Raw genomic sequence first — 115343 nt, forward strand, 5'->3', positions numbered from 1 at the left:
TGACTTATGAAGGCGCCTATGAAACCATCCCGCTTGATGCGCTTCTCATGCGGTGGCTCTCCGATCTTCCCTCTGAGTGGCTGGCAGTAGCAACCTATCATCCGCTTTGGCGGCTACCTCCGGAAATGGAAGCCGCGATTGCCCGTGAATTTCCGAATTTTCGACCTATCCCGGAAGATTTAAGTGTGGGCGTATCAGAGCCTCTTCTGCCTTTTGTAGAAGCGGTTCTCACAATCTCATCTTCTGTCGGGATGATGGGCCTGCTTGATGGCAAGTGCGTCCTGACTTATGGACGTTCGATGCTGGATGGTCTGTCGGCCCGCTCTCCGGACGAACTTTCCACCACTCCGTCCTTGACGTCCATGCAGAGGGCCGCAGTGATGGCTTTTCTTTCCAATGGATACTGTCACGACGTCCACGACTGTCTCGACCGTCATGGTTACATGGGAGATTTGTGGAGCCGGATCATAAACAGCAAAGATCCTGGTAGCGATTATTTCGATTTCAGTCGATGGTCTCCAAAGATATTCGGAAAACTGCTTGGTGCTGTCGCTACTTAGTGTCCGGTTCTGTAGGTGTGTAACTGCGTTACGCTTTTCTATTTGTCATTCAGGGCGGCGGATAAGCACCTTTCTTCGAGTCATGATATCCATGGTTTGGAAGAATGGTTGAAGAGGGCTGTCTAATTGTCGATGCGATTTATCTCGCTATCGCAGAGGTATGATTTTTATGAGTGTTTGTACACCGCGCTCATGACAATGAATGCATGGTCATAACAAGCTTTCTCATCCGTTCTTCACCAGCGCAGGATGCGTCCTTTCAAACAGGTGCGTTAACAGGTTCACTGAACGCTCCCTTAGCGGCTTAACCACGAAGAATCATACCATTCTTTGCTGTCAGCGATGAGGCTATGGCCTTCTGACTGATGTTAGGCCGTGAAAAGCGGGCTTTCTATTGAGTGCAACTGGCAACAGCCCCGTAATATGAAGCCAAGACATAGCCTGATGCGTCATATCATTGGCGTGTTGCGCTAAACATGTTCTGGTTTGATGTTCCGGAAAGTTGTTTTCACTCAGGAGGAGCTTGTGAAACAGCACAAAGTGATGATCGGAGAGAAGGTTCTCTATCAAGCCGCGCAGTTATCACATGCAGAGAATTTTGCTGCAGCAAGACGGGCAGAGGGAATCGACTGTCATGTGGCGCCAGATACGACGAAGAAAGTCAGGAAAGTCAGGATCAATCCACTGACAGGTAAGCCTCGGCGGAATGGAAAAAATCATCCTGCTCAAGACACGTAGGAAAAATTGAGGGATTGAAAATATCACTTCAGGCGGGGAAGCGGCATTCTGCATGTTTGTCCGTAGCGAAACGACACACAGAACAAGCAGCCAAGAGAACGGTGCAGTCACCTGATTTTATGGAGAAGTAACAAATGGTTCCCGAAGTAGGAAGGAAACCCACGTCTCAGGCGGTATCCAGAAGCGTCAAGAATCGTTATAAAATACAGTAAGTTGTCATATTTCTTATCTCTGTACTTCTCACGGCGACTCTGCTAAACGCATGTTTTAAGAGGGGCATTATGAGGGGCGAAGAAGGTTATGAGTCGGCTCGCACCGAATCGTTTAACGGCCAGACAAGTAGCAACTCACAAAGATGGCGATTTGTGCGATGGTGGCAATCTCTGGCTGGTCGTTCGTGGAGCATCACGGATATGGACCTTCCGCTATAAAAGCCCTGTCACCGACAAACGCAGGGAGATGAGCCTCGGGTCTGGCTATGACATATCTCTGGCCGAGGCCCGTATGCTCGCGTCCGACGCCCGACGCCAGCTTAACCAGAAGGTTGATCCTTTGGAGCAACGTCGGAGCGAAGATGCTGTCAGAAGGCGGGAAGCAGGAATTCCGTTCCGTGATGTGGCAGAGCGATACATCTCCGACCAAGCGGCCGGCTGGCGCGATCCACTGCGCCCGAAGAACTGGCGCCGATCGTTGGAACTGCATGCCTATGATCTGATTGGCGACAAGCCTGTCGCCCAGATCGAGACCGACGATATCCTTTCCATTCTGCGCCCGATCTGGGTGGAGAAGACGGAAACGGCAGACAAGCTGCGTGGCCGGATGGAGCGCATCCTCGACTACGCCCGGACCCATGGCTGGCGGGTAGGCGAGAACCCGGCGCGCTGGAAAGGCCACATTTCCGCGATTCTCCCCAAACCCTCAAATGTTTCCAAGGTGGAGCACCACAAGGCCATCGATCGCAAAGATATTGGGCGTGTGATGGCCGCTCTGGCCGAATCTCAGGGGATGGCCGCCAAGGCCGTACGCTTCACCTGTCTAACCGCCGCCCGGTCTGGAGAAGTCCGCAACGCAACATGGTCAGAGATCGACCTAAAGACTCGCGTGTGGACGATCCCGGCGCATCGGATGAAGATGGGGAGGGAGCACCGTGTTCCGCTGTCTGACGGCGCTGTGGCCGTCCTGCAGGAAGTCATGCTTCTGCGGGATGAGCGCGCCGGTGATCTGGTGTTTCCCGGTCAGAAACGGGGCAAGCCGCTGTCAGATGTGGCTCTGTCCAAGGCGCTTCACATTGCAGCAGGCACGAAAGACGTCACCGTGCATGGCCTGCGGTCCACGTTCCGCGACTGGGCGGCTGAAGACACCGATTATCCCAGCGAAGTGGCTGAGATGGCGCTGGCGCACGCCATCAGCAACAAGGTCGAGGCCGCTTATCGACGAGGGGATCTGTTCGATAAGCGGCGGGAGATGATGGTTAATTGGTATGTAGCTACTAATGAATCTGCTGCCTAAAGATCACTTCAAGCCTGATTGGATTGGCATGCGGTAGTATCGGATGAGCCAAATTACACAACAGATCTGCGAAAGCGGCTTATCTTAGCCGCTCTCTACTAGACCAGATGATTTAGGGATCTATCTTTTCCACGAGCTTATCAACTGCTGTGAGACCCGCATTGATCTGAGATCGATTTACCTTTACGTCCGGATCATTGTGAACGGAGTAATAATCCTGCCGCATCTTAGATAGTGGTGTCCCATGATGGGCGGCTACGACTCCAGCTGTATTGAAATCTCGCAACTCTCCTACATAGTCGGCAAGAAAACTCTCTCTATCGGACGGTCGTGGTGTTCTTGCGGAAAATCGTCCCGGATGCGCTTGGAATTCTGTCCAAATTTGTTCTGCTGTGGCGTCAGAGAAGGCAGAAAAAGCAGCTGCGGCACCTTTGTATTGAGTGAAGCGATTTCCTATCGCTAGATGAAATTTAGGGATAGGCAACGAGCGGCTGCTTGCCTTTGCAGCGAATGTATAATTACCAAAAAAAGGATGCGGGGGAGTGGTGCCATACAACAGTGCGAACAAAGCCTTTACTGCAACGCGAGATGAATCATCCGCATTTACTGGGACCAACAGCCGTGTCGCACCGCATATTGCCAGTTCAGTATAGATTGCGAAAGATGGGTTTGTATCAATAAAAATTGTCCAATTGTCTTTCGATAGGCTCCTTAGAAGCCTAGAAAATATTTCATGTACCCACATCCAAGGATCCGCTAACCCAGGGAAGGGGGTTCTATTCGCCTCGTCGCCAATTGCTGATGCCATTATTTCTAGGTTTCCATCCCCAGACATCAAATATAAATTTTCCGGCATTTTGTCGTTTATCGAATCTACTTTCACATAGAAGTCGGACGCATCGGGAGTATGTCTCTTCAGAATAGCCTCACTGATGTAACCCACCACACTGTGGGGAGTAGTCTGTGAGCACAATCTTAGTAGTTGATTTTCTCCAGTTTGGCCCCCACCGAGAAGCATCATCGATGAATTCGCTTGAGGACAAAGATCAATCACCAAGACATTGCGGTCTGGGTGTTTTTCCGCGAAACGCGATGCCACATGGAAGGTGACTGTGCTTTTCCCAGTCCCCCCCTTATTGTTCCAAATTGCATAAGCTTCCACGAGCCTTCTCCTTTTCTTGTAAGCGTTTTGTAAGTTTTATTGATATTACATCGATTTACTCAACGTAACCCCAGAATGTGCACCGTGCTCCGAGACAAACCTCGCACTAGCGGCATATGCATCCGGTTATATGCCCCGGATATGATCTTCGCCTGCACCTCCCAAGCCAGCCACATGGATGCAGGTAATTCCGCCCCCCTCCCGTTCCTGCAAAGAAGCCTACCAGCACCAACGGTGCAATGGTGTATGAAGAGCTGTCTTTTGTGGGGTAGCGATCACGCCAGATGCTTCGAAGAGTGTTAGCTTCCATCTCAGCCGGGAATAAAGACGTTCGCAAAGTGGTAAGCGAGGTATTCTTGCTGACGTTCCGTGAAGGGGGCGCCCCTTACTGGCATTTCGTCGACGCAGCCAAGAAACATCAGTTGTGTGCAATCAACGACCGGAGAGACTTTGACACGGCCGTTGTTCGTAAAGGTGATGTAGCCGTGATCAAAAAGATGATCGATGTTAGGACTGAGAAGAAAGCCGTTGTGCCCGTCTAGGCGTTCATTTCCTGTTTCGCAGGCCCGCCATGGCTTGATATGGCTCGCTTTAAGATGACGTTTGTCTGTGACCTGGCTCACTCGACAGCCTGTCTCGATCTCTTCAACGTTCAATCGAAAACGCCCTTGCCCACGTCGCGACTGTACCTGTGCCAAACGCTCTGTGTCATTGAGATTAACATCGTTGTTAATACTTTGAGCAATTGCATCGTCTAGCGTGCGTAAGGCGCCGTCATCGTCATCCATCCCTTGGGAGAGGGCTAGCACGTCTCGCGACCAGGCAGGCATCTGATAAGACAAAAGGCGCTGTCCGAGCTCCTCGGAGATACCAGCAAGATATGCACCTTGGTTACCGTTGCCGCTTTCCGGAGATATGGGTGAATATTTTTCCGGTAGCAGAGGCGCTAAGTCTCTAATGTGACTTTTGGGGGAGAATGCATGCGGAAGAGCATGCCATTTGACCGGGATCATCCATCCGTCGTGATGCCATTGGGCGCCTGCCACACCAAATTCGCCAGGTTTGGGTGCTGTGACCGCTGGGTGTGTAGCGATGCCGATTTGTTGAATGAGACCTTTGGCGTAGGAAAACACAATATCGCCGGGAAGTACCTGTCGCATGTTATCGTAAAAATGGTTGCGGTGGCCGTCTGCTCGCCGCTTGGGCGACCAAATATAGCCGCCTCCTATTTCCTGATCGTATGTCTGCTTATGATTGACCCACCAGTATCTCATAGAGCAGCCTTTTTGTTTTTCCTCAGCCTCAGCCGATGATGGTGGTGACAATGTGACATAAAGGGCAACCCAATCCCCGCTATGCAGAGATTCTTGACCTAGAGACTGAAAGCTAATGCGACGCAGATTTTCACAAATGCACGTTTATATAGTAATGCACCTCCGAGGAATGGTTTTTAATCTTTCCCTCTAAAGACGAGTGTGCTGTCGGAAAAGAATGAAGCGCAAGATGAAATGCTGCGGCAAAAAATGGTGCGAATACTAAAAATAGTAAGCTAGCGGTAATCCAACTGTCTATCTGATTTAATGTATTTTTATTTATAAAAATCTGGTTTTTATAAGTTTCTATAACATTGGCTAAAAAATTTTCTTTCGGTAGTTCCTTAAGTTTTTCTAAATCTAGAGATTCTTTATCTTCTCTCATCCATTTGCGCGGGCTAATTGAATATAGTGCGCATAAGACTGAAAGCATTTCCGCAGTTACCAACACCCAACCAGCGGTTTCATATCCCGTATAGTGAGCAACAGCCACCGACGTGGCCATTATCGGAATAATCCATCCTATGATTGAGCAAGCACGATTTTGACTGCTTATCCACTCCTGATGCTGAGAATCCAATTGGATTTCAGCTAGTCGAATGATCTCTTGCATCTTCCAATGACTAAAATCGTTCGAATATTCGTCAGGCTGCCTTTTCATCGGATTCGCAGTAATTTTTGTTGAAAAATTCTATGCCACAACGGCAAGGAAGTGACTAAATTTCTCATGTTCCTTTTCCCTTTTTAGGCTGCGGCGCAGGAGCGGTTGGTGCTTTTAGACTGGCGCCGTCCCGGGCACTAAATCTCGCCTCCAGAATGCCAGATTCCTCGATTTTTTTCTGTTTTTCTAATTCACGCTGTCTCGTTGCTTGAGCGGTGGCCCCCAACAGGCGGACGCCAGGCGCATCACCATTTGTGAACTCCACCCCAGCGGCTTCTAGGGCAGCGCGGATAGCTGCGAGGTTATTGGGATGGGGAGTGCGGGCTCCCCGTTCAAAATCCTTGATCGTAGGTCGTGATACTCCGGCTGCTTCCGCCAGCCTGTCCTGATTCCATTCGAGCATTGCCCTTGCTCCTCGGCACTGAGCAGGACTCAAATCAGGTTCTGCCACAGGTTTTCCTTTTTGGTTGACTTCTGCGAAAATATAATTCATTTTGGCAAAGGTTGCTCTGAAAAGCAACTGTTTTCGGCTGAAGTAGGGAGGTGAGAGTCCCGCCTTCAGCCTAACCACAACCGAAGCGGAGTTTCGGACATGGCTGAAAACGGCCTTAGCACACCCGTGTCAAAGCGGGCAGAGGAAACATGCGCCAACATTCTGGCGGCTGTCCTCGTTTCATTCCTCATCGCGCTGTCTGTTGTAGGGCTTGCGTCCTGCGATCCCGTCACGACGGGCCACGCCTATGCCGTGGAGGCTGTGCGATGAACCCGCAGGAAATCGCCAAAGATAACATCACGCCTCTGGCCAAAGAAAAACGCGACGAGATCCACACGGCATCCATCGCCATCGCACACCTTGCTTCGCTGGCTCGCTGGGCTGGTCGTGGCCTGATCCACGCGCCGGAGTGTGACCTCAGCAATTCGACCCGATGTGAAGCTGGGGAGGCCCTTCTCTTTCTCGGTGAGGAAATCGAGCGCCGTTGCGCCGTGATCGATGAGGCTCTGTGATGAAAAAGGCAGAACCCCAAACCACCGCAGACCTGACGCCGGACGAGCGCGAGATCGTCATGCAGATGCGGTGTCCGACCTGTCTCCTAGATGACTTTCAGCAAATGGCGGATCTGTTTGTTCAGATCACCAGAGCTGATCCCGGAGACAATCCGCCTGAGATTACGGAACGGCACGCCATGAACTGGCTGGCGAACAGGATGGCCGAGCGCGCCACGTGGATGAGTGAAGCAATGGGCAAGGAGAAAGCAGCATGACCCCTGCAGAACGCACCGCTCGCAGGCTGCTCGCGCTCGATAAGGCGCGCGACCGCCAAGCGAACAAAGCCAACGCCGACATATCGCAACCGGTCCGCGCTCTTATCTGGAACCAGATCGACCGGATCACCCGTGTCATGCGGAGAGAACGCAGAAAGCTGGCGGCAACCTCGGCGCGCGGGGCGAAAGACATGCAGCACAAGGCGCGGATCGCGTTGGACTGGCTGGACCCGTCCGACGATGACGACGCCCTGATGGTCAGCCTGTGCCGGGATGTGTTGGCGATGAAAGGAGATCAAAATGAAACCTAATCCAATAGTAATTATGTCTTGCGACGCACTGAGACAGCACGAGACAAAATTGATGCCAACGCGGGTAATTTTTGGAAAAAGCTTTTGCATGCCGGTGCTTCTATCTGTATTTAGACACATCAGAGCATTTAGTATGAAATGCTTATCGGTATTCCAGCCTGCCCTTGGGCTGATGCTTGCAAGGCGAGTGGCGCTAACGCTTGGAATACTGGATTGGCTGCCTGACAGATCCTTATGGATCTGGTCTGATGACCAAGGCGATGCCCGCGCAGATGCGTGGAGGCCGAGAAGAGAAATAAAACTCTTTTGGGGGCATCGGAAATGAATCAAAACACACCAGTTAGTTTTGCCTTGCGTCTCAACGATGCGTGTAAATTTGCGGCAGTGAGTCGGGCGACAATGTATCGACTAATCAAGAGTCAGAAAATCGAAGCTGTAAAAGTAGGTTCATCAACTTTGATTCTTCGTGAATCATTGGTGAACTGGCTGCAAAATCTTCCAAGACTCAATGCTTCTTAAAACCAGAAACGCCGCCTGCGGGGACAGGACGACGATCTGAAAAACCAGCATCAAGAGGCAACCAATACCCTCCTGATAGCGAATTTCAGGTCAGTCTGTCCATAGAAAACTCGTAGCGCGTGCCATGGAGTACGCAAAATGAACCCTGAAAAACGGGAACGGTCGAACTTTGCCGAAAGGCCGGGTAATTCGAACCTCTCCGTGAAACTTCCTGTGCCATCAGTGAAGTCTGGCAAGGATGCACCCGAGGGGGTTGTCGATGATGGTGTGATCGACTGGAGCCTTGTGCTTCGTTTCTGGGTGCAGCCTATGGTCGATGAGCACGAGCAGCGCGTCTATGCGCCCTGTGCGGTCTTTCTCGACAATACATGGGTGCGCGTCGGCTCGGTGGGGAGCTTGAGATGTGTCCGGATTGTTTGCCAGAGAATGGCGGCAATCCACGATAAGGGTGTCAGTGATGAAACGCTGCCCGCCATACCGGGGGCGCTCAATCCGAATGACATGATTGTGGATGTATTCCCGTCCGATCTCGCAGATTGCCTGCCGGGTGATCCGTGGTGGTGGGATGAGCGGCATAAGACCTTCAAGCTCAATCTGGCGGCGCTTGGCTCTGATCTCGCTCTTGGTCTGCTTGAAAGAGACCTGACCGAAGCGGGCAAGATCGAACTGCTCGACGTGGCATTGGAATATATCGAAACGCTTTTTCGGAGCTGCGACACGATCCAGCCGCATCTGGCCAGAAGCTATCTCGAAAAGACCCGACAGGCTGCACTGATCTGGATCCGTGAGACGTCGTTTCCGACGGATGGGCTGGAGACACCCGAGGACGATGGCCGGATGCTGGTCGATGAGATCAGGCGTGATGGCGTCACTGCCGACGAAGCCTTGATCCTTCTGCAGAAGCAGATCGAGGCGCTCTATCAAGACCCGTGCTGGCCGTATGGACGTTTGGTCAAAGGCCAAGAGGACAGGGCTCTCAGGGCTTACAACGCTGGCGCTGACCGCATCATCTATTTCACGCAGAAGGAGCTCGGTTGAGTGAGTTTATCTTCTGTAACGCCGTTTAAAGCCTGTGCAGCTGCTATCGCGCGCGCGGTGCTTGGTGAGCCGAACCGGCAGTATTCCACACGGTCACAAATGCGCTTTGGATCTCGCGGGAGCTTATCCGTAGAGATCGCTGGCGAGAAGGCAGGCACCTGGTTTGATCATGAGGCCAATATCGGTGGCGGGATGCTGGATCTGGTTCAGCGTGAACGCCATCTCGATAAAGCAGAGGCTCTTCAGTTCTGTCAGAACGTAGGTGTGAGTCTTAATAAGTCAGAGGCCCGTGCATCCATCTCGCGTCGTATCGTCGCTACTTACGACTACAGAGATGAGAAGGGCGCACTTCTCTATCAGGTGCTCCGTTACGAGCCGAAGGATTTTCGTCAACGTCGCGCAGATGGTGCATGGAGTCTGGGAGATGTGCGGCGGGTTCTATACCGCTTGCCCGAGATTATTACGAAAAAGGATGAGCTTGTCTTCGTTGTCGAGGGCGAGAAAGATGTGGATGCTCTGTTTAACATCGGCCTGCTCGCGACCTGCAACGCCGGAGGAGCAGCCAAGTCTGGGCAAAAGAGTAAGTGGCGTAATGATTATACACACTCCTTGAAAGGCCGTGATGTTGTCGTTCTGCCTGACAATGACGAGGCAGGAGAAGCGCATGCTACTTCCATCGCCAAAGCTCTTTCGGAAGTATCTTCATCTGTAAAAATCGTGCGATTGCCGGGGCTGCCTGCAAAAGGGGACGTGTCAGACTGGTTGCGGGCCGGAGGCACCAAAGATGGGTTGCTTGATCTGGTCAGTAATACCCAGAAAGTTGCAATGGTAGCCGCTCACGAAGGTGAAGTTATCGAGGTGGGATCGGAAGGGTTGCTCACCGAAGATGCTGTTGCGACCGAATTCGCCAATCGTTATGCCGGACGTCTAAAGTTCTGTCATTCCGTTGGTAAATGGTATGGTTGGGGCGGCACTCACTGGAAACAGGACAAGAAACATCGCGCCTATACCTTTGCACGTCGCATAGCTGGAGAGATCAGCGCAACAGCGGACCTCAAGGCCCGTGTCGCAGCAGGTAAGGCATCATTTTCCGGTGGGGTCGAGAAATTTGCACAGCGTGACGAGGTTTTTGCCGTCACGTCTGAAGAGTGGGATCGCGACCCATTCCTGTTGGCAACACCCGGGGGAACGATCGAACTGCGGACTGGGAAGATGCGCCCTGCCACTCCCGCCGACATGATCACCAAACGCACTGCCATCGCACCCGCATGTGATGATTGCCCATTGTGGAAGAGGTTTCTGAGTGAAGCGACCAATGGCGATGCGGATCTGATCGAATTCCTTCAGCGTTGGTGCGGATATTGCCTGGCCGGCGATACCCGGGAGCATGCGCTCATTTTCTGTTACGGCCCCGGCGGGAACGGCAAATCCGTGTTTCTGAATACCGTGGCGAAAATCATGGGTGATTACGCTGCCAATGCCGCGATGGATACATTCACCGCAGGTCATGGTGACAAGCATCCAACTGATCTGGCGATGTTGCGTGGAGCGCGATTAGTGACAGCTTCAGAGACGGAAGAAGGGCGTGCCTGGGCAGAAGCGAGGATCAAGCAGATGACGGGCGGCGATCCGATCACGGCCCGCTTCATGCGGCAGGACTTTTTTACTTTTCTGCCCGAGTTCAAGCTGACCATTGTAGGCAATCACAAGCCTGTCCTGAAGAATGTGGATGAAGCCGCACGGCGCAGGTTCAATATCGTACCGTTCATTCACAAGCCAAAGAACCCTGATCGGGAGCTTGAGCAGAAGCTGATCACTGAGTGGCCTGCTATCCTCCAGTGGATGATCGACGGATGCCTGAAATGGCAGGAAAATGGATTGCCCCGCCCGAAGGTCGTGCGTGAGGCAACAGACGAATATTTTGAGGCTCAGGACAGTTTCGGTCAGTGGCTCGCTGAACGGTGTGTTCTGGATCCTTGCCGCTCAAGCAAGCCTTCTGATCTTTTAAAGGATTTTCAGGAATGGTGCCACCAGAACGGTGAGCCTGAAGCCGACAATAAGCGGCTTCGTGGGATGCTGGAGCGTACAGAGGGTTTGAAATACGTTCGTAAACGGATCGGCAACGGAAATCCGGTGCAGCTTGTGCAGGGTATTACGTTGCTTCCCAAACGGCATGGGGATCAGGGGTGATGAAGGCCCTCTGTGTCAGGGTGTGATGGGGTCAATCTGTTAATCGGCCACGCGCGTGCGCGCGCATACATGCATGTAAGGGATAACCTTTCTACCCCCACACACCCTGACACATATGCTGAGGCGACTGTTCGTGCCATTTTGATGGAGCTTGATTGGTACGGTCTGAAGATCGAATTGCGGGCAGGGAATCTGGTGTTGATTGGCCAGTTGCCTGATGCTTATGAAGAGCTTCTGGTTCTTCTTCGTGCCTATCGTGAGGCAATTATCGAGGTGTTGAAAAGGTGGGAAAGGCATGAAAGCCAAACCCTTAACCCCTCAGAAATCGACTGAACACGCGGATACGCGCGCGCGCCGAAAACCCCCCGAGATGGTCAGCCGTCCGAAATTCGGACGCTTGGCCGGGAATCCGCTGTCACGAGGCGCTTCTCACATCTGAGCAACGGGCCTGATAGCGATACCGGAAAGTCGGTAGCGAGGTGGCTTCCCCATCGTGGGGCAAACCAATGGCCAGCCGAATACTTGCCGGACATTCCAGCCAGATCAGGGGAAAACAGAGGTTCGGTTTCTATGTGATGCTCCGAACTAAGGTCTAAAATCAGCAGAAAACAGGGAAAGTGTAAGGCGGAAAACAGTCTAACCCCTCTTTGTGTCCCTCTTTCTGTCACGCCAAACCACCAATCGAACCTTTGAAGCCCTTTTGCGATCAAATCGCACCTGAAATACAGTTTCGTGTATTATTGCAATAATTTGTGATATTTATCCGAATCGTCTCGACGTATCTCTACGTATCAGCACGTGTCTGTGTAGTAATTTGGTCATTGTTGAAGAATATATCTTTTCGTATTCTTTCATTGTATTCTGTTTTTCATGAATGCGCCCCCAGACACTTCTGCCATGCTGAATACGGAGACTGCAGCGCGCCGGATTGGCGTCAGTGCGATGACCCTTCGTCGAATGCTGAAGGAGGGCAAGGCTCCGCCGTCAATCGTACCGGGAAGGCGTAAGCGCCTCTGGCCTGAAGCGGCGCTGATCGAGTGGGTGCGTTCCCGAACAACAGAGGAGCGTAGCCAGTGAGCACGCTTGAACAACTGGCCACACAGGCCGGACTGAAAGACACAGCCCTCCTGAAATGCGCCCGCACGGACCTGCCGCCGGTGGGACAGATTGCGGATCTGAAACAGCGTTATCCCGCCGCATTTCTGGCCCCTTTCGATGCTCGGACCGCCACCAAGGCCGAATACGAAGCCCGCCTGAGAGAGATGGGATATCGGCGTCGGAGTCCGATGTAATGCAGGCTGCAACTGAGGAAAAGCCAATCAGCATTCTGGTCAGGGAGATGCTCGAGGCCCATTCCGCTGCCCGTAGTCGTAGCGGCGTGCCGTGGCAGAAGCTGGACGGGATGGTCATGCAGGCCCGTCAAGCGGCCAGACGATCCAACGACACCGGAGCCAATCTGAACAGTCCTGAAGATCGTCGTCAGAAGGAGCGCATCCGCCGCGAGGTGGAGCGTGTGACGCGGGAGTGCATCCGCTGGCGGGACATGCCGCATCAGGACATTGGCCGGGAAGCCGCGGCGGCTCTTGCACCCGCTTCGCAGCCTGCCGCCACACCGCAACAGACAGCCCAGCGTCTGCTCAACGACTTCTCCCAGCGCGGTATCCGCCTTGAGGTGGCGTCCAAAAGCCGCCTGAGTGTGCGCCCGGCCCATCTGCTGACCGACAACGACAAGGCCAACCTGAAGGCCCATCAGGAGGCTTTGGCAGCGGCATGGCTGGAGCAGAATCAGGTGTGGATCGTCGAGTGAAATCACCCGTCGAAAACGCCTCCGGAGCGTCGGACGAAATTACCGGCGAAATTGCCGTTTCAGCGACCGGCGCGACGAAAAGATCAGCCGCCAAAAGAGGGCGGCCGTGCAGCATCTGCACCCACCCTCTGGCAAGGGAGATCGACCGGGCGCTTATCAATCCGGATACTTCCTGTGCCTCGGTTGCGGAGGCGTTCCCCGGCGTCACGGCCCGCGCCCTTCAGAGACACTACACCGACCATCTGCTGCCCCGTCTCGAAAAGGCGACCGGACTGGCCTCTGAGGAGATCGAGCCGACCCTTGGCATTGTCGCCCAGCTTGAAGAACTGCGTGGTCGAGCCATGGCGCTCCTCGACCGGGCAGAGAAGGCGGGCAAGCTGAAGGATGCCATTGCCGCCATCCGTGAAGCCCGTGGCGTGCTGGACAGTCAGGCCCGCGTGACCGGCGAAGGCTCCCGTGCTGGTGTACAGATCAACATCGTCAATGCGCCCGGCTGGACGGTCGTGCAGGGGAGTATCCTCACGGCACTGATGCCTTTCCCCGATGCCCGTGCCGCCGTGGTGCAGGCGCTCGGACAGGTGATCGATGACTGATCTGGTGCAGGACATGGCCCGCGATATCCGGCACGGTCTCGACCCTGTGCTGTTCGCCCGTGAACGTCTGGGGTTTGATCCTGACCCATGGCAGGGCAGCGTTCTGAACTCGACCAGCAACCGGATCCTGCTCAACTGCACCCGGCAGTCGGGCAAAACCAGCACAACTGCCGTGCTGGGTCTTCATACGGGCATGTACCAGCCTAATTCCCTGATCCTGCTTTTCTCCAAGGCCCAGCGTCAGAGTTCAGAGCTGCTTGCCAAGATTTACGGCCACATCAACACGATGGAAGGACCGCCCCGGCTGGTGAAGGAAGCGGCGACTGAACTGAAGCTCGCCAATGGCTCCCGCATCGTCAGTCTGCCGGGTGACGGCGACAGCATCCGTGGTTATTCCGCCCCGAACCTGATCGTGGAAGATGAGGCCGCGTTCGTTCATGACAGCCTGTACGAAGCCTTCCTGCCGATGCTGGCGACCAGTAACGGGCGGCTGGTGCTGATGAGCACGCCCAACGGCAAGCGCGGCCATTTCTATCATACCTGGGCCGGTGGAGATCCGAAGTGGCAGCGGGAAAGCGTCACCGCCCTTCAGGTGCCACGAATCAGCGCTGACTACCTCGAAGACATGAAATCCGAATACGGGCCGCACAAGTTTGCTCAGGAGTTCATGTGCCGGTTTGTCGAGGCTGACGACCAGTTCTTTTCCGATGAGGCCATTGAGCGGGCGTTCTCCCGCGATGTGCCTCTGCTCGAACTCAATTTCTGAGGTCTCAATGACAGATATTTCCGACCAGATCGCGTCTGTTTCCGATGATCCCCCATTTCTGACCACGGCGGGCAATCTCATCAAACGCACAACATGGGCGCTGGTCAGGGATAGGGTGACAGTGAAGATGGTCAGGGCCAACGCCAGTAGCAGACCTCCTTTTCTGAGCATCACTGGCCTTGACGCGGTTCTTGTGGAGCCGGGCGAAAAGGTGCCTGAGACCGGATATGCAGTCGTCAATGTGACCGGGCATGAAGCGTTCACCCGTCCGGGTGTGCCGTGCGACCAGTGGGGCAACATGCACCCCAGCCATGGCACACATTTCTGATGGGTGTGATCTCGCCAGCTCACACAGTCGTCGAAGATCGACGCATCATCACCGAGGGTCATCTGGATGGGTATTCCATCGGACTCGATCTCGGAAAGTCACAGGATTTTACAGCAATTTGCGTGGCGGAAGTCTTTCTCTGTGAGCGTCAGCGCTGGCAGAAGCTGCAATTCGAACCGATGGCCCAGATCGTGCAGCGTCGGGTGACGTGGCGCTATCGCATCCGCAATGTGCATCGCTATCCACGCGGCACGTCCTATCCTGATATCGCCAGATCCGTACGCAGTGTCATGGGCCAGCTTCCGGCGGCTCCTGTTCCTCCCGCGCTTTTCGTGGATCGTACGGGTGTTGGCGCTCCGGTGGTCGATACCATGCGCGAAATGGGGCTGGCGCTTGTCGGTGTGTCGATCACTGGTGGCGCGAAGGTGAACAAACCCAACTGCTGGGAGGCGAATGTGCCGAAGTCGGTGCTGGCGTCCGCGCTGGACATTGCCTTTGCCGAGGACCGGCTCGAACTCACATCTCAGGCCACCGCGTCCGAAGCTCTGAAATCAGAGTTGCAGGGGTTCAGGGTGAAGAAGACCACGCACGGGAATGAGACGATGGAAGCGTGGCGTGAAGGTATTCACGATGATCTGGTGCTGGCCACGGCGCTGGCGGTCTGGGGCGGCGAGCAGCGCATTCGTCCCCGTCCGCCCGTTCAGTGGGATTTGGGCCGATGACCATTGCCACGATCGACCCCGGCAACAGCGGCGCAATCGCCATTCTGTCCGATGCGGGCGACCTGATTGAAATCTTCGACATGCCGACCGTGGCCGTCACAGTGGCGAAGAAGCAGCGCAACATCGTGTCTGCTCCGCTACTGGCGACAATGCTGAGGGCGCATGACCCGGCTGAGATATGGCTCGAGAAGGTATCGACCAGACCGGGCGAGGGTGCCGTCGGAGCGTTCGCGTTCGGTCGTGGTGTGGGTGTCATCGAGGGCGTGGCCGCTGCCCTTGGCAAGCCGCTTTCGACCGTGACGCCAGCCGTCTGGAAAAAGGCCACCGGATGTCCTGCCGACAAGGGCGGAGCGAGAGCCAGGGCAATGCAGCTTTTCCCGACAGCAGCCGACCAGTTCAAGCGCGTGAAAGACGATGGGCGAGCGGAGGCGGCGCTGATCGGAGCTTACGCATGTCGGGCTCGGAAATAGTCTCACAACGCCTCATAACAGCGCTGTGAATGTCAGTCCGCAAGAGGGACAACATGCAGGGCGACCATTCAAGATAATGGCGTAACTGTTTGATTTTATATGGAAAAATAAGAACAAGTGGTTCCCGAAGTAGGACTCGAACCTACGACCCAGCGATTAACAGTCGCTTGCTCTACCAACTGAGCTATTCGGGACCAGTTGTTGGCGATCGTATAGCCAACCCTGAAACCGTCGTAAACCCCTCTTGTGAGGATTTTTTTCATGCGGCTTTGACATTGTCACAGCCTCCGGGCAGCTAGGTTCCGGCAGTGAACGAGCCGCAGGGAAGAAGGCCTGGTAGATGGATAGAAAACCCGGGAAGAAGAGCGGTATGAGCAGCCGGCGGAATATACTGGTGGCGGCCGGTGCGGTTGTCGGAACCGGCGTGCTGGGTGGACTGGGATGGCGCTTTACTCATCCCAGGAAGGTTCTTCAGGAACCTGACGGACAGTCCAGAAGCCTTGTTCTGGCCTGGCCATCGCCGGAAGATGATCCCGTGTTTATCGTGGCGCAGGAACGTGGCTTTTTCAGCCATTACAATCTTGAAATTACAGCGCGCCCCTGCATCACGGGTCATCAGGCGATTGATGCTCTCTCCCGTGGAGAAGTAGTCGGCGCGGCCGCCGCAGCTCTCTCATGGCTTCCCCGGTTGCATGCTGGTGTGCCGGCAAAACTGGTCGTGGGTCTCAGTGCGGGCACATTCAGACTGCTGGTCCGAAAAAATATTGGAATCACAAAAATCGACAGTGTGGTCGGCAAAAAGATTGCTGTTTTAAATGAGGACGCAGCGGATCAGCGCTTCTTCTCTGTCCTGCTGAGGCGAAAGGGCATCAATCCTTCCGAGGTGCTCTGGCAACCGGTTTCGGAGGACAGAATCGATCAGGCTCTCGATGGCCGGGAAGTAGACGGTGTTGTGCTGCACGATCCTGATGGCTGGCAGCTTTTGTCAGAGAATCAGTCTTTTCTGGTCGAACTCGCCGGATCGACAACAGGGAACTACGCCCAGCGGGTAAATAAGGTTTTTGGGCTTTCCAACCATTTTCTTTCAGAAGACCCCAAGGGTGCGCTGGCTGTTGTTCTGGCCTTGCGGGATGCCTGTCGCTGGATTGAAAAACATCGTGATGAAACAGCTGTGCTTCTCTCAGCGCACATGCCTGACATGAACGATGATGACGCCAAACATATGCTGGCGCATGAACCCGCTCCGGTTCATCTGCTGGGACACTGGCTGCGAGACCAGATGGCGCAATATGCCGATGAACTGAAACTGATTGATCTGTTGCCGAATGAACTCGATTCAGGCGCTTTTTCCCGCTCCATTTGTCAGAACGTCCTGCACGTCTGAAAAGGAACCCGCCCTCAGGTCCGATTGCCCCAGAGAGTATGCAGTCGGGCTCTCAGAGCCTCATCGTGCGCGTAGATAAGCAGGCCTTTGCGGGCGCGCGTGAAAATGACGAACAGGGCGTTGGCCATGACATGGCGTTTAGCTGTGTCTGTGTCACCAAAACTCCCGCGTCCGATGAAGGCCGCGCTGTCTTCGTAAAACGTGGGATCAAGAATGATTCGATCCGTCGTTTTGTCGTAGGAAACAGACGGACCAAGGATAACGCCTGCATAATTCAGATCGAACCCCTGCACGGTGTAAACTGAGCCGACTTCATCAATCGAGTCCGGCCGCTCCGCCCATGGCAGCGGGTGAGATGGCTGGTTTCTGTCCCACCGGAGATGGAAAGAGCCTGTCTGCACGAAGTGATCATTCCCATTCAGCGTATAGGGAAAGTCATAAGTGGCGAGAATGCGCGACAGGCCGCAGCGATGATCGTATTCACGGATGTCTTGATACATCCTTTCTGCATCATCGTAGATGCGGAAATCGAAAGCCTGCTTTTCAGGCAGGGGCAACAGTTTTCCGTCACAGAAAGCCCTGATCCAACGCATGACATCCGGGTGGGCCTGCACACGGAACTGGTCTGTCAGATGGATCGTCTCGGTGGGGATGCCCTGCAAAAGCGTCCGAAGATGAGCATCATCCCAGTATCCCTTGAATTTCAGGGTCTGACGAGGATCGAACACCATGACAACCACGCGCGCCAGCTTGAGAATTTCTTCAAGCTGGTTCGATTGGCGAAAGTGGTTGTAGGGATCGCTGCGGGTCAGCAGAAGATGGGCTTCATCAATGAAAACAATGTCGGCCTGTCCCGCGGTCTTGTGCAGGGTGTTGATGAAGCTGGTCGGGCGTTCATAATCCTTCTTGCGAAGAGTAGGGATATCAGCTGCTATATTTCGATACAGCTTGATCATTTCAGGATGATTGACGAGAAGGGTGTTGCTGGTTCCATGCAGCGGAAGTGTGCTGTTACGGCTTCTCGCCTCTTCCTGAATCCGTGAAAAGGCTGTGTTCAGGACAAGGCTTTTTCCTGTTCCTGCGTCACCTTCCAGAATCAGAACAGCCTGTCTGTCATGAATATGCTTCCGGCAGAATCCGATAATGTCATCGACAAGATGCTTCTGCGTTTCTGTCAGACTGAACGTCGGAGAAAGACGCGCGACCGACGCCGTGCTGTCATCGGATACGGTTGTTTTGGAAGCTGGTGTCATCAGTCCGTCTTTTCAGGCTTTGGGAAAAACGCATCTGTCCAGCCGCGCAGTCGGTAAGCCGCCATGCCAATCCATTCATGTGCAGCCCAGTCCAGGATCGCGAAACAGTTTCCCAATGAGAGGGAGTAATTATGGATATGGTCGCGGGACACATACCCGACCGGCCAGGGGAGCACCCGCCATCCGGCTTTGCGAAAGACGCCGACGGAACGGGGCATGTGGCTGGCGGAGGTGACCAGAATCCATGTCTCATCAGGTTTCGGATGCACCAGTGCGAAACTGTCAGTGGCGTTTTCCCGTGTTGTGCGTGAACGATTTTCATAGATCACGCGATCATCAGACAGACCGAGACTTTCAAAGATGAGACGCACCCATTTCGCTTCGTTGGTGATGCCCTGCTCAATGTCCCCGGAACCACCTGTGAAGACGAGTTTGGCGTCTGGATAACGCCGGGCGAGCGCCACGAACGTGGTCAGGCGGTCACCGGCCGCGCCTGTAACGGGGGTCTGACGATCCTGACTGGTCAGGCAGTCTATCGAGCCACCCAGAACAATGATCCCGTCGACATGCTCAGGCGGTGTTCTGACCTGCGGAAAGCGGTCTTCAATCGGCCTGATCGTCCACTGGTCCACCGGAAAGAACAGGCAGATGGCGAAAGCTGCTGCGGCAAACGTGACCAGAGCGCGACCAAACAGAAAACGACGGAGGAGAAGCCCGATGAGGAGGATTTCGACAAGCAGGGCTGTCGGCATCATGATCATGGTCAGAATTTTGCCGATGATGAACATCGCGGGCTCCGGATCTGTGCAGACGATCAGTATTCCGTGAAGCCATAGTCCTCAACGCAGAAGCGGGCAACGAACAGTCACTCAACAGAAGAAGAAAGACATGCAGAACGAAGTACGTTATCATTTCGGAATGATAAAGATTTCTTCTACTGACGCCCTGCTGGTTGTCGATGTTCAGAATGATTTTCTTCCGGGTGGCGCGCTTGCCGTTGAGAACGGCGACGCCGTGATTCCGGTGATCAATCAGCTGATGACGCTCCCATTCGGTGCGATCGTTACGACGCAGGACTGGCATCCCTCTGGGCATTGTTCCTTTGAGGAACGGAGCGGAGAATGGCCTCGCCATTGTGTTGCCGATACACCCGGCGCGGCACTGGCGGAGGAGCTCGATCGCAGGGCGGTCAGTCTGGAGCTCCGCAAGGGGCAGTCGCTGTCTGTGGACAGCTATTCCGCATTTCTGGAAAATGACGGGATAACGCGCACGGGCCTGCAGGACTGGCTGATGAACAGGAAGATCAGACGTGTCTTTGTAACGGGTCTGGCGCTGGATTACTGCGTGACATACACGGCCATCGACGCGCAGGCTGCCGGATTTGAAAGTGTGATTGTTCTTGATGCCTGCCGCAGCATCGCGCCGTTGGATGAGGCTGTAAGCAACATTGAAAAGGCCAGGATTTTATTGATCGAATCATCTGATCTGTCTTGACCGGCGCAACGACCTCAATAAATCTGATAAAACGGTTTCGAAACGAGGTGAGGGGACTTTGTGACGTCACAGGGTGTCCAGAAGAGGAATGGCTCAGAGTGTCGCGCTCCTTCCCGGTTCTTCATAAAAACGCGCTGCTTTTGCCCGGACGCCGCAGATTCCTGAAAGGGGCTGGCGCTCTTGCGGCCGGGACACTGCTTGATCCTTTTGCCGCAAATGCCGCAGCGCCAGTTGCGGCCCTGCCACCCGTCAGGGAGGAGGATGCTCTGGTGGCATTCGGGCATACAGGCCCGATCACGGATGGCGGGTGGAGTACTGCTCACGACAGGGGCGTGCAGGCTGTCCGGAAGGCGTTTCCAAAACTGCGCACGGTCTATGTGGAGAGCGTGCCCTATTCCGCTGACGCCACCCGTATTTTTCGTCAGTTTGTGGCGGAAGGTGCGAATATGGTGTTCGGTACCTCGAATTATGGCGATTTCATCAAGGATGTGGCCGACCGCGCGCCTAATGTGGCGTTTCTGGAATGTGACGGCACGTCCGTTACTGGTAATCTCGGCTGGTATTACATCACGCACTGGTATCCGAGCTACATCATCGGCATCGCAGCCGGTCTCCTGACAAAAACAAATAAGCTTGGCTATGTCGGGACGTTTCCGATCCCGTCGGTTTTCGCCAGCGCAAACGCCACGCTTCTTGGCGCACAGTCGGTCAATCCGGCCTGTACGATGCAGGCGGTGTCCACCAACTCATGGTTCGATCCACAGGCCGCCACACAGGCCGCCAGTGCTCTCGCAGACAGTGGGTGTGACTTTCTGTGCGGGATCACGGATGAGCCGGCCTATCTGCGTGTCGCGGAAAGCCGTGGGCTGAAAGCGGCCATGTGGAATCTCGATATGCGTCGTTTCGGTCCCAATGCCTATGTCAGTGGCGTGGTGCTGGATTTCTCCTCTTTCTATGTTGAGCAGATCCGGGCTCGGCTGAACGGCACATGGAAAGCCGCCGGGAATTTTCTCACTCTGGCGCATGGCGTTGACCGTGATGCATGGGGGCAGACGGTTCCCGAAAACATCAGAACACAGGCGGATGCGATGCGTGATCGGATACTCGCCGGATACTCGCCTTTTCAGGGGCCGATCCGCGATAATAACGGCACCATCCGCATTCCGGCGGGCACGACCATGGACGACATGGCGATCTACCAGTGGGACTGGGGCGTGCAGGGGATGACGGGCCTTGGCTGATCCTGTGCAAAATCGGAGCGGCACACCACCGGTTCTGCAACTGCTCGGTGTGTCCAAATACTTTCCGGGCGTGATCGCCAACGAGGATGTCAATCTGGACGTGCGTCCGGGAGAAATCCTTGGGCTTCTGGGTGAAAACGGCGCAGGGAAGTCCACCCTGATGAATGTCGTGACGGGCATCTATCAGGCCGATGCGGGCGAGATCATTCTTGACGGTTATGGCGCGGAATTTGCGACACCGCAGGACGCCATCAGGGCTGGGATCGGCATGGTGCATCAGCACTTCAAGCTGGTCCCGGCCTTCACTGTGGCGGAAAACATCCATCTAGGCTGGAGCGAGACACCCAAACGCACCTCCCGCGCCGTGTTGGAAGCGCGGACACGCGAACTGTCGGAACGCTTCGGCTTTCCGGTTGACCCTGCCGCTCGGGTGGAAACCCTGTCCGCCGGAGAGCAGCAGCGTGTGGAAATCCTGCGCGTTCTGTCCCGTGAGGCACGGCTGCTCATTCTCGATGAACCGACCGCCGTTCTGACGCCACAAGAAACGCGGGAACTGTTCACGGCGCTGCGGGCCTTCCGGGCAAAAGGTAACGCGGTGATCATCATCAGTCACAAACTCGATGAGGTGATGGAGATCACGGACCGGGTGACGGTCCTGCGGGCCGGACGGAATGTGGGAACGTGGGAGACGGCTGACTGCTCACCGGGCATGTTGGCGGCGACCATGGTGGGACATGACATCCAGCGGCAGGATCTGCATACGCGGTCACCAGAGGCCGCTCCGATCAGTGCGACGCCGGTTGTCAGTCTGCGCGATGTGACGGTCCGCAATGAGCAGAATGTCGCCACGCTTTCCGATGTGACGGTTGATATTTTCGGTGGCGAGATTTTCGGGGTGGCGGGTGTTGCCGGAAATGGCCAGCGCGAGCTGACGGAGATTCTGACAGGGCTGATTACACCGTCGACGGGAGTGGTTCTGCTGGACGGACAAGCCGCGCCGTCCGGGGCAGCGGCTTTCGCAAAAGCTGGTGTGGGACATATTCCGCAGGATCGTCTGAACAGTGCATTGGCGCCATCTCTCGGAATCACGGACAATATGGCGGTGCGGGAATATGACCGGCCACCGGTTGGAAGCGGTGTTCTCTATCGAGCCGCGGCCGCTCGCACGCTTGCCGAGACGATCGCCGAAGTGGCGGATGTGCGTATTCCGGATTTCGCCATGCCAGTGCGCAATCTTTCCGGAGGCAATCAGCAGCGCCTTGTTGCGCGCCGGGAAATACGGATCGCCCGTCGACTGCTGGTGGCGGCCTATCCCAGCCGTGGTCTCGATATTGGCGCGATTGCTTCCATGCATCGTTATTTCGCTGATTTGCGGGATGAAGGTGTGGCGGTGGTGATTGTCTCGGAAGATCTCGGGGAACTGCTCAGCCTGTCCGACAGGGTCGGCGTTCTCTGTGGAGGGCGTTTGATGGCGGTTGTGGACTCCGCGACCGCCGACATCGAACAGATCGGTCTGCTGATGGGGGGGCGAACCAGTCCCGATTTGGCTCCTGTGGAGGCGTTATCATGAGCCGGTTTCAGCGTTTCCCGACCGCCTCGGCCCAGAGGATACTTCTCTGCCGATGTGCAGCGCTGCTGATCGCGGTCGTCACGGTCAGCCTGTTGCTGGCGATGTCCGGGCGGAATGTCGGCGAACTGGCGCGTCTGGTGTTGATGTCCACCATTGGCTCACGGTTCGGACTGGAAGACCTCGCACTTTTCATGTCGCCGCTGCTGCTGACCGGCAGTGCGGTGACGGTGACACGGCGCATGGGGTTGTGGAATATCGGCGGAGAAGGGCAGTTCTATCTCGGTGCGGCAGGCGCGGCGGGAGTGGGGCTGTTTATTCACGGCCCGGCGATTCTGATTCTGCCACTGATGGCGCTTGTGGCGATGCTGTGCGGGATGCTCTGGATTCTCCTGCCTGCACTGGCCCGCGCCTTCGCCAATGTGAATGAAATCATCACCACACTGCTTCTTAATTTTGTGGCGAGTCTGCTGGTCTACTGGCTGGCGACCGGTCCGTGGCGTGACCGTGTGACCGGGGCACTGGCCTCAACGGAACGTCTGCCTGTGAGCATCCCGGATCTATGGGGCGTCGTGCATTGGGGGTTCCCCGTGGCGCTTCTGATCGTGGGTGGTCTCGCCCTGATCATGTCCTCCACGCGGTGGGGCTATGAAGTGCGGATCAGCGGGGCCAGCGCGGGCATGGCCCGTTATGCCGGTATGCCGGTCAAAGTGAGGATCATTTCGGCCATGCTTCTGTCCGGCGCACTGGCAGCGCTGGCGGGTATGTTTGAAGTGGCCGGGACGGTCCATCGCCTGCAGGGCGGTATGGCGGACAATTTCGGTTACCTCGGAATCGTGGTGGCCGTGCTGGCGCGTGGGTCATGCCTCGCTGTGATCCCCGCCGCCTTTCTTATGGCGTTGATTCTCGATGTGGGAATCGTGCTCCAGACCCAGCAGATCGCGGCGACAGTGGTGCTGGCCATCACGGGGCTGGTGCTGCTGCTCGTGGCCATTGCCGACGAATGTGCGCACTACCGGGTCGTCGCACCGGCGACTACCGGACGGACGGCAAGGAGCGCCTCATGATCGAGATGCTGACCGCTCTTCTGACGACCGCCGTTTTGTCTGGCGGCGTTCTGGCCATCGCATCCGTGGGCGAAGTCATGGCCGAGCGTGTGGGGGTGACCAACCTCGGTGTGGAAGGGCTGATTTCGGTCGGCGCCGCCACGGCTGTCCTGACGGCGGTTTCAACCGGCAATCCCTGGCTTGCCCTGCTGGCGGCGACGGCTGCCGGAGCGTTGGGGGGGATGGCGTTCGCCTGTGCGGCGGTCCTTGTGCAGGCGAGTCAGGTTCTGTGCGGGCTGGCGGTGACTTTCCTTGGGGTCGGTCTGTCCGCCGTAATCGGTCACTCGGTGGCGGGGATGCCTGCTCCCGTGACATTTGCGCCCGTGTCGATTCCCGTCCTGTCGGCGTTGCCGATCATTGGTCCCGCCTTTTTCGCGCAGAATCTGCTGATCGTTCCTGCCTACATTCTGGTGCCAGCGGCCTGTCACTATGTGCTGTTTCACACACGTCACGGCCTGAACATGCGCGCCGTGGGTGAAAACCCTGCCGCAGCCGACGCAGCGGGGATTCCGGTTCGCGCGATCCGATTCTGGTATGTCACGCTCGGCGCGGCTCTGGCTGGCGCGGCAGGGGCCTATCTCAGTCTGGCGGTCATTCCGAGCTGGTCGGAAGGTATGGTGGCCGGACGCGGCTGGATTGCGCTCGCTCTGGTCATTTTTGCCGGTTTCAGACCGTTCAATGCGGCGGCAGGAGGCCTGCTGTTTGGTCTCATCAGCGCTATCGGGTTTCTGGGGCAGGCAAGGGGATGGCCCATTGCCGCACCGGTCCTGAACATGCTGCCCTATCTGGGAACGCTGGCCTTTATCATGCTGCCCGCCGTGTTCAGACGGAAGCGTCGTCGCGGCGGAGAGGCCCCCGCAGCTCTGGGGCTGCCTTATTTCCGAAGCGTAAGATGAAGCTTTTCCAAAAAGCTTCAGAGAACGTCACCTTTTTGGAAAAAGGCGACACCCAAAAACTTTTATCTGTTGCGGTCCGTTAAGTGGGGGCGATCCTTTTCCAAAGAAGCGCCCCTGCTGAATGGTCATGCCGGTATGAGAGGGTGAGGTGTTCCCCTCAGCGGTTTCCCGTGCTTGCTTGCCACCCAGCAACAGGTTCAGGGGTGAAACCATGGTTCAGGGCGACTCTTCCTCCACGCTACGGGTAGGGCTTGTAGGATGCGGACATTTCGGACGGTTTCACGCCCTGAAATCAGCCGCAGCGCCTAGAGAGACGCTGGTGGGGCTGTTCGATCCGGATCAAACGAAGGCCGAAGCGCTGGCAAAGGAAGCAGGCACGAAGGCGTTCGGCGATCTCGATGAACTGCTGTCTCAGGTCGAGGCCGTGATCATCGCAGTGCCGGCTGAGTTGCATTTCACGCTGGCCGTGCAGGCGCTCCGGGCGGGGAAGCATGTGCTGGTCGAGAAGCCGATGGCGGCGACTCTGGAGGAAGCCGACGAACTGGTCACACTGGCTCGTAATGCCGGAAAGGTGCTTCAGGTCGGACATCTGCTCCGCTACTCGGCGGAATACGAGGCCATCACGGCGCGAATCAAGCGTCCACTTTATATAGAGGCGACCCGCATCGCGCCGTTCAAGCCGCGTGGCACGGATGTGTCGGTGATCCTCGATCTTATGATTCACGATCTCGACCTGATTCTGGCCATTGTCGACAGCCCCATCGCGCAGGTTGATGCGATCGGTGCGGCGGTCAGTTCCGAGCACGAAGACATCGCCAACGCCCGGGTGCGATTCGAGAATGGCTGCGTGGCGACCATCACGGCCAGCAGGATTTCCCTCAAGACCGAGCGCAAGATGCGGCTGTTTTCTGCGGAGGGCTATCTCTCTGCCGACTTCGGAAAGCGTGAACTGGTGTTGATCGGGCGCGAGAAGGGGATGCTGTTGCCGGGGACCGGAGGCTTCCGACGGGAAGCTGCGTCGTGGAAAGAACACGATTCTCTGGAAGCCGAGCATCGGGCCTTCGCAGCCTCCTGTCTGGATGGCGCTCCTGTGAAGGTGGATGCGCAGGCCGGGCGTCGCGCACTGGAAGCGGCTCTAGCGGTAGGAGACGGCATCGCGGAATCGCGGCAGAGAATGGAACTCTCGGGCCTGATCGGTGATCTTTCTTCCTGAGAATGGAGGAAAGAAAAGGGACCACGAAACAGGCCTTTCGGACGCCATAAGGTTTCTGTAAGGAAAGGCTTGCATCGCGCTGATTTTGAGAACAAAAAAAGAACGAGGCGACCTTGAAATGGACGCCCCTATTTTGTTTGGCGGAAAGCCGCCGGGTTTAATTCGTCAACACTTTTTTTGTGCTTTTGCCCTATATCTTGTGCTAGCAGTTGGTCTGCATACAGCATATTGTGTCCCCACAACGCGGGACGAAATGTCCGTGTCCTTGATTTTACCAAAATTGCCTGAGTGCACGGAGCAACCTGAGTGAGCCTGACTACAGACATGTCTGACACCCTCTCCGGTTTCCCCGCCAGCCATTCCGAGGATGAAGGTTCTCTCTTCGAGCCCGATATGCTGGACGATATCGTGCAGCTTCCCGGCCATCATCCCGTCCGCGTGGATCGTTCCCGTGATGCGCTGCTGACCGACTTCGGCCGCGCCACACTGGATAACCGCTATCTCCTGCCGGATGAGAGCTATCAGGATCTCTTTGCGCGCGTCGCGTCCTATTACGGTGCGGATGCCGCTCATGCACAGCGACTCTATGACTATATTTCCCGTCACTGGTTCATGCCGGCAACGCCTGTTCTGTCGAATGGCGGCACCAGTCGCGGACTGCCGATTTCCTGCTTCCTGAATGAAGCCTCTGACAGCCTTGATGGCATTGTCGGCCTCTGGAACGAGAATGTGTGGCTGGCGTCCCGTGGTGGCGGCATTGGTTCCTACTGGGGCAATCTGCGCTCCATCGGCGAGAATGTCGGGCGTAACGGCAAGACGTCGGGCGTCATCCCGTTCATCCGGGTGATGGACAGTCTGACGCTGGCGATCTCACAGGGTTCGCTGCGTCGTGGGTCGGCTGCGGTGTATCTGCCGGTCTGGCATCCGGAGATCGAGGAATTCATCGAGATTCGTCGTCCTACGGGTGGTGATCCGAACCGTAAGGCTCTCAATCTTCATCATGGCGTTCTGGTTACGGATGCGTTCATGCGCGCCGTCGAGGCTGATGAGCAGTGGGCGCTTCTGTCTCCCAAGGATCATACGGTCATCCGTAAGGTGTCGGCGCGGTCGCTGTGGATTCGTATCCTGACCGCACGCATGGAGCAGGGGGAGCCTTACATCGTCTATTCCGACCATGTGAATAATGCTCGTCCGGAGCACCAGAAGCTGGCTGGTCTGGAGGTCAAGACCTCCAACCTGTGTTCCGAAATCACGCTGCCGACGGGCATTGATCATCATGGCAAGGATCGCACTGCGGTATGCTGCCTGTCCTCGCTCAACCTCGAGACGTGGGATGACTGGCACGATAATCCGCAGTTCATCGAAGACGTGATGCTGTTCCTGGACAACGTGCTGCAGGACTTCATCGACCGTGCGCCAAAGGAAATGCACCGCGCCGCCTATGCGGCGATGCGTGAGCGTTCCGTTGGTCTTGGTGTGATGGGCTTCCATTCCTTCCTGCAGGCGCGGAAGGTGCCGTTTGAAAGCGTCATTGCGAAAGTCTGGAATCGCAAGATTTTCAAGCAGATTCGTGAGCAGGCGGATGCGGCGTCCAAGGCGCTGGCCAAGACTCGCGGGCCTTGCCCTGATGCCGCCGAATACGGGTTTGAGGAGCGGTTTTCCAACAAGCTGGCTATCGCGCCGACGGCGTCGATCTCCATTATCGCAGGTAATGCCAGCCCCGGTATCGAACCGATCACGGCGAATGTTTTCCTTCAGAAGACACTATCCGGATCGTTCTCTGTCCGTAACCGGCATCTGAAAAAGCTGCTGATTGAGAAAGGACAGGATACAGACGATGTCTGGTCATCCATCACCCTGAATCAGGGCAGCGTGCAGCACCTCGATTTCCTCACTCAGGATGAGAAAGACGTCTACAAGACCGCTTTCGAACTCGATCAGCGCTGGGTTGTCGAACATGCGGCTGACCGTGCGCCGTTCATCTGTCAGGCGCAGTCCGTAAACCTGTTCCTGCCCGCGAATGTCCATAAGCGCGATCTGCACCAGATTCATTTCCAGGCTTGGAAAAAGGGCGTCAAATCGCTCTATTACTGTCGCTCCCTGTCCATCCAGCGTGCCGATACGGTGAGTAACGTCTCCCAGAAGCACGAGATGGATCTGAAGCCTCAGGCGGAGAGTGGGGCTACTACCGGGCCGAGTAATTACGAGGAATGTCTTTCCTGCCAGTAAGGTTAAGACAGAACGTGGTACGCCGCCGTCTGAACGGGTGTGAGCGAAAACCGCTTACACCCGTTTTTGATGTTCTTTCATTGATGAGAAAATCGTCAGTAAGATAAAGGCTTTTTCTTTTATATTTCTGGAAATTCAGCCGCTGTAGCGTTATCAGTTCTAGCTGAAATGCCGTTGCGCTTCTTTCCGATCATCCTTCCAGACAGCAGGTGCCGTGATGACGACGCAGGAACATGAGAAATTCGATCTTCTGACCGCCAATCCGGTCTACAAGCCGTTCCGTTATCCGTGGGCTTACGATGCCTGGCTCACACAGCAGCGCGTTCACTGGCTGCCGGAAGAAGTGCCGCTGGCTGATGACGTGAAGGACTGGCATCGCGTTCTCAATGACGGCGAGCGTCATCTGGTCACGCAGATTTTCCGCTTCTTCACGCAGTCCGATGTGGAAGTGAATAACTGTTACATGAAGAAATACAGTCAGGTTTTCAAACCGACTGAAGTTCTCATGATGCTGTCGGCGTTCTCCAATATCGAGACGATCCACATCGCCGCCTACAGCCATCTCCTTGATACGATTGGAATGCCCGAAAGCGAGTATTCCATGTTCCTGAAATACAAGGAGATGAAGGACAAATACGATTACATGCAGACCTTCTCGGTCGACAACAAGCATGAAATCGCAAAAACCCTTGCTGCTTTCGGAGCTTTTACCGAAGGGCTTCAGCTTTTCGCTTCCTTTGCCATCCTGTTGAATTTCCCGCGCTTCAACAAGCTCAAGGGTATGGGACAGATTGTCAGCTGGTCGGTCAGGGACGAGACGCTGCACTGTCTGTCTGTGGCACGTCTGTTCCGGACATTCGTTCATGAAAATCCGGAGATCTGGACGGATCGGCTCAAGAGCGAAATCACCGAAATCTGCGAGACCATTGTCGAGCACGAAGACGCCTTCATTGATCTGGCGTTTGAAGCTGGCCCTGTGGAAGGTCTGGATGCCGATCAGGTCAAGGCGTACATTCGCTTTATCGCGGATCGCCGTCTGGGACAGATTGGTCTTGACCCGATTTATGGTGGTCTTGAGCGGAACCCGCTGCCGTGGGTGGACGACATGCTAAATGCGGTCGAACATACGAACTTCTTCGAGAACCGGGCGACGGAATATAGCCGGGCTTCGACGGCTGGAACCTGGGAAGAGGCGTTCGAAACAGACGTTTTCGGCTGATGGCTGTTTTGTGACAGCTTTCAGACCATGAGTCATAAAAGTTTCTGGTTGCTGCCTTTTTCAAAAAGCTTCGCCAAAAACATTTTATGATTTGCAGGGCATTCATACCCGCAAACTTTGAAACAGTGCGGACAGCATTGCGCATATGGATTACGGACGCAGATGTGATGATCTGGCGGAGACCGGATCAATGGTGGGTGATAGAGGAAAGATCAGTCGCAACGGACGCACGCTTGCGCGCCGTCTGTTGGCTGACGCCCATTTCGCCTGTGATTATGGAGAATTTGATGTGGCCCGTGGCCTTTTAGGTCTGGCGGAACGCGTTATGAACCGGCGTAATGAGCAGCAGGGTGCATCGGGACGTCGGTTGCTGGAGCAACTGGTTCTGGGGTTTGAGCGGGTCTGGGAATTGGAGCATCGTGCATTGGAAATGCCGTCTCCGCTGGATCAGGTGCGCTTCGAAAGTCTTCGGGAGATGTTGCTGCAACCCGGATCAGATCAGACCTGTTCTGATATTTCCTGAATGGAAATGGACCGGTTTTTGATCTGAAGTCATAGTGAAAGTTTTTGGGGGGCACCCTTTTTAAAAAGCTTCACCAAAAACTCTCTCAGTTTTCAGCAAGAGTCTCTTCTTCCATCCCGGCGTCTTCGGCTCCAAGCTGAATGGGCGTCGGAGGGACGATTGAACGGCGGTTGAAAAAGCAGTACACTGTCGGGATCAGCGAACAGAGCGACAGCAACAGCGGCCCTACGATAAAGGCAGCACCAGCCCCGTATAATCCGAAATTCTGGGTCATATAGACCAGTGCTGCGATGTAAGCGCCTGTGCCGACGATATGGGAATAAAACAACGCCTTCGGGCGGCCCGCCATATAGAGCAAAGATTCCATCGGGAAGGCGCTGAGGGTGATGACCAGAGCAGGGGCCATCATGATGAGAAGACTGGCTGACTCCCGATATTTCTTGCCGAAAAGCGAGACGACAGGATGGCCAAGCAGCATGATCGCCAGAGCGACAGCCAGCCCGATACATCCGGCCAGAAATCCGGTCTTCAGCGCCAGCTTCCAGGGGCGTGTCGTGTGCGGATCAAGCCGCATGATTTCCGGATAAAACCCTTTTTCCATCAGTGTGGCGGGCTTGGTCGCGGAATTGATCACCGATGTGGCGATCTTGTAGATTCCGACAGCCGCCGGTCCCAACATGCCACCGACAATCACATTACTGATCGGCTCCTTGCCGACGGCCAACGTGGTGTTCAGGTTGGTGGTCCAGATGAAGCTCCAAACTTTCGGTAGTTTGCGCGGAGCGGCAAAAAGGCTCGGGCGCAGGGCATCAAGCATTCTGTGACGGTCAAGCACAACAACAGCCATGCCCCACAGGACAAGATCACCGGCAATGTCCGCGATATACCACGACAGCAGATAGGCGGGCATGCCCAACCCGGAAATCCAAGCCAGAACAGCACCCAGCGAACGTATCAGCGGTGTGACGATCTGCTGAATGCTGAGCAGGTCAAAGCGATCCAGCAGGCGCAACGCTCCGGCGGGAGTGGCGCAGGACATGGTGGGGATCAGCGTGCAATAGGCGATGGCGAGCGGAATATGCTCCTGCTTCACGCCAAATTTCGTGCCGAAAAAGAACAGGGCCAACATGGCGCCGATCATGCCGATCACACCTGTGACGGCGTCAATCGCACAGGCAAACCGGATGGCGAGACGCGCGGGCAGGGTGTCGCCACGGGTCAGGGCCGGTGCGCCATAACGGATGATCATCTGCCAGCTCTGGGATTTCGTCAGGGCAGACGCACCCAGCGCGTAGGCGTGAATCAACATCACCGTGCCAAACAACTCGGCGCTCAGGCCGCGTCCTGTGCAGACCAGCCCCAGAAGTCCGATAATGCCGCCAAGCAGTTTGGTGGAAGCAAGTTGTCCTGCTTTTTTGACGACGGACCGTAATATCCCGTCATTAAACCAGTTTTTCACAGCCAATGATCCGAACGATATCCTGCTTCATTCTGAACCGGGCGCGCTGTAAACCCGGCATTGCCGTGCTTCATGACGGGTGAAGATCGCAGACGGTAACCAGCCAGGCTACGCAAGAAACGCTCTGCGCCGCCTACCGTGTCGTTCAGGAGGTTCCAAGAATAACGGGACAACATAGCCGCATCACTTCTTTCTTAACCTGCTCATAGGGCGAGCGAGCGTCAATCGTCACGATCGGTGCGCCTCCAAAGGTCAGTTTCTGTGTGGTGGCCGCTTTTGCGATGAGCGTCGCCAGATCATGATCCGGTTTCCGGTTGAGGGCCGTTTGCGGGTCGACATCCAGCCTGATCACAAGGTTCGGTTTAATGGTGGTCATCTTCTGGTAGAGCCGCAGTTCACTCCGGGCGAGCGCCGCGACAAGACGGTTGCCGGGACGACCGGCGGACAGGCCGGGACCATCATGGAATGCTGGAATCTCGGTCTGGGGATAACGGTCTGTGATAACAGCGATACCGTGCTTCCGGGTATTCTGCATTTTCAGAAAACGACGATAACGGAGCAGTGAGAATCCGTACACGACGAGAGCGGTCACCAGACCGGGAATCTTCTCGCCTTTGGAGCGGGTCTTCCTGGCCTTGCCGGTCAGCAGTTTCTCCAGAGCCGGTCCGATCAGCGGAATGGTGCCGATCCTGCGGCCCAGATCACCAGAGCCCAGACCGAGATAGAAGGTCCGGGTAGGGCGGATCTGATTAAGCTGGGCTGAGATTTCACTGGAAATGGCAGTTTTGCCTGCGCCGTCACAGCCAATCAGGGCCACGAGCGGAGCGAGCGACGCTTTCTGGGCGCGGACTGGCCGTGGGGCAGTATAAGGCTGCGAACCGTTGTTGGTCTGGCTCATAATGCTGTCTGTCCATCCGAGGCATGCGCCCGATGCCGGATAAGAGCTTCCGTGATGGCGTTTTTGGCCTTTTCCAGCACGACATTCAGCGGTTCTGTCGCATCCAGATCCAGAATGGGCGCACCGTTGAAGCTCAATTTTGGAACATCCGCAATCTTGCGTTCAAGCGAGGTGAGGCGGTGGTCGGGCTTCCGGGATACGGCTGTCTCAAGATCGACATTCAGACGGATCACCAGATCCGGAACGGTGCTTGCCATCCAGTCATAGAGGCCCCGTTCCTGTATCGTCAGGAACTGCACGACAGCACTGTTGCGTGGAGAAAAGGTCAGGCTCGGTCCGTCCATCGGTCCCGGTACGGCGACTTGCGGATAGCGGTCCGTCAGAATGCAGACACCCTGCCGGTGCAGTCTGAGCATACGGCGGAAGCGGATGACGCGGCGCATGGAGAGCGCGAACATGACCAGAGCCGGGAAGAACCTGATCCTGCGATTCTGGCGGGCGCTACTGGTGACCTTGATGATTCTGCGGTCTGCTCTCTTGCCCACGAACGGCAGCCGGGCGATCGCCCGGCCCAGTTCTCCGCTCTGTTTTCCAAGATGGCAGAGAGCGGTCGGCTGCGTCTCACGCATCCATGCCAGCAACGCCGTGCCAACAGTCGATTTCCCGCTGCCGTCCGAACCGACGACAGCGATGATGGGGCCTGAGATAGCCATAAGAGAGCAGTACGTCCTTTGATGCGGCTCAGGATGAACGGCACTGCCTGTCATCAATTATAGACAGGGCCGTAACAGAAAAAGATCAGCCGTCATCTGTCGCTGTATGGGGGCTGTTCTGACGGACGTGACGGCCAGCGTAACACCGGCTCCGTTCTGCCGTCAGTTGGAGGTGTGTCGCCTGTCCGGGTCGGAGGTGGTGACTGCCGTGAGAAGACGGGTTCCTCGGGACGACCCGCATTGTGCCAGGGCATCCGTCCTGCTGATCGGTCGACTGGCGGGACAGCGGGAGCTTCCCGTTCCACACGGGTCGCACGGAGTTCCGGCGGATGTGGTGGACCGGGTTCGTAGGCGTCGGAAGCGCGGAGGGGGGAGAGTGAGCCAGAGGACGGGGCTGTCCGCTCCCGCCGCATGGAAAAAGGTTTTTCCACGGGTGCGGGAGTGTCGTCGGCAAGATTGTCCGGAGGCGTGACAGGGGCTGCTTCCTGAGTGGGACGCACAACATCCGGAGGCAGGAGTGGCGAGGGAGCGATGCCGGTGGTGCGGCCGCGTGGAGCGGACGTTGGCTGGAATTCCGGAGCAGGTGGAGTTGCCACCACAGGCGGAATCCACTCTTCCTGTGGTGCCGAAGCCTCCGGCTTCCTGCGCGCTGCCGTCTGCTCCGGAACGAGCGCGCCGACACGCATGGTCAGGACCCGGAGATCGGCTCTCGCATCCTCAAGCTGCAATGCGATTTCAGACAGCCGTCCTTTCACACCGTAAACGGCGAAAGGCATCAGCAGAAACGCTACGATGACAATGATTCCAAGACCGAGCAGCAGAACCTGCGCCCAGAGTGGCATCCAGTCGGGAATAGCAAGAGACATTGTCAGACAAACGCTCCGGAAGACATTTCTGGCGTCCCTTTACGTCAGAACGCCGGACTTTGCATCATCGCGTAATTTGGTCGGAAACGCCAAGATTAAGATGCGTGTCACCATGCAACCAGAAGCACGTCGCGAAGGCGACGTGGTGCTGTCCGGGAAGAACGTTTGAGTGGGCTAAGCCCTGAATGCTTCAGGAGTGGATCAGCTGCCTCTGTAGGTTGAATAGGCAAACGGCGCGACCAGAAGAGGCACGTGATAATGGCTGCCCGTCTTGCCTTCGCGAGGGGCGGCAATCCCGAAGATGATCGGCACTGTATCGAGAAATGGCGGCTCACTCAGCGCAACACCTTCCCGGCGGAAATACGGGGCGACCGCAAATTCCAGCCGGTATGAGCCGGGCTCCAGCTCACCGAGCGATTTCAGTTCTGGGCAGCGCCCGTCCTCGTTGGTGACGCCTGCGAACAGGATGGTCTCACCCCGCCAGAGCGTGACCGACATGCCGGCGGCAGGCCGACCACTGACCTGATCCAGAACGTGGGTTGAAAGACTGCTCATGCTTTCGTCTCCAGTGTCTTCAGAACATCGCGGCAGCGTATGGCGGCGATCTTGTCGATTTCCGCCAGTGCGGCCCGGCGCTCTTCGTCGGCAGTGTTGCGCGTCCGACGCTCCATCTCATTGAGAATATGGTCCTTCTCGCTGAGCCGGACGCAGATGATGAAGGGCATGTCGAATTTTGCCCGATAGGCTTCATTGCTCGCCGTGAAGCGGGCATGCTCGGCGGGTGTCAGGCGATCAAGCCCTGCGGAAGACTGCTCGTTCTGCGAGGCCGCGGTCAGTGTGTCATCCACCCCGACCTTACGCGCCAGTTCGGGGTGCTCACGGATCAGCAGCATCTGGGTGTCAGACGGCGCTTTGGCAACCACGTCACGAAAGGCGGCAAGCAGCGCCTCCTCATCCTGAAAAGGCCGCGCCTTCCATGCTTGCTGCGCGATCCAGGGCGAATGTTCGTAGAGCGCACCGAACAACTTGGTGAAGTCGTCCTGATTCAACGCATTGATATGGGCGAAGACAGTGTTCATTCCGGAAAGACCTTGAGCCAGTGGCGGGCGATGTCGATGCGCCGCGCGACCCAGACCCGGTCATGCTGCCTCACATGGTCAAGGAACCGCGCCACGGCCCGTGCCCGTCCCGGTCGTCCGGCAATGCGGCAATGAAGCCCGACGGACATCATCCGGGGGTGAGTGGCTCCTTCCTCCCACAGCTGATCGAATGTATCGCGCAGATAGCGGAAGAACTCCTCGCCCTCTGAAAAACCGTTATACGCCACGATCTTCATGTCGTTCACGTCGAGCGTGTAAGGCACGATCAACTGCGGCTTTCCCGTTACGGATTCCCATGTGTGGTCATAATAGGGGAGATCGTCGGCGTAGGAATCGGCATCGTAGACAAAACCGCCTTCTTCGGCGATCAGCCGCGCCGTGTTCGGGCTGGTGCGGCCCTGATACCAGCCCAGCGGACGCTTGCCGGTCAGCGCCTGCTGGAGCGCAATCGCACGCTGGATATGGTGACGCTCGGTCTCTTCAGGCACGTCCTGATAATCAATCCACCGCAGACCGTGCGAGGCGATTTCCCAGTCCGCCTTCATCATGGCGAACACGGCTTCCGGATTGCGCGCCATCGCCTCGGCGACGCCAAAGACCGTGACCGGCAGCTCGCGTTCCGTGAACAGACGATGCAGACGCCAGAATCCGGCGCGGGAGCCGTATTCGTAGAGGCTCTCCATCGCCATCGCCCGGGCATCGGGAATGGAGCGTGCGCCGACCATTTCGGAGAGAAACGCCTCCGACCCGGCGTCACCATGCAGGACGGAGTTTTCAGCCCCCTCCTCGTAATTGATGACGAACTGCACGGCCACACGGGCCTTGCCGGGCCATTCCGGGTCCGGCGGGTTCGCGCCGTAACCCACCATGTCGCGGGGATAAGTGCTCATGCGTCGTGCGCTTTCAGGGCATCCGGAAGCACCTTGTTCCATGCGATCAGCGCGGCATCCACGCCAGCACCACGCGGGGTGGCGTAGCCTTCCGCGGCCAGAACGCTTTCCAGTGCGCCGAGCGTCAGGAGCACCTTGTGCTTCATGGCGTTGTAGCCCATTGCGCCAATCCGCCAGATCTTGCCAGCCAGCGGCCCGAACGCCGTGCCGATCTCGATCTCGAAATCCTCGCGCATCCGGCGACGTACCGCCTCACCATTCACCCCATCCGGAATCCACACGCCGGTCACGTTCGTCATGCGGTATTCATCGTGCCCGAACACTTTCAGCCCCAGAGCCCGAAGTCCCGCTGTCATGGCGGCTCCGGCAGCACGGTGACGATCGAAGCGGTTTTTCAGACCCTCTTCCAGCATCACCCGCCCGCACTCACGTGCGCCATAGAGCATGGTCGTTGCTTCGGTATGGTGGTTCAGACGCTTCTCCGACCAGTAATCCATGACCATGGCCAGATCGAAGTAGTTGGAGCTGATCCGCGCCCCATAACCATCATCGGCATCCGCGCCGCGAATGCCTTTTTCCACGTGACGACGGCTGAAGATATGCTCGGCAGCGCGGTCGGAAATCGTGATGGGTGAGGAGCCCGGCGGCCCTCCCATGCACTTCTGAAGCCCTGCCGTGACGATATCCAGACCGCAGCCGTCCACATCCACCGGCATGCCGCCGAGGGTGGCGGTCGCATCGACATAGGACAGCACGTCATATTTGCGGCAGAGTTCGCCCAGACCTTCAAGCGGCTGTGCCGTTGTCGTGGAGGTGTCGCCGTGAATACAGGCGAAGACGCGCGGCTTGTGTGCCTTGAAGGCGGCCTCGATGGCGTCCAGAGAAGCGACTTCGCCCCATTCCAGATCAATCGTGCGAATGTCCGCCCCGATCCGCTCCGCGATTTCAGATAGCAGGAGGCCGAACCGCCCGGCACGCACGATCAGCACCGTCATGCCGGGTTCCAGCAGCGACACCAGCGCCGCCTCGATACCCGCGCGCGCCGTGCCGTCGATCAGGAACGTCCAGCGGTTCCGCGTCATGAACACTTCCCGATAGAGTTCCATCGTCTCGTTCATGTAGGTCGTCATCTCGGGATCGAATTGCCCAAGCATGTCCGCGCTCATCGCCCGCAGCACACGCGGATGCACATTGACCGGTCCCGGTCCCATCAACAGACGCTGCGGCGGATCGATCTGGCCGAAAACTGGCACGGTCATGCGGAATGTCTCCCTTGGGTCTTGCTGCAATCGTCGGCGAAGAGGCGGACAAAGCGGGTCAGCGCGATAACGGCCTCGCCTACGTCGGCGGGCAGCACGGCTTCCGCCGGGTTGTGACTGATGCCTTTCTCGCAGCGGATGAACAGCATCGCCATCGGCGCCAGTCGCGACATGATCATCGCGTCATGCCCCGCGCCGCTCACCAATACGCGTGCAGGCTCGCCGGTCACGTCCTGAACGGCTGTTTCCATCAGCGTCATGAGATGCGGATCACAGGGGGAGGGATCGAGATTTTCACGGGGGATGATCTCGATCTCGACGCCACGGCGTTCGGCAATCTCTTTCAGGGCGGCAAGAAACACGTCCACGGTCCTGTCGCGTGTCGTGTTGGTTCCGGCGCGGACGTCGATGGTGAAAGTGACGTCACCCGGCACGACATTCGCCACGCCCGGCCATGTGCGCAACAGACCGACAGTGGCCACAAGCCCGTCGCGATCCCCGCCCGCCACACCGATGCGCTCGATGGCCAGAACCATTTCCGCCGCCGCCGTCAGCGCATCCTGCCGAAGTGACATCGCCATGGTGCCGGCATGACCCGCCATGCCATGCACCCTGATCTCGAAACGCCTTTGCGCCGCAATGCCGCTCACCACGCCGAGCGCCCGTCCTTCGGCTTCCAGCACCGGCCCCTGCTCGATATGTGCCTCGACATAGGCCAGAACGCTGTCTTTTGGACGCCTGGCGGCCGCCATACCGCGCGGCGTCAGTCCCACGCGCGCCAGAGCCTGTTCGACCGTGAGGCCGGTGCCATCACGGAGCCCGGCAAAAGCAGCGACAGGGTCATCCTCTTCCAGAACACCGGCGATGGAGCGGGTGGTCAGCATGGTGATGGGAAAGCGTGAGCCTTCCTCATCGCCGAAACCGACAATCTCGATGGCGAAGGGAAAGCGTTCGCCTCTTTCATGAAATCCGGCGACCACTTCCAGCGCCGCGATGACGCCGAGCATCCCGTCATAGCGCCCGCCATCCCGCACCGAGTCCAGATGCGAGCCGAACAACAGAGCGGGCGCGTCCAGCGTTGTGCCTTCATAACGACCGATCAGGTTGGTGGCGGCGTCCTGCCTTACCGTCATGCCCGCCTGACGCATCCAGTTCGAAATGGCTTCCACCGTGGCAATGAACCCCGGACCAAGCCACGGGCGATAGAGCAGATCAATTTCATCGCTGAAAGGGGAAACGCCGAGCACATCACATCGGGCGACGGCGCGTTCGCCAGCCGCCGCGCCAGAGTCCGTGCCGGTGTCCGTCATGGTCCTCACCATGCCGCGACCCCTCCGTCGCTGCGTGGATCGGTCGCCCCTTCAATCACACCATCCGGATGGCGGACCAGCGCTCCGGCATGTCCCATCATGGACGTGAAAGGCGCGACCCGCTCGATGGCGTGTCCCGCTGCGCCCAGTTGTGCGATCAGAGCCGGGTCGAACCGGTCCTCATATTTCAGGGTCACGCTTTCCTGTCCCCATGTGCGTCCAAGCAGCCAGCGCGGCGCGGTGACAGCGGCCTGAAGACCCATGCCGTAACGGGCATAGCGCGAGAACACGGCGGCCTGCGTCTGTGGCTGTCCTTCGCCGCCCATCGTGCCGTAGACCATCACGCGTCCATCATCGAAGCGGGCTGCGGCCGGGTTCAGGGTGTGGAACGGCTTGCGACCGGGCCGGAGCGCGTTCCAACCATCCTCTTCAAGACGGAAACTGGCCCCACGATTCTGCCAGACGATGCCGGTCTGCGGCAGCACGACGCCGGAGCCGAACTCGAAATAGGTGCTCTGGATCATGCTCACGCCGACACCGTTCGCATCGACCGCGCCCATCCACACGGTATCGCCCGCCTGCGATGGGTGCGGCCACGGTGCGGCACGCTGCGGATCAATGGCCGCGGCCATGGCATCCAGTGCTGCCGGATCATCCAGAAGATGCTGCGCTTCGACCGTCATATAGGCCGGGTCGCCCACATGCGTGTCGCGGTAACGGAACGCCTGCTTGGTCGCTTCGATCAGTCCGTGAATATGCGCGAAACTCTCACCTTCAACGGCTTTCAGCCTGTCGAAAAGTGCGAGAATGAGCAGGGATGCAACGCCCTGTGTCGGCGGGGCCATGTTGTAGAGCGTCGCGCCCTTGATAGGCACGGAGAGCGGAGCACGGACCTGCGCCCGGTGCGTTGCGAGATCCTCGGCACTGACCGGACTGCCCGCGCTGGCAAGATCGGCAGCGATACGGCGCGCGACGGAGCCGGTATAGAAATCCTGAAGTCCGGACGCAGCCAGTTCGCGGAGGGTCGCGCCGAGGGCCGGATTGCGCAGAATATCGCCTTCTTTCAGCGGACGGCCTTCGGGTTCAAAGATAGCGGCGTAGCCCGATACAGGTGCGAGTTCGGCAGATTTCTCACGGGCCAGCGCGGCTCCGCCCGCCGTGACGGGAACACCGGCTTCGGCATGGTGAATGGCTTCGGCAAGAATCTGTTGCAGCGGCAGCACCGACCCGTTGGCTTTTTCCGCCAGTTCCAGCGCCTTCGCCCAGCCCGACAGGGTGCCTGCAACCGTATTGGCGGCCAGCGCCCCACGCCACGGCACGGTCTTGTGACCCGCCTTGCGATACAGATCCAGATCGGCGGCCGCGGCGGCGGCTCCGCAGGCGTCAATGGTTTCGGTACGTCCATCGGGCCATGTGATGAGCCAGAAGGCGTCGCCGCCGATGGAAGTCATATGAGGATAGACGACGGCGAGGGCCGCGGCGGTCGCCACGACGGCCTCAAGAGCCGAGCCGCCATCACGAAGAATGGCAAGGCCTGCCTGTGACGCCAGATGGTGCGGTGCGGTAACCATGCCGCGCAATGAACGGGCCGTGTGCAGCATCCTGCAGCCACCTTTCCTGCTATCTGTGGATCAGTTTTTCGTAGGACCAGATGTAACTTGAAAAACCTCTTTTTGCCAGTTGTCGTCCGGGATTCCGAACATGCAGAAAGCGGCAAGTCTGCCTTTTCATTGCAGTCACACCGGAACAGGCAGTTTTTTTCGACGCCGAAACGTTTTTGCCGTTATTCCGGTATCGGCTGATACGACAATCGCCCTAACCAGAGGCTCAGTCCTTGTCGTGCCCCCAGTAGGTCACGTCCATACCGTTTCTTTCGCACTCCCGGGAGATACGAAGCCCGGAGGTGGCTTCAAAAACGCGACAGATGACATAGGCGGGCACAGCAGACAGCAGAATCACTGTGATGATGCCGATCAACTGAAATAGCGGCGTGATATGGGCGTGATCGAGCGCATAGGGCGCAGGCAGATCGGTAAAACCGCCGGTTCCAGTCCCCCAGTGCAGGAAACCACCAGCCAGTGAACCGACGATGCCGGGGCCAAAGGCAAGCGGCGCCACTTTCGGCTCATCAATGTGCAGATGCACGAGCACGCGGGACACGACCACGGCAAGGATCGGACCGATCACGCCGAAGGCAAGGCTTTCCATAGAACCGGCAACATCAAAAACGGTGCCGGTCATGACGGCTCCGGCGATGGGACCGAAAAACACCCAGACCGGCTCTTTCAGAAGCGCCGCCAGAGCGGCCCCGCTGACACCACCGCCCAGCAGGGCAAGGAACACGTTTTTCAGCACGATACCCAGTCCGGTCGGGACCATGGTGATGCCGTAAACAGTCTTCCCCGGTGTGATCCAAGTCGAACCAAGGGCGATGAGCGGGATCGCCATGAAAACGAACAGCGCCCCTGAAGCAATATTGCCGTAATTGCTTGGTTTCGGCTGCACCCCTTCAGGGTCGGGAGTAAACACACCGGCTCGCGGTCCCATTCGCCATGCCGTTACCAGCGTCCATGTGCCGGTAAAGACGTAAAGCGCGACGGCTCCTTCAAAATCATGCAGACCATTATTGGTGAGAGGCGAAAGCGGACCCCATGTCAGATATGCTGCGAGCGGGCAGAAGATGAGGCCTGTTGCAAGCGACATGACATAGAGCGGCGCACTGCGTATCCGCTCCACCGTTCCGCTGTGAATGAGGGCGACGGTCGCCATGGCGAAGGTCACGAAGAAGACCGAGAAGACCTGCTGCGTATCGGCGCCGGGAACCAGTTTCGGATCCTGCGCCAAAGCGGGCGTACTCATGGCGGCACTTCCGGGCCACCAGTCAATAAAGGCCTGCAGGAACGGATGTGGCGTGCCGAATGCGGTATAGAACTGCCACTGCCAGATGGCGTCCCCCACAAAAAACGTGGCGAGACCACCGATCATGCAGGTGGTTATTTTCTGCACCCAGCAATGCAGAACATTGTTTTTTCGGACCAGACCGGCATCGACCAGACCAAGGCCGATCAGCACCAGGATCACACTGACGGCGCTGACGACATAGATGAATGCGGACAGAATATTGGCCGTCGAAACCTGTTCAGGAAACATGGGTGAACCTTTATGAAGCGCCGGACTGTCCGGATATGGAGCTTTCTGTAACGTAAAGGCTCTATGCGCAACGGGTAACCGTCAGGCGCAAGCGTCGCTGGACCGGATGTGTTCCAAAGGTCAGGCTACATGAAGGACACACTCATTTCTTCAGAAAAACGTCGAGCTTACGATCGACATCCGCAAGAAGAGCGTCATCTCCGTTCTTATCAAGCGCCGTCAGGGAGCGTTTCATCGCCTGAAGAATATCCGGTGTGACATCCTTGTCCTGAACGGCCTTCCGCCACCATGCGAGGGCTTCCTCGACAAGGTCCGCTTCAGCCAGCGCCGTCGCGTAATTGTGCTGTCCGCGATAGTCGCCCTGTTCCGCCGAGCGCCTGTACCAGGCCAGCGCTGCCTGTCGGTCCTGCGGCACTTCCCAGCCTTCTTCAAGAAAGCGGGCATAGAGGTTCATGGATTTGGCGTGACCCTTGTGGGCGGCTTCCCGGAACAGGGTGAATGCCCGTGGGCGGTCTGCGGGCATACCAAGCCCCCTCAGAGCGAGGATACCCAGATTGTAACGCCCCCATTCATCGCCGAGAGACGCGGCTTTTTCGTAATGAACAGCCGCCTGAGCCAGATCTTTCTCCACTCCGTGACCAAAGTGATAGCAACGCCCAAGCATGTTGCTGGCCGGTCCGAAACCGGCACTGGCCGCGATTTTAAACCATCCGACGGCTGCCATCGGGTCGCTCTGCATGAAAGTGCTGCTGAGAAGAGCCTGTCCCCACTGCGTCTGGGCGAGAGGGTCGCCTTTCAGGGCTTCAAGACGGATCTGTTCAATATGGGCCGGAAGAGAGGGGCGCTCGGCAGGACGTTTCCCCGGAAGCAGGCGGGAGATCATGATAGGACTCTTGTTGCAAAAGATTATCAGTATCATCGCGTGCGGAATGAGGGCAAGAATTCTGGTCGTTGCTCGCTGTCTTATGAACAGGTAGCGACTGTGTCCTTGGAGAGATCTGGCGGGTTGCAATTTGTATGCGGTCGTCTGTTGGGCAATGCGGGCTCTGTCTCATTGTGCTTTTCCGAGATACCGAGCCATGGGCTTTGTAGATCAGCGAGAATAGGTTTTTGAAGATTCAGTCAGGATGATTTTAGAGCAGGATAGTCGGTGTCTGCTTTGCGAGGTAAACGGCATGTCCGGTTTAGGCTGTGCGAGAAAGAAAAGCGGCCATTAGTAATCGGTAGGAATAGTTGTTGGCTAATAAGGTCCATCATGACGCTGACTTCATCGCACGAATGGCGTTGCAATCGATTAATTGTTCATGAGTGCTGCCTGATGCCAGTATCTCGTTAATTAAGGCGCAGCACTCTGTGTTTCCTGGAGTCAGAAGAGCACGAAACGATGCAATACGAAAAAGTCCCCATAACATTCCGGCAACGATAAAAACCGGCGATATTTTCAGTTTCACGTTGCTTCTTGGATGATTTTTGTTCCCTTGACGTTGGATCATACTGAAATTAGGGTCAGCCATCTTGTGATGGGAACGAATTGCCGTGCCATTGAGAAAGACCATGACAAGGGTCTGGTCCCCATCCTTGGCCTATGCAAAGAGGCGCTGCCATACACACAGCTTTCCCTTTTGGATGGTGCCAGAAAATCGCCCGTCTAAGGTTCTTCGGTGGGGCTTTGCGCTACCTCGATCAGAAAAGACAGACTGCATCTTGCTCATCTTACATAACTATGCAGCCTTATTGTCATGCCGTTTTCACATCAGCTTCGTAACTATCAGCGATCATTAAATTTCAAAAAAGACCTGTAGTTGAGCTGTTCGCTTATCCAGTAATCAAGACAGATCTCACATCTCTAACGTCCGCGCAGAGCCAGAACAGATTGGTGCCGTCAAATCAATGGTTCATAAATCTGTATCTTTGATAAGTGACAGAAACTTATGGATATGTGGGGAATGAGTGGCCTTGTTCCATGCAATTTGCAGCTCGATCCCCTGCGAAAGGCCAGTGATCGGCACGGCGGCGAGCGATGAGGGAATGGCGCATTTCATACATTCTGGCAGAATTGTTACACCACATCCTGCAGAGACCATACCAAAGATGGCTGTGATGTTTGATATCTTCCACGCAATATCAAGAGATACGTTGCTTTCTCTCAATAAGCTTTCAATTTTCCATCGATAAAAACTCCATTCATCGTCGTCACCCATGATGAATTTTAACGAGTTGATCATTGATGCCTGAACGAAAGGCCTGTTTGCTAAAGAGGCGGTAGCAGGCACGACGAGGAAAAGATCTTCCTGCCGCAAGGTGACAAAATCGATATCCTGATTCTGAATTGGACCGATAGTATAACCAATATCGATTTCATTTCGTGACAACTGAATCTGTTGAAGCTGACTGGGCACATAAAGTAAAGATATCAGAACATCAGGGAATGCTTCGCGAAAGGTTTTTACTGCTTTTGGCAGTAAATCTACCCCCGCAAAATTCATGTAACCAATTGAAAGATGCCCATAAAGTCCTTCCGCCACGGACCGTGCCCTCTTGATCGAGGAGATATAGCGGTCGATAACACTGCAGTTGGCTTCCAGAAAATACAGCCCGGCGTCTGTCAGGCGAACGTTATGCGTGGAACGCACAAGAAGTTGCACTCCTACCTGATTTTCCAGCTTTTGGATACGTCGTGTGAGTGCTGACTGGTCGATGTTCAGACGTGCTGCTGCCCGCCTAAAACTTAACTCCTCAGCCACCACGATAAATGTATCGAGTAAGCCGATGCTTTCCGCTCGCGCCACGATTTCTACCTTTCCTGCACAGGGCAATAAGGATGCGGATCATCCATGTCATCCTCAGGATACAGTAGTTAAGAACCAGCCTGCAAGCGGTGATGCATTTCACGCAAGAAAGGGTGTTCATTTGCCAATTCCCTGCAGCTTTCTCTCTGTGCATGTTGTTCTGGTATCGCAATGACGCTGCCTCGATAACGTGGGCATGGCGATGGATGTCTCTCGATGAAGGATGGCTCTGATGGCCCTTGATGCAAAAGAACTGGATCGCCTGCTTGAGCAGGCTTTTAACGAAGGCACACGTCTTTATCAGGAACGTGGTTTCCAGCGTCGGGTAGGATTTGGGTCACGACCTGCTCTCGTGAGCGTCGATCTGGCAAATGCGTGGACGCGTCCCGGTAATCCCTTCACCTGCGATCAGGAAAAAATGGATGGTGAAATCATCCCCGGCATGCAGAAGCTGCTTCGGACGTTCCGTGCTCATAAGCTGCCGGTCGTGCATGTTACGACAGCATACGAAATTACGGATCGCAATGCGTCTTTCACTGACATGGGACTCTGGCATGACAAGATCCCGGTAGATGTCGTTAATCTGAAAGATCGGGATCTGTGGGCAATCGACAGTCGTATTGCGCCGATCGAGGGCGAATATACTCTGCTGAAAAAGCGGGCTTCGGCTTTTCATGGAACAGAACTGGCAGGAATTCTACGTGCGGCTGGCGTTGATACGATCCTCGTGACGGGTGTGACTGCCTGTGCCTGTGTTCGCACGACGATTTGTGATGGGCTGGCTGACGGATTCCGGACAATTGCCGTCAAGGAATGTATCGGTGATCGGGTGCCAGGCGCTGTCGCGTGGAATCTTTTTGATATCGATGCAAAATTTGCAGACGTTCATACAGTTGATGAATGTGTAGAGAAAATTGCAGCACTCGCTGGCTGAGCTAGCCTGTCAGGGCACGTGAACATACATCGGTCCTGTTGCCGGTTCAGGCTGTGACGTAAGACAAGGGAAGAGACAGAATGGCTCGGATTGGGGTCGATGTAGGTGGCACGAACACGGATCTGGTGCTCGAATGTCATAAGGGCGTGTTCTACCATAAGCTGCCGACCACACTTGAAGATCAGTCTATTGGCGTGATCGAGGGAATTCTGACTCTGTGCGAGCAGGCCGGCATCCGGGTGGAGGAGGTGGAGACACTCCTCCACGGCACGACGACAGCAACCAACATCACGATTGAACACAACGGTGCCGAATGCGGGATGCTGACAACGGAGGGATTCCGCGACATCCTTCATATTGGCCGTCACAAGCGGCCATATAATTTTTCTCTGCATTTTGATGTGCCGTGGCAGTCACGGCCCCTTGTGCGGCGACGCAACCGTATCCCCATTGTAGAAAGAATTTCTCCCCCTACAGGAGAAATTGAAACACCTCTGGATGAGGTTGCCGTGCGGCAAGCCTGCGCCCTGTTTCGCAAGCGTGGGATCAAGGCTGTGGTGATCGGGTTCCTTTTCTCCTTTCTCAACGATGCCCACGAAGTGCGTGCCCGGGAGATCGTCTTGGAGGAAATACCAGACGCATTCGTATCAATTTCATCAGAAATTTCGAATACAATGCGAGAATATGAGCGTTTTTCGACAGCTGCCATGAACAGCTATGTCGGGCCGCCCACGTCCTTTTATCTTCGGCGTCTTCAGAGAGGACTTGAGGCCGCCAACATCAAGGCCCGGCTCCGCATCATGCAGTCGAACGGCGGAGTGGCATCGGTTGAAGACTGCTGTGAACGACCAGTGAACATTCTCATGTCAGGGCCCGCCGGAGGTGTGATGGGCGGTCTGTGGGAAGGCTCTGCTGCTGATGTTTCCAATATCATTACCGTCGATATCGGTGGCACGTCGGCTGATATTGCCGCCATCGTCAATGGTGAGGTGAAGGTCAAGAACCCTCGTGATACAGAGGTTGGCGGCTATCCTGTCATGGCACCGATGATCGATCTTGTGACGATAGGTGCTGGCGGCGGTTCTATTGCAAGAGTGGACGAGTTCGGCGCTTTCCATGTTGGCCCCAAATCAGCAGGATCGATGCCTGGCCCCGCATGTTATGCGCGGGGAGGGCTGGAGCCGACTGTCACCGATGCTCATATCGTTCTTGGTCGGCTTGATCCGGACAAGGCACTGGATGGTCGTCTGGCGCTTCGCCGCGATCTGGCGGAAAAAGCAATTCTTGAAAAAATTGCACAACCACTTGGTATTTCTGTTCAGGAAGCAGCTCTGGGCATTATTCGTGTCATTGATAACAACATGGCACTGGCAATCCGCTCCACGACAGTCGCCCGTGGCCTTGATCCGCGTGAATTCGCCGTCATGCCATTCGGTGGCGCAGGTCCATTGCACGGCGTTGCTCTGGCGGAAGCTGTCGGTGCTCCGGAAGTGATCGTGCCTGTGGCGCCCGGCATTACAGCTGCTGTCGGACTGCTCAGGACTGGTGTACAATATGAATATGTCGAGCCGGTGCTCGTTATGCTTCCTGCCCAGTCTGCCGATGTGGTCGGACGTCTTGAAGGCGCAGCAAAGCGTTTGAAGATTAACCTGCTGAGAGATCTTTCTTCTCTGGGTGAGGAAAACGCGACTTACGAGATTACCCTTTTTGGGGAATGTCGTTACGCAGGGCAAGGGTTTGAGTTACGTGTTCCACTGGAAAGTGACTCAATCTCACTGGATAATACAGGAAATCTTCTGAAAGATTTCCATGCCATCCACCATCGGGACTACGGCTACTCCTATCCTGATGCTCCTGTGGAGGTCGTATCGCTCCGGGCGACGGGGAAAATTCCACCTGGAGAAGAAAAAACAAGAGAGCTGCAGATTCCTGATGAGAAGGGAATTGATAGGGCTTTTCTCTACTCAAAACAGACTGTTTTCGATAACGGCCAAATCCTGGATACACCGCGTTATGACCGGACACGGTTATATCGTGGCGAACAGGTACGGGGACCTGCCCTGTTGATTCAGCAAGATGCGACGACGCTTGTTCCTCCTGGATATGCAGCAGAAATGCTATCACATGGTGGTACACGTCTGAAACGATATGCGGTATGAGCGGAGATCAGGCTGTGAATAAATCCTCAGAAAATATCGTTCTGGATCCTATTCTCCTGCAGGTCATCCGAGGAGCATTTGAGACGATAGCCAATGAAATGGCGCATGTTCTCCATCGCATGTCCTTTTCTTCGATCATTCGTGAAAGCGAGGATCTGGGCGCTGGTCTTTTTGATTCACAGTTCAATACTCTTTGTGAATCAGAATCGACACCAATGCATATTGGTTCCATTCCGGCTTATTTAAGAGGTATTCAGGATACGCTGGAGGATGGTGAGTGGTATGACGGGGATATCGTTGTACACAATCATCCTTATCACGGTTCTTCACACAGCCCCGACCTTGCGATCGTCATGCCGATTTTCCATGAGGGACGACTGATCGGATTTGCCGCCAACACGGCGCATCACGTCGATATCGGTGCGGCGACGCCAGGTCTGATCATTGATGTTCCAGATGTATTCGCAGAAGGAATGCTGTTCGCTGGAAACAAGCTGTATCGTAAAGGGCAGCCGAACAAGGCGTTGTGGAATTTTATTCGCAACAACTCCCGCGCGGCCCAGCATCTTGTCGCTGATATCGAGGCGCAGATTGCCTCGGTTCGTCTTGGCAAGACCCGTTTTCTGGAGCTTATTGAGAAGTATTCGGAAAAGACCGTGCTGGCTGCCTCTGAGCAACTCATGGATTATGCCGAACGCATGATGAGGCAGAAGATTGCTGCCATCCCTGATGGTGAGTATTCCGCAAAGGGATATCTTGATGACGATGGTCGTAACCGTGGTCAGCAACTTCCAGTCGTGGTGACTGTCCGTGTGACCGGGGACAGTCTGGAAGTGGATCTTACCGGATCGGCTTCTCAAACACCGACAGCCTATAATGTTCCGTTCGAGGGTTCGACGAAAGTGGCAGTCTATGCTGCTTTTCGAAAGCTGCTGCTGGATAGTGCGTGTCAGGATGTTCCTGTTCCATCCAATGAAGGTTCGTTCCGGCCTATTACGGTTACGGCCCCGCTCGGGTCCATCTACAATCCGGTCTTTCCGGCCTCGGCGGAAGCCCGGTTTACCCAGTGTAACAGGCTGATCGATCTGATCCTGCGCGCCCTTGCGCCTGTCATGCCGGAACAGGTTATTGCGGGATCGTCGGCGTCGATCTCGTTCGCAGCCTATTCCGGATTGAAAAGTGATGGAAATTATTGGGTGTTTCTTGAAGTAAATGAAGGAGCGTATGGTGGTCGCCCTAAATCGGATGGTCCGGATTCAATCGATAATCTCATGGCAAATACACGCAACAATCCGATCGAGGACCTTGCCATGCACCTACCCATGCGTTGTGAGCGCTATGAGCTGCGTGACGATGTTCTTCCGGGTGCAGGAGAGTTTCGTGGTGGAATTGGTGTAGTCAAGTCTCAACGGATGCTGTCAGACGGTTTCATCACCCATGAATCGGAACGCCATACGGATGCGCCTTGGGGACTCTTTGCTGGGCATGATGGCGCTGTTGGCCGATGCACGATCGCGTCAGAACAGGATAAAAAAATACGAGACATGCCATCGAAATTTTCAGGGGAGATCGTCAAGTCCGGCGATATGATGACCTATTTCAGTCCCAATGGGGGCGGCTATGGGAATCCTCTGAAACGCACCCCCACCAAGGTGCTGGATGACGTGCTTGACGGCTTCTGCTCTGTGGAAGTGGCGCATGATATTTATGGGGTCGTTCTGGATCTCGAACGCGAAGTGGTGGATGAAGCCGCTACGAACGCCCGACGCCACCTCATGATGTCTTCAACTTAATAAATAAAAGCACAGTCAAGGAATGTTCGAGGATGCGCGTAGAACAAGGCGGCGCTGCGGCCGTTCTGGAGCGGGTGCCATCCCATCTTCAGACCACCACGCCTGAAAAGATTTTCTGGAGTCATTTTTCACCCAATCTGGCTCCTGCCGCTTGGGTGATTGGAACACTTGTCGTGTTTCTCGGTCTCTCTGGCTGGGCCGGCTTCTGGGTGTTGGTGATTGGCAACCTGTTAGGTTCATTACCTGTGGCCCTATGTGCAGTTATGGGCCCGCGTACAGGCCTGCCACAAATGGAGGCTTCACGCTTTGCGCTGGGCACAGCCGGCAAACGTCTGCCCTCGCTGATCAACTGGGTCAACTGCGTGGGGTGGGATGCCGTCAACAACGTGCCATCGGCTCTGGCTTTCATGCTGTTGTTGAAAATGGCTGGACTGAATACGCCATTCTGGCTTGCATTAGGTGTGTTGGCGACTGCGCAACTTCTGGCCAGTCTCGGTGGACATGATCTGGTTCAGGTGATCGAGAAATATCTCGGATGGATCTTGCTGACGGCATTTGCTATCGTGGGCTGTATGGCTGTCTCACATGCAGGTGTGGCCCCTTCTTCAGCCTCGGTCGCGACACTCAGTTTTGCCTCAGTGACCATCGCATTGGGTACTGTCAGCAGCTTCAATATGGGATGGGCAGCCTATGCATCCGATTATACACGCTATGTGCCGGAGAACACATCCTCGAAAACTGTTTTCTTGCTGACCTTTCTTGGAACATTTCTGTCCTCTTTTATCATGGAGCTGTTTGGCCTTCTGACCGGTGCCGCAATAAAAGATCCGTCACCGGGGGCGGTGATTGATGCGCTCAATCAATGGTCAGGTCCTTTTGCACCCGTAGCTCTCGCTGCTGTTGCGTTCTCATCGATTGCCATTAATGCGGCGAATGACAACACAGCGTCTTATGCCCTGATTTCAGCTGGTGTGCGTGTCAATCGTATGCTCAGCGTGGCTGTCACCGCGGGAACGGCCTACATTCTTGCCGTGATGGGAGAAGGTTCTTTTGTTTCCCTGTATGAAAACTATCTGTTGCTGGCGCTTTACTGGATTGCTCCCTGGTGCGGCATTGTCATGGCGGACTGGTATTGCCGTCCTGCCCATGCGCGATCAATGCGGATGCTGACCAAAGAGGGATGGACATCGTCGGCCTCACTCTTTGTGCTGGTCACCGTTCTGACAATCGCACTTTTCTCGTCCACTCCGATTTTTGTTGGCCCGGTTGCGCAACTTCTGGATGGAGCTGATCTTGGCTATCTGGTGGGTTTCGTTCTCGGTGGTCTCGGTCAGATTCTGATTTTACGCCAGCGTCACGGAGTAGAGATACTTCCTGAAAAGGAACATTTCCATGCTTGATCTGATTATTCGTAACGCAACTCTGCCTGATGGACGTAACGTCGACATCGGTGTGCGTGATGGCCTCATCGCAGTGATGGAGCCTCACCTTGAAGGTGACGCTGGGCAAGAGATAGACGCAAAATCATATTTGGTGTCACCACCTTTCGTCGATAGTCACTTTCATCTTGACTATACTTTGACGTCAGGACTGGCTCCTGCGAACCAGAGCGGCACGTTATTCGAAGGTATCCGTAATTGGCGCTCTATCAAACCATCTTTGACAGAAGAAGGAATTTACGAACGTGCTCGTCGCCTTTGCGAGCGGTCACTGACGAAAGGGATTCTGGCTATTAGAAGTCATGTAGATATTGGAGACCCTGAATTCAAGGGAGTGCGTGCGCTGCTGCGTCTTCGGGAGGATCTGAAACCGTGGATGACCATTCAGCTTGTGGCGTTTCCTCAAGATGGCTTTTTTCGTAAGCCTGATGCAGAAAAACTGTTTACGCAGGCTTTAGGTATGGGACTGGACGTTGTCGGTGGAATTCCGCACTATGAACGCTCCCGGAATGAAGGTGACAGAAGTATTCATGAACTGTTCCGTCTTGCGGCAGAAAACAATCTGCTCGTTGATATGCATTGCGATGAAAATGATGATCCGGAGTCACGTCATATAGAAACTATGGCTGCGTGCAGCGTGAAGTTTTCATTGCAGGGACGCGTGGCGGGGTCACACCTGACGTCCATGCATTCGATGGATAACGCCTATGCCGACAAGCTGATTTCCCTGATGGCGGAATCAGGCGTCGCGGCTATTGCCAATCCCCTGGTCAACATGACGCTTCAAGGACGCTTTGACACCTATCCCCGTCGTCGTGGCATGACACGTATTCCAGAACTTCTGGCTGCGGGTATTCCAGTAGGGCTCGGCCATGATTGTGTGATGGATCCCTGGTACGGGCTCGGTAGTCACGACATGCTCGAAGTGGCTTCCATGGCAGTGCACGGTGCACATATGACCGGCGCTGACCAGATTTCGGACTGTTTTGCCGGTATTACCACGCTGCCAGCACGGATTATGCATTTGGAGAATTATGGGCTGGAGGTCGGTAAAGACGCTGATCTTATCATTCTTCAGGCGAACTCAGTTATGGATGCGATCCGTCTCCGTCCGGAGCGGCTGTATGTGCTGCGGAAAGGTCAGGTAATTTCAACGTCTTTCCCTTCTGTTTCGACATTATATCTCGGCAATGAGAAGACAATCGATGCGGCGCGTGGCTGGTAATTGGGACGTGTCGTCAACTAGCGCCTGGCGTTATAAGGCTTATAATTTCATATGATCTGTGACGTTTTCTCCCCGATTTCTGGGAGCGATGGGAATGCGCCGGTATGGGCTGAGCGACAGCCAGTGCGAGCGGATAAAGGACTTTCTCCCCGGTCGTGAAGATCATGTCGGAGGAGCGGTCGCGACAACCGTCTTTTCATGGAAGAGGTGCTGTGGATTGTGCGCACTGGCAGTCCATGGCGTGATCTGCCTGCCCTGTTCGGCAACTGGAGCACGGCGTTCCGTCGCTTCAGCGACTGGTGCACTGCTGATGTTTTCAAACGGATTTTCGATGCATTATCCGGTGATCCGGATATGGAATATGCAATGGTCGATGCAACGATCGTAAAGATTCATCGTCATGGTCAGGGCGCTAAAGGGGGTCTCAGGGCCAAGCCATAGGCCGCTCGAAAGGCGGCATGACGACGAAGATTCTCGCGCTTACGGATGCTCTGGGCAATCTCGTTCGTTTCCGTCTGATGCCCGGACAGCGCTTCGACAGTGTGGAAGTGCCATCGTTGATTGACGGTCTCGAATTCGATGCCTTCATCGCCGACAAGGCGTTCGACAGCAACGCCATCATTGCCGAACTGAATGAAAGGGGCGCAACAGTCGTTATTTCCCAGCATCCGCGACGTTCAAAGCCGCTGCTGCTGGATCGGGAAATCTATAAATGGCGGATCTGACCGAGAATTTCTTCTGTAAGCTCAAGGAATTCAAACGCATCGCAATGCGGGCCGACAAAATAGACGCAAGCTTTAGCGCCATGACCTATCTCGCCGCAGCCATCATCCATTCGTGGTGAATCCCCACAAGCCCTAGTCTGACGGGCAAGGGAAAGCACGCAAAAGTGGCTCTGACCGCTCTCATGCGACGTCTCGTTATTCTGGTGAATGTCCTGTTACGTAATGATAGGTTATGGGAACCACGTCACACTTGACCAAGACGGATACTCATTCCTTGAGCCAGAAGATGAAGCTTGCTGCGATATGGATTGCTGACATGAAGGTGTGAGTACAGCGGTCATATCTGGTGGCGACGCGCCGCCAGTCTTTGAGCTTTGCGAACATGTTTTCAATCAGGTGACGTTTTTTATAGAGATGCCAGTCGTAAGGTGGCTTTGATTTCCGGTTCTTCTTCGGCGGAATACAGGCGGTGATATTCCGGTCTGCGAGAGACAGCCTGATTTTATTGCTGTCGTATCCCCGATCCCCGATGACTTCTTCTGTCTTATCGGGAAGATCGCTCAGAAGAAGGTCTGCGCCTTTGAAGTCACTCACCTGGTCCGCTGTCAGATGAAGACGGACCGACCGTCCCAGACCATCACATACAGCATGAGCTTTGAGTTCAGTCCGTCTTTGGTTCGTCCGATATGGCGGGGAAAAGCCCCTTTTTGAGCAAAGACGATGCCATTCTGTGCGCTTTGAGATGTGTCTCATCAATCATCAGACGCTTCGAACGGCCAGTCTGCTCTGTCAGGTCGACAAAGATCCTGTCAAAGACACCCAGGCGGCTCCAGCGGATAAACCGGTTGTATAAAGTCTTGTGCGGACCATGCGCTTTCGGGGCATCTTTCCGCTGAAGACCGTTGCAGATCACGTAAACAATTCCGTCCAGAACACGGCGGTCACCCACGCACGGAACCCCATGCGCCAGTGGGAAAAGTGCCTGATCTGTTCCATCTGATGCCCGAACAGAAAAACACGTCACTCACAGACCCATCCTCCATCAACAGGCCTGTGAATCACAACAATATACTCAGCTCAATAAATTAAAAGGTCCTGAGCCTAAATCTAAGAATGGATGATTCAAATCGATATAGGTCATTTGATGATCTATTGATGCCTGGAGCGCATTACAGGCTGTTATCTTGTCAATTCCCAAATCTTGATTAATCAGCTTATTGTTGCGATATCGAAATATAAATACATAAAAATCCATTGAGATCTTATAGTTAAAATTGAATATATTTCAGTAAAAATAAGTATAGATTTAATGTTATTATATACAAATATATTTTTATTTTTGTTTATTCGTCAGGTTGTTTCTGTATGTATGGAGGAAAAAATGGAAAGTGTTCTTTTGTTCAATATGTTAAATGTAAATAAAAAAATTTTTATGTATTATTTTGAGAAAAAATTTTATAGAGTAAGTTTGTGTGTAGGGTTAGCCTCATCGTTTACTTTATATTCAAGTTGTTCTTTGGCTGGCGATATAAAAATTCATCGCGAAAGGTCTGTTTCTAATGGTTATGCAAAAAATAACAAAAATAATAGAACAGTTCTTGTGGATCATATAGGGGGGAAGCGATCACAAAAAAAGAAAACAAAATCGTTTGCTGCAATAGGATCAGAAGAAGTTCATGTTAGTTCCGTCCGGCATGGCGCTGTTGGGGGGGGGCGTATGATTAATCTGTCAACTCCAAGCGCAATGAGTGTTGTGGATCGTGCATATATCACTATGCGGCCTCCGCAAGGAAATATACTTCAAATAGCCCAGAATATGCCGGGAGCTAATGTTACAGCAGCAGATCCGTATGGTGTCACTAATAATGTGAATTTTACCGTTCGAGGACTTAATTCGGCCGAGATTGGTTACCTTTCGGATGGTACGCCGCAGAATGATACGACTGCGGGCGCGATTTATCCTACTCAGTTAGTTGACGTCGAAAACCTTGATCAAGTTCGTTTAAGTCAAGGAGCTTCAAGCCTCGATTTGCCTATCTTTAGTGCTCTTGGTGGTGTGTTGTCCTATACAACGATTGATCCTTCTAAGAAAGCGGGTGGTTATGCTGAATATATGATTGGGAAATATAATGCTCAGAAAGAATTTGGTCGAATCCAGACTGGAGAGATAGGCAAATCAGGTATTCGGTCATGGGTGTCTTTTTCCAATTTCTTCGACCATCATTGGAACGGTCCAGGAATTGATCATAGAAAACATATCGATGCAAAAGCTCTCAAGGAGTGGGGGGATGGTAATCGTATTTCCGCAATATTTTCATGGTCTGATGCAGATTTAGCTCAATATTATAATCCGACAATGTCAGACTGGAAGGAAAAAGGAAATTCAAATTATTACAGAGCAACGTTCAATCCATCAGGAAGTGCAGCGGATAATGCATCATATTGGAAAAATCAACGAAATGAATGGATGGATGTAAACGCCGCGCTTCCTTCAAGCTTTACTTTGACAGATCATCTGAAGCTCAATGTTCTTCCCTATGTCTGGAGAGGATGGGGTAACGTGACTTATGGTAGCACCGTTAATCCGTCAGGCTCTTATTATGGTACTACATATATGGATGGTCCTGGAGCAATACCATATACTGATGCTACAGGTGTCGCGCCGGTAGCATCGCGATATGTGTTCCTTGATTCTCGTGCAGGAATTACAGCAAAAATAAACTACTCATGGCATAATCATGATTTTGTATTTGGAGACTGGTACGAATACGATGATAATACCAATTATGTTGATATGGTACCCCTTGGTCAAACAGGGGATCCTGTAAATATTTGGAAAGCATCCCGATTTGCGTTGCGTTACAGTAATGGAACACAGCTGCGTGCGTTAGACTGGAATTTGATTACTCAAGCAAATTCACTATTTGCTGGAGATAAAATTACATTTCTAAATAAAAAGCTTACAATTAATGTAGGAATTAAAGTTATCATGCTTGACCGTTTCGGGGCGAATCATTTGCCGGGTTCACAATATGCAGTAGGCCAAAATATTACAGAACCGTTGCCAGAATTTTCTGCACTTTATAAATTTGATAGACAAAATCAGTTGTTTTTTAATGTGAGTACAGGTATGCGAGCTCCGTTGGGGCAGAGTTTTTTTAATTCTTATAATCTCTCAACCGGAGATGTTTCTCAGAAGGGAACAAGCAATGAACGTCCTGAGTATGCAATAAAGGAAGAGTTAGGATACCGTTACCAATCAAATCTATTTCATGCGTCCGCGACGTTGTTCAATTATGATTTTAAGAACAGGCAGGTATCCACGCTTGAAAACTACAATGGAGATTTGATTAGTTCAACTATTAACGTAGGATCTCAGACAACCCGTGGTGTCGACGTTGAGGTGGGAACTCACCCATTTTGGCATTTTAGCCCCTATGCGAACTTTGAATTTGTTCACGCCATAAATGATAGCAATTTCTTAACTCAAGGATGTAGCAATGCGGGAGTCTGTCAGTCTGTTGCATTAAATACGAAAGGAAAATACGCAACGCAGACGCCAGCATATCAAGCGTCGTTTGGGTTATCTTATAATGACGGATTGTTTTTTGGTAATTTTGATCTTCGGTATACTGGGAAACAGTATACTACTTTCGTAAATGATGAGCACATGCCTTCACAGCTACGTGGTGACATTGCGGTCGGTGCGAATTTGCCGTCATTTTCATATATGAAGTCGCCGAAGATAAAATTGAATTTTTTAAATATTAGTGATCTTCATCATCTTGCCGGTCCAGCTTCCGTTACATCAAATGCACATGATGTTATTAGTAAAAATAGCTATGTAGTTAAAGGATCGGCTCCAACATATTATCTTGGATACGGGTTTACCATGATGGCAACATTTTCGAGCTCATTTTAGATTCAGGTACCATTTATTTTTTGGAAGAAATTTTGATTCAGGCTCTGTGAGAAGACTGAAGGCGAGTAATCTTTTCTGGCTGACGGACGAGCCGATGGCTCGTCCGCAACTGTTTCAAAAGCTATGATCGCTCCCGAGTTGACGATCCACATGCTGAGCAGAGTCACCTTCGTGAACCGTAACGGGTTGCCACTCCGAGAATACGGGCCATACAAGGTATTGTACAATTTACTGAAAGTTTTAGGATTACCATAGAGGAGAAGGAAATAAAGCCCTGCATACTTGACCGGAAATCCAGTGAACAACCAGCTGGGCTGAGAACCTGTTAATTTATTGAATTGAACTATGTTCCGTGATTCACGAGCTTGCGGTGGAGGGGACTGTCAGTGATGTGTTTTTGCTGTCTGAGTAATAGATAGAACGGATTAAGCCGTATTTTCCGTTGGCGCGTGGTATGTCGCATGTAGATGGCCATCATGTTTTGAATGGGCTTGCATATATGATCTGGAACGGCCTTCAGTGGAAAGACGCTCGGAAAGCGTATGGTCGGCGCAGGACTTTATATAATCGCTTTAGCCGGTAGAGCCGTCTCGGCCTTTGACCAGATCTTCGTCGCCCTGATGGCGAGGACCATCCGGTGGTCCCGTTGCATCTGAGCGCGGATCACGTCAGTGCTGTCAGAGGCGCAGACGTGCTTCTGGAATATCTTCATTAATCTGCAACAGAGTAGCCGAAGATCCAGATCAGTATTAGATATTTTAAATGATAATGATTTCTTTTTTATGGAAACGTTGTGGTAGCCTGAATGACTGAAGTGAGATGAATTCTGATGACAGTTATACACTCATGAGCAACGGATTCTTTCAATAGAATACTGATCCATTTGTCCGTCTTCCGAAAGGAATGTGGCGTGTTCAGCCTGCGCCATCAGGAGATGGTTAAACGGATCATGATGATGCGGAGGCAAAGACATCTGCAGGTGTTCGGACTGTATTTGCAGCAGAGAGAAATCTTCCGCAGGAATGGCTGCCAGAATATCGTTCATATCTGCATCCAGTTTTCTGATACGGATTTTGATCGCAATCTCCCATAATAATACGATACTCACCAGAATATCGTGTGCCGGATCTGCACGGCCCGGATATTACCGGTTCGTTTGTAAATCATGGCGACTTTAGTCCAGCGGAGCGAATGAGTTCCATTATTCCCCGGGGATTAGTCCTACCGCCTGAACCCATTGATCCAGAAGCCGGACGTATTGCCTTGTGCTCAGGTGAACTCTGGCGCTTAGGCGACTTGGAAAAATATACTCATTCAGGCCACCACCGCTATGCTCCAGCCACGTTCGCGCGCTTTCTCGCGTCGTTTCCGTAATCTCAAACTGCACAGGCCGCCGGTTTTTTTTTGCTGGACAACCATGGCTCGGTGGCGCACCTGACCGCTGGTAACGACGTCGCCGATACGAAGGCTGACAAGATCACAGCCTCTAAGTTTGCTATCGAGAGCTAGATCAAACAAAGCTCTGTCTCTGATACGCTGTTCGCTCCCCAGCCAGAACCGAATAGCCCAGACGTGCTTTTCTTTGAGCGCCCCCTTGGCGCCAACCATTTTTCCTGCATTCCAAGGTACGGACGCCTTCAGCGTAGGCGATGGAAAACGAGTTTTCTTCTCCATGATATGTTCTCCTGATCAGCAGCACATGCAGCAATCAGAAGTCTGGAAAGGATATCGGCGGATAACGAGGACTGTGGCAGACTGTCCGCTTTCCGGGAGCCCGAACGGCTCCGCTTATGACCGACATGTTCTTGAAGCCGGCAGGCAGCTATGCGGGGAGAGCGGAATGTGCGGTAATGTCTGTATAAATAAAACACCAAACATCGATCATTTTCTCATTAATAAAAAATATAATTTATAATTATTAAAACTAAAGACGTGTAATCCTTTCCTGTATGTCACGAGCCAGTCCATCCAGATCAGAATAAATAAAAGCTTGATTAATACCAAACATTCTCAATTGATCACGGATAAGATTCCTTACGCCAAAAGGAATAACGTAGCGTGTGATGCGACTGCTAGTAGCGTGTGATGCGACTGCTAAATGGTTCATGTGGGTCCTTTTGAATGGAAAACAGACCTCCTTGTGCTGAAATTCTCGAAGTTACATGGGTTGGAAAGAAATAACCCCAACTGTTGAAAAGATCAGCGTCACGAGTGTCAATTGCTGGCTGTTTAACACGCCAAATATAGAAAACAGCTGATCCGTCATATTTAGGAGTTCCTATACACTCATGACTGAGCCACTGTTCATTAACCTTATCACCAATAGCAAAGAATAAAGCGACTAGCGGGTTCGTGGTCCAGTCTAATAACCGTGTGGGTAAACCGTGATGTTGCGCAAGAGCAATCCAATCCCATTCATTATCTGGGATAGTAGTCAAAAAGGGCCGTGCTGCTGCTTTAAACCGAGCAAGTGCACCTCGTTCATCAACGACTTCACTTTTATATTCCAGATCGAAGTGAAACTTTCCTGTTTTTTCTGGTGGTTTTGGAGTGATTCGTCCAATTTTTGGGATCAACTGCCAATCATTTCGTTTTTCGCCACGGAAAAAATATCCTTTGTCGGGTTCTATTCCGGATATTACCCTGAGGAAATCCTCAAAGCTTTTAATTACGTTATCAGGGTTATTTTGTGTCATCAGTCTTCAGCATATTTAAAAAACAGTATTTGAATTTATTCGAAATTTATCGACGCATAAATATGCGTATTTTGCAGAGCACATGCGAGTATATTGAACGGCAGAAATCGAAGTATACCGAAAAGGAAAACCGATGCATATTGCCTGCTTGGGCAAGAGATCAACTGCCAAACGGATGTCTCATATGAAAGCGAAAGCTATTGTATTTGCTACGATTGTGATGAGTTTAAAAACTTTCAAGAGATTTGATCTTATTTGAATAATCTTTCATTGCTCTATATTAAGAAATATCCAACCATCTATAGCAGATAACGCACTCAGCAGGACTTCTTCCTGTAAAGCCAAGCATAAAGCGATGGCAGAACCAGCAATGTCAGCATCGTGCAGGACACAAGCCCACCGATGACAACCGTCGCCAGCGGCTTTTCAACCTCCGCGCCTTCGCTCATGGAGAACGCCATGGGGAAGAAGCCCAGGCAGGCGACAGTCGCCGTGGCCATGACGGGCCGGAAGCGTTCGCGAACAGCCTCGATCGCAGCGTCAAAAGGAAGGAAGCCTTCCTTTCTCAGATCGTGAATGTAGGACACCAGCACGAGACCGTTCATGGTGGCCACACCAAACAAAGCGATAAAGCCGATACCGGCCGAAATGCTGAACGGCATGCCGCGGAAGTAGAGTGCGAGAATACCGCCCGTTGCGGCGAACGGCAGATTGACGAACACAAGCGCCGCCAGTCCCAGTTGCCCAAGCGCCATCATGAGCAGCAGGAAGATCAACCCCAGCATGATCGGCACGACAATTTCAAGACGGGCCACGGCTGTCTGAAGATTTCTGAACTGGCCATTCCATTCCAGACGATAACCCGGAGCGAGTTTGATGTTCTTCGCTACAGCGTCCTGAGCAGCCTTGACGAAAGAACTCAGGTCCCGCCCTCGCACATTGGCCTGCACCATGGTGCGGCGGAGCCCCTGATCGCGGCGTATCGTCGGCGGTCCATCTGTCAGCACGATATGCGCGACCTGAGAGAGATTGATAGTGCGGTCGTCGCGGGTGATGACGGGGAGGGCGCGGATATCATCGATATTTTCCCGAGCATCTTCCGCAAAACGGACCTCAGTCGGAATCAGCGCGTCATCGACGGAAACGGGTGGACCGAAATGACCGCCCAGCGCCTCCACCACGTCCATGACGGAGGACGTCTCCGTGTTGAGCCGTCCCGTCATGGTGCGATCAACGTCGATATGAAGATACGGGATGGTGCCGACATCCTGCGGCGCGACGTCGGCGGCACCGGGAACTCTGGCGACCACGTCGGAGACCTGCGTCGCCAGCTTCGACAGGACAGTCATGTCGGGACCATAGATGCCGATCGCAATCTGTGACCGCACGCCGGAAAGCAGGTCGTCCATGCGCATCTGGATCGGCTGGCTCCAGTTGAACAGGGAGCCGGGATTGTTCTTCTGCAATGCGTCGTTGAAAGCCTTGACCAGACCTTCCTGCGTGCTGGCGGTTTTCCATTCGGAATGAGGCTTGAGCAGCACATAGGTGTCGCTCTGCTCTCCACCCTGTGGATCGGTCGGGATAGCCGACGTGCCGGTATTGCTGACAACCGTGCGCACGTCCGGGAAGGAACGGAGTGTCCTCTCAATGGCTTGCACCGCCTTTAACGACGCATCAAGGGAAATGCCGGGAAGACGTGTGGAGGTGACGACCAGATCACCTTCCTGAAGCTGGGGGATGAACTCGCCGCCCAGACGGCTGGCAACAAACACGGAGAGAATCAGGAAAATGACCGCCACGGACATGACCTGTTTCGTATGCGTCATGCAGTAGCGGGAGGCAGGCTGGAAAAGACGCCACATGAAGGCGATGAAGCGGGTGTGATGATCTTCGTGCTTATCCTGCGCATGCTCATCGGGTTTCTTGCCGCGTCCGAGAAAAATACAGAGAGCCGGAATGCAGACCAGCGAGTAAACAAGCGAGGCGATCAGCGCCAGAATGACCGTTTCCGCCATCGGGGTGAACATCCGGCCTTCGACGCACTGAAGCGTGAGGACTGGCAGATACACCATGGCGATGATGAGCACGGCGAAGGTGACCGGGCGGATGACGGAGCGCACGGTGGACAGGATGGTGGTCGGGAGTGGCGTGTCGTAACGGCGGCGGTGCAGCACGTTCTCGACAATGACGAGCGAACTGTCGACGACCATGCCGAAGTCGATCGCGCCGAGGGAGAGCAGGTTGGCGGAGATGCCCAGATGCCGCATGCCGACCATGGCCGCGACAAGCGAGAAGGGGATCACGGAGATGATGACGAGAGAGGCCCGCCAGTCACCGATCACCAGCAGCAGGACCACCAGAACCAGAATGGCGCCGAGTGAGAGGTTTTCCCTGACCGTATCGACGGTTTTTTCAGTCAGGCTTTCCCGTCCGTAATAGGGTTCCAATGTGACGCCAATGGGCAGAGACGCCTGAATTTTCGGCAGTTCGGTTTTCAGATCGCTCAATGTCGCCCGCGCGCTCGCGCCTTCCCGCAGAAGCACGACGGCGCTGACAATCTCGCCCTGTCCGTCTCGGGTGACGCCGCCCATGCGCGGACGGCTGCCTTTCCGCACGATGCCGATGTCGCGCAGATGAACGACTTCACCATTCGGACCGCTGCGGACCTGCACTTCACCCAGTTCCGCGAGATCGTCGATCAGCGAACGGCCGACAATGATGTGCTGCTCGTCATTATGCTCGATCCATGCACCGCCCGCTGCTTCATTGCCGGTATCGATGGCGTCGAAAGCATCCGACACAGACACGCCGTAACGTCGCATGGCCATTGGATTGAGCGCGACTTCATAGGTCTCGGAAGCGCCGCCGTTGATGTTGACATCCACCACGCCGGGAACGAGGCGCAGGCGCGGCACGACGTTCCAGACCATTAGCCGGTTCAGGTCTTCAAGCGACTGGTCCCGACCCCGAATCTGTAGGTGGAGGATCTCGCCCATGCCGGTGGACATCGGCCCCATGTCGATGGACAGACCATGGACGGACACGCTGTCGCGGGCTTCAGGCAGGCGCTGCGAGACCAGTTCACGGGCGCGGTAGATGTCGGTGGAATCGTCGAACTGGAGATAGAGAACGGCCACGCCGGTGCGCGATACGGAGCGCATGCTGGTCAGGCCGACGACGCCGGACAGGGCTTTCTCCACAGGCGAGGTGACGAGTTTTTCAACCTCCTCCGTCGGCAGGCCGGGCGCTTGCACGGATACCAGCACCTGACGCGGCGAGATATCCGGAACCGGTTCCACCGGCAGACTCCTGATGTCTGCCAGTCCGGCCACCATAAGAAGTGTGACGATACAGAAAAGGAAAAGGCGCTTTTCGATCAGCCAGTGCAGAAGCTTCATAAGGTCAGCCGTTGGCCTCGGCGGAAGGAGCAAGGATGGCCTGTGATTTCAGGGTGAAGCTGCCCTGTGTCACCACGGTTTCGCCACCCTGCAGGCCTGCGGTGATGATGGTCTGTCCTTCAAGAGAGGGACCGGTCTTCACGATGCGCAAACTGTAGCGATGGGGAGCTGTCAGCACGAAAACGCAGGGCGATCCCGCAAAGGTCTGAAGAGCCGTGCTCGGGATCAGAACGCCTTCGACCTTGTCGGAGGAGAACAGACGCGTTTTTACCAGCATGCCGGGGCGCAACTGCTGCTGCGGATTTTCAACAAGGCTGCGGGCGAGAATGTGCTGGGTTTTTGTATCGACGTGGCCTTCGATGACGTCAATGCGTGACGAAAGAGGGGCTTCGCCGGGTGAAAGCCATGTGAGTTGGCGGTCGCCGGGGCGGATACGGGGCGCTGCCTCCTCATCGACCTGTGAGACGATCCAGACGTGAGACAGGTTTTCGATTTCCACCGGCGCGACACCGCTGGCAGTCATTTCCTGCCCGGTGGCGACATTGATGCTCGTGACAATGCCGCTGATTGGAGACACGACGACTGATTTCCCTTCATCGGGATGTTCCATACTGGACTGATAGCGTCGGAGATGTTCGGCCATACTCCGAAGTGCGGCTTCCCGGCCATGCACGAGCGCATCCGCCTCCCGCAAGGCAGCGCCCCGTCGCTCCAGTTCTCCTACCGAAACCGCGCCCCCCTTCAGGGTGCGGGCGCGATCATAAAGCTGACGGGCATTTTCACGTCTGGCGCGGGCTTCCTGTAGGGCGGCCTCCGCGGACAGGCGCTGTTGCGTGTCGTCGTTCAGCGTAAAGTTCTCATAAGTGAGCAGGGGCTGGCCCTTGGTCACCATCTGTCCGGCGACCACCGCCACATCAAGAACACGTCCGCTGCCGACGGGGCGGATATGCGCCACCTTCCGGGCGTCGGCGACGATATAGGCTGGAACATCCATGTGATGCGGCAGGGCTCCTGGATGGGCGACTGCCGTGTGGATATCCTCTGCGGCAAGCGCTTCATCGGAAATCGTGACTGTTGGGAGAGGCGGCGCGGCATGGGCGGAAGGCAGAAATGCGGAACTGGCGAGCAGGGTGCTGAGCAGAGCTGACACAAAAGAAGGCGAGAAAACCCTGTTCGTTTCGATCATGGAATATTTCCGCTCATAAGAATCATCCGGGCTATCGTGGCTCGCATGACAATGTCTGCCTGGGCATAGCGTTCAGCGGCTGTAAGAGCAGTTCGTCTGGCACGCAGATACTCGATCACCGGGATCTCGCCGACCTGCCATGCTTCGGCAAGATCTGCGGCGCGACGATCCGAGTGGACGCGTAACTGACGTGCATGTTGAAGAATCTGGGTGGAGGTCGTCAACTGGTTATGCAACTGGCGATATTCGGCCTTGATCTGGCGATGCGCCTGCGTGACGTCGCGCTCCGCCCGACCGACAGCCTGGACCTCTTTCATGACCATGGGAACATTTCTGGCTTCGCTTGGCAGCGGCACCTGAAATTCAACGCCGATTTGTGTGTCCCAAGGGCTCTGATACTGTTCCTGTCGGCTGAGAATGACCCCAAGCGACGGGTTGGGCATGTAGGAGTGGCGGGCGACGGAATAGGAAGCCTGCGCCTGTTTCAGGGCGGATTCCGCAAGCTGAACACGGGGATCATGCTCGGGGTCGAGTTGCGAGCCGACTGGCCCCAGCCCCCGGCCGTCAATGCCGGAAAGATCGGGAAGGGTGTCTGTGCCTGTCAGGGATTCCAGTTCAGCGCGAATATTCTCAAGCCTTTGTCGGGATTCCGCCAGCGTACCGTCCACGTCTTCCTTTTCGGTGACCGTTGCCTCGTAATCCGTGTTGGAGACTTCTCCTGCATGAAGGGCGCGCTCAACATCCGACATGGTCCTGCCGAGCACGTCGCTGACGATTTCCTGATTGCTGATTCGGGCGCTGAGGACCGCGCCTTCGCTGGCAAGATCAAGAACATGCACGGCGACAGTCAGCTTCTGCACCTGCTGCTGGTGTGCGGCGACTTTCTCATCGGCAAGCGCCGCCTCTTCCGTGGCCGACCCCTGTCCCGGCAGCCAGAGAGGCACGCTGATCTGTCCCTGATAGGTTGTGTAGCCTACATGGCTGCCGATGAAATGATCATCCATGTAGAGGCCGGAGACGGTCGGCCCGTCAGGGAACCATGAGCGTGCGGCCGAGGCGCGCTTGCGCGCCGACAGGGCGTCCGTCGAGATGGATTTACGGGACGGGTCCATTGTCCAGGCCGACTGGATGGCTTCACGCAGGGTTTCTGCGTGCGCAGGGACACCCGAGGCAAGAAACAGTCCGCATATCGTCGCTGTTCGAACGCGAGGGACGCGGATCAGCGAGAGACAAAACGAAAGACGCGTGACACACTCTGGAAACAAAAAAGTCCCTCACAGAACAGCAAAGATACTGAAACAGGTATAGGATGCAGCCAGTTACGACGGAACGGTTAAAAAGATTAAAAATATTTTATAGAAACAGGGTGAACATTACGCAATCAATATAAAAAGGCAATCAGAACACGCTGTCCATATATATGTTTTGACGGTCCTGAGCGCCGCGACCGATCCGGTTGGGTCCTGGCTTCATGTCTGGGAAATGCTGACGGGAAGAGAAGTATCTTGGGCAGTTTTTCTGATACCTCTGCCTCAGTAAACAGATGTTAAAAGTGTCTGTTGTCAGAGTGGAGGAAGCAGCAGAACGCGGTTCAGGCTTTCCAGTCTTGAGAAAAGCTCTGCCCACACCGTGAAGAATTTCCGCTCTGAAAGACCGCGTTCCTGCATGATGGCGGCAATATCTCCCACAGTCCGCGCACCATCAATCAGAGGGAGAATGCTGCGTGCCTGAGTGGGCAGCGGAACCGGAACCGTCAGGGTGCCGAATGCAAAAGGTAGAGTGCTGTTGGGAAGAATCTGTTTTGCCAGCTCATCCCCCGGTATTTCCCGCATGACAGGCACAGTCGTCGGATCACAGCAGTCTGGCGGCATGGGGCGCGATCCGTTCCGCACGACATAGGCCACATGCGTCGCCATATTACCGGTCAGGGATTCCGCGACCTCGGCCTTTTCCCGCCATGACAGGTTCTCCACGCGGGCACGCAACTTCGGATCCGGCAGAAACAGCGCGGGATCGTAACGGGCAGGTTCCATCAGGCAGGATGGTTCAAGACCGGCTTCCGTCAGCAGATCAAGAAACGCGCCGATCGTATAGGCGCGGTCGCGGGGATTGAGCAGCAGATCGTAAAGTCCGGCGTCACCACCGGTCAGATGATCACCGAAATTGCCGTTCTGCCGCAGCCATGCCGTGGCGGGAAGTGTGCGCATGACCCGCTTGGCGATATCGAGCCGTGTCGAGGGTGATTCAGAAAAGGGCGTGAGATGTTCAAGTGCTTCCTGAATCATATACACGCCGGTCCGGCCATAGGGCGCATAGACCATCAGTCCCATGCCGCCGCCGGGAAGGAGCGCTTGCTCAAGGACTTTCAGCGTTTCCAGTGGGGCAGGCAGGTGATGCAGAACACCGCAGCAGTCGATGTAATCAAACTGGCCCGGCAGCGTTTCCGGATCGGTGAGGGAGCCCTGAATGAAGCTGATATTGCTCAGGTTGCGGGCTTCCGCGCGAGATTTTGCAATCTTTAGCGCATGTTCGGACCGGTCCACGCAGACAACTTCGCCTGGACGATTGCTGCGGGCCATCTGTGTGGCGAGCATGATCGCGCCATCCCCGGTGCCGCATCCGGCGACAAGAGCGCGCAAGGGCTGCGAGCGGGAACGACGGGCGCCAAAAACCCAGTAATCGATTTCCCGCAGATGACTGGGGCTGCCGATCAGGAGCCGCTTTGTCTCCTCGCGTGGGTCTCGTTCTGGGTAAGGATAGGCCTCATACTGGGCGGCAAGTTCCGTATCACGGGCATCGGTGCTGGTCATGATGAAGTCTCCTGAGACACGGATTGTCGGGTCAATGTGAGGAAGGCGAGAGAGCAGGCCCCAGCCTGTCGAGCATGGCGGCCATATCCGGCGACTGCGCTGTGAGAACGGTCTGGATGCCCGCTTTGCGCAGTTCTTTCATCGTGTTTTGTGAAATCGCAATGGCCCGCAGAGAGCCTGCGGCACAGCCCGTCTGGGCAAGGGCAGCGCAGAAAGCCCGTGCACTGGCGGCGGAAAACACCATGACCGTTTCAATCTGCCCGTCGCGCAGGGCTGAAAGTGCATCAGGTGGCAATGTTGTTGCTGGTGCGGTGGTGTAGGCGACCCGACGACGGATACGAAATCCGCTGGTCCGGAGCGTTCCGGCAAGCTCAACGCCCTGATGCTCGCCAGACAACAGCAGAAGAGGGCCGGATGCGGGAGAAAGTCGTTCTGTAACGAGTTCCGCCAGTTTCGCGGCATTGCCGCTGGCGCTGAGAACGGTCTGGAAGCCCTGCTTTTTCACGCGCTCCGCTGTGGCGTCGCCCACGGCATACACCGGAATGTCGTGGGGCACAGCGGAGGAAAGAGCAGGAATCGACTGGCTGCTGGTGATGAGCACACCGGCAATCCCTCTCTGGGCGGGGAGTGTGCGGGGGGCGATCACGAGCGACTCCATCCCCCAGCAATGCCAGCCAAGCTGCTCCAGTATTTCGCGTGTCTCGGTCAGACCGGGTTCAGGACGTACCACAAGGACGCCGCGAGGGAGAGGCGTGTCCCTGTTCATGTCAGTGGAGTCAGTCCGTGAAGATCGACGCGGGGCTGTCCGCACGGAGACTGCGACCGAGTTCATGACCCATCCGCTCCGCATCCGACGCCTGACCGACAATATCGCGACGCAGCAGGAACGTGCCGTCTTCGGAAGCGACCAGTCCGGTGAGATGCAGTTCGCTCTTGGCTCCGATTGAAGGCGAGAGCAGGCGGGCATAACCACCGATTGGTGTGCGGCAGGAACCATCCAGTTCGGCCAGCAGGGCGCGTTCGGCGGTCGAAACCGCGCGGGCTTCATAGTCTTCAATGGCCGAAAGCAGTTCGCGCAGCTCAATATCGCTTTCACGAACCGTGACGCCGACAATTCCCTGTCCGGCTGACGGCACCATGACGGAGGGTTCCAGCACGATGGAAGCGCGGTCTTCCATGCCGAGACGACGCAGCCCGGCGAGAGCCAGCAGTGTCGCATCGCACTGACGGGCCGCCAGCTTGTCGAGGCGTGTCTGCACATTGCCACGCAGCAGACCGAATCGCAGATCCGGGCGCACATGCAGCATTTGCGCCTGACGGCGGACGGAGGCGCAGCCGACCAGTGCGCCTTCAGGCAGAGCGGAATAGGGGTCGTCCGGGTCGTTGCCGGGCGTAAAGCCGGGGCGCAGGATCAGGGCGTCACGGGCGTCCTCGCGGCGCATGGTGCAGGCCAGCACAAGGCCGGGTGGCAGGGTAGTCTCAAGATCCTTGAGGCTGTGCACGGCGAAGTCGATCCGACCGTCCAGCAGCGCCTCATGGATTTCCTTGGCGAACAGTCCCTTGCCGCCAATTTCGGCCAGAGCGCGATTCTGGACCTGATCACCTGTCGTGTTGATCAGGTGCTCCTGAAACGCGTTCATGTCGCGCAGGACGGGACAGAATCGCGTCAGGCGTGTCAGGAACGCGCGCGTCTGCCACAATGCGAGCGGCGACCCACGCGTGCCGACACGCAGCGGAAGCTGCCGCCGATGTTGCGGGGGCGCTGCCTTCTGGCGAGCGGCTGCCTCGGCTGCAATTTTCTGCAGGGTCGGCGACGGGGACGTTTGTGATGGCTGTGCGGAGACCATTGGGCGTGTTTATTACCAGCACCGGATGAAGGAAAGGTGACGTGACGCCAGACAGGACCGACAGAAACGCTTCCGATGGACAGGCTCTATATCCCAGAGGGCCAATTCTTGCCATCGAGTCGTCATGCGATGAGACCGCGTGTGCCATTCTCTCACCGGAGGGTGAGGTGCTGGCGGAGAAGGTGATTTCGCAGGAGGCGCACGCCGCTTTCGGGGGGGTAGTGCCCGAGATCGCGGCCCGCGCGCATCTGGCGCTTTTGCCCGATCTGGCGCGGAAAACCGTGCAGGCGTCAGGCCTCGCCCTGCATGATCTGGGAGCCATCGCCGCGAGCACCGGACCCGGCCTGATCGGGGGGCTGATCGTCGGTGCGAACTTCGGCAAGGGGCTGGCGATCGCGCTCGACAAACCGTTCATCGCGGTCAACCACATCGAAGCCCATGCGCTGTCCGCAAGGCTGCCCGGCGTCTCGAAAAAAAATATTTCCTTCCCGTTTCTGCTGCTTCTGGTCTCCGGCGGCCATTGCCAGTGTCTCGCGGTGGAAGGGATCGGACAGTATCGCCGTCTCGGCGGCACGATTGATGATGCGGCGGGAGAAGCCTTCGACAAGGTGGCCAAGATGCTTGGCCTCGGCTGGCCGGGTGGCCCGCAACTGGAAGCGCTGGCGAAAGAGGGCAACCCGGCCGCATTCGCTTTTCCACGTCCACTAAAGGGCCGGGCGGGGTGCGATTTCTCGTTTTCCGGCCTGAAAACCGCGTTGGCCCGTCAGATCGAACCCTATGGCAATACGGCGCTTCCTCGCCCGGTGGCAGCAGATCTGTCCGCCAGCTTCCAGCAGGCCGTCGCGGATGTGATTGAGGATCGGGTCCGTCACGCCTTCACCATGATGGAACCACCGACCACGCTGGTGGCGGCAGGCGGCGTGGCGGCCAACGGTGTGCTGCGGGAGTCTCTGACCCGTATCGCGACCGAGCATGATGTGCCGTTTGTAGCGCCGCCTCTGCGGTTGTGTACGGATAATGCCGTGATGGTCGGTTGGGCTGCGCTGGAAGTCTGTCATGAAGCGGCGCGTCGCGGTCTGCCCATGCCGGATGACCGCGCTGTGCGGCCACGACCACGCTGGCCCCTGTCTGAAATGCAGGAACGGTTTGCAGTGCAGAGGGAGGCCGTCTGAAATCGTCTCACGATAAATGGCGGCGAATACGAGGGAATTGACGCAGATCGCTTGTCGCTGAGGTCTCGTGTGCTATGTCCGACGCCTTGCCGAGGTTAACGGACGCAAACATGACGAAAAATCGATTTCTGACAGGCGCCGCGGTGGTTGTACTGTTTGGCGCTGCCAGTCTGGCTCCTGCACGGGCCCAGACCGCTCCCTCTCAGGCTGCTTCTGACGCGGCCCGTCTGGTTCCGGCTGCAACGGCCGCTGCCGTGCAGACCATCCCCGGCATGCCTCCGGTGATCAACGCCAGCAATATCTATTCCGAGGCCCGTCCCGGAAACCTCAATCCGGAAGTCGCGAAAGACCCGGCCCGCATTTACGTGCCGAACCTGCGGTCCAACGATGTGTATGTCATCGACCCTGCGACGATGAAGGTGGTGGACCGTTTCCCGGTCGGCAAAAGCCCGCAGCACGTCGTGCCGTCATGGGATCTGCGCACGCTCTGGGCGACGAACAACGCTGAAGGAACGACCGCTGGCAGCCTGACGCCGATCGACCCCCGCACAGGCAAGCCGGGCGCACCGATTCCGGTTGATGACCCTTACAACATGTATTTCACGCCCGACGGCAAGTCGGCGATTGTCGTGGCGGAAGCCCGCAAGCGCCTCGACTTCCGTGATCCGCACAGCATGCAGATGCAGGGTTCTGTGGAAGCGCCGGAGTGCCGCGGCATCAACCATGCCGGTTTCTCCATCGATGGACGCTATGCGATCTTCACCTGTGAGTTCGGTGGCATGCTGGCCAAGGTGGACACGGTCAATCGCCAGCTGATCGGCTATCTGAAGCTGTCCAAGGGCGGCATGCCGCAGGACATCCTGACGGCTCCGAACGGCAAGACCTTCTATGTGGCCGACATGCATGCTGATGGCGTGTTCATCGTCGATGGCGACACGTTCAAGGAAACAGGCTTCATTCCGACCGGCGTTGGCACGCACGGCATCTACCCGAGCCGCGATGCGAAGTTCATGTATGTGGCGAACCGTGGCTCCCACAAGGTGCATGGTCCGCGTCACAGCAAGGAAGGCAGCGTCTCCGTCATCGATTTCGTGACCAATCAGGTTGTGAAGACCTGGCCGATCCCCGGTGGTGGCAGCCCCGACATGGGCAATGTCAGCGAAGACGGCAAGCTGCTCTGGCTGTCCGGTCGTTTCGATGATGTGGTCTATGCCATCGACACGACAACCGGCGCGATGACCAGCATTCCTGTTGGTGCCGAGCCGCACGGTCTGGCCGTCTGGCCGCAGCCCGGCCGGTATTCCGTGGGCCATACAGGCATCATGCGCTGAGGTTCATCAGGTTCCGGCGGGTTTTCGCCCGCTGGAACCGCCTTGCAAGCGGCTGGAATGACAGGGTTTCCTGTGGATCAATTCAGACGTTGTAAATTATTTCTGGTGCAAAGCGCCGCTTCCACTTAAAACCCCCTCCCAAAATTCGTCAGCAACCCGGCGGTGGCTCCGCCTGAATGGTTCTGCGTCCTCTCGATGGGGCGGAACCGGACATGCGCACCGCTGCCGATACGGAGAACTCCGGCTTATGTCCGATATTCTGCCACGCGTTTCCCCTGAAGAAGCTCCTTCCGGTCTTCTGCCGGTCGAAGGACAGGAAGGTGTGTGGCACCTTGCGCCTCCGGAGAAGGAATACGGTCATCTGTTCCCGGCCAAGGTGCTGACGGTTCATCACTGGACCGACCGCCTGTTCAGCTTCACCACCACACGCGATCAGGCCCTGCGCTTCGAGAACGGTCAGTTCACGATGATCGGCATGGAAGTGGACGGCAAGCCGCTGCTGCGCGCCTACTCCATCGCTTCGCCGAACTATGAAGAGCACATGGAGTTTCTCTCCATCGCTGTGCCGGATGGTCCGCTGACCTCACGTCTGCGTCATGTGAAGGTGGGTGACACGGTTCTGATCGGTCGCAAGCCAGTCGGCACGCTGCTGCTCGACAACCTGCGTCCTGGCCGTAACCTCTACTTCCTGTCCACGGGCACCGGCCTTGCGCCGTTCATGAGCCTGATCAAGGACCCGGAGTGCTATGAGCGCTACGAGAACGTCATCCTGACGCACACCGTGCGTATTTCTGGAGAACTGGCCTACTTCAACCACATCCGTCACGAGCTACCCGAGCACGAGTTCCTCGGCGAGATGATTGCGGACAAGCTGCGTTATTACCCGGCCGTGACACGCGAGGACTTTGAAGTCACCGACCGTATCACGACGCTGATCGAGAACGGCAAGATCTTCAAGGATCTCAACCTGCCGCCGTTCGATCCAGAACTGGATCGCGTGATGATCTGTGGGTCGCCGGAAATGCTGGCTGATACAGAAAAGATGCTTGAGGCACGTGGCTTTGACGAGGGCAACAACTCCAAGCCGGGTGCTTACGTGGTTGAGAAGGCGTTCGCCGAGCGGTAACACGCGCTGGTATTACTGGTTTGAGGAAAGGCTCCGGACAGATTGTTCGGGGCCTTTTTTTGTTTGATGGCCGCTTACGCCTCATTCCAGTCGTTCCGTGTGTCCTTTTTGCGCATCTAAAGCGGATATTCGCCTAGATGTTGTCAAGACCAGCGTAGATTTTGGAGACGACCATCGTCTTTCACGACGTTTCCTATTTTGGAACCCTCGGCAGTGTAATTTTAATCATCTCGACGGTCTGCTTCACCGGACTGCGCCCATTGCATAGCTTCGCGGATATCTTTGTCATCAAGCGACGATAGTTTTACTAGCATTTCATTCAATTCGGCATCAGCCTCGCGGAGAGTCTTTTCTTCGGGTACGTTTACCCCATGTACTAATTCGGTTCGTAAACGACTTAGTACATCAAACTGTATTTGAAAGAGCTCGGAAAGACCTAATTTACGAACAAGACGACGGGTAGGAAAAACGGAATACTTACTTGTAAGATTTCTTGCTTGGGTTAGCCCTCGCAAGAAACGCTCTAAGATAATCCATTTATGCAAGAAACTACCTACGATTTCCGGAGAAGGATAGTCTTGTCCGGAAAAGAATGTTCTCACTCTTCCGTTCGCAGTTCTGCGCATTTCGAGATAATTGTCATACAGATCTGCTCTTGAGATAAGTACGCGATCAATTATTTGGTCTGCAAGGGGCTGCTTTTCAGTATTTAAGTCTAGGTGTTGTATATAGGTAGTAAGTTTTTCCGGACTGTTTAATTCAGCCAACTGAAGGAGATCGAATAGGATATCCAGCCTACCCATGACCGGTTCTTCTTTGCTTTCTGGTAGCGCTGATACTCGCAGGCGCTCGTAAAGAAACGCCGCAAGTTCATATCGGTTTGAAAATGTGCTTCCACTACGTGATACCCGCGCTTCAAATGCCGCCTGCAGGCGCTCAAGGAAGACTTCGCCTGCAAGAACAATGCCATTAATTCCGTCAAGAATGCTACGCTCTTCCTGCGACACTTTTCCGCTAAGCTGCTTGTAATTTAAATCGTGTTCAACTTCTGACCATGCATGCATTAGAACTGATGCAACTTGAATTTCAACAAGGTTACCACCGTAGCGGCGCTGCACTTCCGGGAGTGATTCCGGTCTAAGTCTGATTCGATAATGTTCAGCGTGATAGCCGTCAAAGCGGTCGGCCGTCGCTTTAGGTTTATCAGGAAACTGCTTCTCTTGATCGATTACAAAAGCGTTGCGGAGTAACACTGCAATTTTTGCGCGGTCCCCAGGAAAGTAAAGAGCAATCCGAACACCGGATAGGTCAACTATATCTGCCCGAATATCTTCTTCGGTCTGATATTTTTTTGTAACGTCCCGCTGGTGAAGTTTCCCCTCCAGTCTATCTGGAGATTTCGCTCGAAAGGTAACAATGGCTCTTATGCCATTCTCGGCAGCAAGTGCATCGCATTCTTGTGAAACCAATCTAGCTAGCTCATAATAAAAATCGTATTCGCGACGATATTGAGTAACGAATAACGCAATTAAATTATTCTGAGTCATCTCAAATTTATCTCTTTCCAATATCTGTCCGTTATTATCATTTCCTTGACGGTATTGAAAGTTACGCTCTACCTAATAAATCGATCTTTGACCCGTTTAAGCAGGTGCTATCATCGTCAATGCGTCGTTAGGCGATGTCGGCTTTCGGGAATTTTTTAGCGCCAGCAGACATTCCGCTCTCCCCCATTGCTGACCTAATTGAATAAGGTTACGCAGCGCATTTCCCCACTCTCACCCCTGACAACACATCCCAGCAACCAGCAGAGCCACGTCACCCAGCACCCCCAGCGAAAGAGTAACAACCGCCACTACACGCGGTCCCGCGGCCAGCACGTTCCGCAGGTCAACACCCAGTCCAAGCGCCGCCATGGCGACGAGAGTGAGCAGGCCACTCATCGTGCGAAGCGGGGCAAGCAGAACATGCGGCACCAGATCCAGCGAACGGGCCGTCATCAGCCCCATGAAGATCACAATGAACGGCGGAAGAAACCGGCTCAGGCAGGAGCGGGGCTTTGCATCGCATACCGGAAGTTGCCGGGCATAGATCAGCGAACTCACAGCGACCACCGGCCCCAGCATCAGCACGCGGACCAGTTTGACCAGCGTGCCGATCTGCACCGCTGTCGCGCCCATTGGACCGGCAGCGGCAAGCACCTGCGGCACGGCATAGACGGTCAGGCCCGCAAGTACGCCACCGGCGGTCTGTGTCAGATGAAGAGTGTGAGCCAGCAAGGGCAGACACAGGACCACCAGAATACCCAGCACGGCGGTGAAGGCCACGGCGGTCGCGGCTTCATCACTGTCTGCGTCAATAGCGGCGGCGACCGCGGCAATGGCGGAGTTGCCGCAGATTGCGTTCCCGCAGGCGATCAGCACCGCCAGTTTGGAAGGCAGGCCAAAGGCGCGACCCAGCAGAATGCCGGTTCCGATTGCAATACCAACGGTCCCTACAATGCCCAGAACAAGAATGGGCCCGGCTTTCATCACCATCTCGACACTGACCGCAGCGCCCATCAGGGCGACGGCTGCTTCCAGCAGAGTGTGAGCGGAGAAATGGATGCCACTTTCAAATGGCGCCGGAGGTTTCCACAAGGTGCGCAGAATGGTTCCCATCAGGATGGCAAGCACGAGGCTCTCGACCCAGGCAGCGCCTGTGAAAGACCGTTCGGCCTGTTCGAGTAGCATGGCGCTTCCGGCTACAGCTACGCTGAGCAGAAGTCCGGGAAAGATGCGAAAAAAGCGAGGTGTCCGTTTCATGCTGCGAAGATCGCTCTGCATGAATGACAAATCCAATGGATTGATGTAGTCATTTCAATAAGGGAAATCTATTGAATGACGCTCGAACAGCTTCGTATCTTTGTGACGGTCGCGGAATTGCTGAACATGCGGGCGACAGCAGAAAGGCTTCACCTGTCGCAACCTGCTGTCAGCGCCGCCATCGCGGCTCTGGAAGAACGGCACGCAACGCGTCTGTTCCACCGCATAGGACGTGGCCTTGAACTGAATGAGGCGGGGAGGGCGTTTCTGCCAGCCGCTCGCAGCGTTCTGGCCAAAGCCGCCGAAGCCGTGCAGGTGCTGGATGATCTGTCAGGGCTGGTGCGTGGCGAACTTCGCATCGCCGCCAGTCAGACAGTCGCGACCTACTGGTTGCCGGGTTTTCTGACCCGGTTTGCCGCACGCTATCCAAGCGTCAGGCTGGATCTTCGCGTCAGCAATACGGCGCAGGCTGCGATTGCCGTTATGGATGGTGAGGCCGATCTCGGTTTTGTTGAGGGCAGGATCGACAAGGCCTTCTCATTGCATAAGCAGCCTGTGGGAGGCGATGATTTTCGCCTGTATGCGGCTCCCGGTCATCCTCTGGCAGGGCATCCTGTGGAACGGGAGGAACTTCTTCGGACGCATTGGGTGCTGCGCGAGGAAGGCTCTGGCACGCGTGACCATCTTGCCCACTGTCTGAAAAGTATTTTTCAGATTGAGCTGACCGATCTGGATATCCGGCTGGTGCTGCCATCCAACGAGGCGGTTCTGGAAGGTGTTGCAAGCGGCGGTCTGATCTCGGCCGTTTCCGATCTGGCTGCCGCGTCGCGCGTGCGCGCCGGATTGGTCGAGGCGCTGGACTGCAGGCTTGAGAAACGCACTTTCCATATGTTGCGTCATCGCGAGCGCCCGCTGAGCAGCGCCGCGCAGGCGCTTGTGGACATGCTCTGACCGTCATCGGGAACGGTTCCATGCGGGGTGGTTGTTTCCTGTGCCCACTCAAGGCATTTTCGCTCCAACAGTTTGATGAAACCGAATGGAGTGGACCGCATGTCCGAGAATACATCGTACGACGTTGACCTGCTGGTCATCGGCGCGGGATCGGGCGGCGTTCGCTGCGCACGCATTGCGGCGGGACATGGAGCCAAGGTTGCAGTGGTGGAAAGTCGCCATTGGGGCGGCACCTGCGTCAATCTGGGCTGCGTGCCGAAAAAGCTGATGGTGCAGGCCAGTGAATACGGTGACTATGTCGAGGACAGCCACGGATTTGGCTGGAATACGCAGGAAGGCGCGTTCGACTGGGGCAAGCTGATCGTCGCCAAGGACAAGGAAATCTCACGTCTCAACGGCATCTATGTGTCGATGCTGGAAAAGGCCGGCGTGAAACTGCTCACAGGTTTCGCCAGCTTCGAGGATGCACACACCATTCTCGTCACACCGTCGGAACTGGACCCGGAAGCAAAGCCGGAACGGATCACGGCAAAGCAGATTGTCATTGCGACAGGATCGACCCCTTCAAAGCTTGAGATTGTCGGGTCTGATCTGGCCATCACCTCTGATGAAGTGTTCGGTCTGAAAGAGATGCCTAGGCGTGTCTGCATCATTGGCAGCGGTTATATCGGCATCGAGTTCGCCGGAATCTTCGCAGGGCTCGGAGCAAAGGTTGATCTGGTCTACCGTCAGGCGCTTCCTCTGCGCGGATTCGATGAAGACCTCCGCGAAGCTCTGCATGAGGCCATTAACCAGCGTGGCGTGATCCAGCACACACAGGCTAGCCCGCAGCGTATCCGCAAGGAAGGCGAGGCGCTGGTCGTCACATTGGATAACGGCACGGAACTGACTGTTGATTGTGTGCTGATGGCCACGGGACGCCACCCGAAGAGTCAGAAGCTCGGGCTTGAAAACACGCGCGTCCGTCGCACGGAGGAGGGGCGCATTGAGGTCGATCGTCACTTCGAGACCGCCGAACCCGGTGTGTTCGCCATTGGCGACGTGACGAATCATCTCAATCTGACGCCTGTCGCCATTGCCGAGGGGCACATCCTTGCCGACAGGCTGTTTGCGGATCGTTCCCGTGAGTGGTCGTTCGAGACCACGCCGAAAGCCGTCTTCTTCACGCCGCCGCTCGCCAGTGTCGGCCTGTCAGAGGCCGAAGCGGCGGAAAAGGGCGCGGTGGATGTCTATGTCTCGAAGTTCCGTCCGATGCGTCACACGCTGAGTGGTCGCGAGCGGCGCACTCTGATGAAGCTGGTTGTGGATCAGGGCACCCAGAAGGTCGTTGGCGCGCACATGCTGGGGGAAGATGCGCCGGAACTGATGCAGGGTCTGGCCATTGCCGTGACGGCTGGCCTGAGAAAGGCGGATTTTGACCGCACGATTGGTATCCATCCGTCCTCCGCCGAAGAGTTTGTCACCATGCGCACGCGGACGCGTGTGTCTGGAGATTGACGGATTTTTCCTGCTTGAAGGCGCATTCTTTCCCGATTGACGGGCTTGAGTAATTCGTTACGAATAAGCTACGTATAGGTAAGATCAGTGTCATCTCATCATGAGATGGGCGTCTTGAGGTATGTGTCGTTGCCAGGGTGTCCCCGCGGGCCTTGTGCGACGGCCATACGGCAACGATCAGACGTGAATGAGGCAGGGGGCAGCGAGCGTTTATGAATATTCAGTTTTCCTCGTTCGCGGGGCATGCCCCGTATCGGCAGGGTGAGGTGGATGGGCCGCTGAAATCCCGCTCCTCCGGGGTTCTGGCTGCTGTTTCTGCTGGTACGGTCGGACTTTTCGCCGCCATGCCGGCCTTTGCACAGGAGGCTGCAGCACCGGCACCGGCTCCGAGTATCGATACCGGTGACACAGCCTGGATGCTCGTCAGCACGGCCCTGGTGCTGATGATGACCATTCCGGGTCTTGGCCTGTTCTATGCCGGAATGGTTCGCAAGAAGAACGTACTGGCGACGCTCATGCAGAGCTTCGCCATCTGCTGTATCATCACCATTGTCTGGATGGTGGCGGGTTACTCGCTCGCCTTCTCGAACGGCACGCCTTATGTCGGTGGTCTGTCCAAGGCATTCCTTGCGACACTCGGCGAACATATCAGCAAGGGCGCGGACGTTCCCTTCACGATCGGCGCGGGCACTGACGCAGCCTCGACCATGACGATCCCTGAGAGCATCTTCATGATGTTCCAGATGACCTTCGCCATCATCACGCCAGCTCTTATCGCGGGTGCCTATGCCGAGCGCATGAAGTTCTCGGCGGTGTGCCTGTTCAGCATCCTGTGGTCGCTGATCGTCTACGCTCCAGTAGCTCATTGGGTCTGGAGCCCGCTCGGCTGGCTTGCCGGCATGGGCACGCTGGACTTCGCCGGTGGTACGGTCGTCCATATCAACGCGGGTGTCGCCGGTCTGGTGTGTGCGCTTGTCCTCGGCAAGCGTCGTGGCTATGGCACGGAAGACCTTGCGCCGTTCAACCTGACCTATGCCGTCATCGGCGCATCCCTGCTGTGGGTTGGCTGGTTCGGCTTCAACGCAGGTTCCGCTGTCGGCGCGAACGGTCGTGCGGGCATGGCGATGGCCACCACACAGATCGCAGCAGCTGCGGCCGGTGTGTCCTGGATGGTCGCCGAGTGGTTCCGCACGGGCAAGCCGACGGTTCTCGGCATCATTTCCGGTGCGGTCGGTGGTCTTGTCGCCATTACGCCAGCTGCGGGCTTCGTGCTGCCGGGCGGTGCCCTGGCCATAGGCCTGATCACTGGCGTCGTCTGCTTCTGGGGTGCGACATCTCTCAAGCACATGATGGGATATGACGACAGCCTCGACGCCTTTGGTGTGCATGGTGTCGGCGGTATCGTTGGCGCTCTGCTGACAGGTATCTTCGCCTATGGTCCTCTGTCCGCGACGGATGCCAACCCCGAAGGAACATCGGGTTCCCTGCATCAGCTTCTGGTGCAGGCCGAGGCCGTTGGCGTGACGATTGTCTGGTGTGGCATCATGACGTTCATCCTGCTGAAGGTCGTCGACCTCGTGGTCGGTCTGCGGGTCTCCACGGAGGCTGAGCAGGAAGGTCTGGACGTTGCGCTGCATGGTGAGCGTATCAACTGATCCCCAAGTGATCAGACATTCTTTGGAAGGGGCGGATCGGCCGATCCGCCCCTTTTTTGTTCAGACGGTGCAGGCTTGTATGATTGGCCGTTCTGGTTTCTTGTGAGGATGGATGCTGTGCCGCATGGGTGCGGTATCACCGTCAAATTTGTGATGTAAGGATAGCCGATGGGCTTCAATCGTTCCGTTCGTACGGTGACTGCTTCGCTTGCTCTTCTGGCAGCAGGTGCAGCGTGGTCCGTGGCGCTCCCCGGTGAGGCGCATGCCGCCGTGACGGCCAAGGAGTGCCACGCGAAATTCAAGGCTGCTAAGGAAGGCGGCACTCTGGCCGGTCAGAGCTACAAGGACTTCAAGGCGGCGCAGTGTGCCGGTGCTGAGGCCGAGCCCGAGGAGAAGACTGAAGGTGCGGCAGCTGCGCCCACAGCGACTCCGGCTACAGAGGCGGCTGGTGAGGCCAAGCCCGAAAGCAAGGCCAAAACAGCCTCCAAGGTTTCGACCTACACAGGGAATGCCGTGTTCCCCAGCAAGATCTCCCCGAAATACGCCTCCCTGTCCGCAGGCAAGGCCCGCATAAAGACCTGCGGTGATCAATATCGGGCTAACAAAGCGTCCGGGGGTAATGGTGGTCTGAAATGGAATCCGAAAGGTGGTGGTTATTACAGTGCCTGTATAAAACGACTGAAAGGCGAATAAGTCTTTCTTTATCATATGTTTTTGCAAGGAAGCCACCCCACGGAAAGGGGTGGCTTTTTGCTTTTTGTCCTTGGTTTTTAAGGGCTTGGAAAGGGATGTATCCAAAAAATTAGCTATTCAAACCAATAATTGGACCCCAGAGAATTTCTTTTTGAGTGCAATCAAAAGGTTGCACTGTGACTGGGGAAAAAGATGACCGACATGAATGTCACCGGACCAGGTGTAACGAGCATAACATCCTCTAACTCGCCTGCAGATACGGTAACGGTTGAGAATGGAGGGACGCTGTTCGTTTCATCCGGTGGCGTGATCTCCTCCATTGCGGTTCTGAGCGGAGCTAAAGTCGCTATCGGTAAACAGGCCGATACATCTGACCCATTGGGAACACAAGGAATCGTCAGCGGAGGTGTTGTTTCTTCAGGCGGTATTTTCTCGGTTTATGCGGGTGGTCTGGTCAAGGACGTAACGGTCTCTGCCTCGCAGATCACGGTATCCAGTGGCGCTGTTGCCAGCAACATGACGCTTGTTTCCGGTGTTACGGAACTTCTTAACGGTATCGATTCCGGCGCGACCGTGCAGGCAAACGCCGATCAGTCGCTCCAGGCAGGTGGCAGTGCGGTGGGCGCTACACTGCAACTGGGTACGCAGGACATCGGTAATGGTGGCACGGCGATTTCCACGACAGTCATCGGTGACAGCGCTGATGATACTGCTTATGGCGGCGGTCAGAATATTAATGCAGGCGGTTATGCCTCGCACACTCTCGTCACGCAATATGGTAATCAGCAGATCCGCAGTAACGGATCCGCCACTGACACGACCCTGACGAATGGTGGTGTTCAGGACATTCAGGGCGGCGGTTCTGCGACGAGCACGACGGTCAGTAGTGGCGGTGTGTTGCAGGTCGATGGCGGGGCTTTCCTGTCAGGAGCCACGATTTCCAGTGGAGGCACGCTGGAAGCGACCAGCGCCGTCGGTTCCACTACAACAGTATCCGATGTGACCGTCCTCAGCGGCGGCACGCTGGAGATAAAAGACGCGGGTATCACCGTTACCGGTCTGACACTGTATAGTGGGGCTGACATTCAGCTTGATACCATTTCATATTCAGCCTCTGGTGCCCAGCAGACAACCTATTCAGTCTCAGGCGATACACTTACCGTTTCCGGATATGATTCGGATGGTAACGCCGTCACGCAGGCTTTTTCTTTTGCCGGCACTGCGGGGACCATCACACCAGACGAATTCAGTCTGGTGCAGGGCGTAAACGGAACAGGTGTGAATTATGCCGCCTGCTACTGCACTGGCACATTGATCGCCACGAAAGATGGCGAGGTCCCGGTCGAGCAGCTGAAAATTGGCGATATGGTGCGCACTGCATCAGGCACTCTGAAAAAAATCCGCTGGATTGGCTATCGCAGTTATGCCGCCGAGTTTGTGAGTAATAATTGTGGCCTTCTGCCTGTTCTCATCAAGGCCAATGCCCTTGCCGACAATGTACCGCAACGTGATCTGAAAGTCTCGCCTCTACACGCCATGTATCTGGATGGCGTGCTTGTCGCTGCCAGCTCACTTATCAACGGTGAGACAGTCGTTCAGTGCGAGTTGAATGAACAGATTGACTATTTCAATATCGAGCTAGACACGCATGATCTTCTGCTGGCGGAAGGCGCACCCTCGGAAAGTTATGTTGAAGATGGCGGCCGTGGCATTTTCCACAATGCTGCTGAATTCTACACGCGTTATCCTGATGCTGTAACGATGGAAGCGGTTCACTGTGCTCCCCGTGTCGAAGAGGGAGAAGCGCTGGTTGCAATCTGGCAGCGCATCAATGCCCGAGCGCAGGCTTTAAAAACGCAGCATCTGTCGGGTGAGGTTGCCGCTGCGAGCATTCACGGCGTTTCCGGATGGTTTGCCGGGCTTGCTGATGCGAAGCCTTTTGCTGTCGAGCTGGTTCTTGATGGCGAGGTCGTTGCGCACTTCATGACTGAGGAAGGGCAGATTATCCCGACTGAAAACGGTTCGGAAAAGCGCCATTATTTTGGAATGGTCTATCCTCAGGCTTTGGCGTCGCGTGATGTGGTCATAAGACGCGCAGAGGATGGTCTTCATCTGTTTCCGGGTGTCCAGCCGGAAACACCGGAAGAAGCATCACCCACCAAACAGGCAGATGGAAAACGTAAAACTCCCTTCGAACCTGCTGACTATCGCGGAGCAGTCGATCACGTTTCCCATACTTGTATCGGCGGCTGGATCTGGAACGAAAAGCGCCCGTGGGAAAAAGCCAGTCTGGATATCTGCATTGACGGGAAACGTGTCGGCACTGTGCCAGCCGTCAATTATCGGGCGGATCTCATCCCGGCAGGAATGGGGAATGGCTGGTCCGGCTTCAGGATGACACTGAAAGAGCCGCTTGACTGGAAGGCATCGCATACAGTCGCGGTTCTTTTCAGCGGCACGGATGTTCACCTGCCCGGTTCGCCGGCACAGCTTTCTGTGCCGGAGCAGTTTGACGAAACTTTGCGCAATGTCATTGGTCGCGCCGTGAAAGATCTGTCCACTTCGACCGAGCGACGGAAGGTGCTTTCCTTCATTCTGGAACAGGCTGCCCATCTTCGGCAGAAGGAAGCGGATCTGGACGGGCAACGGGAGAAGCGGGCAGATCTTCATCATGAGCGGCAACTGGCTGGCCGGGCGGCAGCGGACATGCCGGTAATGCGGCGGGCGCTGGTGATCTGTGAGGCGATGCCGCGTATCGGACATGACCCCGATGCCGCTCCGCTTCTGTCCCATATCCGATCACTTGCGCGGTTGGGGTATGACGTAACGGTCTCGACAGTAGACCATGTCGCAGTGCCGGAAACAGAAAAACTTCTTGAAACAGACGGTATTTCTATCGCTCGGGCTCCGCTTTACGCGTCGCCGGAAGAAGTGCTGCGTCGACAGGCTGGCTGCTTTGATCTGGTTTATCTGCGGGGACTGAATGCGGCGTCTTCCTATGCCGGTCTGGCGCGCCGTTACATGGGGCGGGCCACTGTGGTGTATGGCACGCGGGAGCTTCAGTATCTCCGTCTGGAACGGCAGGCTGAAACAGAAGCACGTGTAGACTTGCTTCGCGCAATCGGAAGAATGCGTACATATGAGGTCACTACAGCGCTTCTTTGCGATCAGGTCATCGTGCATTCGCAGGCCGAAGCGAACCGTCTGCAGCATCTCGTGCCAGCGTTGAACGTGCATGTCGTTCCATGGGAAATACAGCCTGAAGCTGTTGCGCAGTCTTCATCCACGCGGTCCGGCGTCGCTTTCTTTGGTTATTATGATCGGGCAGACAGTCTGGATGCCGCCATTCTGCTGGTGCGCGAGATCATGCCTCTGGTTTGGGCGCGCCGCCCGGATATCAAGTGCCTCCTGGCCGGTCCTGGTCAGGGAAAGGCCGTCAGCACACTCGCAATGCCTGTCGAGCCGGGTTGTGGTGGTGTTGAGATTCTGGAGGGAATTGATAACCCGACGAAAGCTCTTTTCCCGCAGGTTCTTGCCGGTGTTGTGCCGCTGAATTTCGGGGCGGGCGTTGACGGCGTGGTTCTGTCGGCTTTCGCTGCAGGAGTTCCTTGTGTCATGAGCGCGGTCTCTGCAGAAGGTCTGGTATTGCCGGGCCGGTTGAAGGGGCTGGGGCAAAACAGTGTCGAGGGCATTGCGGAGCAGATTCTCAGGCTTCATGATGAGCCGGAAACATCCGATGAGCTTGGGCGCACGGAACTGCGTCTGATCCGTGAACAGTTTTCCGTAGCAAATGTCGATCGCTGCTTCAGCCAGGCTTTGGGAGTGAAGCTCGTATCTTCGGATATCATCAGTATGGCTGGCTAAGATCTACAGTCAGCTGATACGTCCGTCATTCTCTGTTTGCTTCATGCCGTTTTTCCCCTAACAGGGAAAAACGGCATTTGCATTTCAAGGTGCAATCACAGGGTGCTGTGACCTGAGTATTCTGCGTAAGCGCACCTGTGCATCGGTCTACGGGTTACAGATTTCTCCGCTGCGATCGCCTTCTTTCGGACCCTGCGAACACAGATCGTAATCCTTGCCTTCCCGATCCGAGGGCGCACGATAGGTGTAAGGGTGTTTCCAGGGATCCAGTGGAACGGTTCCACCCTTCAGATAGGGGCCATTCCAGCTTTCAGCGCCGGACGGGCGATGGATTAAAGCGTCGAGACCATCTTCCGTTGAAGGATAGCTACCGGCATCCAGTTTGTACATGTCGAGGACCGTTCCGATGCGGGCTATGGATTGCTGGGCGACAGACAGTCTGGCTCCGCCGAGTTGGCGCAGGGCGGCAGGGGCTACAAGTCCGACAAGAAGTCCGAGTATCGCCAGAACGACCAGAATTTCCAGAAGGGTGAAGCCGGCATCATCCCGGTCGGTATGGTTTTCAACGTGTGACATTTTTGTGCCAGAGCTTTCGCTGTTCGATCATGATGCGTTAGTAGACGCACTCGCTATCTTCGGAACAGCGTCGGTATATTAAACAAAAATGAAATTTGGGCTGCAAGCGTTCGCTATGGCCTGTTTCAGGAAAGGTCTTCATGCCCGCCCCTTTGCTTGCGTGTATGGTTGCCGCTGCAATCCGCTATGACATTCCTCCCCGTGTCCTGCCCACCATATGGGAGGTGGAACGAGGCGCGAACGGCGTGGTTAGCCGCAACAAGGATGGCTCCTCGGATATGGGGCTCATGCAGATCAATACCCGATGGATACAGCCGATCATGGAGCTGACCCGCATGCCCGCCGTTCAGGTGGCGGCGCGTCTGGTGTCGGACGGATGTTTCAATATCGCTGCGTCCGCCATGATCATGCGAACATATCTGAATGAAACGCATGGGGATCTGATGAAGGCGGTGGGCAATTATCATTCACATACGCCCATGCTGAATGAGGCCTATCAGAAAAAGGTCATGGAGCAGGCATGGAAGCTGTTTCCGGCGCGGGCAAGTAACTGATTTTTATAATATTATATGCTCATAAATGCATGATGGATTGAAGCTTTCCATTCCGTGCAGGAAATAAAAAAACATGTAATATCAGGCTGACCTGTGAGAGCGCATGCTCTCTGGATGCAAGACGGAGCTGATATGCAGCATGATGTCCAGAACTCCTACCCACCGTCACTCTGGTATGACACTGCAGGACCGGTACCGGTTTTCGACCAACTGACCGGATACGACCGTCATTATGATGTAGCGATTGTGGGTGGCGGCTATACCGGGCTTTCCACTGCGCTCCATCTTGCGGAAAAAGGTATCAGCTGCGCTGTGCTGGAAAGTCATGGCATTGGCTGGGGCGCTTCAGGGAGAAACGGCGGTCAGGTTATCGCAGGACTGAAGTATGATCCGGATGACCTGATTGCACATTTCGGCACTGATCTCGGCAATGCCATGATCAGGAGCACTGGGGGTGCCGCCAATACCGTTTTCGATTTGATTGCGCGTTATCACATTGCCTGCAATGCGGTGCATAACGGCTGGATTCAGGCCGCCCACTGTGAAAAGGCCCTGGCAAAATTGCGGATCAAGGCGGCCCAGTGGGCTGCCCGGGGAACGGCAACCGAGATCCTGGATGCGAAACGTATTGCTGATCTGACGGGAGCGCAGACTTATTGCGGTGGCTGGCTCGATCCACGAGGCGGGAAAATTCAGCCATTGATGTATGCTTTCGGGCTGGCGAAAGCTGCCGCCTCTCAGGGAACGGATATTTTTGTTAACAGTGCTGTCAAAACCATGCTGCGGTCGGCTGGCCGATGGCGGCTTGGAACGGCGCAGGGCAATCTGATCGCCAAACAGGTTGTGCTGGCGACGAATGGTTATACGGACGGTCTGTGGCCTCAGTTACAGGAAACTGTTGTCCCGGCTTATTCCATTCAGGTCTCAACGGAGCCGCTGGCGCCGGAGATAAGAAAAACCATTCTGCCGGACGGACAGGGACTTTCGGAAACGCGTCGTATTCTGCGGTACAGTCAGGTCGATGCACATGGACGGTTGGTTATGGGAACGCGTGGTCCTGCACACGATCAGGCCACTTACAAAGACGCCGCAACGCTTGTGAAGGCCATGCATGAGCTTTTCCCGCAAATTGGCAGGCCACGTCTTGATCATGTCTGGGTTGGACGGGTGGGCATGACAGCTGACCATTTCCCGCATTTGCATCAACCTGCGGAGGGTGTGCATGCGGCATTGGGCTATAATGGTCGGGGTATCGCCATGGCGACCGTAATGGGACGCATGCTGGCGCAGAGAGTGCTGGGGGCTTCTGCGCTGGAGATCGGTTTTCCTATAACACCGCTTAAACCAATCGCTCTCCACCGTTTTTCGGATATCGGAGTGCAGGCTTATGGGCGGTGGTATGGCCTTCTGGACAGGTTGAAAGTCTGAAACAACTGCTGAGAAAGCTATGTGACGTCTGCATCTTGTGAGTGCCTGTTGCAGATATAAAAATATGGAGATGACAGAATAAGAGAATAAAAAAATCGGTAACGTTTTATTTAGCGCATTAATGCAGGATCCTGAGGAAACAAAATCCCTCGTGGGAACGTTGACTTAAGGGTGCCTGAAAATGTCGTTGCATTGGCTGCTGTACGTCGCGCCAGCACGTAAGAAAATCTACTATGTCATGGCAGCTCCGATTGCTCTGTCCATAATGGAACTGGGGACAAGCCTGTTCTGGCTGCGGACGGGGGTAATTGCCAAAGCGGATTCGTTTCTGGTCGCTGGAAGTGCTGTCCAGCTTTTGTTTTTTGTGCTGGTGACGTATGTCCTTGTGCAAACTATGGTAGCTCCTTTTGAAAAAATTGTTTCTGCAACGGAGCAAATTGCTTCAGGTGACCTTGATGCCACTATTCCGTATCAGCAGGCCAAAGACTGCATAGGTCGTCTTGCAAAGGCTCTCACATGTTTTCGTGATCAGGCGCTGGAGAATGTTCGTCGTCATCAGGGGGCGCTTGAGCAGTCGCAGGCGGCCGCCGCCAAGCAGAAAGAGTTTGCCGCAAAAAGCAATGAGATGCAGCAGCGGACCGAAAAGCTGATGGGAGAGCTGATGAAGGGTATGAAACGCCTTTCGTCAGGTGATCTGAGTTTTCGATATGCAGAAGCATTTCTTCCGGAATATGAAATGTTCCGGGAAGATTTCAATGCGGTTGCCGAGAGATTTTCCAGCACGATTGGTCGGGCAGCCTCCAGTGCGTCCACAATTGCAGACAGTTGTTCAGAAATAGCTCTTGCCTCTGATGATCTGGCGCGTCGTACTGAACATCAGGCGGGAAGTCTTGGTGAAATCGCCAGTGCTGTGAATACGTTGACGCAGCGTGTCCAGAAAACGGCTCAGGATGCAATGGATGCCCGTAAAGCGACGGGTGGTGCGCGTGAGCAGGCTTCGGAGTCTGCGTCTGTAGTGCAGTCCGCTGTCAAGGCGATGCATGAGATTGAGGAATCTTCCACCAAGGTTGCTGATATTCTTGGTGTGATGGATGAAATCGCCTTTCAAACCAATCTGCTTGCATTGAACGCCGGGGTTGAGGCGGCTCGTGCGGGAGAGGCTGGGCGAGGATTTGCTGTAGTGGCGACGGAAGTTCGTTCCCTGGCTCAGCGTTCAGCGGTGTCCGCCAAGAATATCAAGGAACTGATTGCTCTTTCCAGTCGTCAGGTCTCGACAGGTGTAACGCTTGTCAGTCAGACGGGTGTAGCACTTTCAAAAATTTCCGAAAATGTAGAAACCATTTCAGAAATTATTGATTCCATATCTTCTTCGGCTCAGGAGCAGGCAGATAATCTCGGTCGTATCAATGGTTCGTTAGGAGAAATGGATCAGGCGACCCAGCAGAATGCCGCGATGGTCGAAGAGACAACAGCTGCAAGTCACAGTCTCACTCATGAAGTTCAGGATCTGGCGAAGGCGGTGTCAGAGTTTAGTATAAGCAGGAACTTTGTAAAAAATATGGGAGAGACAACGAGGAGCACTCGGTCGTTGCAGGTGAAGACTGGTCCTGCCTCAGCTCCTTTGCCTGCCCCAAACCCGGCAGCAGCCGCACGTCATACGGTTTCTGATGATGGCTGGGAAGATTTCTGATCTTCCAATTGGCTCTGACAAGAACAAGGATCATCTAATGCCTGCTACCATCATGATTGTCGATGACTCCCGGACAATGCGCGATATGTTATGTCGAACTCTTGAGGGGGCTGGCTACCAGGTGGTGGAGGCTGTCGACGGGAAGGATGGGCTGGAGACATTGAATCGTCTTCCAGCTCCACCATCTGCAATTATTTCCGATATTAATATGCCTAATCTGGATGGGTATGGTTTTATTTCTGGAGTTCGTTCTCTGGAAGTTATGGCAAAAACTCCAATTCTTGTGCTGACGACGGAAACTGACCCCGCCAAAAAAGAACGGGCAAAAAAGGCTGGTGCGACAGGATGGATCGTGAAGCCATTCGCTCCTGCAATTCTTTTGAAGGCCATTGAGCGCGTTACGGCCTGAATAAGCGGAGGCGGATCATGGACGAACTTGATGCCATCAAACCAATATTTTTCGAAGAATGCTCGGAACAGCTTGTCGAACTTGAGCGGGCTCTAGCGCTTCTTGAAACAGGCGAGGCTGATCAGGAAACGGTCAACTGTGCCTTCCGTGCTGTTCATTCGATCAAGGGAGGCGCTGGTTCGTTCGGCATGACCGAACTTGTCAGATTCGCTCATGTATTCGAAACGGCACTGGATCTTTTGCGATCTCACAAGATCGAACCGACACCAGAAGTCCTTCAGATTTTTCTTCGGGCTACAGACATTCTCAGTGATCTGACTGCGTTTGAACAGGGCGGAGACGCTGTAGACGCGAAACGCCAACAGGAAAGCTTTGAGGCTCTTGAAAGACTGTTTCAGGAAAAGCCGGAGCCGGAAGTCTTAAAGGAAACGGAAGAAGAGGAGGATTGGGGGCTCCCTGAGGGATTTGTTCCCGTTCCAGTATCTATTGATGTATTGAATGATTCAGACTCAGATCCGAATCATATAGACACGCCTGTAGATTCCATCGATGGATTTGAAATTTTTGATTTTGAACCGAATCAACATGTAAAGAAGGATGAAGAAGAAAAAAAAATTGAAAAAACAGAGAATATACAGAGTAATTTACCGGATCAGTCTGAGAGTAAGAAAAACATACAACCGAGTCGTCCTGCTGCTTCAGGTAATAATACACCAAGTATTCGAGTTGATGTCAGCCGCATTGATCGCCTGATGGATCTGGTAGGGGAGTTGGTCATCGGACAAGCTGCATTGCGTGAGGTTTTTTCTTCTTCGGAAAAGAAACATCCACGTGCTGATGCGGGTAGTAATGATCTGTCAAACGCCATGAGCGGCACTGAGCAACTAACGCGTGATTTGCAGGAAGCAATCATGGCGGTTCGTGCGCAGCCCATGCGTGCTGTCTTCCAGCGTATGCAGAGAGTTGTCCGTGAGGCTGCAAACCTTGCTGGTAAAAAAGTACATCTTGAGATGGAGGGCGAGGATACAGAAGTCGATCGAACTCTGATTGAAAAGTTGACTGATCCCCTGACGCACATGTTGCGCAATGCCGTTGATCATGGTGTGGAAAAAGAGCAGGTCCGCCTGGAAGCAGGTAAACCTGCTATGGGTACTATCAGATTATCAGCTGCACATAAATCTGGTCGTGTCGTTATTACACTTAGTGATGATGGGGGAGGGATAAATCGTGTTCGTGTTCATGACATTGCAGTAGAGAAAGGTATTATTTCTGCTGAAGCACAATTGACTGATTCTGAGATCGATAATCTTATTTTTGCTCCCGGATTCTCGACGGCTACCACAGTTACAGATCTTTCTGGTCGTGGTGTGGGTATGGATGTCGTAAAACAGGCCATCCAGGATCTGGGCGGACGAATATCCATTACTTCCGAGACTGGAAAAGGTTCTTCATTTTCGTTGAGTCTTCCTCTGACACTTGCTGTGATGGATGGTATGCTGGTTACGGTAGCAGAGCAGCTCTTGATCTTGCCTGTTTCCTGTATTGTTGAAACAATGCTGATAAGCAAAGAAAATATATTTGTGTCTGGAAATAACTCTACTGTAATTTGTGTAAGGGGTCAATTTATCCCGATTGTAGATGTTGCAAAATCTCTTGGGATAAAAAATAGAAAAGAGAAAATAAATCAACCCGTTATTCTTATTGTTGAAGATGATGCAGGAAAAATGACGGCCCTTGCAGTTGATCGTATTGAAGGTCAGATGCAGGTCGTTATAAAAAGTATAGAAAAAAATTATCGTTCAGTTAGGTATGTATCAGCAGCAACAATACTCGGTAGTGGTCGAGTGGCTTTAATATTGGATGTACCGGAAGTCGCTGTCTCTGCTGAAGGTAGAATGCTTGATATGTGGACATCTAAAAATGCAAATGAAACCTCTCTTGAGTGTGTAGGTAAGGTCTAATGCAAGACAATAATATATCGCCTGTTGGTTCTGGAAAGGTCATATCTTTCAATGTAGGGGAACAGGAATATTGCGTTGATATTTTGCGCGTAAGAGAAATCAGGGGATGGACAGAAGCAACTCTTCTTCCTGGTACTCCACGCTGCATTAAAGGCGTAATCAATCTGCGCGGTATTATTGTGCCTGTCATTGATATGTGTGAACTTTTGCATGTCTCACATAGTAAGTCATCAGATCGCAATGTGGTCATGGTTATCGACGTTGATGGCAAGACAGCAGGGCTTCTGGTGTCAAAGGTTTCCGATATTCTGGATATTACTCCAGAAATGATTCAGGATGTTCCTGTTTCGAATACAGATGATGTTGGTCCACTCGTTAGTGGACTGATTGCTTTTGATGGACGACTGATTGGCTTCCTGCAGTTGTCTGTCGTAGCTGAGCAGGCATTGGAACATGTTCCATGATTACTCTTGCCGAGCAAAATCTGTCTGGGGGAGATATTCCCTATGACGAATCGGATTTCAATAACATACGAAATATACTTAAGGAAAAGAGTGGTATCTCTTTGAGTGCTTCCAAGAAGCCACTGGTGTATTCAAGATTGTCAAGACGGGTTAGACTGTGTTCGCTCCCAGATTTTCGTTCCTATGTCTCGTTTGTCAATTCTCCAGCTGGAAGCGAAGAACAGTTATGTATGATTGATGCTTTAACTACTAATGTTACTAATTTTTTTCGTGAAAAACATCATTTTGAGCACTTTTCACAGATTGTGATGCCGGAAATAATAAGGCGTGCAGAACGGGGAGAAAAAGTAAGAATCTGGTCTTCTGCCTGTTCGTCGGGTCAGGAGCCTTTTTCTATTGCCATGACTATTCTTGACTCCTTTCCCAAGGCAAATAATTATAATATTAAGATATTGGCAACAGATATTAGTTTTGAAATGATAGACTTTTGTCGTCGTGGTGTTTACTCTCTTAAGGAAACTGAATCTATTCCCGATAATTTCTTGAAAAAATGGTCAAGAAAAACAGGGAACGAAATTCATTTTTCGGATGATTTAAAGGAACTTGTCAGCTTCAAAAATTTGAACCTTTTGAAGCCATGGCCGATGCAGTGCCAGTTTATTTCTATTTTTTGTCGTAATGTCGCAATCTATTTTGATCGTGACACACAGAATATGTTGTGGCGTCGGCTTTCCGATGCGGTTCTTCCTGGAGGCTATTTGTATATAGGGCATTCAGAAAAAATAGCTCCAGAAATTGTTCCGGATATAACCCCATGCGGGTGTCCGACGACGTATAGGAAAGATATATGAGTAGAAAGATACGTGTTATTATTGTCGATGATTCCAAAACGGGTCGTGCTTTCATTGCTGCCGCTTTGCGTCGGGATCCCGATATTGAAATTATAGGTATGGCTGCTGATCCGCTGGAAGCTAGAGATCTTATTATAAAGGATCAGCCTGATGTAATAACGCTTGATATTGAAATGCCCAATATGAATGGGTTGCAGTTTCTTGAGAAAATCATGCGGATGCGTCCCATTCCTGTTGTGATGGTCTCAAGTCTTACTGCTCGCGGTGCAGAGACTTCCATAGAAGCATTACAGCTTGGAGCGTTTGACTGTTTTCCCAAGCCAGCAGCTTTTTCAGGTATAGATGCTTATGCCGGTCTGGTGCCTTTGGTGAAGGCTGCGGCAGGTTCTAGTTCCGGACGAAATTCCATAATTAACAGTGTTTCTAATAAATCTTTTCAACGGAGGGTCATATCCCCAGAGGTGATCGCTATTGGTGCATCAACAGGTGGTGTGGAAGCATTGGGAGCTATTCTTCCACGTTTACCTTCTGTGTTTCCGCCAATCATGATAACACAACATATGCCTCCACTTTTTACGGCAAGTTTAGCTACTCGTCTGAATCAAATGTGCGATATTCAGGTGCAGGAATCAGAGGATGGTGTTCCACTGGAAAATGGACACGCTTATATTGCCCCGGGAGGAACCCGACATTTGCATTTGAAAAAAATAGGAGGGCGACTTTTCACCAGTCTGGACGTCGGTGAGCCTGTTTCAGGACATCGTCCTTCTGTTGATGAACTTTTTAGGTCTGTCGCACATTGTTCCGGAGCATCATCGGTTGGTGTTATTCTGACCGGTATGGGGCGTGATGGTGCAGAAGGTCTGTTGGAAATGAGGAAGGCCGGTGCCTATACTTTGGGGCAGAGTGCCGCCTCCTGTGTTGTCTATGGGATGCCAAAAGCCGCGATGGAAGTTGGAGCCGTCGAACGTATGGTGCCGCTCAGTTCCATCGCAGAGACGCTGATTTCATATTGTAAGTCTGAAAATGGAGGTTTTGTCTGATGCCTGATGCTGCTTCAATTCATGTTATGATTGTCGATGATCAGACATCCATTCGTGCTATTTTGCGTAACAGTCTGGCACAACTGGGGATAATTAATGTTTCAGAAAGAAAGAATGGAAAAGATGCACTGGAATATCTTTCGCAAAATTCTGTAAATCTTATCATTTCAGATTTTAATATGCCAGAAATGAACGGTCTGGAATTATTGAAAGCGGTAAGAGCTAACCCACGAATGGCGAAAACTGCTTTTATTATCCTGACTGGTGAGGCAAGCAAGGAACTCGTTCAGGAAGCTGTAAAGGCCGGAGTCAATAATTTTCTGGCGAAACCCTATACGGTTGGCAAGCTGAAAGCGGTTATGGAAGCTGTTTTTGGTACTATTGTATGAAAGTTGAAAAAACTTCCTATGCTTGATGCAGACACGATTCTGGTGACGCAGGGTGAGATGTACATATCCTGCGATCCCAAGGTGATCATGACGACGCTTGTCGGTTCATGTATCGCTGCGTGTATGTTTGATAGTACGGCAAAGATTGGCGGTATGAATCATTTTCTTTTGCCGGATGGAAGTGAAATTTCTGCCACCAGCAGATTGTCGTATGGTTTTCATGCCATGGAATGTCTGATCAACGGGCTTATAAAGCAGGGTGCTCGTAAAAGTAATTTATGTTGTAAATTATTTGGTGGTGCCAATATTCGCGCCAATCTTGGTGATATTGGTACGCGCAATGCTACGTTTGCGACTGATTTTCTGAATAGTGAGGGTATTTCCTGTGTGGGTTCCAGTCTTGGAGGCGATAGAGGACGAAGAATTCGTTTCTGGCCTGCGACAGGTAGAGCGCAGCAACTGATGATTCGTGATGATAATATCGTCAATCGTGAAGTAGAAACAGCACGAAAAGATATATTGCGCCGTCATGATTCTGCTGCTCAGGAAGTGGAGTTTTTCTGAATGAATGACTCTTCTCTTGCTATTGCAGATTTTCTGATTCGTGCCGGAAAGATTTCCGAATGCATAGAGCATCTTCTTGCTGCATTGCAGAGCAAATTGACACACCTTGAAGCGGAGGTGTGTCCTGAACTGCAAAATCTTGATCTGGCGACCCAGTTGTCGTCTGAGTTGGCGGACCTTTTGACACGATCATCTCATGATGAAAATGTCGTGGCCGCTGGTCATCTTAAAGACCCGGCAGCAATTCTTCGATCTCTGAAACTGGATGCCGTTTCTACCATTCTGTCTGGAGAAACCCTGCGGCAACAGCCAGAATCTTCTGAAGTCGAGCTGTTTTAAAGGCAGGCTTCCAGACTGCCGTAAGTGACCCCTTGCGAGCGAAGATTGCTGAGCAAAAGAATGTTCAGTCCTCCGCGGAAGCCTCTTCCAGTTCACCCTGAACAGTGAACCATTCCTCTTCTGCTTTTTCCTCGTCTTTCTTGATCGTCGCCAGTTTCATTGTGAGCTTGGTGACATCATCACCAGCGGATGCCTCATACAGGGCAGGATCGGCTAGCCGGGCTTCGACCTTGGCTCGTTCCGCCGCCAGCTTTGAGACCTTGGCTTCAGCCTCTTTTACCTTCTTGCGTAAAGGAGCGAGCGCCTTGCGTGCCTCAGCGCGTTCTCGACGTTCTTCCTTCTTGCCTGACGATGTGTCTGCCTCCCGGCCAGATGCACTGCGAGCGGCAGCACGGGACTGCTCCAATAGCCATGCGCGATATTCAGCCATGTCACCCTCAAACGGTGTGACCTTTCCATCGCCGACCAGCCACAGACGGTCAGCGACCATTTCCACCAGATGCGGATCATGACTGATCAGCAGGACAGCACCCTCAAATTCGGACAGGGCCCGCACGAGTGCGTCTTTGGCGTCGAGATCGAGATGGTTGGTTGGCTCGTCAAGGATGAGCAACTGGGGAGCGTCACGGGTAGCGAGAGCCAGCAATAGACGTGCTTTTTCACCACCAGAAAGTTCGGACACTTTCGTTTCTGCTTTGCCTGCATCAAGTCCGAAACGGGCCAGCTGCGAGCGCACTTCGGTCGGAAGGGCTTTCGGTAACGCCCGCGCCATGTGGTCGATGGGCGTGTCACTCATGACCAGCTCCTCCGCCTGATGCTGGGCGAAATAACCGACTTTCAGGCGAGGACTGTGATTGACGGTGCCGGACATTGGCTGAAGTCGTCCGGCGACCAGCTTGGCGAAGGTCGATTTACCGTTGCCGTTCGCGCCAAGCAGGGCAATACGGTCCTCCATGTCCAGCCGGAGCGATAGGTTGGAAAGGATCGCCTTACCGTCATAACCAATCGTCACGCGGTCCATGGTCAGCATCGGCGGGGGCAGGGGCTCCGGCTCTGGAAATTCGAAGCGCGTCGGTGTGTCTTCCACCACGCTGTCGATCACGGGCAATTTTTCGAGCGCCTTGATGCGGGCCTGAGCCTGTTTCGCCTTGGTCGCCTTGGCGCGGAACCGGTCTACGAAGGACTGCATATGTGCCCGACGGGCGGCCACCTTTTCAGCGGCGCGTGCCTGCTGTAGCGCCTGCTCGGTACGGATACGGACAAACTCTTCATAGCCGCCCGGTGTCAGCGACAGCTTGCCGCGATCGAGATGCGCAATGGCGTCCACGCAGGCATCCAGCAGGCCACGGTCATGACTGACGATCAGAGCCGCACCACCGAAGCGTGTCAGCCAGCCTTCGAGCCAGAGAGTCGCTTCGAGATCGAGATGGTTCGTCGGTTCGTCGAGCAGCAGCAGATCGGGTTCAAGAAACAGCGCAGTTGCGAGCGACACGCGCATCCGCCACCCGCCGGAGAAGTCGGAAACCGGGCGTGCTTGCGCCTCGGCGTTGAAGCCGAGACCGGAGAGGATGCTTGCGGCGCGGGCAGGGGCGCTGTCGGCGTTGATGGCGATCAGCCGTTCGTGGACTTCGGCAATCCGTTGCGGGTCGGTGGTGGTTTCCGCTTCGGCAAGCAATGAAGCGCGTTCCGTGTCACCCGCCAGCACCGTGTCCACCAGCGAGGCAGGCCCGGAAGGCGCTTCCTGTTTTACCCGCCCCATGCGGGCGCGGGAGGAAAGGCGGATCGAGCCGCCATCGGGCTGGATATCGCCTGCGATGGCGGCAAGGAGAGTGGATTTGCCCGCGCCGTTGCGGCCGATCAGGCCCACCTTGCGTGCCGGCTCGATGGACAGATTCGCCTGATCCAGCAGGGTGCGGCCGGCAATGCGGAGTGTCAGATCATGGATGACAAGGAGGCTCACGGGACTCTCATATTCAGGATGGGCAGGTGGGCAATGTGTTAAAAGTTTGTCTCGCCATAGCATCCAATGCAGCAAAGCCCTACCCGAGACGTCGAGAATGCTCTAGAGGGCATGCATCCGCGGGATGGTCCGCGAACCGGTTCCGTCTCCGGGCGGGACACACAGACTATCGGGAGCCACACATGGCCGTAGAACGCACCCTTTCCATCATCAAGCCTGATGCAACCCGTCGTAACCTCACCGGCAAGATCAACGCCGTGTTCGAGGACAACGGTCTGCGCATCGTTGCCCAGAAGCGCGTTCAGCTGAGCGAAGCTCAGGCAGGCGCATTCTACGCCGTGCACAAAGAGCGTCCGTTCTACGGCGAACTGGTGTCCTTCATGATCTCCGGCCCGGTCGTTCTTCAGGTTCTCGAAGGCGAGAACGCTGTTGCGAAGAACCGCGAAGTCATGGGCGCGACCGACCCGAAGAAGGCCGAGCCGCAGACCATCCGCGCACAGTTCGCCGAGAGCATCGAAGCCAACTCCGTGCACGGTTCCGACAGCGCAGAGAATGCAGCGAACGAAATCCGCTTCTTCTTCGCCGAGACGGAAATCCTGCCGTAAGTCAGACTGACTGATAGCCAGTCCTGCCTTTTTCGATCTTTCCTTGAGATGAGATCTGGAAAGGCGGGGCTGGCGCATGTCATGAGCCGGCAAGCAGGCGATCCTGTCGGCTGAGTTTTTCCGGCTTATTCCGAGTTGGCTGGACAAGGCCGCGCCGGTATCCGGAAAATGGCAGTCAGCTCCACTTAGGGGAGTTGATAGAGGTCCGGCTCTGAGTGAGGCGGATAAATTGCAGGGCGGCGACCGTCGATGTCTTCCTCTGATGAGACGGGTTCATCTCCCCGTTCACGCCATATCCTGACCAGCACCGGCTGGAATATTATCGGCCGTATTGCGCCGGTTTTTGTCGCCATTCTTGTGACCCCTCGACTGATCCACCTGCTTGGGCTGTCGCGCTGGGGCATTTTCACCATCGCCTTGAGCCTGATCAGTACTCTCGGGATTTTCGATCTGGGTCTGGGCCGTGCGCTGACCCGTGCGATTGCCGATCGTCCTGAAGGGAAAACCACGCCTGAGACGGCGGACCTGATCTTCACAGGTAGCGCCATGATGGGCCTCATGGGTGGCCTGGGTGGTCTTGTCGCTGCCGGACTGGTGGGGTTGTGGGTCGATCACGGACTGAAGATCGCGCCAGAATTACATTCCGAAGTGCTCTGGTCATTGTGGATATTCTGCGCCACCGGTCCTTTGCTGATGATCAATGCCGCATTCTGGGGCGTTTTTACCGGCTACAATTCATTCCGAACCGTCAATCTGATTACCATTCCGGTTTCAGTCGCCTATTATGTCGCGCCTGTACTTGTGCTGTATGTCTGGGACAGCCTGATCGGTGTCATGCTGGCGATTTTCGCCTGTAGATTGTGGCTTACCTTCGCCTATGCACGATCCCTGCTGCATCTGGTTCCGGCATTGAAACATGCCCGTTTCCGCGGTTATCTGCTGAAACCCCTGCTGCGGATCGGCGGATGGATGACGGTTTCCAATCTTGCCTTTCCGATCCTGAACTATGTCGATCGCTTCATGATCGCCAGTGTCGTCTCGGCTGCAGCGACCAGTTTTTACACCACGCCTGCCGATGTGGTGACACGCTTCAACATGCTGAGTTCGTCCGTCAGCGCCTCATCCTTTCCCGCTCTGGCCTCTTCATGGCGGCGTGAGCCGGAGCGCGCATCGGAGATTTATTGCACGAGTGTTCTGGCAGTCAGTGCGTTGCTGTTTCCACCCTGTCTGATTACGGCCCTGTTCAGCCATGCCTTTCTGTCGCTGTGGATTGATGCTTCATTCGCAGATCACAGTGCGATGATCATGAGTTTTCTGTGCGTGGGTGTCTTTCTGAGCGGCGTTGATTCCATTGCGTCAGGACTGCTGGACGCTATTGGCCGACCGGATGTGAACGCCCGTTTTTCCATCGGCGAAATCATTTTCTATCTGCCGGTTCTGTATCTCTCATTGATTTATTTCGGTGTGCCGGGAGCAGCCTGTGCGTGGGCGGTCAGGATCTGCGCCGATTACGGTGTCCGCTCTTTGGTGAGCCTTCGATTTTACGCGCCTCTGAAGCCTGCAATCCTGCGTGTTTTGCCTGCAACGGTATCTGGCGCAGTCTTGTTGGTGGCCGCCATGGTCGGGGTCTCTTCGGCTATGGCTGCAGGAGAGATGTTTCTGTCTCTGCTGATTTTCTACACCGTGCTGTGGTTTGTCTGTTTGAACCACGGTGAGCGGGAAGCCTTCATGTCATTCGCTGGAAAAATTAGGAAAAAGATAGGTATAAATATATAAATATTATACATATTTGTGTGTCTTTTAAGGGTTAAGACAGATTAGATAGAGTGTTGTTTGGTAATTCAGAGCGATACGGTTGCCTGTTACCCGGACTGTGGTAAGCATGAGCAGCGGTCATTTATTGCTTAAAGGAAAACCGATATGCGTAATCTTTCCATTGATGAACTGAATAGTGTAGCTGGTGGCCGAGGCTTCTTGCTGAGCTGCCTCTCCGACATTTTCGCGGACGCACAGAATGCCGTGCAGCGCGCTGAGACTGACGTTTCCAACTCAGGTGCAAAAGTCCAGACGGCGCTTTCCGGTAACACTGGCGTTGCCAGCATCGCAAATACCATCTTCAAGGACGCTTCCGGCCTGCTGTCCGCTGTTGACAAGGGTCTCGGCGATCTGAGTTCCATCGCCGCCAACACAAAAGTGACGGTTACCACCACGGTCTGATCCATCAGATCCGGAATTGGCGACGATACTGATGACCGCTAGTGCGTCTCCGTTCTGATCCTGATGTATCTTCCATGATCCACTGGGTGAGAGACGTCTGAAGGCGTTCCTCACTCCCGTGGATCATGTCTGCATTATCATTTTTCGTTTTTATAAGAATACCGCTTTGCTACCGTTATCCGGTGGAACGACCCCACCGTAACATGGCTGTCCCTCTGGATACGACGTTGACAGAGACGTCCGGTTTCGCAGAGGCTTGCAGAATGGTTGACGCCTCCTCTCCATCCGGGCCGTCTGAACAGGGCCCAACAGTCTACACGTTTCCCGGCAAGTCCTTGCTGGATCGTGTAGAGGCGGCTCGCTATCTTGGAATTGCACCGCTTCGCCTGAGACTGCTGGATATAGCACGTTGCGGGCCGGTTGCGCTGTCACCAGGCTGCTATCGCGTGGATGCGCTTGATCTTTACAGAAGTGAGTTGTTTCTCAAGGCGGCCCTTCCAATTGAGGAAGCCTCGCGCCGTGCCGTTCTGGCTCAGGCGCGGATCGATAGTGATGATTTTGAGCCCGATCCGTTTATGGAAATGGCGACACAGCATGACCTGCGTGACGTCATGGCGTTTATCGGTGGACGTGTCGCCATTGTTGGTGGTCTGATCATTGTCGTGCTGTCGCATACTCCTTTATCCAGAATTTTGACGCATACGCTCAGATAGGACGGCCAGTCCGGCTGAGGAGTCTTTGGAACGGCATTCAGCATAGGCGGCATGTGGAGGCTTTCTGGAGGATGCGTGCTGTCGCCGGACATCTGTTTGAAAGGTCCGAGCAGACTTACTCTCTGGTTCATGTAGAACTGGCGTGTAGAACTGGGCGGTATATCTGGATATTGTCACAATAGTAACATAAACAGAGACATACTGGTTCGAAGGGCAGTGCGGTCGGATTTTGATTATGAACACGTGGAACGATCATGAATAGCAAAACAGATATTGGACGTCGTCTGTTCGGATTGTCCGTTCTGGGGGCTGGGCTAACCGGTCTTGTGAAGGTCGCTCTCGGAGAAACAACAAAGACACCGCCGCCTGAGCCCATTCCCAAAGCCGCGTTGCCGAAAGCGTCACCTGAAGCGGCGGCACGGAAAAACAGCGGTAATCCGCGTACGTTGTGTTATGTCGGCGGTTATACCAGATCCGGCCCGGCTGATGCGAATGCCAAGGGCATCACGCTGTTCGAAATGAATGCGGAAACCGGGGTGCTGACCCAGCTTGGCCAGATTACTCCGGCAGACAATCCTTCTTTCCTTGCGCTGTCGGCGGATCATCGGTTTCTCTATGTCGTCAATGAGATCAGTGACTTCGGAGGGCAGAAGAGCGGATCAGCGACGGCCTATTCGATCGATCAGCGCACAGGTGTCATCACAAAGCTGAATACTGTCGCGACGGGCGGAGCGGACCCGGCTTTTCTGAGCGTGCATCCATCCGGTCGTTATCTGCTGGTCGCCAATTATACCGGTGGAAGTGCTGCCGTCATCCGTATCCAGCCTGATGGAAGTCTCGGAGAGCTTTCCGATCTCGTGCACAATACCGGTCCGAAGATGCCGGAGAGAGCAAAAGACAACCCTCCGGGCAACTATGCAGTCAGTGATCATTCTGCGGCCCATATGCACATGATTCAGGCCGACGTGGCCGGTCGTTTCATCATCGGGTGTGATGCCGGGCTGGACCGCGTCTATGTCTGGAAACTGGATCCGGACAAGGGTGTTCTGACACCGGCAGCGACACCCTGGCTGACAATGGAGCCTGGTTCCGCGCCGCGACATTTCTGTTTCAGCCCGAACGGCAAGGTGATCTACATTCTGGGAGAGCAGAATTCCCGTATTGTCGTCGCTGATTACGATCAGGAAACGGGAGCGATGTCGGTGCGTCAGACGGCCTCGACCGTGACGGCCAAATTCCGTGGCAGCACACTCGCCGCCGAAATCGGCCTGCATCCGAGCGGCAAGTTTCTGTATGTCACCAATCGTCTGGGTGATTCCATTGCCTGTTTCCGGGTCAAGGATGACGGGTCTATTGAGCTCTTTGATGAAGTATGGGAACGCGCCAATTACGGACGGTCCTTTGCATTCGATCCATCCGGCAAGTTCATGTTTGTCGCCAATCAGCGCAGTGATTCTATTACGTCATGGCGTGTGAATCCCGATACTGGCGCTCTGGATTTTACCTGGAACTTTACGCCGACAGGCACGCCGAGCGCTTTTGCCTTTTTCACTCTGGATGAAGTCTGATTCAGGAAAACTGTTTCTGGAACTGTCTGTAAAAATCCCCACATCAGATTTTGTGGTGTGGGGATTTACTTATTGCAAGAAGAGTTCTCTCTACAAAAACTCTATAAATATCCCAGAAGTTTTTGGTGAAGCTTTTTTTCAAAAAGCTTCATGGGACATAGCCTTTCTGAACGAGACATGCTCAGGCTTCGTAAATACTCTCAGTAATGCGGATCGTAAGCCAGCTTCTCGATCCATGCCCTGATATCATTGGGCCTGTCCACCCGCGCCATACCCTTGTCGAAAATGAATTCTGCAAGACGCACGGCAGATGTCATGGAAACATCGATGATATCGGTCTGCGGGGGGAACAGTCGTCCACGTTCCAGCGCGACTTCATCGACCTGATCCGTCAGGGACCTGGCCGCTTCAATAATCAGTTCATCCGTGATGATTTCAGGATGTGTCGCGTACACAGCAAGACCAAGACCGGGGAAAATATAGAAGTTGTTCGCCTGTCCCGGATAGAAAACCTTGCCGTCCAGTTCGACGTTGGGGAACTGGATACCACCGGCGAAAAGCGCGCGTCCTTCCGACCAGATGTATGCTTCCTCCGCCGTGCATTCCGCGTTTATTTCCGGGAGTGACAGGGAAAATATGATGGGTCGTTCATTCAGTGTCGCCATCTCCTTGATAACGGCCTGATTGAAAGCGCCGCCGCACGTTGAAACGCCGATCAGAACCGTTGGCCGGGTATTTTTGATTGTGGCGAGAAGATCCGTTGTCGGAGCAGTATCTTTCGCAAAACGCTTCTGCTCTGGGAGGAGGTCTGTACGGGATGTTTCCAGAAGACCCTCCACATCCATCAGGGTGATGCGTTCGCAGGCCTGCTCATCGGTCAGTCCTTCCAGCTTCATGGCGGAAACCAGCATATCAGCCGTGCCCAGACCGGATGATCCTGCTCCGAGAAACAGATAGCGCTGCTCGGAGAGTTTTTCCTTCTTGACACGAAGAGCAGTCACCAGGCCGACGAGCGTGACCGCAGCCGTGCCCTGAATATCATCGTTGTAGCACAGGACCTTGTCACGATATCTGGCAAGGTAACGCAGCGCATCTGTGCCTTTCCAGTCCTCGAAATGCAGACAGCAGCCCGGGAAAACTTCCTGCACAGCCTGCACAAACTCCTCGACAAACTCGTCGAGTTCTTCAATCGGGGGGGGCTCGCGGCGTGCGCCCAGATAGAGCGGGTCCGCTCTCAGGGCTGCATTGGTCGTGCCGATATCAAGCTGGATGGGAAGCAGGGAGCGCGGCGGGACTGAGCCGCAGACGGTATAGAGTTGCAGCTTGCCGATGGGGATGCCCATACCGTTCACGCCGATGTCGCCAAGTCCTAGGATACGGCCTCCCGTCGTCACGCAGATCGTTCGGACATCGCTTTCCGGCCAGTTGCGGAGCACTTCCGCGATGCGGCCTTTCATGTCGAGGGTGATGTACATACCCCGAGGACGCCGGTAGATATGGCTAAACAGCTTGCAGGCCCGGGCGAGGGTAGGGGCATAGATGATCGGCACGAAACGGGCCGGGTCGGACCGCAGGACCTTGTAGAAAAGGGTCTCGTTTCGGTCGACCAGCGAGTTCAGATAGATATAGCGTTCAAGATCGTCCGGCTTGAGTTCGATATGGTGGAGCGATCGCTCCATCTGCCTGTCGAGCGTTTCAACGTGAGGCGGGATCAGACCCTCAAGACCAAGAGTCTTCCGTTCCTCGACGGTAAAGCCTGTGCCGTGATTGACGTCGCCATCATTGAGCAGCGCCATGCCACGGAGCGAGGATTTCTGGGATGCCATGAATCAACACCTTTCTGTTCCAGTCATTGTCCCGGATCGCTTCTGTCCACAATGCTGGATTTTTTTGGTGTTGTCCAAAAATCGGATTTTATCCGGATTCGTAGGATTCTTTAGGAGTTTTCTAAGAGATACTGATTGCCGGAGCAGCGGGATATGTTCAATATACTGAACATATCCCGCCGTTTTCTCAGCAGACCCGGCGTCGGTTGACCAGTTCCGTAACCACACCGTGCAGCGTTCTCAATTCCTGCTCGGTCACTTCGCCGCGCGTGAAGAAGTGCCGCAGATTGCGGACCATTCCCGGGCGTTTCTGCTCGTTGCGGAGAAAGCCACAGTCATCGAGTTCGCGGATAAGATGATCCATGAAATTCTCAAGCTCGCCTTTGGTGGCGACATGCGTTTCATTGGTCATCAGTTCACGAGGCGGCGTGCTGTCCTCTGTCAGCCACCACTCATAGGCCATGATCATCACGGCCTGCGCCAGATTCAGCGACATGAACGCCGGATTGAGCGGATAGCGGATCAGCGCGTCAGCCCGCGCCATGTCCTCATTGTCGAGACCGGCACGCTCGGGACCAAACATCAGCCCGACCTTCAGGCCGCGATTGGTCGCTTCGCGCAGTTCGATGGCGCCGCCACGGGCGGTCAGCAGCGGCTTGACGATATGGCGGGGACGGGGGCAGGTCGCATAGACGTGATGCAGGTCGGCGATGGCGTCATCGACCGTCTCGAACACTTCCGCGGCTTCAAGGATACGGTCCGCGCCGGAGGCGGCACGCCATGCCCGTTCCTGCGGCCACCCGTCACGCGGGGCGACAATGCGCATGTGAAACAGACCGCCATTGGCCATGGCACGTGCGGTCGTGCCGATGTTTTCCGCCATCTGCGGGCGCACGAGAATGACGACCGGACTGTTGCCGATCGGTTCGATATCGGCGCCGCCATCACGTCCGGTCATGCGCGCCTCCATGTCGTCCCACCGGGACCGTCTTCAAGCACCACGCCGTTGTCGGTCAGTTCCTTGCGGATGGCGTCGGCGCGGGCGAAATCCTTCGCCTTGCGGGCCGCCAGACGTTCGGCGATCAGCGCGTCGATCTCGGCTTCGGATGGGCCGTCTCCAGCCTCGCCCCGGAACCATGCGGCAGGCTCCTGCATGAACAGGCCGATCATTTGACCCGCGACCAGCAGATCGGCGGCAGCTTCACGGTCGCCAGAGAGTGCTGCGGTCGCCATGGCGTGCAGTTCGGCAATAGCTTTTGGCGTGTTCAGGTCATCGCACAGAGCGGCAAGGAAAGGAGCCGGAATATCACGCTCTTCCACATCCAGCGGCCATGCACCTTCCAGTGCCCGATAGAACCGATCGAGCGTGCGCTTGGCTTCGTCCAGCCCCGCCCATGTGAAGTTCAGGACCGAGCGATACTGTGCGCCCATCAGCAGGAGACGCAGCGCTTCGACCGGACCTTTTGCCAGCACGTCACGGATGGTCAGGAAGTTGCCCAGTGACTTGGACATCTTCTCGCCATCGACCAGCAGCATGGCGTTATGCACCCAGTAATCGGCGAACTTGCTGCCGGGGAAGCAGCACAGGCTCTGGGCGCGTTCGTTTTCATGGTGCGGAAAGAGCAGGTCGCTGCCGCCGCCGTGAATGTCGAAACTGTCGCCGAGATAGCGATGCGACATGGCCGAGCATTCGATGTGCCAGCCGGGCCGGCCGCGTCCCCACGGAGAAGGCCAACCGGGCTGTGTCGGCGTGGAGGGTTTCCACAACACGAAATCACCCGGATCGCGCTTGTAGGGAGCGACCTCGACACGTGCGCCTGCGACCAGATCTTCCGGATCACGTCCCGAAAGCGCGCCGTAGGACGGGAAGGATGCCACGGCGAACAGCACATGGCCTTCCGCCTCATAGGCGTGGCCGAGTTCGATCAGGCGGGCGATCATCGCCACCATCTGTTCGATATTGTGTGTGGCTCGGGGCTCGATATCCGGCGGCAGCATGTTCATCGCTGCGAGATCGGCATGGAACTCTGCGGTTGTGCGGGCGGTGAGGGAGGCGATGTCCTCGTTGTTCTGCGCGGCACGTGCGGTGATCTTGTCGTCCACGTCGGTGATGTTGCGCACGAACGTCACGCGCGGATAGAGCCTGCGCAGCAGGCGGGTGAGAATATCTGCCGTCAGCATGGCTCGCAAATTGCCGACATGCGGCAGGTCATAGACCGTGGGGCCGCAGTAATAGACCTTCACATGCTCCGGATCGAGCGGCTCGAACGGAACTGTCGCTCGCCGCTGGCTGTCATGGAGCAGTAGCTGGGTCATCGTAATACGGTCTCTGTCGTCCTGATGCTGCCGAAACGCCCGGAAGGATGCACGATTTCCGGACGGGCCTTTTCCCGCTCATGTTTATCGAACGTCAGCGGAAACCGGAAATCATCCCGCGTGGATGCCTTTTCACGCGTCGGAACGCAACACCGGAGCATGGGCTGAAAGGCCATTCCTGATGATTCATAGCAGACATGGGTGCGTGCCGGTCCGCATGGGTTCCCATTTCCGGTGGTCAGGTCAATGATGGTTTGAAGCAAAGGGAGGATGGAAGACACAGCACGATGGCCAGCGCGAAGAAAAAAAACGCATGGTGGGGAGACTGCATCGCCGGACTGTCAGAGGCGGCGCTGAGTGTGCCTCAGGTGATGGGCTACGCGCGGATCGCCGGGGTGCCAGCCGTCATGGGGCTTTATACGGCCCTTCTGCCGCCGCTCATCTTTGCCGCACTGGGATCGTCACGTCACCTCGTTGTGGCGGCGGACTCAGCGACGGCGGCGATTCTGGCTGGTGGTCTCAAGTCCGTCGCGCCGATCGGAAGTGCGGCCTACATTGCGCTGGTGCCGGTCGTGGCGCTGTTCACCGCCGGATTGCTTTTGATCGCACGGCTGTTCCGGCTGGGATTTCTTGCGGATTTTCTCTCGCGCACGGTGCTGGTAGGCTTTCTGACCGGTGTAGGCTGTCAGGTCGCCATTTCCATGCTGCACGATATGCTCGGCATTTCCAAGAAGGGTGAAAATTCGCTGCTTCAGTTGTGGGGCGATGTAACGCATGCTTATGACGCCAGTATGCCGACCATTGCCCTTTCGTTGCTGGTGGCGGGGTGCATTGTGGCGGCACGGCATCTGACGCCTCGTATTCCGGGTGCGCTGGTGGCTGTAATCGGCAGCATTGTGGCGAGTGCGTGGTTCGGCTTTTCGCATATGGGGATCGCCACGCTGGGGCCGGTTAGTGGCGGTCTGCCTCGTCTTGGACTGCCGCATTTCGGTCTTGATGAGCTGTCGGTCATCGTGCCGACGGCTCTTTCCTGCATGTTCGTGATCATCGCCCAGAGCGCTGCGACGTCACGGGCCTTTGCCGTGCAGTATGGCGAAACCGTTGATGAAAACGCCGACATTCTGGGGCTGTCGGGAGCCAACATGGCGGCGGCGCTCAGCGGCACGTTTGTGGTCAATGGCAGCCCGACGCAGACGACGCTGGCGGTGCAGTTCGGAGCACGTAGCCAGCGGGCGCAGGTTGTCGTTGCGCTGGTCACTGGTGTGATCCTGCTCTGCGCGACTGCCCCTTTGCAGTATCTGCCGCAATGCGTGCTGGCGAGCATCGTGTTCGTCATCGGGGTCGACATGATCAACGTGTCGGGTCTGCTCGCCATCCGGCGGGAAAGTCCCGGCGAGTTCCACCTTGCCCTCATCACGGCGGCGACGGTGGTGGCGGTCGGAGTGGAGCAGGGGATCTTTCTGGCGATCGTGCTGTCGCTTCTGCGTCACGTGCGACACAGTTACGAGCCGCATACCAGCGTGCTCCAACCTGTCCGCGCTGGAGTTTTCGAGGCTACGCGCTGTCATGCGGGAGAGGAAACCGAGCCGGGACTGATCATCTATCGGTTCGCGGCCGATCTCTTCTATGCCAACTGCACGCGGTTCGCCGATGATGTGATGGAGCTTGTCGAAACCGCACCGCATCCAGTGTTCTGCATTGTGGTCGATGCCGGAGCCATTACGGATATCGATTATTCGGCGGCGGCCATGATGCGCGATCTGGTGACGCGTTTACAGGCGCGGAGGGTTGAACTGTTTTTCGGACGTGTGAGCAATGATCTGCGGAGCGATATGGTTCGTCACCGCCTGATTGATCTGATTGGAGAGGATCATCTGCTGGGTGCCCTTCATCTTGCAATGGACATGGCCCGGAAGAGACTGGCGGAACTCACAGCGAAGAAATGACCGGCCCGCAGGAAGCTGCTGCCGGTTACAGAAAGCTTTTGGACGGTCAGGAAAAACAGAATATCGCGGAAAGACGCAGGCCAGTGTGAGCCTGTTGCAGCGATCCGTATCTGACGCAAAGAGCGCGCACAAAAAAGGGCCAGCCCTGTGTCTGTGCTGCGACACACGAAACAAGACTGACCCTCTGGCCTGCATAAAGGATACTGACTAACAGTTCCTTAATAACCTGCCTCTGCCTTTATGGCCAGCAAATTGGGCAGGAGTTTGGTGTTTTGTTGTTTCAAAAATGCAACAAAACTTTGTGTGAACCGCAGAAAACCGGGATTTGAAAGGCAGATTATGTCATCAATACGTCAGCGAGGGGGGAGAGGTAGCTGGCGAGTCTGACCCGTAGCGGCATCAGATAGACGGAGCCGCCACCAGCCCGCACTTCCTGAATGGCCTGTCTTGCAAATGCGAGATTGGCTTCAAGGGTGGGAGAGAAATCATGCGGAAAGACAATATGGTTTGTCGTCTCCCAGTAGGAGCGTGATTTCGGCCCGATAACGGGAGAGAAACCCCAGAAGACTGTCTCGTCCTGTAGCCATTCCCGGCAGAGATCGAGCATCCGCATGTCAAACAGGGGCTGGGTGAAGAAACCGCAGGCTCCGGCATCCTTCTTGCGGGCCAGTTCTTCCAGTTCACGGTAGGGGGCACGACGATAGGGATCAAACGCGGCGTACACCTTCAGATGCGGCGCTTCCCGCACATAACGTCGGATGATGGCGTCTGATGTGTTCGGGAAGACGCGGTGGTTCAGGTCTGCCGGAGGGTCGCCCTTGATGATCAGAACTTCCTTCAGACCCGGCGTGTCCAGACCGGGGAGTGGTCCCTTCGGGTCGATATCGATGGCCCGGATATGTGGGATGATCGAGCGGAAACTGCCCTGCGCCATGGCGGCGGCGTCCCAGCTGCGCAGGGAGAACCGCTGGATGTCGGGAATGTTGATCGTATCGACGAAAGGCAGACACTCGCGCAGTTCCCGCACCTCACGAGTGAGAGTCTCCGCGTCGCGGGGAACCAGTTCGATGGAAACGCGGCTCATGTCGGAAACCATTCGCAAAATCTGTTCATGCATAGCACTCTAAAGCAGTTTGCGCCTGAAGGGAATCTGGCGACTTTGAAGGATATCGGCTCAAGGGTAGTTCCGGGTTGGAGCCTTACTGAAAGCGGCTCCAACCCGATAATGACTTACTCAGATCGACGTTTCCCGTTCCATGGTCTTGTGGAGGGAATGCAGGCTGATGCTGTCCACCGTCGCGCTTGCCCCTGATGTCTCGAGACGCAGGAAGGTGAGGGGCGCGGAGGGATAGATCAGAGCCGTCCCCACGGAAAGTCCTCCGTTGGCGAAAATCTCGAGCGTGCTGGCATCGAGAATGACACGAATGGAGAAATGCCGGTCATCAGGGTTGAGGACTGTCGAGAACTCTCCGGTGAAGAAAGGCTGTGAGAAACCGCGCAGATTCCCGCGATCCAGCCAGAGTTGACCGGAAAAGGCGTCAAACCCGATTGTCAGGGCTTCGCCCTGTTCATTGCCGAATGTGATGACAAAGCGCCCGGTACGGCCCTTGTCTCCCGGTGGCAGCCCTGCAGGGCGCTCATCCACGGTCGCGCTCAGGCTCAGATCAAGCGCTGAACCGATGGGAATGGCCGTTTGCACACTGGTTCCGGCTGCAAGTCGACGTGGCTGAAAGGAAAGCGGCCTGTCCCACAGGCTCTCCACACCACGCGGTTGCTGGGCAAGGCGCAGCCAGCCGGCGAAATCCCGCTTCAATGTCATGGTGCGCGGCAGGGTCATGCACCCGCGCCATGTCCGGGTCGGCAGTTCCTGACAATACTGCCAGTTGCCGAACCATGCGATGGAGACAGCCTCGTCCTTCGGCATATTACTGTAGACCTGAAGCGCGTAGGCGTCCTTGGCGAAGTCCGTCAGGCCTATCACGGTGTCATCCGGCGTGAAGCGCGAGCCGTCGAAACTGCCGATGAAATACTGGGTCGTGCTGCCTCCCAGCGGCGCACCGGGATTGACGGAGACGAACAGCACCCAGCGCGTGCCACCGCCTTCAACCGGCACTTCAAGCAGATTGGGGCATTCGTAATCGACGCCGAACAGGCCGGACGGGCCGAAATCGCTGAGATGCACCCAGTGAATCAGGTCCGTGGAGGCGTAGAACGCAATCTGATGCAGGCGGGACTTCGCCACCACCATGACCCACTGCCGTGTGGGTTTATGGAAGATCACCTGCGGGTCACGGAAGGAATTGCTGCCGAGATCCAGAATCGGATTGTGTTCGTATTCCGTGAAGGTCTGTCCCTGATCCTTGCTGACAGCGAGATACTGGGCCTGCTCGGTGGGGCTGGCGCGGGTGTAAAGGGCGACGATACCGCTTTCGCCTGACGCGAAGAGACCGGACGTGTTCTTCTCATCGACGACAGCGCAGCCTGTATAGGCCTCGCCCGCCTTGGTCTCCGGAATGGCGATCGGCTGATCCTGCCAGTGCAGAAGATCCGTGCTCGTCGCGTGTCCCCAGTGAACATGGCCGGCATACGGCGCGAACGGATCATACTGGTAGTAGAGGTGATAGCGCGTGCCGTCGAACACCAGACCGTTCGGATCGTTCATGAAGCCTGTGGTCGGGCTGAAATGGACGGAGGGACGATACAGCGTGTCCGCAGGGGTCTCCATTGCGGGATGCATCAGCGCGTTTCCTGGTTGATCGGCCGGGGAGGGATGTGAGGCATTTGGCTCAGCATCATGCGTGTGATCCGGAGCCTGCGGAGGAAGAGGCGTCGTGGGTGTGGAGGGCGTTCCGGTCGTCTCGGCGGCGTGTGCAATTCCGGCAAGACAGCCCGTCGCACCAAGCGTGACGAGAGAAGACAGGGCAGCACGGCGTCTCGGACTGGCGAGGGCTGAGCGGGAGGTTTTCTTGTCTGACATGAGGCTGGATTCAGGATGTGAACATGAGGGCAGTGCTGACTTTCTTTCGGGCAGCCACTGGCAGGCGCGAAAAATGTCGGGATGCGTTACCGCTTCTGGCCCGTGGGAGTGGCGCCCCGCCAGTTTCCTTCAGGATGCGCCTTGTAGGCCATATCCGCATCATTGAAGGCGTCTGTAACGGCTGTATAGGGCCGGAATATCAGATCGCTCGCGGTGGGAGAAACGCCATGATCGACGGACTGCTTCGCCAGCCAGCGCATGGTCGCCATTGTCGTGACGCCCGGCCCCGTCTCGACCCAGACATTCTCAAACTGGCCGGTGCGGACAAAGCGTGAGACGTTGTCGAACATCAGTGTCAGGATGGCGTGTATCACCGGATTTCGGGGAGTCGCGATGAAAAAGCCGTTGTTGATGCACCAGGGCTGACCGATGGCGTAGGTCACCATGCAGTTGAAATTCGCTCCGGCGGCAATGCGCGACAGAGGGGCGTGTGCAATGGTGTCCACATCGACATAGATTCCGCCATATTCATACAGATCGCACAGACGCCAGAAATCAGAGCGCATTGTGGCGTGGAAGCAGGCATCGAACAGGCGCGCTTTTTCTTCTCCGTAATGCTGCTGGATGAAAACTCTGGCGGACTCATCGCAGACCAGATGATGCGCGAAGCCCGGATTATGCGCCTTCATGGTCTCGACAGCACGCTGCACTTCTTCCGGCAGAACGGACGAGTGCCAGTACTGGGCGATACGATGGGGGATGCCTTCCGGCAGCGTGTCGCCGGGAGCCGGTTTTACCTGAGGAAGCCAGCCGCTTTCGATGCCCGACGCCAGAAGCCAGAAACAGGGCATTTTCTCGCCACGATAGACGGCGGAGAGTTCGGGCGGGGCATCAGGGGTCAATGACATTCTCTCGCGGATTTCATGTTTCTTTCAGAGCGCTCACTATAGGTCTTCCATGAAGATTGAAAAGCGCTATGCGGTTCATTGGTAGCGGTCTTTGTAAGACCGTTCTGTTGTCAACTCATGAAGGAAGACATTCCGCTGCCAGAGAAGGAATCTCCTGCGGGGCTGGAAGCGGGAGCATTCAAACGGCTTGTGACTCTCGACCCCTTCAACTGCCAGGAGACCTGTCGATTGTGATACGGCGGGTAAGTTTGTTAAGAATGCGCCCGTTAACCTACCACCAGGAAAGAGAGATGGCATCATGAGCAAGATTCTCCGCACAGAACCGAACAAGATTCTGTCCAAGGCCGTCGAATATCACGGCTTTATTTTCACACAGGGCATGGTCGCCCGCGACCTCACGAAGGATGCCAAGGGCCAGACGCAGGATATCCTTGAGCAGCTCGATACGCTTCTGGAAGAGCACGGCACGGACAAGACCCGTATCCTGCAGGCCCAGATCTGGCTGAAAAACATCAACGACCGCACCACGCTGAACGAAGTCTGGAGCGCATGGCTGCCGGAAAACGGTGCACCGGCCCGCGCCTGCGTGCAGGCTGTCATGGCTGACCCGAAGATGCTCGTTGAGATCATGCTCGTCACGACGAAATAAGGCGTCTCTCCCGCCTGCCGGATTTTGTGCAGGCGGGATATTTCTCTGCCGTATTTTGGATAATGTCGCTTATCCCTGCAGAGTGACCGGGTGGCACCGCCGCCTGTTTCGGGATCTGAGGTTTTTTCCAGTCCCGCTGCGTGTTCCTGCAAACAGGATCATCATTTTATCCGTTTGATCACTCTCCACGGCCCTTGAAATGAAGGGTCTGTTGGCATTGTTCATTTCGAATGCGATAAAAATTTTCACAGTGTCGCATTTATTCAAGTTTCCCGTCTGATCCTGACCAGCGACCCCGGATTTCGGGGCGCATGCTCGCCTCATGAACCTGTTGTGATGCGGGACGGATATGGAACGATTTTCTGCTCTTTCCCTGGCCAGAAAGGCTCTCGGTGGCCATCTGGGCTGGAAGCCGCAATGGCGCTCCGTCGAGCAGCCAAAGAAGGCTTATGATATTATCATTGTCGGTGGCGGCGGCCACGGCCTCGGTGCGGCGTATTACCTCGCCAAACAGCACGGGCTGCGCAACATCGCCGTGATCGAGCGTGGCTGGCTGGCGGGTGGCAACACCGCCCGTAACACCACCATCATTCGCTCGAACTACCTGTTCGACGAAAGCTCCTCCTATTACGAGCATTCTCTGAAACTGTGGGAAAATCTCTCGCAGGAACTGAACTACAACGTCATGTTCAGTCAGCGCGGATGCCTGATGGTGGCGCACACCGTGCATGACGTGCAGGTGTTCAAACGTCACGTTCATGCCAATCGTCTGAACGGAATCGACAACGAGTGGCTGTCGGCGGAGGAGGCGAAGGAATTCTGTCCGCCGCTGAACATCTCGCCGAACATCCGTTATCCGGTTCTCGGCGCCTCGCTTCAGCGTCGCGCTGGCACGGCCCGCCACGACGCCGTGGCATGGGGTTTTGCCCGTGCCGCCAGCGACATGGGTGTGGACATCATCGAGAATTGCGAAGTGACCGGCATCAATCGTGGTCCGGATGGCGCTGTCACCGGCGTCGAGACCACGAAGGGCACGGTCAACGCGAAAAAGGTCGCTGTTTCGGCAGCGGGTCACAGTTCGGTCGTTCTGGAAATGGCGGGCATCCGTCTGCCATTGCAGAGCAATCCGCTTCAGGCGCTTGTCTCCGAGCCGGTGAAGCCTGCTTTCCCGACCATCGTCATGTCCAACACCATTCACGCCTATATCAGCCAGTCTGACAAAGGCGAGATGGTGATCGGCGCGGGAACGGACTCCTATGTGTCCTATACCCAGCGCGGTGGACTGCATATTCCGGCCGAAACATTGGCGGCGATCTGCGAGCTGTTCCCGATGTTCCGCCGTTTGCGCATGATGCGTTCGTGGGGCGGTATCACGGACAACACGCCCGACCGTTCGCCGATCACGGCGAAGACCTCGGTGCCGGGGCTTTACGTCAACTGCGGCTGGGGAACGGGCGGCTTCAAGGCGACGCCGGGTGCGGCGAACCTGTTTGCCTGGACCATCGCGAAGAATGAGCCGCATCCGATCAATGCGCCCTTCACCATCGAGCGCTTCCGTGACGGCGTGATGATTGACGAAGCGGCGGCAGCGGCGGTGGCGCACTGAGATGGTGTGTCGCCTCATGCTTCAGAAATCATCGCCGATAACGGCACGAGTTTTCACATCCGGTCTGCTCCGAGGAGCGAGTGCATCATGCTGCTGATCCGCTGCCCGTATTGCGGGGAACGAGCCGAAGTCGAATTTTCCAACGGGGGCGAGGCTCATATCGACCGTCCTCGTGATCCCATGAGCCTGACTGATGAGGAATGGGCTCAGTATCTCTACATGCGCGACAACCCGAAGGGACTGATCGCCGAGCGGTGGCGTCATGCTCACGGCTGCAACCGCTTCTTCAACGCCATCCGCGATACGCGGACGGATCGTTTCGTTGTCACCTATGAAATCGGACAGCCGCGTCCGGAAGTCACTCCGGAACAGGCTGCGGAGGCTGCACGATGAGTAGCTTGTCCCGAGCTTCTGCCCGCGTTCCCGGTCGCGGTCGCGTCAACACGCGCCGCCCTGTGCGCTTCACATTTGACGGCCGCAGCTTTGAAGGCTTCGAGGGTGATACGCTCGCCTCGGCCCTGCTGGCGAACGGCGTTCACCTGATGGGGCGGTCCTTCAAATATCACCGTCCACGCGGCCCGATCTCCGCCGGTTCCGACGAGCCGAACGCCGTCGTGGCTGTCGGTTCCGGTCCTGCACTGCAAACGCCGAACCTCGTCGCCACGCAGGTCGAGGTCTATGACGGTCTGACCGCGCAGAGCCAGAACCGCTTCCCCTGTCTTCAGTTCGACATGGGGGCGGTGAACAATCTGGCCTCACCACTGATTCCGTCAGGCTTCTACTACAAGACCTTTATGTGGCCGCGGAATTTCTGGACCAAGGTCTATGAGCCGATCATCCGTCGTTCGGCTGGTCTGGGTGTGGCTCCAACCGAGCCTGATCCGGATCATTACGCTTTCCAGTACACGTTCTGCGACGTGCTGGTAGCCGGTGGTGGCCCCGCTGGTCTGGCGGCGGCTCTGACGGCCGCGAAGGCTGGCGCGGAAGTGATGCTCGCCGACGAGACGGCGGAGTTCGGTGGCAGCCTGCTCTTTGATCGCGCATCCCGTATCGACGGTCTGCCTGCTTCCGAGTGGGTCGAGCGCACGGTCGCCGAACTGAAGAAGCTGCCCAACGTGCGGATGTTCACCCGCACCACGGTGTTCAATTATGGTCCGCACAACATGGTCGCGCTCAACGAACGCCTGACCGATCATCTGAGCACGCCAAACCCGGCCACGCCGCGCGAGCGTCTATGGCAGGTGCGCGCGAAACAGGTGGTTATCGCGTCCGGTGCGATCGAACGTCCGCTGGTGTTCGAAGGTAATGACCGTCCGGGCGTCATGCTCGCCAGCGCGGCGCAGACTTACCTCAATCGGTATGGCGTGGCCTGTGGTCGTAAGGCTGTCATCGCCACGGCGGACGACAGTGCCTATCGCGTGGCGCTCGATCTGCTTGAAGCGGGTGTGAAAATCGCTGCCATCGTCGATATCCGTCCGAAGCCTGACTCTGAACTGTTTCGCAAGGTAAAAGCTGCGGGTATCAAGGTTCTGGTCAACAGCACGGTCCAGCGCGCTCACGGTTCGCAGCGTATTCACAGCGTCGAACTGGCTCCGGTTCTGCCGGGTGGCGATGTGGGTGAGGGCAAGAACTACAGTTGCGACCTGCTGCTCATGGCGGGTGGCTGGACGCCGAGCCTGCACCTGTTCTCCCAGTCCAAGGGCAAGGTGGTCTACAACGCCGATCTCGATACCTATCTACCGGGCGAGTCTGCTCAGGCAGAGCGTTCAACCGGTTCCTGTCGCGGGATCTACGACCTTGGAGAAGTGCTGGCCGATGGTCTGAAAGCTGGTGCCGGTGCTGCGAAAGACGCAGGTTTTGACGGTGAGGTCGATCTTCCTCTGTGGGAAGTGACCAGCGACGCCATCGGTCGCGGTGGCTTCACCGGTGCGCTGCCCCGTCGCGGCAAGGGCCTGACGGCCATGGCGTTCGTCGATTACCAGAACGACGTGACGGCCAAGGACGTGAAACTTGCTGTGCGCGAGGGCTTCCGTTCGATCGAGCACATCA

Annotated in this window: 103 protein-coding genes, 1 tRNA gene and 3 pseudogenes (2 of these 107 running past the window's edge); 66 read left to right on the forward strand and 41 right to left on the reverse strand. The window is 55.3% G+C overall.

What is annotated here, in order from left to right:
* From EMQ_RS14790 to EMQ_RS14800, 3 genes are all read left to right on the forward strand, one after another.
* On the forward strand, positions 1–560 hold the final stretch of the coding sequence (locus EMQ_RS14790) for a hypothetical protein (protein WP_018307771.1). 643 nt of this gene lie to the left of the window's left edge; 560 of the gene's 1203 nt are visible here — the last part of the coding sequence; the start codon falls outside the window, past its left edge; its stop codon occupies positions 558–560.
* 525 nt (positions 561–1085) lie between these two features.
* A complete protein-coding gene (locus EMQ_RS14795) occupies positions 1086–1298 on the forward strand; it encodes a hypothetical protein (protein ID WP_026199978.1) in 213 nt (70 codons plus the stop codon).
* Between the two features lie 300 nt (positions 1299–1598).
* Positions 1599–2807, forward strand: coding sequence for a tyrosine-type recombinase/integrase (locus tag EMQ_RS14800; protein ID WP_026199977.1), 1209 nt, complete (start codon positions 1599–1601; stop codon positions 2805–2807).
* A gap of 112 nt (positions 2808–2919) precedes the next feature.
* On the opposite strand, the gene EMQ_RS14805 is transcribed toward EMQ_RS14800, so the two are convergent.
* The 4 genes from EMQ_RS14805 to EMQ_RS14820 all read right to left on the reverse strand — a co-directional run bounded on the left by EMQ_RS14805 (position 2920) and on the right by EMQ_RS14820 (position 6436).
* Positions 2920–3969, reverse strand: coding sequence for a ParA family protein (locus tag EMQ_RS14805; protein ID WP_010666809.1), 1050 nt, complete (start codon positions 3967–3969; stop codon positions 2920–2922).
* A gap of 311 nt (positions 3970–4280) precedes the next feature.
* Positions 4281–5243 (reverse strand): HNH endonuclease, encoded by a 963-nt coding sequence (locus tag EMQ_RS14810; protein WP_018307769.1) that lies wholly within the window; start codon positions 5241–5243, stop codon positions 4281–4283.
* Between the two features lie 130 nt (positions 5244–5373).
* On the reverse strand, positions 5374–5787 hold the full coding sequence (locus EMQ_RS14815; protein ID WP_155877611.1) for a hypothetical protein: 414 nt from the start codon (positions 5785–5787) through the stop codon (positions 5374–5376).
* A 220-nt stretch (positions 5788–6007) separates the two neighbouring features.
* A complete protein-coding gene (locus EMQ_RS14820; protein ID WP_231367909.1) occupies positions 6008–6436 on the reverse strand; it encodes a helix-turn-helix transcriptional regulator in 429 nt (142 codons plus the stop codon).
* 99 nt (positions 6437–6535) lie between these two features.
* On the opposite strand from EMQ_RS14820, the gene EMQ_RS14825 reads away from it, so the two are divergent.
* The 16 genes from EMQ_RS14825 (at position 6536) to EMQ_RS14900 (ending at position 15949) form a co-directional block, all read left to right on the forward strand.
* Positions 6536–6706, forward strand: coding sequence for a hypothetical protein (locus tag EMQ_RS14825; protein WP_018307766.1), 171 nt, complete (start codon positions 6536–6538; stop codon positions 6704–6706).
* Positions 6703–6948 carry a hypothetical protein gene (locus EMQ_RS14830; RefSeq protein WP_010668617.1) on the forward strand — a complete coding sequence of 82 codons (246 nt, stop codon included), beginning with the start codon at positions 6703–6705 and terminating at the stop codon, positions 6946–6948. Before EMQ_RS14825 ends, EMQ_RS14830 begins: the two co-directional genes overlap by 4 nt.
* Positions 6948–7205, forward strand: a complete 258-nt coding sequence (locus tag EMQ_RS14835) for a hypothetical protein (RefSeq protein WP_010668618.1) — start codon at positions 6948–6950, stop codon at positions 7203–7205. Before EMQ_RS14830 ends, EMQ_RS14835 begins: the two co-directional genes overlap by 1 nt.
* A complete protein-coding gene (locus EMQ_RS14840) occupies positions 7202–7516 on the forward strand; it encodes a hypothetical protein (RefSeq protein WP_018307765.1) in 315 nt (104 codons plus the stop codon). The genes EMQ_RS14835 and EMQ_RS14840 overlap by 4 nt, the downstream gene beginning before the upstream one ends.
* Before the next feature lie 321 nt (positions 7517–7837).
* Positions 7838–8035: a helix-turn-helix domain-containing protein gene (locus tag EMQ_RS17425; protein ID WP_081470950.1), complete on the forward strand. Its 198-nt coding sequence runs from the start codon at positions 7838–7840 to the stop codon at positions 8033–8035.
* 138 nt (positions 8036–8173) lie between these two features.
* Positions 8174–9073, forward strand: coding sequence for a hypothetical protein (locus EMQ_RS14850; RefSeq protein ID WP_018307763.1), 900 nt, complete (start codon positions 8174–8176; stop codon positions 9071–9073).
* Positions 9074–11263 carry a phage/plasmid primase, P4 family gene (locus tag EMQ_RS17275; protein ID WP_231367908.1) on the forward strand — a complete coding sequence of 730 codons (2190 nt, stop codon included), beginning with the start codon at positions 9074–9076 and terminating at the stop codon, positions 11261–11263.
* Between the two features lie 69 nt (positions 11264–11332).
* Entirely contained in the window at positions 11333–11596 is a 264-nt protein-coding gene (locus EMQ_RS14860; protein WP_231367907.1) for a hypothetical protein, read from the forward strand.
* Between the two features lie 564 nt (positions 11597–12160).
* Positions 12161–12340, forward strand: coding sequence for a helix-turn-helix transcriptional regulator (locus EMQ_RS14865; RefSeq protein WP_010668889.1), 180 nt, complete (start codon positions 12161–12163; stop codon positions 12338–12340).
* Positions 12337–12555: a hypothetical protein gene (locus tag EMQ_RS14870; protein WP_010668888.1), complete on the forward strand. Its 219-nt coding sequence runs from the start codon at positions 12337–12339 to the stop codon at positions 12553–12555. The genes EMQ_RS14865 and EMQ_RS14870 overlap by 4 nt, the downstream gene beginning before the upstream one ends.
* Positions 12555–13070, forward strand: coding sequence for a hypothetical protein (locus tag EMQ_RS14875; protein WP_010668887.1), 516 nt, complete (start codon positions 12555–12557; stop codon positions 13068–13070). The genes EMQ_RS14870 and EMQ_RS14875 overlap by 1 nt, the downstream gene beginning before the upstream one ends.
* Positions 13034–13663, forward strand: a complete 630-nt coding sequence (locus tag EMQ_RS14880; RefSeq protein WP_231367906.1) for a hypothetical protein — start codon at positions 13034–13036, stop codon at positions 13661–13663. The genes EMQ_RS14875 and EMQ_RS14880 overlap by 37 nt, the downstream gene beginning before the upstream one ends.
* A complete protein-coding gene (locus EMQ_RS14885; RefSeq protein WP_018307761.1) occupies positions 13656–14429 on the forward strand; it encodes a terminase large subunit domain-containing protein in 774 nt (257 codons plus the stop codon). Before EMQ_RS14880 ends, EMQ_RS14885 begins: the two co-directional genes overlap by 8 nt.
* Positions 14430–14436: 7 nt before the next feature.
* Positions 14437–14757: a hypothetical protein gene (locus EMQ_RS14890; protein WP_010669100.1), complete on the forward strand. Its 321-nt coding sequence runs from the start codon at positions 14437–14439 to the stop codon at positions 14755–14757.
* Positions 14757–15479, forward strand: a complete 723-nt coding sequence (locus tag EMQ_RS14895; RefSeq protein ID WP_010669099.1) for a hypothetical protein — start codon at positions 14757–14759, stop codon at positions 15477–15479. The genes EMQ_RS14890 and EMQ_RS14895 overlap by 1 nt, the downstream gene beginning before the upstream one ends.
* Complete coding sequence (locus EMQ_RS14900; RefSeq protein ID WP_010669098.1) at positions 15476–15949, forward strand: RuvC family protein; 474 nt, start codon at positions 15476–15478, stop codon at positions 15947–15949. The genes EMQ_RS14895 and EMQ_RS14900 overlap by 4 nt, the downstream gene beginning before the upstream one ends.
* A gap of 118 nt (positions 15950–16067) precedes the next feature.
* Here the strand turns inward: EMQ_RS14900 and EMQ_RS14905 are convergent.
* Positions 16068–16143, reverse strand: a tRNA-Asn gene (locus tag EMQ_RS14905).
* Positions 16144–16319: 176 nt separating this feature from the next.
* Here EMQ_RS14905 and EMQ_RS14910 point away from each other — a divergent pair.
* Entirely contained in the window at positions 16320–17333 is a 1014-nt protein-coding gene (locus EMQ_RS14910; RefSeq protein WP_018307760.1) for an ABC transporter substrate-binding protein, read from the forward strand.
* A 14-nt stretch (positions 17334–17347) separates the two neighbouring features.
* Here EMQ_RS14910 and EMQ_RS14915 read toward each other — a convergent pair whose 3' ends face one another.
* On the reverse strand, positions 17348–18586 hold the full coding sequence (locus EMQ_RS14915) for a DUF2075 domain-containing protein (RefSeq protein ID WP_010665829.1): 1239 nt from the start codon (positions 18584–18586) through the stop codon (positions 17348–17350).
* Positions 18586–19374: a YdcF family protein gene (locus tag EMQ_RS14920; RefSeq protein ID WP_010665828.1), complete on the reverse strand. Its 789-nt coding sequence runs from the start codon at positions 19372–19374 to the stop codon at positions 18586–18588. Before EMQ_RS14920 ends, EMQ_RS14915 begins: the two co-directional genes overlap by 1 nt.
* A 100-nt stretch (positions 19375–19474) precedes the next feature.
* On the opposite strand from EMQ_RS14920, the gene EMQ_RS14925 reads away from it, so the two are divergent.
* The 9 genes from EMQ_RS14925 to EMQ_RS14965 all read left to right on the forward strand — a co-directional run bounded on the left by EMQ_RS14925 (position 19475) and on the right by EMQ_RS14965 (position 30074).
* Positions 19475–20080, forward strand: coding sequence for a nicotinamidase (locus tag EMQ_RS14925; RefSeq protein WP_010665827.1), 606 nt, complete (start codon positions 19475–19477; stop codon positions 20078–20080).
* A gap of 98 nt (positions 20081–20178) precedes the next feature.
* On the forward strand, positions 20179–21321 hold the full coding sequence (locus EMQ_RS14930; RefSeq protein ID WP_010665826.1) for a BMP family ABC transporter substrate-binding protein: 1143 nt from the start codon (positions 20179–20181) through the stop codon (positions 21319–21321).
* Positions 21314–22891 (forward strand): ABC transporter ATP-binding protein, encoded by a 1578-nt coding sequence (locus EMQ_RS14935; RefSeq protein ID WP_018307759.1) that lies wholly within the window; start codon positions 21314–21316, stop codon positions 22889–22891. Before EMQ_RS14930 ends, EMQ_RS14935 begins: the two co-directional genes overlap by 8 nt.
* Entirely contained in the window at positions 22888–23955 is a 1068-nt protein-coding gene (locus EMQ_RS14940) for an ABC transporter permease (protein ID WP_010667328.1), read from the forward strand. The genes EMQ_RS14935 and EMQ_RS14940 overlap by 4 nt, the downstream gene beginning before the upstream one ends.
* The gene (locus tag EMQ_RS14945) at positions 23952–24890 is read left to right on the forward strand and encodes an ABC transporter permease (RefSeq protein WP_010667327.1); all 939 of its coding nucleotides are present in this window, start codon (positions 23952–23954) and stop codon (positions 24888–24890) included. The genes EMQ_RS14940 and EMQ_RS14945 overlap by 4 nt, the downstream gene beginning before the upstream one ends.
* A gap of 211 nt (positions 24891–25101) precedes the next feature.
* Positions 25102–26103, forward strand: coding sequence for a Gfo/Idh/MocA family protein (locus EMQ_RS14950; RefSeq protein WP_010667326.1), 1002 nt, complete (start codon positions 25102–25104; stop codon positions 26101–26103).
* A 324-nt stretch (positions 26104–26427) separates the two neighbouring features.
* Positions 26428–28332 carry a ribonucleoside-diphosphate reductase subunit alpha gene (locus EMQ_RS14955; RefSeq protein WP_010668336.1) on the forward strand — a complete coding sequence of 635 codons (1905 nt, stop codon included), beginning with the start codon at positions 26428–26430 and terminating at the stop codon, positions 28330–28332.
* Positions 28333–28549: 217 nt separating this feature from the next.
* A complete protein-coding gene (locus EMQ_RS14960) occupies positions 28550–29551 on the forward strand; it encodes a ribonucleotide-diphosphate reductase subunit beta (protein ID WP_018307758.1) in 1002 nt (333 codons plus the stop codon).
* 190 nt (positions 29552–29741) lie between these two features.
* Positions 29742–30074, forward strand: a complete 333-nt coding sequence (locus EMQ_RS14965; protein ID WP_231367905.1) for a hypothetical protein — start codon at positions 29742–29744, stop codon at positions 30072–30074.
* Between the two features lie 85 nt (positions 30075–30159).
* On the opposite strand, the gene EMQ_RS14970 is transcribed toward EMQ_RS14965, so the two are convergent.
* From EMQ_RS14970 to EMQ_RS15035, 14 genes are all read right to left on the reverse strand, one after another.
* Positions 30160–31533, reverse strand: a complete 1374-nt coding sequence (locus tag EMQ_RS14970) for a lipopolysaccharide biosynthesis protein (protein WP_231367904.1) — start codon at positions 31531–31533, stop codon at positions 30160–30162.
* 145 nt (positions 31534–31678) lie between these two features.
* Positions 31679–32431, reverse strand: coding sequence for a nucleoside/nucleotide kinase family protein (locus EMQ_RS14975; protein WP_010667475.1), 753 nt, complete (start codon positions 32429–32431; stop codon positions 31679–31681).
* Positions 32428–33144, reverse strand: a complete 717-nt coding sequence (locus tag EMQ_RS14980) for a nucleoside/nucleotide kinase family protein (protein WP_010667474.1) — start codon at positions 33142–33144, stop codon at positions 32428–32430. Before EMQ_RS14980 ends, EMQ_RS14975 begins: the two co-directional genes overlap by 4 nt.
* A 92-nt stretch (positions 33145–33236) precedes the next feature.
* Entirely contained in the window at positions 33237–34010 is a 774-nt protein-coding gene (locus tag EMQ_RS14985; protein ID WP_010667473.1) for a hypothetical protein, read from the reverse strand.
* A gap of 201 nt (positions 34011–34211) precedes the next feature.
* Positions 34212–34565, reverse strand: a complete 354-nt coding sequence (uraH, locus tag EMQ_RS14990) for a hydroxyisourate hydrolase (protein ID WP_010667472.1) — start codon at positions 34563–34565, stop codon at positions 34212–34214.
* Entirely contained in the window at positions 34562–35089 is a 528-nt protein-coding gene (gene uraD / locus EMQ_RS14995) for a 2-oxo-4-hydroxy-4-carboxy-5-ureidoimidazoline decarboxylase (protein ID WP_010667471.1), read from the reverse strand. Before uraD ends, uraH begins: the two co-directional genes overlap by 4 nt.
* Positions 35086–36000 carry an allantoinase PuuE gene (puuE, locus tag EMQ_RS15000; RefSeq protein ID WP_010667470.1) on the reverse strand — a complete coding sequence of 305 codons (915 nt, stop codon included), beginning with the start codon at positions 35998–36000 and terminating at the stop codon, positions 35086–35088. The genes uraD and puuE overlap by 4 nt, the downstream gene beginning before the upstream one ends.
* A complete protein-coding gene (locus tag EMQ_RS15005; protein WP_018307756.1) occupies positions 35997–37259 on the reverse strand; it encodes a pyridoxal-phosphate-dependent aminotransferase family protein in 1263 nt (420 codons plus the stop codon). Before EMQ_RS15005 ends, puuE begins: the two co-directional genes overlap by 4 nt.
* Positions 37256–38581, reverse strand: a complete 1326-nt coding sequence (locus EMQ_RS15010) for an allantoate amidohydrolase (protein WP_010667791.1) — start codon at positions 38579–38581, stop codon at positions 37256–37258. Before EMQ_RS15010 ends, EMQ_RS15005 begins: the two co-directional genes overlap by 4 nt.
* Complete coding sequence (locus EMQ_RS15015) at positions 38575–40170, reverse strand: gamma-glutamyltransferase family protein (protein WP_010667790.1); 1596 nt, start codon at positions 40168–40170, stop codon at positions 38575–38577. Before EMQ_RS15015 ends, EMQ_RS15010 begins: the two co-directional genes overlap by 7 nt.
* Before the next feature lie 226 nt (positions 40171–40396).
* Positions 40397–41719, reverse strand: a complete 1323-nt coding sequence (locus EMQ_RS15020; RefSeq protein WP_010667789.1) for an ammonium transporter — start codon at positions 41717–41719, stop codon at positions 40397–40399.
* 142 nt (positions 41720–41861) lie between these two features.
* Complete coding sequence (locus EMQ_RS15025) at positions 41862–42602, reverse strand: tetratricopeptide repeat protein (protein ID WP_010667788.1); 741 nt, start codon at positions 42600–42602, stop codon at positions 41862–41864.
* Between the two features lie 370 nt (positions 42603–42972).
* On the reverse strand, positions 42973–43275 hold the full coding sequence (locus EMQ_RS15030; protein WP_132012073.1) for a hypothetical protein: 303 nt from the start codon (positions 43273–43275) through the stop codon (positions 42973–42975).
* A gap of 339 nt (positions 43276–43614) precedes the next feature.
* The gene (locus EMQ_RS15035) at positions 43615–44508 is read right to left on the reverse strand and encodes a LysR family transcriptional regulator (protein ID WP_018307754.1); all 894 of its coding nucleotides are present in this window, start codon (positions 44506–44508) and stop codon (positions 43615–43617) included.
* Between the two features lie 232 nt (positions 44509–44740).
* Here EMQ_RS15035 and EMQ_RS15040 point away from each other — a divergent pair, with 232 nt between their 5' ends.
* The 6 genes and pseudogenes from EMQ_RS15040 (at position 44741) to EMQ_RS15065 (ending at position 52902) form a co-directional block, all read left to right on the forward strand.
* Complete coding sequence (locus EMQ_RS15040; protein ID WP_010668447.1) at positions 44741–45442, forward strand: isochorismatase family protein; 702 nt, start codon at positions 44741–44743, stop codon at positions 45440–45442.
* Between the two features lie 80 nt (positions 45443–45522).
* Positions 45523–47601: a hydantoinase/oxoprolinase family protein gene (locus EMQ_RS15045; protein ID WP_010668446.1), complete on the forward strand. Its 2079-nt coding sequence runs from the start codon at positions 45523–45525 to the stop codon at positions 47599–47601.
* A 14-nt stretch (positions 47602–47615) separates the two neighbouring features.
* Positions 47616–49394, forward strand: coding sequence for a hydantoinase B/oxoprolinase family protein (locus EMQ_RS15050; RefSeq protein ID WP_035349849.1), 1779 nt, complete (start codon positions 47616–47618; stop codon positions 49392–49394).
* 32 nt (positions 49395–49426) lie between these two features.
* A complete protein-coding gene (locus EMQ_RS15055; RefSeq protein ID WP_010666836.1) occupies positions 49427–50794 on the forward strand; it encodes a purine-cytosine permease family protein in 1368 nt (455 codons plus the stop codon).
* The gene (locus EMQ_RS15060) at positions 50787–52058 is read left to right on the forward strand and encodes a cytosine deaminase (RefSeq protein WP_010666837.1); all 1272 of its coding nucleotides are present in this window, start codon (positions 50787–50789) and stop codon (positions 52056–52058) included. Before EMQ_RS15055 ends, EMQ_RS15060 begins: the two co-directional genes overlap by 8 nt.
* Positions 52059–52146: 88 nt before the next feature.
* Positions 52147–52902: pseudogene (locus EMQ_RS15065) on the forward strand (IS5 family transposase).
* Between the two features lie 148 nt (positions 52903–53050).
* On the opposite strand, the pseudogene EMQ_RS15070 reads toward EMQ_RS15065, so the two are convergent.
* Positions 53051–53779, reverse strand: a pseudogene (locus EMQ_RS15070) (IS5 family transposase).
* Positions 53780–54164: 385 nt separating this feature from the next.
* Between EMQ_RS15070 and EMQ_RS15075 the strand changes: the two are divergent.
* Positions 54165–56705, forward strand: a complete 2541-nt coding sequence (locus tag EMQ_RS15075; protein WP_158320017.1) for a TonB-dependent receptor — start codon at positions 54165–54167, stop codon at positions 56703–56705.
* A 454-nt stretch (positions 56706–57159) separates the two neighbouring features.
* Positions 57160–57288, forward strand: coding sequence for a transposase (locus tag EMQ_RS17430; RefSeq protein WP_081617482.1), 129 nt, complete (start codon positions 57160–57162; stop codon positions 57286–57288).
* A 261-nt stretch (positions 57289–57549) separates the two neighbouring features.
* On the opposite strand, the pseudogene EMQ_RS15085 reads toward EMQ_RS17430, so the two are convergent.
* From EMQ_RS15085 to hemC, 9 genes and pseudogenes are all read right to left on the reverse strand, one after another.
* A pseudogene (locus tag EMQ_RS15085) lies at positions 57550–57837 on the reverse strand (type II toxin-antitoxin system VapC family toxin); the annotation flags it as partial.
* 182 nt (positions 57838–58019) lie between these two features.
* Positions 58020–58379 (reverse strand): site-specific integrase, encoded by a 360-nt coding sequence (locus tag EMQ_RS15090; protein WP_010668972.1) that lies wholly within the window; start codon positions 58377–58379, stop codon positions 58020–58022.
* Between the two features lie 398 nt (positions 58380–58777).
* On the reverse strand, positions 58778–59401 hold the full coding sequence (locus tag EMQ_RS15095; protein ID WP_010669190.1) for an FRG domain-containing protein: 624 nt from the start codon (positions 59399–59401) through the stop codon (positions 58778–58780).
* Positions 59402–59718: 317 nt separating this feature from the next.
* On the reverse strand, positions 59719–62799 hold the full coding sequence (locus tag EMQ_RS15100; protein ID WP_010667645.1) for an efflux RND transporter permease subunit: 3081 nt from the start codon (positions 62797–62799) through the stop codon (positions 59719–59721).
* Positions 62800–62803: 4 nt separating this feature from the next.
* Positions 62804–63985, reverse strand: a complete 1182-nt coding sequence (locus EMQ_RS15105) for an efflux RND transporter periplasmic adaptor subunit (protein WP_010667644.1) — start codon at positions 63983–63985, stop codon at positions 62804–62806.
* Positions 63982–65097, reverse strand: a complete 1116-nt coding sequence (locus tag EMQ_RS15110) for a TolC family protein (protein ID WP_132012072.1) — start codon at positions 65095–65097, stop codon at positions 63982–63984. Before EMQ_RS15110 ends, EMQ_RS15105 begins: the two co-directional genes overlap by 4 nt.
* A gap of 450 nt (positions 65098–65547) precedes the next feature.
* Positions 65548–66795 carry a class I SAM-dependent methyltransferase gene (locus EMQ_RS15115; protein WP_010667778.1) on the reverse strand — a complete coding sequence of 416 codons (1248 nt, stop codon included), beginning with the start codon at positions 66793–66795 and terminating at the stop codon, positions 65548–65550.
* A 31-nt stretch (positions 66796–66826) separates the two neighbouring features.
* Positions 66827–67627 carry a uroporphyrinogen-III synthase gene (locus EMQ_RS15120; protein WP_231367901.1) on the reverse strand — a complete coding sequence of 267 codons (801 nt, stop codon included), beginning with the start codon at positions 67625–67627 and terminating at the stop codon, positions 66827–66829.
* Positions 67572–68642 carry a hydroxymethylbilane synthase gene (gene hemC, locus EMQ_RS15125; RefSeq protein ID WP_010667780.1) on the reverse strand — a complete coding sequence of 357 codons (1071 nt, stop codon included), beginning with the start codon at positions 68640–68642 and terminating at the stop codon, positions 67572–67574. Before hemC ends, EMQ_RS15120 begins: the two co-directional genes overlap by 56 nt.
* A 41-nt stretch (positions 68643–68683) precedes the next feature.
* On the opposite strand from hemC, the gene tsaD reads away from it, so the two are divergent.
* The 3 genes from tsaD (at position 68684) to EMQ_RS15140 (ending at position 72271) form a co-directional block, all read left to right on the forward strand.
* A complete protein-coding gene (gene tsaD / locus EMQ_RS15130) occupies positions 68684–69814 on the forward strand; it encodes a tRNA (adenosine(37)-N6)-threonylcarbamoyltransferase complex transferase subunit TsaD (protein ID WP_010667781.1) in 1131 nt (376 codons plus the stop codon).
* 110 nt (positions 69815–69924) lie between these two features.
* Positions 69925–71145, forward strand: a complete 1221-nt coding sequence (locus tag EMQ_RS15135) for a YncE family protein (protein WP_010667782.1) — start codon at positions 69925–69927, stop codon at positions 71143–71145.
* A 247-nt stretch (positions 71146–71392) separates the two neighbouring features.
* Positions 71393–72271 carry a ferredoxin--NADP reductase gene (locus tag EMQ_RS15140; protein WP_010667106.1) on the forward strand — a complete coding sequence of 293 codons (879 nt, stop codon included), beginning with the start codon at positions 71393–71395 and terminating at the stop codon, positions 72269–72271.
* A 221-nt stretch (positions 72272–72492) separates the two neighbouring features.
* Here EMQ_RS15140 and EMQ_RS15145 read toward each other — a convergent pair whose 3' ends face one another.
* Positions 72493–73818 carry a hypothetical protein gene (locus EMQ_RS15145; protein ID WP_026199962.1) on the reverse strand — a complete coding sequence of 442 codons (1326 nt, stop codon included), beginning with the start codon at positions 73816–73818 and terminating at the stop codon, positions 72493–72495.
* 231 nt (positions 73819–74049) lie between these two features.
* Complete coding sequence (locus EMQ_RS15150) at positions 74050–75096, reverse strand: YeiH family protein (protein WP_010667849.1); 1047 nt, start codon at positions 75094–75096, stop codon at positions 74050–74052.
* Positions 75097–75150: 54 nt separating this feature from the next.
* Between EMQ_RS15150 and EMQ_RS15155 the strand changes: the two genes are divergently transcribed.
* From EMQ_RS15155 to EMQ_RS15175, 5 genes are all read left to right on the forward strand, one after another.
* Positions 75151–76026 carry a LysR substrate-binding domain-containing protein gene (locus EMQ_RS15155; RefSeq protein ID WP_010667850.1) on the forward strand — a complete coding sequence of 292 codons (876 nt, stop codon included), beginning with the start codon at positions 75151–75153 and terminating at the stop codon, positions 76024–76026.
* Between the two features lie 99 nt (positions 76027–76125).
* The gene (gene gorA, locus EMQ_RS15160; protein WP_010667851.1) at positions 76126–77523 is read left to right on the forward strand and encodes a glutathione-disulfide reductase; all 1398 of its coding nucleotides are present in this window, start codon (positions 76126–76128) and stop codon (positions 77521–77523) included.
* A gap of 344 nt (positions 77524–77867) precedes the next feature.
* A complete protein-coding gene (locus EMQ_RS15165; RefSeq protein WP_269208715.1) occupies positions 77868–79178 on the forward strand; it encodes an ammonium transporter in 1311 nt (436 codons plus the stop codon).
* Between the two features lie 168 nt (positions 79179–79346).
* On the forward strand, positions 79347–79871 hold the full coding sequence (locus EMQ_RS15170; protein ID WP_010667853.1) for a hypothetical protein: 525 nt from the start codon (positions 79347–79349) through the stop codon (positions 79869–79871).
* 192 nt (positions 79872–80063) lie between these two features.
* Positions 80064–83735, forward strand: coding sequence for a Hint domain-containing protein (locus tag EMQ_RS15175; protein WP_018307733.1), 3672 nt, complete (start codon positions 80064–80066; stop codon positions 83733–83735).
* Positions 83736–83882: 147 nt separating this feature from the next.
* Here EMQ_RS15175 and gspG read toward each other — a convergent pair whose 3' ends face one another.
* The gene (gene gspG, locus EMQ_RS15180; RefSeq protein WP_010668477.1) at positions 83883–84311 is read right to left on the reverse strand and encodes a type II secretion system major pseudopilin GspG; all 429 of its coding nucleotides are present in this window, start codon (positions 84309–84311) and stop codon (positions 83883–83885) included.
* A gap of 140 nt (positions 84312–84451) precedes the next feature.
* Here gspG and EMQ_RS15185 point away from each other — a divergent pair, with 140 nt between their 5' ends.
* From EMQ_RS15185 to EMQ_RS15235, 11 genes are all read left to right on the forward strand, one after another.
* Positions 84452–84865 (forward strand): lytic transglycosylase domain-containing protein, encoded by a 414-nt coding sequence (locus EMQ_RS15185; RefSeq protein ID WP_010668478.1) that lies wholly within the window; start codon positions 84452–84454, stop codon positions 84863–84865.
* Between the two features lie 132 nt (positions 84866–84997).
* Positions 84998–86293 (forward strand): NAD(P)/FAD-dependent oxidoreductase, encoded by a 1296-nt coding sequence (locus tag EMQ_RS15190; protein WP_026199964.1) that lies wholly within the window; start codon positions 84998–85000, stop codon positions 86291–86293.
* Positions 86294–86474: 181 nt separating this feature from the next.
* Entirely contained in the window at positions 86475–87983 is a 1509-nt protein-coding gene (locus tag EMQ_RS15195) for a methyl-accepting chemotaxis protein (protein WP_010668786.1), read from the forward strand.
* Between the two features lie 37 nt (positions 87984–88020).
* Entirely contained in the window at positions 88021–88392 is a 372-nt protein-coding gene (locus tag EMQ_RS15200) for a response regulator (RefSeq protein WP_026199965.1), read from the forward strand.
* A gap of 17 nt (positions 88393–88409) precedes the next feature.
* On the forward strand, positions 88410–90353 hold the full coding sequence (locus EMQ_RS15205; RefSeq protein WP_018307736.1) for a chemotaxis protein CheA: 1944 nt from the start codon (positions 88410–88412) through the stop codon (positions 90351–90353).
* Positions 90353–90817 carry a chemotaxis protein CheW gene (locus EMQ_RS15210; RefSeq protein ID WP_081471025.1) on the forward strand — a complete coding sequence of 155 codons (465 nt, stop codon included), beginning with the start codon at positions 90353–90355 and terminating at the stop codon, positions 90815–90817. Before EMQ_RS15205 ends, EMQ_RS15210 begins: the two co-directional genes overlap by 1 nt.
* Complete coding sequence (locus tag EMQ_RS15215; protein WP_081617483.1) at positions 90814–91668, forward strand: CheR family methyltransferase; 855 nt, start codon at positions 90814–90816, stop codon at positions 91666–91668. Before EMQ_RS15210 ends, EMQ_RS15215 begins: the two co-directional genes overlap by 4 nt.
* Positions 91665–92711, forward strand: coding sequence for a protein-glutamate methylesterase/protein-glutamine glutaminase (locus EMQ_RS15220; RefSeq protein ID WP_026199966.1), 1047 nt, complete (start codon positions 91665–91667; stop codon positions 92709–92711). The genes EMQ_RS15215 and EMQ_RS15220 overlap by 4 nt, the downstream gene beginning before the upstream one ends.
* Positions 92711–93100 (forward strand): response regulator, encoded by a 390-nt coding sequence (locus EMQ_RS15225; protein ID WP_010666720.1) that lies wholly within the window; start codon positions 92711–92713, stop codon positions 93098–93100. Before EMQ_RS15220 ends, EMQ_RS15225 begins: the two co-directional genes overlap by 1 nt.
* A gap of 87 nt (positions 93101–93187) precedes the next feature.
* Positions 93188–93664: a chemotaxis protein CheD gene (locus EMQ_RS15230; protein WP_231367902.1), complete on the forward strand. Its 477-nt coding sequence runs from the start codon at positions 93188–93190 to the stop codon at positions 93662–93664.
* Positions 93665–94003, forward strand: a complete 339-nt coding sequence (locus EMQ_RS15235) for a hypothetical protein (RefSeq protein ID WP_010666718.1) — start codon at positions 93665–93667, stop codon at positions 94001–94003.
* A 64-nt stretch (positions 94004–94067) separates the two neighbouring features.
* On the opposite strand, the gene EMQ_RS15240 is transcribed toward EMQ_RS15235, so the two are convergent.
* A complete protein-coding gene (locus EMQ_RS15240) occupies positions 94068–95963 on the reverse strand; it encodes an ABC-F family ATP-binding cassette domain-containing protein (RefSeq protein WP_010667438.1) in 1896 nt (631 codons plus the stop codon).
* Positions 95964–96145: 182 nt separating this feature from the next.
* On the opposite strand from EMQ_RS15240, the gene ndk reads away from it, so the two are divergent.
* The 5 genes from ndk to EMQ_RS15265 all read left to right on the forward strand — a co-directional run bounded on the left by ndk (position 96146) and on the right by EMQ_RS15265 (position 101066).
* Positions 96146–96568 (forward strand): nucleoside-diphosphate kinase, encoded by a 423-nt coding sequence (ndk, locus tag EMQ_RS15245; protein WP_010667439.1) that lies wholly within the window; start codon positions 96146–96148, stop codon positions 96566–96568.
* A gap of 249 nt (positions 96569–96817) precedes the next feature.
* Positions 96818–98344 (forward strand): oligosaccharide flippase family protein, encoded by a 1527-nt coding sequence (locus EMQ_RS15250; protein ID WP_010667440.1) that lies wholly within the window; start codon positions 96818–96820, stop codon positions 98342–98344.
* A 144-nt stretch (positions 98345–98488) separates the two neighbouring features.
* On the forward strand, positions 98489–98785 hold the full coding sequence (locus EMQ_RS15255; protein ID WP_010667441.1) for a hypothetical protein: 297 nt from the start codon (positions 98489–98491) through the stop codon (positions 98783–98785).
* A gap of 263 nt (positions 98786–99048) precedes the next feature.
* Complete coding sequence (locus EMQ_RS15260) at positions 99049–99498, forward strand: hypothetical protein (RefSeq protein ID WP_018307738.1); 450 nt, start codon at positions 99049–99051, stop codon at positions 99496–99498.
* Positions 99499–99752: 254 nt separating this feature from the next.
* A complete protein-coding gene (locus EMQ_RS15265) occupies positions 99753–101066 on the forward strand; it encodes a lactonase family protein (protein WP_010667443.1) in 1314 nt (437 codons plus the stop codon).
* 200 nt (positions 101067–101266) lie between these two features.
* Here the strand turns inward: EMQ_RS15265 and EMQ_RS15270 are convergent, their stop codons facing one another.
* The 3 genes from EMQ_RS15270 to cysS all read right to left on the reverse strand — a co-directional run bounded on the left by EMQ_RS15270 (position 101267) and on the right by cysS (position 105208).
* Positions 101267–102892, reverse strand: a complete 1626-nt coding sequence (locus tag EMQ_RS15270; protein WP_010665669.1) for an NAD-dependent malic enzyme — start codon at positions 102890–102892, stop codon at positions 101267–101269.
* Positions 102893–103079: 187 nt separating this feature from the next.
* Positions 103080–103850: an RNA methyltransferase gene (locus tag EMQ_RS15275; protein WP_026199967.1), complete on the reverse strand. Its 771-nt coding sequence runs from the start codon at positions 103848–103850 to the stop codon at positions 103080–103082.
* Positions 103847–105208, reverse strand: a complete 1362-nt coding sequence (gene cysS / locus EMQ_RS15280) for a cysteine--tRNA ligase (protein ID WP_010665671.1) — start codon at positions 105206–105208, stop codon at positions 103847–103849. Before cysS ends, EMQ_RS15275 begins: the two co-directional genes overlap by 4 nt.
* Positions 105209–105495: 287 nt before the next feature.
* On the opposite strand from cysS, the gene EMQ_RS15285 reads away from it, so the two are divergent.
* Positions 105496–107154 (forward strand): SulP family inorganic anion transporter, encoded by a 1659-nt coding sequence (locus EMQ_RS15285; RefSeq protein ID WP_010665673.1) that lies wholly within the window; start codon positions 105496–105498, stop codon positions 107152–107154.
* Between the two features lie 337 nt (positions 107155–107491).
* Here the strand turns inward: EMQ_RS15285 and EMQ_RS15290 are convergent, their stop codons facing one another.
* From EMQ_RS15290 to EMQ_RS15300, 3 genes are all read right to left on the reverse strand, one after another.
* Entirely contained in the window at positions 107492–108238 is a 747-nt protein-coding gene (locus EMQ_RS15290; protein ID WP_026199968.1) for a methylenetetrahydrofolate reductase, read from the reverse strand.
* Positions 108239–108388: 150 nt separating this feature from the next.
* A complete protein-coding gene (locus tag EMQ_RS15295; protein ID WP_010665676.1) occupies positions 108389–110131 on the reverse strand; it encodes a glycoside hydrolase family 32 protein in 1743 nt (580 codons plus the stop codon).
* A gap of 86 nt (positions 110132–110217) precedes the next feature.
* Positions 110218–111039 (reverse strand): glycosyltransferase family 32 protein, encoded by an 822-nt coding sequence (locus tag EMQ_RS15300; protein WP_018307741.1) that lies wholly within the window; start codon positions 111037–111039, stop codon positions 110218–110220.
* 298 nt (positions 111040–111337) lie between these two features.
* Here EMQ_RS15300 and EMQ_RS15305 point away from each other — a divergent pair, with 298 nt between their 5' ends.
* The 4 genes from EMQ_RS15305 to EMQ_RS15320 form a co-directional block, all read left to right on the forward strand.
* Positions 111338–111688, forward strand: coding sequence for a RidA family protein (locus EMQ_RS15305; protein WP_010668564.1), 351 nt, complete (start codon positions 111338–111340; stop codon positions 111686–111688).
* Positions 111689–112037: 349 nt separating this feature from the next.
* Positions 112038–113294, forward strand: coding sequence for a sarcosine oxidase subunit beta family protein (locus tag EMQ_RS15310; RefSeq protein WP_010668565.1), 1257 nt, complete (start codon positions 112038–112040; stop codon positions 113292–113294).
* 87 nt (positions 113295–113381) lie between these two features.
* Entirely contained in the window at positions 113382–113687 is a 306-nt protein-coding gene (locus EMQ_RS15315; RefSeq protein ID WP_010668566.1) for a sarcosine oxidase subunit delta, read from the forward strand.
* Positions 113684–115343 carry the 5' portion of a sarcosine oxidase subunit alpha family protein gene (locus tag EMQ_RS15320; RefSeq protein WP_018307742.1) on the forward strand. It continues 1361 nt past the right edge of the window, so 1660 of the gene's 3021 nt are visible here — the first part of the coding sequence; it begins with the start codon at positions 113684–113686; the stop codon falls past the right edge of the window. The genes EMQ_RS15315 and EMQ_RS15320 overlap by 4 nt, the downstream gene beginning before the upstream one ends.

Origin of the sequence: Acetobacter aceti NBRC 14818, from assembly GCF_000193495.2 — a bacterium.
Taxonomy (GTDB): Bacteria; Pseudomonadota; Alphaproteobacteria; order Acetobacterales; family Acetobacteraceae; genus Acetobacter; species Acetobacter aceti.

Coding starts and splice junctions, on each gene's coding strand:
- EMQ_RS15095 (WP_010669190.1), bottom strand. CDS start 59,401: ATGACACAAAATAACCCTGATAACGTAATTAAAAGCTTTGAGGATTTC.
- EMQ_RS15060 (WP_010666837.1), top strand. CDS start 50,787: ATGCTTGATCTGATTATTCGTAACGCAACTCTGCCTGATGGACGTAAC.
- EMQ_RS14900 (WP_010669098.1), top strand. CDS start 15,476: ATGACCATTGCCACGATCGACCCCGGCAACAGCGGCGCAATCGCCATT.
- EMQ_RS14910 (WP_018307760.1), top strand. CDS start 16,320: ATGAGCAGCCGGCGGAATATACTGGTGGCGGCCGGTGCGGTTGTCGGA.
- EMQ_RS15220 (WP_026199966.1), top strand. CDS start 91,665: ATGAGTAGAAAGATACGTGTTATTATTGTCGATGATTCCAAAACGGGT.
- EMQ_RS14865 (WP_010668889.1), top strand. CDS start 12,161: ATGCTGAATACGGAGACTGCAGCGCGCCGGATTGGCGTCAGTGCGATG.
- EMQ_RS15145 (WP_026199962.1), bottom strand. CDS start 73,818: ATGACTCAGAATAATTTAATTGCGTTATTCGTTACTCAATATCGTCGC.
- EMQ_RS15305 (WP_010668564.1), top strand. CDS start 111,338: ATGAGCAAGATTCTCCGCACAGAACCGAACAAGATTCTGTCCAAGGCC.
- uraH (WP_010667472.1), bottom strand. CDS start 34,565: ATGAGCAGTCTTTCAACCCACGTTCTGGATCAGGTCAGTGGTCGGCCT.
- EMQ_RS15250 (WP_010667440.1), top strand. CDS start 96,818: ATGTCTTCCTCTGATGAGACGGGTTCATCTCCCCGTTCACGCCATATC.
- uraD (WP_010667471.1), bottom strand. CDS start 35,089: ATGAACACTGTCTTCGCCCATATCAATGCGTTGAATCAGGACGACTTC.
- EMQ_RS15170 (WP_010667853.1), top strand. CDS start 79,347: ATGGGCTTCAATCGTTCCGTTCGTACGGTGACTGCTTCGCTTGCTCTT.
- EMQ_RS15055 (WP_010666836.1), top strand. CDS start 49,427: ATGCGCGTAGAACAAGGCGGCGCTGCGGCCGTTCTGGAGCGGGTGCCA.
- EMQ_RS17430 (WP_081617482.1), top strand. CDS start 57,160: ATGTCGCATGTAGATGGCCATCATGTTTTGAATGGGCTTGCATATATG.
- EMQ_RS14880 (WP_231367906.1), top strand. CDS start 13,034: ATGGCTGGAGCAGAATCAGGTGTGGATCGTCGAGTGAAATCACCCGTC.
- EMQ_RS15205 (WP_018307736.1), top strand. CDS start 88,410: ATGGACGAACTTGATGCCATCAAACCAATATTTTTCGAAGAATGCTCG.
- EMQ_RS14915 (WP_010665829.1), bottom strand. CDS start 18,586: ATGACACCAGCTTCCAAAACAACCGTATCCGATGACAGCACGGCGTCG.
- EMQ_RS14955 (WP_010668336.1), top strand. CDS start 26,428: ATGTCTGACACCCTCTCCGGTTTCCCCGCCAGCCATTCCGAGGATGAA.
- EMQ_RS14960 (WP_018307758.1), top strand. CDS start 28,550: ATGACGACGCAGGAACATGAGAAATTCGATCTTCTGACCGCCAATCCG.
- EMQ_RS15225 (WP_010666720.1), top strand. CDS start 92,711: ATGCCTGATGCTGCTTCAATTCATGTTATGATTGTCGATGATCAGACA.
- EMQ_RS15300 (WP_018307741.1), bottom strand. CDS start 111,039: ATGTCATTGACCCCTGATGCCCCGCCCGAACTCTCCGCCGTCTATCGT.
- EMQ_RS14940 (WP_010667328.1), top strand. CDS start 22,888: ATGAGCCGGTTTCAGCGTTTCCCGACCGCCTCGGCCCAGAGGATACTT.
- EMQ_RS14945 (WP_010667327.1), top strand. CDS start 23,952: ATGATCGAGATGCTGACCGCTCTTCTGACGACCGCCGTTTTGTCTGGC.
- EMQ_RS17425 (WP_081470950.1), top strand. CDS start 7,838: ATGAATCAAAACACACCAGTTAGTTTTGCCTTGCGTCTCAACGATGCG.
- EMQ_RS14820 (WP_231367909.1), bottom strand. CDS start 6,436: ATGAATTATATTTTCGCAGAAGTCAACCAAAAAGGAAAACCTGTGGCA.
- EMQ_RS14810 (WP_018307769.1), bottom strand. CDS start 5,243: ATGAGATACTGGTGGGTCAATCATAAGCAGACATACGATCAGGAAATA.
- EMQ_RS15295 (WP_010665676.1), bottom strand. CDS start 110,131: ATGTCAGACAAGAAAACCTCCCGCTCAGCCCTCGCCAGTCCGAGACGC.
- EMQ_RS15005 (WP_018307756.1), bottom strand. CDS start 37,259: ATGACCGTGCCAGTTTTCGGCCAGATCGATCCGCCGCAGCGTCTGTTG.
- EMQ_RS14885 (WP_018307761.1), top strand. CDS start 13,656: ATGACTGATCTGGTGCAGGACATGGCCCGCGATATCCGGCACGGTCTC.
- EMQ_RS15215 (WP_081617483.1), top strand. CDS start 90,814: ATGATTACTCTTGCCGAGCAAAATCTGTCTGGGGGAGATATTCCCTAT.
- EMQ_RS15210 (WP_081471025.1), top strand. CDS start 90,353: ATGCAAGACAATAATATATCGCCTGTTGGTTCTGGAAAGGTCATATCT.
- EMQ_RS15230 (WP_231367902.1), top strand. CDS start 93,188: ATGACGACGCTTGTCGGTTCATGTATCGCTGCGTGTATGTTTGATAGT.
- cysS (WP_010665671.1), bottom strand. CDS start 105,208: ATGACCCAGCTACTGCTCCATGACAGCCAGCGGCGAGCGACAGTTCCG.
- EMQ_RS14985 (WP_010667473.1), bottom strand. CDS start 34,010: ATGTCTCTTGCTATTCCCGACTGGATGCCACTCTGGGCGCAGGTTCTG.
- EMQ_RS15315 (WP_010668566.1), top strand. CDS start 113,382: ATGCTGCTGATCCGCTGCCCGTATTGCGGGGAACGAGCCGAAGTCGAA.
- EMQ_RS14800 (WP_026199977.1), top strand. CDS start 1,599: ATGAGTCGGCTCGCACCGAATCGTTTAACGGCCAGACAAGTAGCAACT.
- EMQ_RS14965 (WP_231367905.1), top strand. CDS start 29,742: ATGGTGGGTGATAGAGGAAAGATCAGTCGCAACGGACGCACGCTTGCG.
- EMQ_RS15020 (WP_010667789.1), bottom strand. CDS start 41,719: ATGTTTCCTGAACAGGTTTCGACGGCCAATATTCTGTCCGCATTCATC.
- hemC (WP_010667780.1), bottom strand. CDS start 68,642: ATGGTCTCCGCACAGCCATCACAAACGTCCCCGTCGCCGACCCTGCAG.
- EMQ_RS15275 (WP_026199967.1), bottom strand. CDS start 103,850: ATGACCGGACGTGATGGCGGCGCCGATATCGAACCGATCGGCAACAGT.
- EMQ_RS15190 (WP_026199964.1), top strand. CDS start 84,998: ATGCAGCATGATGTCCAGAACTCCTACCCACCGTCACTCTGGTATGAC.
- EMQ_RS14950 (WP_010667326.1), top strand. CDS start 25,102: ATGGTTCAGGGCGACTCTTCCTCCACGCTACGGGTAGGGCTTGTAGGA.
- EMQ_RS15310 (WP_010668565.1), top strand. CDS start 112,038: ATGGAACGATTTTCTGCTCTTTCCCTGGCCAGAAAGGCTCTCGGTGGC.
- EMQ_RS15185 (WP_010668478.1), top strand. CDS start 84,452: ATGCCCGCCCCTTTGCTTGCGTGTATGGTTGCCGCTGCAATCCGCTAT.
- EMQ_RS15165 (WP_269208715.1), top strand. CDS start 77,868: ATGCCGGCCTTTGCACAGGAGGCTGCAGCACCGGCACCGGCTCCGAGT.
- EMQ_RS14890 (WP_010669100.1), top strand. CDS start 14,437: ATGACAGATATTTCCGACCAGATCGCGTCTGTTTCCGATGATCCCCCA.
- EMQ_RS15040 (WP_010668447.1), top strand. CDS start 44,741: ATGGCCCTTGATGCAAAAGAACTGGATCGCCTGCTTGAGCAGGCTTTT.
- EMQ_RS15030 (WP_132012073.1), bottom strand. CDS start 43,275: ATGGTCTTTCTCAATGGCACGGCAATTCGTTCCCATCACAAGATGGCT.
- EMQ_RS15255 (WP_010667441.1), top strand. CDS start 98,489: ATGCGTAATCTTTCCATTGATGAACTGAATAGTGTAGCTGGTGGCCGA.
- EMQ_RS15105 (WP_010667644.1), bottom strand. CDS start 63,985: ATGATCGAAACGAACAGGGTTTTCTCGCCTTCTTTTGTGTCAGCTCTG.
- EMQ_RS14860 (WP_231367907.1), top strand. CDS start 11,333: ATGCATGTAAGGGATAACCTTTCTACCCCCACACACCCTGACACATAT.
- gorA (WP_010667851.1), top strand. CDS start 76,126: ATGTCCGAGAATACATCGTACGACGTTGACCTGCTGGTCATCGGCGCG.
- gspG (WP_010668477.1), bottom strand. CDS start 84,311: ATGTCACACGTTGAAAACCATACCGACCGGGATGATGCCGGCTTCACC.
- EMQ_RS14840 (WP_018307765.1), top strand. CDS start 7,202: ATGACCCCTGCAGAACGCACCGCTCGCAGGCTGCTCGCGCTCGATAAG.
- EMQ_RS15025 (WP_010667788.1), bottom strand. CDS start 42,602: ATGATCTCCCGCCTGCTTCCGGGGAAACGTCCTGCCGAGCGCCCCTCT.
- EMQ_RS15195 (WP_010668786.1), top strand. CDS start 86,475: ATGTCGTTGCATTGGCTGCTGTACGTCGCGCCAGCACGTAAGAAAATC.
- EMQ_RS15010 (WP_010667791.1), bottom strand. CDS start 38,581: ATGGTGAGGACCATGACGGACACCGGCACGGACTCTGGCGCGGCGGCT.
- EMQ_RS15150 (WP_010667849.1), bottom strand. CDS start 75,096: ATGCAGAGCGATCTTCGCAGCATGAAACGGACACCTCGCTTTTTTCGC.
- EMQ_RS14895 (WP_010669099.1), top strand. CDS start 14,757: ATGGGTGTGATCTCGCCAGCTCACACAGTCGTCGAAGATCGACGCATC.
- EMQ_RS15100 (WP_010667645.1), bottom strand. CDS start 62,799: ATGAAGCTTCTGCACTGGCTGATCGAAAAGCGCCTTTTCCTTTTCTGT.
- ndk (WP_010667439.1), top strand. CDS start 96,146: ATGGCCGTAGAACGCACCCTTTCCATCATCAAGCCTGATGCAACCCGT.
- EMQ_RS15135 (WP_010667782.1), top strand. CDS start 69,925: ATGACGAAAAATCGATTTCTGACAGGCGCCGCGGTGGTTGTACTGTTT.
- EMQ_RS15110 (WP_132012072.1), bottom strand. CDS start 65,097: ATGGACCCGTCCCGTAAATCCATCTCGACGGACGCCCTGTCGGCGCGC.
- EMQ_RS14925 (WP_010665827.1), top strand. CDS start 19,475: ATGCAGAACGAAGTACGTTATCATTTCGGAATGATAAAGATTTCTTCT.
- EMQ_RS15015 (WP_010667790.1), bottom strand. CDS start 40,170: ATGCTGCACACGGCCCGTTCATTGCGCGGCATGGTTACCGCACCGCAC.
- EMQ_RS15090 (WP_010668972.1), bottom strand. CDS start 58,379: ATGGAGAAGAAAACTCGTTTTCCATCGCCTACGCTGAAGGCGTCCGTA.
- EMQ_RS15200 (WP_026199965.1), top strand. CDS start 88,021: ATGCCTGCTACCATCATGATTGTCGATGACTCCCGGACAATGCGCGAT.
- EMQ_RS15285 (WP_010665673.1), top strand. CDS start 105,496: ATGGCCAGCGCGAAGAAAAAAAACGCATGGTGGGGAGACTGCATCGCC.
- EMQ_RS15265 (WP_010667443.1), top strand. CDS start 99,753: ATGAATAGCAAAACAGATATTGGACGTCGTCTGTTCGGATTGTCCGTT.
- EMQ_RS15155 (WP_010667850.1), top strand. CDS start 75,151: ATGACGCTCGAACAGCTTCGTATCTTTGTGACGGTCGCGGAATTGCTG.
- EMQ_RS15115 (WP_010667778.1), bottom strand. CDS start 66,795: ATGACCAGCACCGATGCCCGTGATACGGAACTTGCCGCCCAGTATGAG.
- EMQ_RS14875 (WP_010668887.1), top strand. CDS start 12,555: ATGCAGGCTGCAACTGAGGAAAAGCCAATCAGCATTCTGGTCAGGGAG.
- EMQ_RS14920 (WP_010665828.1), bottom strand. CDS start 19,374: ATGTTCATCATCGGCAAAATTCTGACCATGATCATGATGCCGACAGCC.
- EMQ_RS15175 (WP_018307733.1), top strand. CDS start 80,064: ATGACCGACATGAATGTCACCGGACCAGGTGTAACGAGCATAACATCC.
- EMQ_RS14835 (WP_010668618.1), top strand. CDS start 6,948: ATGAAAAAGGCAGAACCCCAAACCACCGCAGACCTGACGCCGGACGAG.
- EMQ_RS15075 (WP_158320017.1), top strand. CDS start 54,165: ATGGAAAGTGTTCTTTTGTTCAATATGTTAAATGTAAATAAAAAAATT.
- puuE (WP_010667470.1), bottom strand. CDS start 36,000: ATGAGCACTTATCCCCGCGACATGGTGGGTTACGGCGCGAACCCGCCG.
- EMQ_RS15270 (WP_010665669.1), bottom strand. CDS start 102,892: ATGGCATCCCAGAAATCCTCGCTCCGTGGCATGGCGCTGCTCAATGAT.
- EMQ_RS15290 (WP_026199968.1), bottom strand. CDS start 108,238: ATGAGCCGCGTTTCCATCGAACTGGTTCCCCGCGACGCGGAGACTCTC.
- EMQ_RS15120 (WP_231367901.1), bottom strand. CDS start 67,627: ATGAACTCGGTCGCAGTCTCCGTGCGGACAGCCCCGCGTCGATCTTCA.
- EMQ_RS15140 (WP_010667106.1), top strand. CDS start 71,393: ATGTCCGATATTCTGCCACGCGTTTCCCCTGAAGAAGCTCCTTCCGGT.
- EMQ_RS14830 (WP_010668617.1), top strand. CDS start 6,703: ATGAACCCGCAGGAAATCGCCAAAGATAACATCACGCCTCTGGCCAAA.
- EMQ_RS15235 (WP_010666718.1), top strand. CDS start 93,665: ATGAATGACTCTTCTCTTGCTATTGCAGATTTTCTGATTCGTGCCGGA.
- EMQ_RS15045 (WP_010668446.1), top strand. CDS start 45,523: ATGGCTCGGATTGGGGTCGATGTAGGTGGCACGAACACGGATCTGGTG.
- EMQ_RS14825 (WP_018307766.1), top strand. CDS start 6,536: ATGGCTGAAAACGGCCTTAGCACACCCGTGTCAAAGCGGGCAGAGGAA.
- EMQ_RS14850 (WP_018307763.1), top strand. CDS start 8,174: ATGAACCCTGAAAAACGGGAACGGTCGAACTTTGCCGAAAGGCCGGGT.
- EMQ_RS14975 (WP_010667475.1), bottom strand. CDS start 32,431: ATGAGCCAGACCAACAACGGTTCGCAGCCTTATACTGCCCCACGGCCA.
- EMQ_RS14980 (WP_010667474.1), bottom strand. CDS start 33,144: ATGGCTATCTCAGGCCCCATCATCGCTGTCGTCGGTTCGGACGGCAGC.
- EMQ_RS15260 (WP_018307738.1), top strand. CDS start 99,049: ATGGTTGACGCCTCCTCTCCATCCGGGCCGTCTGAACAGGGCCCAACA.
- EMQ_RS14815 (WP_155877611.1), bottom strand. CDS start 5,787: ATGGCCACGTCGGTGGCTGTTGCTCACTATACGGGATATGAAACCGCT.